Origin of the sequence: Pseudomonas brassicacearum (genome assembly GCF_918698105.1) — a bacterium.
Taxonomy (GTDB): domain Bacteria; phylum Pseudomonadota; class Gammaproteobacteria; order Pseudomonadales; family Pseudomonadaceae; genus Aquipseudomonas; species Aquipseudomonas brassicacearum_F.
Genome location: NZ_CAKKMI010000024.1, coordinates 1 through 84080, shown reverse-complemented (window position 1 = coordinate 84080; position 84080 = coordinate 1). Strand labels below are relative to the sequence as shown.

Below are 84080 nucleotides of genomic sequence, written 5' to 3'. Positions count from 1 at the left end.
TCAATTGGTAATGGAAAGATCGCAGCCTCGCTCCGCTCGTCAGCTCCTACGGGCCCAGCGAGAGCAAACTCCCTCACCACAGGTGCAGCCCTCCCCTAGAGCCGGGCTTTTTTCCTACGCGCGCCGTTTAAAAGTCCACAACCGCTCTGGGCCGCTTCTGTCACGCCGCGTGGAAACATGCGCTTAAACATCGCCCATCTCCTACCTCTATAGCGGCAATTGCCGAAAACAGTGCACATCCGTACACTGCGCCACCTTTTGTCCCGATGGGGCCTGTAGATGCTGTTTGTATTGCGTATGTTGTTGATGGGCCTGCACTTTGTACTGGCTGGCGTGCTCGGCGTGATTTTGGGCCTGTGCCGGCCATTCAACCCGGACAACAGCCGTTTATGCGCAAGGTTGTATGCATTGCCGGCGATGTGCATTTTGCGTCTGCGGGTCCGGACACAAGTCGACACGCTGGTAAATAAGCCCAACGGCTGCGTCATCATCGCCAACCACCAATCCAACTACGACCTGTTCATGTTCGGCAACGTGGTGCCGCGTCGTACCGTGTGCATCGGCAAGAAGAGCCTGAAATGGGTACCGCTGTTCGGGCAATTGTTCTGGCTGGCGGGCAACGTGTTGATCGACCGCGGCAACGCGATCAAGGCGCGAAAGTCGATGCTGACCACCACCCATACGTTGCAGCACGAGGACACCTCGATCTGGGTTTTCCCGGAGGGCACACGTAATCTGGGAGAGGACTTGCTGCCGTTCAAGAAAGGCGCCTTCCAGATGGCAATAGCCGCCGGGGTGCCGATTGTTCCGGTGTGCGTCAGCAGCTACATCAAGCACATGCGCCTCAATCGCTGGCGCAGCGGTGACATACTCATACGTTCATTGCCGGCGATTCCTACGACCGGGTTGAGCATGGATGACATGCCCCTGCTCATTGCCCAATGCCGTGAACAGATGCGCGAATGCATCGCGACAATGGACCGACAGTTGCAAGCCGCTTGAATGGAAAAACCCGCCCCCATGGCGGGTTTTCTTTTGCCGCCGAACTCCGCAGACTTTGCTGACTCTCAAGCTACAGGGCGCGTTAAGCTGGACGCTGCCTGCCACTGCCATTTCCAATAAGAAGTGAACCACCATTATGGGTAGAGTCGTTGCTGCTGCGGTCTACAGCGCCGGTAAGAAAGTCACCAATATCACCCTCGACGAGGGCAGTGCCTGGGCTGCCAAACCAGGTCATTTTGTATGGATCGGTCTCGAAGAGCCCAGCGCCGTGGAACTGACCAACCTGCAGCGTCAATTCAACCTGCACGAATTGGCAATCGAAGACGCCATGGAAAAACACAGTCGTCCCAAGTTGGAGACCTTTGGCGATGCGCTGTTTATCGTCACATATTCGCCGATACGCAAGGACGGCAAGCTGGAATTCATTGAAACCCATATCTTTGCCGGCAAGGGCTACATCATCACCGCTCGCAACGGCCACTCCGCGTCCTACGCCCACGTTCGGCAGCGCTGTGAGGCGCGTCCGCTTTTGCTGAAACACGGCGAAGATTTCGTCCTCTACGCCATCCTTGATTTCGTGATTGAAAACTACCAGCCAGTGGGCGAGGCCATTCACGCCGAAATCGATGAGCTGGAACGCAACGTCATGTGCAGCTCCCTGAATGAGCGGGATATCCAGAACCTGCACAGCTTGCGCCGCGATGTGCTGCGCCTGCGTCGCTACGCGGCGCCGATGGTGGAGATCAGTGAAGAGTTGCAGCGGCTCGACTTCCCCTTCATCGACAAGAACATGAGCCCGTATTTCCGCGACGTGCAGATTCATGTCACGCGGCAAATGGAAGACCTGGCCACCCTGGCCGACATCGCCAGCCAGACCATTGAAGTCGGCGTGCTGCTCGAAGCGTCGCGCCAGAGCGTGGTGCAGCGCAAGTTCGCGGCTTGGGCGGCGATCCTGGCGTTTCCCACGGCCGTGGCCGGGATCTATGGGATGAACTTCCAGGACATGCCGGAGTTGAGTTGGCAATACGGGTATTTCGCGGTGCTGGGGGTTATTGCGGTGGGCTGCTCGTCGTTGTGGTTGAGCTTCAAGCGATCGGGGTGGTTGTAGGCGAGCGTTTTTCGGTGGGATTGTGTGGGATTCATCGCGAGCAAGCTCCCACACATTCGATCGTGGTGATCTTTAGCCTTGGGTGGCTTCAGCCTGCGGCTTGTGAGCGACGAAACGCATCATCCACTCCGCCACCGTACTGCCGTGGTGCTCGTGGGCCAGGCTCGCCACGCCCTGGCTGTAGATCTGCTCGCCGAGGTGTTGCTGGCGAATCTCCAGCAAGGCCCGGGAATAATCGTGGATGAATTCCGGGTGGCCCTGGAAGCACAGCACCTGGTCGTTGATGTGGTAGGCGGCGAACGGGCAGAAATCGCTGGAGGCGATGACGGTCGCGCTTTCGGGCAATTCAGTGACCTGGTCCTGATGGCTGATCAGCAAGGTCAGTTCTTCCATCACCGGGCTCATCCAAGGCGCCTTGGCGGCAAGTTTGTAGCGATGGGTGCCGACGCCCCAGCCTTGGCTGGCGCGTTCGGTCTTGCCGCCCAGCAACAACGCCAACAGCTGGTGGCCAAAGCACACGCCGAGCAATTTATCGCCGCGCTGGTAGCGCTCCAGCAGGTAGGTCTTGAGGGTTTGAATCCAAGGGTCGGTGCCGAAGGAATCAGCCTTGCTGCCGGTCACCAGATAAGCGTCGAACTGCTCGTCATCGCTGGGGTAATGCCCCTCCATCACGTTGTACACGACGAATTCGGCCGCGATGGGCTGCTGTGAAAACAGGCGCTGGAACATCTGCCCGTAACCCTGATATTGGTCGACCAGTTCCGGACGCAGGATATCGGTTTCCAGAATGCAGATGCGTAGCGACATAAAAAATACCTGACACGTGATGGGAATATTGCACACCCCCAGAGCCTGCCCTGAAACACGGTCCCAAGGCAAGCCCCTTCCCAGGCCAGTCAGAACAGTTCGTGGCGGGCGGCTTTCTTCAACAGCAAGGCCGGTGGCGAAAAACGCTCGCCGTACTGCTCGGCCAGATACTGGGCGCGACCGACAAACTCCTGCAGGCCGTATTGGTTGATGAACTGCAGCGTACCGCCGGTCCAGGCGGCAAAGCCGATGCCAAAGATCGAACCGACGTTGGCGTCGGCCGTCGAAGTCAGCACCCCCTCCTCCACGCAGCGTACGGTTTCCAGGGCCTGGATGAACAGCAGGCGATCACGGATATCCTGCGGCGAAATCTGCCCGTCGGCTTTCTCGAAGCGGCTTCTGAGCGGCGGCCACAGGTACTTTTGCCCATTGGCCGGGTATTCATAGAAACCGGCACCGGCGGCCTTGCCAGCTCGCTTGTATTCGTTGAGCAGCAAGTCAATCACGGCGAACGCCGGATGTTCAATCGGCGTTTTCCCTTCTGCGCGCAGGTCCTTGGCGGTTTGCGCGCGGATATGGCTCATCAGGCTGAGGGAAACTTCGTCAGCGATCGCCAGAGGGCCGACCGGCATCCCGGCCTTGCGTGCTTCGGTCTCGATCATCGGCGCACTCACGCCCTCGCCGAGCATGGCGATACCCTCATTGGTATAGGTGCCGAATACCCGCGACGTAAAGAAGCCGCGACTGTCGTTGACCACAATCGGCGTCTTGTTGATCTGCAGGACAAAATCGAACCCCCGGGCCAAGGTCGCGTCACTGGTGCGTGCGCCCTTGATGATCTCCACCAGGGGCATTTTTTCCACCGGGCTGAAGAAGTGCAGGCCGATGAACTTCGTCGGGTCCGGCACAGCCATGGCCAGGCCAGTGATGGGCAAGGTCGAGGTGTTGGAAGCGATTACCGCATCATCGCCCGCCACGGCCTGGGCGGCGGCCGATACGCTGGCTTTCAGGGCGCGATCTTCAAACACCGCTTCGATGATCAGGTCGCAGCCGGCCAGGTCCGCGTTGCTGTCGGTGGGGTGAATCCGCGCCAGCGTGGCTTCGCGCTGCTCGGCAGTAAGTTGGCCGCGAGCGAGCTTTTTATCCAGCAACGCCGCCGAACGGGCCTTGCCCTTCTCGGCCGCCGCCAGATCGACATCCTTGAGGACCACTGCGATGCCGGCCACGGCGCTGACGTAGGCAATACCCGCCCCCATCATGCCCGCGCCGAGCACACCGACTTTTTTCGTCAGATAAGGCGCAAAACCCTGTGGGCGAGAACCACCGGCCTTGATCTCGTTGAGCTGGAACCAGAAGGTGCCGATCAGGTTCTTCGCCACCTGGCCGGTGGTCAGTTCGGTGAAGTAGCGGGTTTCGATCAGGTGCGCGGTGTCGAAATCAACCTGGGCGCCCTCCACCGCTGCGCAGAGGATTTTCTCCGGCGCCGGCAGGCAACCTTGGGTCTTGTTGCGCAGGATCGAAGGGGCGATGGCCAGCATTGGCGCAACTTTCGGGTCAGACGGCGTGCCGCCCGGCAGTCGATAGCCCTTTGTATCCCAGGGTTGCACGACGCTGGGGTTGGCAAGAATCCAGGCCCGGGACTTGGCCAGCAGTTCGTCCCGATCCTTCGCCAGCTCATCGATCAAACCGGCCTGCAGCGCTTGTTGCGCGTTGACCTTCTTGCCCTCGAGTAGATACGGCAAGGCCTTTTCCAAACCGAGCAGGCGCACCATCCGCACCACCCCGCCACCGCCCGGCAACAGGCCGAGCGTGACTTCCGGCAGGCCGAGCTGCACCGACGGCAAGTCCAGGGCCACGCGATGATGGCAGGCCAGGCAGATTTCCCAACCACCGCCGAGGGCCGCGCCGTTGATAGCCGCCACCACGGGTTTGCCCAGGGTCTCCAAGGCTCGCAGTTGCGCTTTAAGCAGCAGGACCATGTCGTAGAAAGCCTTGGCCTCGGGCTTGCCGACCTTGATCAATTCATTGAGGTCACCGCCGGCGAAGAAAGTGTGCTTGGCCGAGGTGATGATCACACCGGCAATCGAGTCCTTTTCAGCCTGCAAACGGGCGACGCAGGCGGCCATGGCCTCACGGTACACCGCGTTCATGGTGTTGGCGCTCTGGCCCGGCATGTCCAGGGTCAGGACGACGATCCGGTCCTGGCCGGTTTCGTAACGAATGGCATCGGTCATGAAAAAGTGTTCCTTGAAGTCGGGGCTCAGAGGCGTTCAATGACGGTGGCAATGCCCATGCCGCCGCCGACACAGAGGGTCGCCAGGCCATAGCGCAGGCGCCGCACCTCCAATTCGTCGAGCAACGTGCCAAGAATCGCGCACCCCGTAGCGCCCAAGGGATGCCCCATGGCGATGGAGCCACCGTTGACGTTGACCTTGGCCGGGTCGATGGCCATGTCCTTGATGAACTTGAGCACCACCGAGGCGAAGGCTTCGTTGACTTCGAACAGGTCGATGTCCTCCACTCGCAACCCGGCCTTGGCCAGGGCCTTGCGGGTAGCCGGCGCCGGGCCGGTGAGCATGATGGTCGGGTCGGTGCTGGTGACGGCGGTGGCGACGATCCGAGCCCGGGGTTGCAGGCCCATGGCGCGCCCCTTGGCTTCGGAACCGATCAGCATCAGCGCCGCACCGTCGACGATGCCGGAACTGTTGCCCGGCGTGTGTACGTGATGGATTCGTTCGACATGGCTGTAGACCCGCAACGCCGTGCCATCGAAGCCCATCTGGCCCATGGCTTCGAAACTCGGTTTGAGCTTGCCCAGGCCTTCGAGCGTGGAGTCGGCGCGGATAAATTCGTCGTGGTCCAGCAGCACGATGCCATTCTGGTCCCGCACGGCGACCAGGGATTTATTGAACGAGCCGTCGGCCCGGGCGCGCGCCGCTTTTTGCTGGGAGTGCAGCGCATAGCTGTCGACATCCTCGCGGTTGAAGCCTTCCAGGGTGGCGATCAGGTCGGCGCCGATGCCCTGGGGAACGAAATGACCGTGCAGGTTGGATTGCGGGTCCAGCGCCCACGCGCCGCCATCGCTGCCCATGGGCACCCGGGACATGGATTCGACGCCGCCGGCCACCACCAGGTCTTCGAAACCGGAACGCACTTTCATGGCCGCCAGGTTCACCGCTTCCAGGCCTGAGGCGCAAAACCGATTGAGTTGCACACCCGCCACGCTGACATCCCAATTGGCTACCAGCGCCGCGGTCTTGGCGATATCGGCCCCCTGCTCGCCCACCGGGGTCACGCAACCGAGCACGATGTCATCGACCTGGCTGGTGTCCAGATCCATGCGCTGCTGCAAGGCGCTGAGCAGACCACCCATCAGGTTCACCGGCTTGACGCCGTGCAAGGCGCCATCGGCTTTGCCCTTGCCACGGGGCGTGCGTAATGCGTCGAAAATCAAAGCTTGGGTCATGACGTCCTCGAAACCGGGGGTAATGCGATGCCTCCAACCATAAGCCCAGCGGCGCCGGATTCAATGACCACAGCGCTCAATGGCGTTGACGGCCACGCTCAGACGAACGGTAGCGAGCTATCGGGTTAACCGATTCAGGAGGGCAAGCTGTCTAGCAAAAGGGCCGCCAGGAAGGTGGCAATAGGCCTCATACTTTTTTAAGAGCAACCCTCACTAAACTGATATGAATTGGATCTAAGCCAAGGCGGCCGCGGCCCCTAATGTAATCCTTGTACAAGAACGTCGTCGGGTTTTGCCGAGGCCCTTGTCAAACAGGAAGTGCAACGCCAGCCGCCATGGATATGCAGGCTGGCTTTTAGGAAATAACAATAAAGGCGGGTCAGCCATGTTCAAACATTCGAAAGTTCGCCAAGCCGGACTCATTCTCTTTGCCACGACGCTGCTGTTGATTTTGCCGAATATCACCAAGGTGATTGGCTGAATCCTGCGCGAGGGCATCTGCATCATCCATTAGTTGTGTCGCCAAAAAATGTGACGGGTTCTCTGTTCGAGCCGCGATGGCTGTGCCAACCTTTGCGGCACCCCTCGACATGGAAGGCGATCGACTTGAAAGCGCTTATTGTGTTCGGGGCGTTGCTGCTCAGCACGCCCCTTTATGCCGCGCAACTGGTGCTGGAGTTGGGCGCGGGCACGCGCACCTGGCAAACCGAAGAACTACTCAAGCACCCGGACGCTCAAACGGTCCAGATCATTGATGACGTTTCCTACAAGAAACCGATGAGCTATCGAGCCGTGCCGCTGACGGCGCTGTTGACGGGCGTCCAAGCGGACGACCATCTGCAAGCCGTCGCCCTGGACGGCTTCGCTGCCGAAATGCCTGCGGCGCCGTTACTCAAAAAAAGTGGGGCCCGGGCCTGGCTGGCGATCGAGGACCCGGCCAAGCCCTGGCCGCCGCTAGGGGAAGGCAAGCACAGTGCCGGACCTTTCTACCTGGTCTGGACCGATCCGCAGGCTGGCCACATCAGCCCGGAACAATGGCCCTACGCGGTGGCGACCATCAAGCGCCTGTCGGCCGTGACCGAGCGCTTTCCGGCCCTGCTGCCGGCGCCCAACCTGGCCAAGGACGACCCGGTCAATAAAGGTTTCGAGCTGTTCCAGAAAAACTGCCTGGCGTGCCATCGGCTCAATGGCGCGGGTGATGCACAGTTCGGCCCTGACCTGAACATCCCCTTCAACCCGACCGAATACTTCTCCGGGGATTTCCTCAAGCGCTACATTCGCGACCCGCAAGCGCTGCGACGCTGGCCCCAGGGCAAGATGCCCGGGTTCTCGGATGCGGTGCTGCCGGATTCGGAGCTGGATTTGCTGGTGGGTTATTTGAAGCATATGGCGGGACGCAAGCAGCCGTTGGCCCCGTGAGATTGCTTTTTGTGGCGAGGGAGCTTGCTCCCGCTGGGCTGCGCAGCAGCCCCCTTAAAAAGCTTGCGAGCGCTTCGCACTCGAGCGGGAGCAAGCTCCCTCGCCACAAAAGCTCGCTCACTAGATGATTATTGCTGTTGCACCGTGATCACCGGCGCTGGTGGCACGACCAGCTTGGCATGCATCTGCTCGCAACCACCGCCGCGGCGCATGCCGCGCACCGGGCAGGCGTCCAGGTAATCCAGGCCCACGGCCAGCTTCAGGTGACGCTCCGGGCGGGCCAGTTGGTTGGTCACGTCGAAGCTGTACCAGGCGTCATCAAGCCAGGCTTCTGCCCAGGCGTGGCTTGCCAGGTGTTCGCTCTCTTCGCTGAACAGATACCCCGAGACATACCGCGCCGGCACCCCCACACTACGGGCGCAGGCCAGGAAGGCGTGGGTGTGATCCTGGCACACCCCGCTACGACCGGCAAAAGCCTGGGCCGCACTGGTCTCCACCTCAGTGGCGCCAGGGGTGTAGATCATGTGCTGGTTCAGCCCGTGCATCAGGTCGATCAGCGCCGTGCGATCGCGACGCTGCTGGCATTGCTGCGCGGCGAAGGTTCGAAGGGCCTCGTCCGCCTCGGTCAGCCGGGTGAAGCGCAGGAATGGCAGCGCTGACTGGCTCTCGTGCTCGGCTTCGCGCAATGGATCGATATCCACCTGTCCGCGGGCACCGATGACGACCGTTTCGTGGGGTTCGTCCAAGGTCAGTACGTGAAGGATGTTGCCGAACGGATCCAGCTGCGCGCGCACCGGCCGGGGCAAATCCAGTTGCCAGCTCAGCACATGCTGGCGTTCGCTGTCGTGGGGTGTCAGGCGCAGGTACTGGATGCTGGCGCGCACCTGATCTTCATAGTGGTAGGCCGTTTCGTGGCTGATCGAGAGTCTCATATGACCTCCAGGTAGGCACTGTGAATGGCATTGCCCAGTTCACGGACCCGTGGGATGAATTCGGTGAGCCAGGCATGCAGGCCCCCGTCGAGGATTTCGTTGATGCCGGTGAAGCGCAGGCGTGCGTCCATCTCCGCCGCCAGCCGTTGTGCCTGCCGACCGTTGGTGCCCGGCAGGCTCGCAAGGATCTGGTTGATTTCTTCGGTACAGGCGCGTAGCGAACGCGGCACATCGGCACGCAACAGCAGCAACTCAGCCACATGACGAGCGCCCGGGGCGTCACGGTAGATCTCGGTGTAGGCCTCGAAGGACGACAAGGCGCGCAACAAGGCGCTCCATTGGTAATACGCGTGGGCCGTGCCGTCGCGGACCGTGTCGGCCTGGTCACCGGCCATTTCGTAGCGGGCATCGAGCAAGCGCAGGGTGTTGTCGGCCCTTTCGATGAAGGTTCCCAGGCGAATGAAGCGGAACGCATCATTACGCATGATGGTGCCGTAGGTTGCGCCGCGAAACAGATGGGATCGTTCCTTGATCCACTCGCAGAAACGGCTCATGCCGTAGCGATTCAAGCCTTGCTCGGCGATACCGCGAATTTCCAGCCAGGTGGCGTTGATGTTCTCCCACATGTCGGCGGTGATGCGCCCACGTACCGCGTGGGCACTGGCCCGTGCGGAGCCAAGGCAGCTGTAAATGCTGGCCGGGTTGGCTGCGTCCAAGGCAAAGAAATGCAGCAGGCGCTCGGCATGCAGATCGCCGTGTCGCTCCCGGTAATCGTCCAGCGTGCCAGTGATCAGCAACGGCATGGCCAACTCGTGCAGACCGTCGCCACGCCCGTCCTGGGGCATCAGTGACAACGAATAGCTGACGTCGAGCATCCGTGCGAGGTTTTCCGCGCGCTCCAGATAGCGCGACATCCAGTACAGGTCCGAGGCGGTTCTACTCAGCATGGCAGCTCCTCAATCCTCGACGACCCAAGTGTCCTTGGTGCCACCGCCCTGGGATGAATTCACCACCAGGGAGCCTTCGCGCAGCGCCACCCGTGTCAGCCCGCCAGGCACCACACGGGTCTCACGGCCAGCGAGCACAAACGGCCGCAAGTCGATGTGGCGCGGGGCGATGCCGTTTTCGACAAAGGTCGGGCAGGTCGAGAGCGACAACGTCGGCTGGGCGATGTAGGCGTGCGGCTTGGCCTTGATCCGCTCGCGGAAGGCATCGATCTGCGCCGTCGTCGCGGCCGGCCCCACCAGCATTCCATAACCGCCGGAACCCTGGGTTTCCTTGACCACCAGGTCGGGAAGATTCGCCAGCACGTGGGAAAGTTCGGCGGGATTACGACATTGCCATGTAGGAACGTTCTTCAGGATCGGTTCTTCATCCAGGTAAAAACGGATCATGTCGGTGACGAATGGGTACACCGACTTGTCGTCCGCCACGCCCGTGCCGATGGCATTGGCCAGCACAACGTTGCCGGAACGGTAGGAGGACAACAGGCCCGGCACCCCGAGCATCGAGTCCGGATTGAAGGCCAGTGGATCGAGGAACGCGTCGTCGAGGCGACGGTAGATCACATCCACCGCTTTCGGGCCGTCGGTGGTGCGCATGAACACTTTGTCATCGCGCACGAACAGGTCCGCGCCTTCCACCAACTCCACACCCATCTCCCGGGCCAGGAACGCGTGCTCGAAGAACGCGCTGTTGAAACGCCCCGGCGTGAGCACCACGACGCTGGGGTCGTCCAGCGGGCTGGAGCTTTTCAGGGTGTCGAGCAGCAGGTTCGGATAATGGTCGATGGGGGCGATGCGTTGGGCGGCGAACAGTTCGGGGAACAGGCGCATCATCATCTTGCGGTCTTCGAGCATGTAGCTGACGCCGCTGGGCGTACGAAGATTGTCTTCGAGCACGTAGTACGTGCCGTCACCGTCGCGCACCAGATCGACACCGCAAATGTGCGCGTAGATATCACGGTGCAGGTCAAGGCCCTGCATCGCCAGTTGGTACTGCTCGTTGGCCAGTACCTGTTCGGCGGGAATGATGCCGGCCCGGATGATACGTTGTTCATGGTAGAGGTCGGCCAGGAACATGTTCAGCGCCTTGACCCGCTGGATGCAGCCGCGTTCGACCACCCGCCATTCACTGGCCGGGATGCTGCGCGGGATCGTGTCGAAAGGGATCAGGCGTTCCGTCCCCTGCTCGTCCCCGTAGAGCGTGAACGTAATGCCGGCACGATGAAACAACAGGTCGGCTTCGCGCCTGCGTTGCGCCAGCAGCTCGTCAGGCGTTTCAGCCAGCCAGCGGGCAAACGCCTGGTAATGCGGGCGGACCTGGCCGTTGGCATCGTACATTTCATCAAAACCGCTGCGGATCATGCCGTACTCCTTGTCACCCTGGCAGCAAGGCTTCGCAAGCCCCGTGCCATCGGCATAAACGCTTTATGATCAACGGGTTGGATTCTCCTCTGACGGGCCGCGCACTTTTATAGTGCAGCAAATGCCCCCACCCCGCTGCCCCCCGCTTCATTGCGACGCAGGGGCGTCGCTCTGCTGAGCATAGTCACGGAAAAACGACGCGGCTTGATCTGGATACAGTTAGGTACAAAACCTGGGGAAGTGATTGCGGTGTGTCTGCGGGTAATGATGTGGGTTGTGCAGCCGCCATCGCGAGCAAGCTCGGCGCCCACAGGGATACTCGGTTAGCTCACAGACATGAAAACGGCCGACACAAAGGTCAGCCGTTGCTGTGGTGGCGGTGAGTGATTGTCAGGCCTGCAGGCGCCGGATCTCTTGCTTGACACCCCAGCCCTCGATCACACCACCCAAGGGTTCGACGACTGCCTCGAAGTCTTGCTCGAAGTCGCCAATGTCATCGTAAGTGGCGTACATCACCCGGCTCAGTTCCAATGACCAAGCCCCGTCGTCCCGTGCACTGATCTGCGCGTTCAACGATTCTCCCCGAAAATGACCTGCCGCCCTGCGCGCCCGCTCCTCGTCCGGGAAAATGGCGTAGAACTCAATGGGATGGAATCGGGAAAAATCGAAACCGCCTTCTTTCATGCGGCGCAATACGCTGGTGCTGATGTCTTCTTGATAGGCTGTGCTCATGAAACGTCCTCCTGAAACCAATGGATAGACTTTCCGTCTTCCCGTGCGTGAAGCCCTCAGGCTGCAAGCGGTACGGCATCAAATGGCCGTCGGGACACAAGCATGTAGCTGACAAGACCGGACCTTCGCGATCCTTTCGCTGATCTCAATTGCAGAGTAGCCGCAAGTGATGGCCACTGCCAAGCGAGACCAGGCAACGTTTCATGAAATCGGTGTAATGCTGATGATTTCAATGCTGTGCTGGGACTTGAGGTTCTTGACGGTGGGATCTTCGGTGCGACCTTCCAGGTCGTTGAGGTCCAGTTGGGCGGGCACGGGCAGCAATTTTTCGCGAATCAGTTGTGCAGCCTGCTCCATCGTAGGCTCCTGCTCGTAGTCGAACTGCTCGGCGATGGCTTCGCCATGATCATCTACGAAAGTGATTTCCCACTTCTGCATCGGTGTCTCCTTGATCAATTCAGGGCCTGGCTTACCTGTATCTCGACATTGAGGGCCGGACAATCGTTCCGCCGGGTGTCTGGACGGCGCACATGAAAAGACCGCCTCGGGGGCGGTCTCTTTTGTGCAGCCTTGGCCGATTACTTTTCGGCGCGTTCCTTCAGGGCCTTGAGGGTGTTGAACGGCGCATCCACCACGAACTTGTTCGCCAGCCAGGACGGCACGTCACCCCCTGGTTCGGTGTGGACCTGGTAGGTCACTTCGATCTGGTCCGCGCCCATAGGCTTGAATGTCCAGAAACCATCGACCTGGGCCACTCGCACGAAACCTTTCTCCTCGGGGAGGTATTTCGGCACGCCCTTGAGCTTGCGGGTCAGGCTGCCGTCGGCGCCCTCCTCGGTGGTGACTTCCAGCACCGAGTCCCGGGACGTCACCGGCCATGGTGTGTTGAATTGAGTGTAGGTCCAGCTCTGATTGCCTTCGTGCTTGAGCAGTTTCTGGCTCTTGCACTCATGAATCCAGACACAGGCACCGGGAACGTCTTCCTGCAGGGCCCGCAGCTTGGCCATGGTGGTTTTCATTACCGTCACGCCGCGATAGGCCTTGTACTTGGAGCCTGCCACCTCACTGAGGGAAACCTTGATGCCGTCCTTCTCCTTGGCAACCTGCCAGTCCTCTGCCTGAGCGGTGGCCGTTGCCAGCAACACGGTCAACCCACACAACACAGCCATACGATGCAGCGAACCCATAATTCTTTTCCTTATTGTCCAAGTTCGTTCAGTTAGATCCGTTCATTGACTCATTACGCTGCCGTGATTTGCTCCCACCAACCGATCAGTCGGATGGCTTCTTCACTGCTGCTGCCGCACATCTCGATGTCGGCTTCGAACGCCGAGCACACCGCTGGACGTTCCGGCTGGCCGAAAATCCGGCACAGGTTATCGACCGACAATTGCGCGCAACGTTCTCCCGCCGGTTTGCCTTGCGGCATGCCCGGGATAGATGAGCTGATGGACGGGGCGATGCAACAGGCGCCACAGCCTTCACGGCATTTCATGACGACAACATCCTCACGACAGGTAGGTAATGGTTAATAACAGAACACAGAGTAACGGCTAAAACACTTGTTTTAAATTACTGGCTGCGTGTTTTTTTGCCCACGGCAAGGTGACCGAACAGTCAGCGACGAGCGACAGGCCTGTCGAAGGTTTATTGCTTGAATTCGAAGTCCAGCGCCGCGCCTTCCACCTCGTTGCGCTCCTGGTTGCGCAGTGGCAGCTGCATTTCGTTGCTCAACAGACGACCATTGAGTTGAAACGGCCCGGGCTTCTCGCCGAACATCGACGGCAAGAGAGGTTCACGCTTGGATTGCAGCACCTTACCCGGGGGCTGCAGTTTATCGACCATCTCATGGGGCAAGCTCAGGTCCAGCTTGGTCGGCGGCAATGGGGTCTTGGCGACCTCGTGGGCGGATTTGCTCTTGGAAGAGATGGGCGCGCGTTTTTTCTTCGCGGAAGCTGCCTTTTTAGTGGAAGGCTTCTTGGTCACTGCAGTTTTTTTCGACGTATCTTTCGAGGCACTGGCGACCGGTTTTTCCTGCGCTGGCGCTGCCGCGACGACACCTCCCATGTGGAAGACATTCAACAGGCCGATCAAAACCCAGGCAGCAGGAACAATGGCTTTCATAGACACTACAGCATTGACGGCAGAGACCCCCATGCTCGCCTGATAATGGGGCGCTGACAAGCACATCGAGCTAAGCCGCTGACATCTAAAGAAATCCGTTGGCCGTCTCCTGGCACAATTGAGTGGCCAACAACCCCAGCGTCATCAAGGCCCGCTCCGCCTCCCGGTTCCAAGGGACACCGCAGTTCAAGCGAATGCAGTGGTTGAACTGCTCGGTGTTACTGAAAATCAGCCCCGGCGCGATACTGATGCCTTGCTGCAACGCCCGCACATGCAACTCCTGGGTATTGACCCGCCCCGGCAAACTGACCCACAGGATGAAGCCTCCCGTGGGACGGCTCATCTGCGTGCCTTCCGGGAAGTACTGCTGCACCGCCAGCTGAAAGGCGCTGAGGTTTTTGCGGTACTCCTGGCGGATATAGCGCAAGTGCCGGTCATAGCCGCCGTTTTCCAGGTACGCGGCAATGCCCATCTGCGTGACGCTGCACGCCGAGTGCGTGCTGAAGGTCTGGAGCCGCTGGATTTCCTGCTGGAATTTGCCCGCGATCATCCAGCCGATGCGCACACCCGGCGACAACGTCTTGGAAAAGCTCGAACAGTAGATGACCCGGTCCAGCCGGTCGTAGGCCTTGAGGGCCTTGGTGCGCCCCTGCTCAAACATCAACTCGCCATAGATATCGTCCTCGACGATCTGGATGTCGAAGTCCGACGCCAGGCGCAGCAGCTGCTTTTGCCGCTCTTCCGGCATGGTGCCACCGAGAGGATTGCTCAGGCGCGTGGTCAGCACCAGCGCTTTGATCGACCACTGGTTGGCCGCCAGTTGCAAGGCCTCCAGGCTCATGCCGGTGACCGGGTCGCTGGGGATCTCGATAACCTTGAGGCCCAACAGATCCGCCAGTTGCAGCAAGCCGTAATAGGTCGGCGACTCGGCGGCGATCAAGTCTCCCGGCCGCGTTAGCACCCGCAAGGACATCTGCAGCGCATCGACGCAGCCGTGGGTGATCACCACCTCGGAAGGGTCCACCACGACGCCGGCATCGCGCATCCGAATCGCCACTTGGCGGCGCAACGGCTCGAAACCCGGGCTGAACATGTAGCTGAAAGCCCGCGGGCTATGGAAGCGCGTGACCTTGGCCAATTGCTGATGCAGGGCCCGGACAGGCAGATAGTCGACACTCGGCACCGCCGCTCCCAGGGGAAACACCCCTTCGCGGCGCGATTCGACCAAAACCTGCTGGATGATGCTGCTGCGCGTCACCAGCCCCGGACGCTCTACCCGGGCAATGTCCGGTGTCGGCGCCGTCAGGGCCGGCGTCTGGTGCACGTAGTAGCCCGATTGCGGTCGTGCGCGAATCAGCCCCTGGTCTTCAAGGTTGGCGTAGGCCTGCAGCACCGTGGCATGACTGACATTGAGCTGCGAGCTCATCTTGCGCACCGACGGCACGCGTTCACCGGGCTGATACACACCGCGCCGGATGTCTTCAGCCAGCTGTTGAGCAATACGTTGATAGAGCAAGAGGTTGGTCATGACGCAGCACTCGATTTCACGGGCATTTTATTCTTGTCGGAAACGATACCGGAACAGTTTAGAAGTGTACTGGGACAGTTGCCAGATTACTCGACAGTACAGTGGAGTGACAGCTCTAACTGTACCCCTTGTGGGACAATCTGCGAGCCCAAAAAAACCCGGCGCCATTGAAGGGGCCGGGTTTTCCAGTGACGCAGCCCTCAGCGGGCGGCGCCGAGCTGGCCTTTTTCGTCGGAGAACACAATTTCAACGCGACGGTTCTGTGCCCGGCCACGCTCGGAAGCGTTGACGTCTACCGGGTATTGATCACCGTAGCCTTCGACCTGGATACGTTTTTCGTCGATCCCCAGGTCCACCAGTACATCCGCCACCGCTTGCGCGCGGTCGCGAGACAGCTTGAGGTTTTCCTGCTTGCCGCCGGTGCTGTCGGTGTATCCCTCGATGCGGACCACGCGCTTGGGGTTGAGCTGCAGGAATTGCACGATCTTGAGCACGACCCGGTTGGCCGAGCTCTTCAGCTCCGCTTCGCCGGTGTCGAACAGCACGTCCCCCAAGGTCATCACCAAACCGCGATCGGTTTGTGTGGTCGCCATCGCCATGATCTGTTCTTCAAGCCATTTGCCCTGCTGCTGCACGCTTAGCAACTTGGACTCACGCAGGGCCAATTGCAGGCGCTGGCGTTCCAGTTCGAGCTTCGCCGCACGTTCTTCGTTGAGCACCTGGTTGCTGTGCTCCCGGGCGATCGCACTGTAGCGCTGGCTCAGGTAGGCGTAATGCTGCACATCTTCGCCGCTGCCCCAGTAGCTGGACAAACGATCGGCGCGGGCCAGGGATTCACCAGCACGGATCACGTCCCGGGGCGCGGCACGCAATACGTTGGCATCTTCCTTGACCTTCTGGAAGTCGGTGCTGGCCTGCTCGAGCGCCGCTTCGCTGCGCTGGCCGGCGCAGCCATACAAGCTGGCCAGGCCGGCGAGGACCAGGCCGCCCAATACGTGGGAGTGCTTCATTGGGCATCCTCCCTCAATTGTTTGCGCAAGCGCTTGATGCGGGTGTCGAGCACGTTCAGTTGCTCCTGGCTCTTGAGGGTCAGCACCTTCGCTTCAGCCAGGCGGGCGTCGAGTTCGGCCTGTTCGGCCCGCATGCGCGCCTTCTTGTAGGATTCGTCGGCCATGTTGGATCTGGCGCGGGCGAACTTTTCTTCAGCCATTTTCAATTCGGGCACCTCGTCGGCAGTAGCGCCAACGGCCCGGGCTTGCTCCAGTGCCTGTTCGGTCAGGCGGATCTGTTCATTCGGCGCCGGATCGGCTGCGCAGCCCGCCAGAGCCAGAACGGCCAGGGCAGCGAAAAGAGGTCGAATAGTCACTAATGTTCCCTACTGTTTTGGGGCGCTGGCAGATGGCTGCAACTGTGTATTCCAACGCTCGAGATTACGTTGCAACACAGCCTCCGCCAGGCCGGACGCGGCCAATTCTGTCATCTTTTGCGCCAGCTGTCCGCGTAACCATGGGTCATTGCAGGCAGAGTTATGGGAAACCGCGAGGAACAGCCCGGGTTTGTCCACCGGTTGCGGTGCGGCTTGCAGATCGTTGGCCATCCCCAGTGTCTGCGCCATTGCCAAGCCCGAGTAGCGCCCCGCCAGGACATATTCCACCTCGCCCAGTAGCAGTTTCTGAAAGGCCTGGGTCAGGTTGGGCGTGCGCACCAGGGACAATTGCTGCTCGGCAAAGACGCCGAATCCTGGGGTCATGCGAGACTTTTCCGACAAGGCCCCGGGATGACCGTGAAGGTCTTCGAGTTGGTTGATGACCAGGGTCGAGTCCTTGCGGGTCCAGATCAGGTAATCGTTTTCGAGCAAGGGCGGATGAACGTAATCCAACACTTCAAGCCCGGCGGCCGTCAGCGGAGCATCGGTGAGCAGGTCCATGCGTCCACTGCGCACTTCGTCCAACGCCTGGGCGCGCTTGCCGGCATACAACAATTCGATCTTGATCCCCAGTTCTTGCGCGACGTGCGCCAGCAGGTCGGCACCAGCGCCAATCAGGTGCTTGGGGTCCTGAGGGTCTTGCCAGAGGTAAGGCGGTGCGTCCGGGCTACCGGTGGCGATCAGGCGTTCGCATTTGCCGGCGGCGACAGACAGGCCTGGCATGAGCGCCAACGTCCACAACAACGACCAGCCGGCCAAACGACGCAGATCCATGGCAATACGCTCCTCTGAGGCAGAAATAAAAAGCCCGGCCAAAGGGCCGGGCTCTTTATAAGTGAAGACGCCGGATTAGACCAGCTTCTCCAGCTCTGGGATGGCTTCGAACAAGTCCGCCACCAGGCCGTAGTCGGCCACTTGGAAGATCGGCGCTTCTTCGTCCTTGTTGATCGCAACGATCACCTTGGAGTCTTTCATGCCGGCCAAGTGCTGGATCGCGCCGGAGATACCGACGGCGATGTACAGCTGTGGTGCAACGATCTTGCCGGTCTGGCCGACCTGCATGTCGTTGGGTACGAAACCGGCGTCGACCGCGGCGCGGGAAGCACCGACGGCGGCGCCGAGCTTGTCGGCCAGGGCGTACAGGTGCTTGAAGTTGTCACCGTTCTGCATGCCACGGCCGCCGGAAACGACAATCTTGGCAGCAGTCAGTTCAGGACGATCGGACTTGGCCAGTTCTTCGTTGACGAAGCTGGAGATGCCGGCGTCATGGGCAGCGCCGACGGCTTCAATGGCAGCCGAGCCACCTTCGGCGGCAACCGGGTCGAAGCCGGTGGCGCGGACGGTGATGACCTTGACCGCAGCGGTCGATTGCACGGTGGCAATGGCGTTGCCTGCGTAGATCGGACGCTTGAAGGTGTCGGCGCTTTCTACCGAGATGATTTCGGAGATCTGGTCGACGTCCAGTGCAGCGGCCACGCGCGGCAGGATGTTCTTGCCGTTGGAAGTGGCGGCAGCCAGGATGTGGCTGTAGCCCTTGCCAAGCTCGGCAACCAGCGGCGCAACGTTTTCCGGCAGTTGATGTGCGTAGGCAGCGTTGTCAGCCGACAGCACTTTGGCCACGCCAGCGATTTTCGCAGCGGCTTCAGCCACGGCGCCAGCGCCCTGGCCAGCGACCAGCACGTGAATGTCGCCACCGATTTTGGCAGCGGCAGCAACGGTGTTCAGCGTGGCTGGAGCCAGCGCCTTGTTATCGTGTTCGGCGATTACGAGGATAGTCATGATCAGATCACCTTCGCTTCGTTTTTCAGTTTCTCGACCAGTTCAGCCACCGACTTGACCTTGATGCCCGCGCTGCGTGCAGCCGGCGCTTCGACCTTGAGGGTCTTGTTGGTGGAGGCGGTGGAAACGCCCAAAGCGTCAGGCGTCAGCACTTCAAGCGGCTTCTTCTTGGCTTTCATGATGTTTGGCAGAGACGCATAACGCGGCTCGTTCAAACGCAGGTCGGTGGTGACGATGGCCGGCAGTTTCAGGGAAACGGTCTGCGCGCCGCCGTCGATCTCGCGAGTCACGGCAACGCTGTCGCCGGACACTTCGACCTTGGACGCGAAGGTGCCCTGACCGTAGCCGCTCAATGCAGCGAGCATCTGGCCGGTCTGGTTGTTGTCGCTGTCGATGGCCTGCTTGCCGAGGATCACCAGCGATGGCTGTTCCTTGTCGACAACGGCCTTGAGCAGCTTGGCCACGGCCAGGGATGTCAGGTCTTCGGCGGATTCGACGAGGATGGCGCGATCGGCACCCAGTGCCAGCGCGGTGCGCAGTTGCTCCTGGGCGGTGGTCGGGCCGATGGAGACGACGACGATTTCCGTTGCCACGCCTTTCTCTTTCAGGCGTACGGCTTCTTCCACGGCGATTTCGCAGAAAGGGTTCATCGACATCTTGACGTTGGCGAGGTCGACGCCGGAGTTGTCCGCCTTGACGCGAACCTTGACGTTATAGTCGACCACTCGTTTGACAGCTACAAGAACCTTCATGGATTCCTCGTTACTCTCCGGTGAAAAAAAGTCGCCTAGGCGAACCTGGCGGTTGATGCTCATGGGCGCAAGGGCACCTCTAAAAACGCCGGCATGAACCACACATGACCCAGCTCACGGGAGTGAAGACCATTCGTCAGTGATGACCGATGAGTCATTCATTATCGCGGCGTGTAAACTGCGCGTCAGAACCACGCAATGCGTCACTTTGTGCTGCCTTCGCCCTGTCTTTAGAGGTGCTCTTGAAACCAACAGTCAGCCTACGGCGAGCGCAAAACCGCCCGTATCTTGACCGGAACGCCTATTCCGGTCAATACGGCAAAATGGTCAGTCATAAGCCGTACGTCAGTGATTTATCTGGGCTGCGGCAATTTCAAACAAACGTTTGTATTGGACCCTGAGAGTGGTGTAGATATAATGCGCCGCTTAAGAGAGACCCGCGTCTCATCCATTGTCGCTTTCGTCGCTTTTCGCGAAGGAAACAACGGATGCAACGCCAAACCTCCAATTAGAAAAAACCGTGAGCCTTGAGTAGGAGAGAGCCCTGTGGAACGCGAATACATGGAATTCGACGTGGTCATCGTCGGCGCAGGCCCCGCTGGCCTGTCTGCCGCTTGCCGACTGAAACAGAAGGCCGCCGAAGCCGGTAAGGAAATCAGCGTCTGCGTGGTCGAAAAAGGCTCCGAGGTCGGTGCGCACATCCTCTCCGGTGCGGTGTTCGAGCCCCGCGCCCTGAACGAACTGTTCCCGGACTGGAAAGAACTCGGCGCGCCGCTGAACACGCCCGTCGTGCGCGATGACATTTATGTCCTGAGAAACGCCGAGGCCGCGAGCAAAATCCCTGACTTCTTCGTGCCCAAGACCATGCACAACGAAGGCAACTATATTATTTCCCTGGGCAACCTGTGCCGCTGGCTGGCCCAGCAGGCCGAGAACCTGGGCGTGGAGATCTACCCGGGCTTCGCCGCCCAGGAAGCGCTGTTCGACGAGAACGGCGTGGTGCGCGGGATCATCACCGGCGACCTGGGTGTCGACCGTGAAGGCCATCCGAAGGAAGGCCTCTACACCCCTGGCATGGAACTGCGTGGCAAGTACACGCTGTTCGCCGAAGGCTGCCGTGGCCACATCGGCAAGCAACTGATCAAGCGCTTTAACCTGGACAGCGAGGCCGACGCCCAGCACTACGGCATCGGCCTGAAGGAAATCTGGGAAATCGACCCGGCCAAGCATCAACCCGGCCTGGTGGTGCACACCGCCGGCTGGCCGCTGGACATCATGGGCACCGAGAACACCGGCGGTTCCTTCCTCTATCACCTGGAAAACAACCAGGTGGTGGTCGGCCTGATCGTCGACCTGTCCTACAGCAACACCTTCCTGTCGCCGTTCGACGAGTTCCAACGCCTCAAGCATCACCCGGTGCTCAAGCAGTACCTGGAAGGCGGCAAGCGCGTCAGCTACGGCGCCCGCGCCATCTGCAAGGGCGGCCTGAACTCGCTGCCGAAAATGGTCTTCAAGGGCGGCGCGCTGATCGGTTGCGACCTCGGCACCCTGAACTTCGCCAAGATCAAGGGCAGCCACACCGCCATGAAGTCCGGCATGCTTGCCGCCGATGCCGTGGCCGAGCGCTTGTTCGCCGAGTCCGAAGGCGGTGATGAACTGACCGCCTACGTCGACAGCTTCAAGAACAGCTGGCTGTATGAAGAGCTGTTCGCCAGCCGTAACTTCGGCGCAGCGATCCACAAATACGGCGCAATCATCGGTGGCGGCTTCAACTGGCTCGACCAGAACATCCTTGGCGGCAAAATGCCGTTCACCCTGCACGACACCAAGCCCGACTACGCTTGCCTCAAGCTGGCAGCCGATTGCAAGAAGATTGACTACCCGAAACCGGACGGCAAGATCAGCTTCGACAAACTCAGCTCGGTGTTCATCTCCGGTACCAACCATGAAGAAGAACAGCCTTGCCATCTGAAGCTGACCGACCCGAGCATTCCGATCAGCAAGAACCTGCCGTTGTACGACGAACCGGCCCAGCGCTACTGCCCAGCCGGCGTGTACGAAGTGGTGACCAAGGAAGACGGCGAGAAGCGCTTCCAGATCAACGCCCAGAACTGCGTGCACTGCAAGACCTGTGACATCAAGGACCCTTCGCAGAACATCACCTGGGTGTCGCCGGAAGGCGCTGGCGGACCGACTTACCCGAACATGTAAGCCGTTGCGCTGAACATCAAGGCTCCCGTAATGGGGGCCTTTTTATTGCCTGCCATCCAAGCAGTACCACAGCCCGATGTGGGAGCGAGCTTGCTCGCAATAGCGATTTTTCATTCAACACAGATGTCGGCTGACACACCGCTATCGCGAGCAAGCTCGCTCCCACAGGGGATCCCGAGTGGATCAAGCGGCGCGCTCTTCCCCAGGGTTGCGCTCGAAGTAGCGCTTGTACTCCCGACTGAACTGCGACGAGCTCTGATACCCCACCTGGTGCGCGACCTGTGCCACGCCCATGCCCTCGGTGAGCAGCAGCCGCTGGGCCTTGAGCAGACGCAAGCGCTTGAGGTACTGCACCGGCGACAGCAAGGTGCTGCGCTTGAAATGCTCGTGGAAGGTCGAAGCGCTCATGTTCGCGCAACCGGCCAAGGTCTCGACGTTCAGCGGCTCAGTGAAGTGCGCATGCAAATGGCTCAGGGCCGCGGCAATCCGGGCGAATTGGCCTTGCTGCTCCACCAGCGCCCGCAGCACATCGGCCTGGGGCCCGCGCAACGCGACGAACAGCAGCTCGCGCAGCCGCGCCTGGCCCATGACCTGGCATTCCAGTGGGTCGTGCAAGCAACGCAACAAGCGTTCGACACACCCACGCATGGCGTCGTCGAGCACCGCGCAGGTCATTGATTCCGGCGTCTGCGGCGCCAGGTGCCGCCCCGGTACCAGCCCCATGGCCAGCACCAGCTCCCCCAGCATCGCCCGATCGATCGCGACGGAAACCCCAAGCAGCGGAGCATTGGGCATGGCGTAGGTTTCGCATTCGAACGGCACCGGCAAGGCCTGGATCAGATAGTGCCCGGCGCCATATTCCATTGTCCGCGGCCCCAGGTACGCCAGTTTGCTGCCCTGGGCAATGATCACCAGGCTCGGCTCGTAGAGCTGCGGGCCACGGGCGACATCCTGGCTGGCCCGAAGCGCATGGACACCGGGCAGTGGCGTCGGGACGAAACCATCGCGGGTCGCCAAGGGTTCTATCAATGAAACCAGCGTAGCGTTGGCATCAAGATGACGGGTCAACAACATAGGCGAAAACTTCACAAAAAAAGGGATGAAACCATCATCGCAGGTCTGACGCCACAGAGGATCAAATCCTGGCCAAGACCGGAGGATTAGGCATGACAGGCGGAGGAATCGCCATCGCCACCTGTCGCCGGTACTCCCAGAATGAAACCCTCAACGTTCATTGCTTAGCGAGGTCCATCATGTACACCGCCATCGGATATGCCGCTCAATCGGCCACCACTCCCCTCGCCCCCATAAAGTTCGAGCGTCGCAGCCCGCGAGCCGACGATGTGGCGATCGACATTCTCTACTGCGGCGTCTGCCATTCCGACATCCACCAGGCCCGAAATGAATGGGGCATCGCCGTTTACCCGCTGATGCCCGGCCATGAAATCATCGGCAAAGTCACCGCCGTCGGTGCGGACGTCACCCGCTATAAAGTCGGTGATCTGGTGGGCGTTGGCTGCATGGTCGACTCTTGCCGCGAGTGCGAAGCCTGCCGCGCTGACTTGGAGCAATACTGTTTCGAAGGCATGACCCAGACCTACGCCAGCCCGGACCGCGTAAGTGGCGGCCACACCATGGGCGGTTACTCCAACAGCATCGTGGTCAACGAACACTTTGTGCTGCGCATTCCGGCAGCACTCGACCCGGCCAGCGCCGCACCACTGCTCTGCGCTGGCATCACCACCTACTCGCCCCTCAAGCACTACGGTGTGAAGGCTGGCGACAAGGTTGGCGTGCTGGGCATGGGCGGCCTGGGCCACATGGGTATCAAGTTCGCCAAGGCCATGGGCGCAGAAGTCACATTGTTCACCCGTTCGGCGAGCAAGGCCGAAGAAGCCCGTCGCCAGGGTGCGGACCATGTGATCGTATCCACCGACGCCGAACAGATGGCCGCCGCAGCCGGACGATTCCACTTCCTGCTGGATACCATTCCAGTGCAGCACGACCTCAATCCCTACCTCGACACGCTGCGTTTCGACGGCGTGCATATCCTGGTGGGTCTGGTCGAACCAATCGATCCGCCAGTACATGCGGCAAAACTGATCCTGGGTCGTCGGGTCCTGGCCGGTTCGCTGATCGGCGGTATCGCCGAAACCCAGGAAGTGCTGGATTTCTGCGCCGAACACAACATCAGCTGCGACATTGAAATGCTCGACATCCGCCAGATCAACGAGGCCTACAGCCGCATGATCGCCGGGGATGTGAAATACCGCTTTGTCATCGACATGGCTACGCTCAAGGCCTGACGTTCGTCAAACCTTGGCGCCCAGTTCCGCCGACAGCCGGGCTGTGACCCCTTTGACCAGGGGAATCAGCTCGGCCATCTTTTCCAGCGGCATGTACGGCACGGTGCTGGCGATGCTGATACCGGCGACGATGCGCTTGCCGGCGTCACGGATCGGCGCCGCCACACAGCGAATCGACGGTTCGTTGTCCTCCAGGTCGAAGGCATAGCCCCCCGCCACATATTCCACCATCCGTTGCTGGAACTGTTCCCAGGATTGCTCCTGATGCTGGGGCCAGAACTGATTCTTCCCACCGGCTGGCAGGCTGATTTCATACAGCCGCTTCCATTGTTCCTGCGAGTCATCGAGCATCAGCGCCTTGCCGATCCCGGTACGCGCCAACGGCATGCGATGGCCTACGCGCGAGCGCATTTCCGGGCCGTTGCGCCCCGGATTCTTCAGCAGGTACAAGACTTCGTCACCTTCGCGAATCGCCAGGTGAACGGTGTCCCCGGTGAGCGCCGACAGCTCGTCCAGGTACGGTCCCGCCAGGCTCACCAGGGGCAACTCTTCCCGGGCCTGAAAGCCCAGCTCGATCAATTTCGGCCCCAGCAGGTAGCCCACTTGCGGCACCACGCGCAGGTAACGTTCGTCCACCAGGCAACTGGCCAGGCGATGGGTGGTGCTGCGGGTGGTGCCGATCAGCCGGGCGATTTCCTTCAAGTCACGGGCGCCGCTGGCGACCGCCTGGACCACCCCCAGGCCACGCAGCAATGTCTGCGTGCCCGTAGGCGCGGCGTCCTTGGTGATTTTTGGATCGTCTTGCTGCATAGCCGGCCTTCAACAGTGAGCGGGGGAACGGGCGGCATTATGGTCGCCCGCCCCGTCGGACTACAACTCGATGCGCTCGACCTTCCCAACCAACAGGATGTAGGACAGCGCCCCAGCCAATGCCAGAACAGCGATATAGGTGATGGCCGGGGCAAACGAATCGCCGCTGGCGAGAAAGCCAATGACGATCGGCGTGGTGATGGCCGCCAGGTTGCCGATGAGGTTGAACACCCCGCCGGTCAGCCCGAGCAGTCGCGCCGGGGCCAAGGTGGAGACCAGCGACCAGGTGATCGACGCCAGGCCATTGCCGAAGAATGCCAGGGCCAGGAAGGCAATCACCAACGGCGTCGACTCGACAAAGTTGGCGCCGATGATCGAGGTCGAGATCAGCAACCCGCCAATGATCGGCAGCTTGCGCGCAAACCCCACGGTGGCGCCGCGGCGAATCAGCCAGTCGGAGAAGAACCCGGAACACAGCACGCCGACAAACGCCGCGAGAAACGGCAACGACGCCAGCAGGCCGGACTTGATGAAGTCCATGCCGCGGTATTTCACCAGGTAGGTCGGGAACCACGTCAGGAAAAACCACAGCGTGGAGTTCAGGCAGAACTGCCCCAGGTAAATGCCCCACAATTTGCGTTGGGTCAGGACAATCCCCAGGTCGGTCCAGCTGAATTTCGCCTTGGCCTTGGCGGTATCGGCCTGGATATCCACCAACCCGCCGCCTTCGCGGATCAGTTCTATTTCGGCGGCGTTGGCGCCTTTGAAATCCCGTGGTTCGCGATACACCGCGTACCAGATCGCCGCCCAGAGAATGCCCACCGCGCCCGTGGCGACAAACACCATGTGCCAACCGAAGGTGTGTTGCAGCCAGGCCAATACCGGGGTCAGGAAGGCCAGCCCGACAAACTGCCCGGAGGTGTAGAAACCGATGGCCGTGGCCCGCTCGCGCTCAGGAAACCAAGTGGTGACCACGCGGCTGTTGATCGGATAAGCCGGCGCTTCCAGGGCACCGACCGCCATGCGCAGCACAAACAGCGCAATGAAACTGGCGGCGAAACCCAGCATCACCGTGGCCACCGACCACAGCAGCAGTGCCACGCTGTACAGAATGCGCGGCGGCACCCGGTCCACCAGCCAGCCACCGGGGATCTGCATGGCGGCGTAGGTCCAGCCGAACGCCGAGAAAATCAGCCCGACGTGGATCGGATCGATGCCCAGGTCGCTGGTCAATGCGGGGGCGGCGATCGAGAGGTTGCTGCGGTCCAGGTAGTTGATCACTACGGTGATGAACAGCAGGACCATGATGAAAAAACGCTTGCGGCTGGGCGTCACCAACGACGCTTGCGCGCTCAGGGTGTGCGCTTGCATGTGAGGTGCCTCTTTTTATGTTTATTGAGGAAACGGGCGCATCGAAGAAGATCTCCCTGCTTGCGAAGATCCAACTGTGGGAGCGAGCTTGCTCGCGATGACGGTGTGTCAGCTAGCGCATGGGTGACTGATACATTGCCATCGCGAGCAAGCTCGCTCCCACAGGGGATGTGGGTGTGTTAGGACCACAGGGATTTTGAGTGGGTCAGGCGTGACTCACCACTCGGCAAAACTGCCATCGGCATGGCGCCAGATCGGGTTGCGCCAGCGGTGGCCGATGGCCGCGCGCTCGATGACGTACTCTTCGTTGATCTCGATGCCCAGGCCCGGGCCATTGGGGATCTTCACAAAGCCCTTGTCGTAGTCGAACACCTGCGGATCCTTGATGTAATCCAGCAGGTCGTTGCTCTCGTTGTAGTGGATACCCAGGCTCTGTTCCTGGATAAACGCGTTGTAGCAGACCGCATCCAGTTGCAGGCACGCCGCCAGGGCGATCGGGCCCAGCGGGCAGTGCAGCGCCAGCGCCACATCGTAGGCCTCGGCCATGTTGGCGATCTTGCGGGTTTCGGTGATGCCGCCGGCGTGGGACGCATCCGGCTGGATGATGTCCACGTAGCCTTCGCTGAGTACACGCTTGAAGTCCCAGCGCGAGAACAACCGCTCGCCCAGGGCAATCGGGGTGCTGGTCAGCGGCGCCAACTCCTTGAGGGCTTCGTAGTTTTCGCTGAGCACTGGCTCTTCGATGAACATCAGCTTGTAGGGGTCGAGTTCCTTCATCAACACCTTGGCCATCGGCTTGTGCACCCGGCCGTGGAAGTCCACGCCAATGCCGACGTTCGGTCCTACCGCATCGCGCACCGCCGCGACGTTGGCCAGGGCCAGGTCGACTTTTTCAAAGGTGTCGAGAAACTGCAGCTCTTCGGTGCCGTTCATCTTCACAGCGGTGAAGCCCCGCGCCACGGCTTCTTTCGCCGCGCGAGCGGTGTCCGCCGGGCGGTCGCCGCCGATCCACGAATACACACGGATCTTGTCGCGCACCTGGCCGCCCAGTAGGTCGCTGACCGACACGCCCAGGGCCTTGCCCTTGATGTCCCACAACGCTTGGTCGATGCCGGCCAGGGCGCTCATGTGAATGGCCCCGCCGCGGTAGAAGCCGCCGCGATAAAGCACGGTCCAGATGTCTTCGATGTTGCGTGGGTCTTTGCCGATCAGGTAGTCGGACAATTCTTCGACAGCCGCCGCCACCGTGTGGGCACGGCCTTCGACCACGGGCTCGCCCCAACCGGTCACGCCCTCGTCGGTTTCGACCTTGAGGAAGCACCAGCGCGGCGGAACGATAAACGTGGTCAGCTTGGTGATTTTCATCTTGTTGTCTCTCTTGTCAGATGCAGCGCACGGGGCGCTGGAAAAGTCTTCAGTTCAAGGCATTCCATGCGGCCACGTAGGCCTTGGCGCGCACCGCCACTTCATCCGCCGTCAGGCCCGGCTTGAACAGCCCGGAACCGAGGCCGAAGCCCTTGACGCCGGCTTCGACGAACACCGCCATGTTGTCCGGCGTAATCCCGCCCACCGGCACCAGCACGGTCCCGGCCGGCAGCACCGCGAGCCAGGCCTTGACCACCGCCGGGCCCATTTGCTCGGCGGGGAACATCTTCAGTACATGGGCGCCTTCGGCCAGCGCGGCAAAGGCTTCGGTGGGCGTGGCGACGCCTGGCGACAGGTACAAGCCCGCCGCCTTCGCCGCCCGCAGCACCTTCGGATCACTGTGAGGCATGACGATCACTTGGCCGCCGGCGGCTTTCACCTGCTCGACCTGTTCCGGCGTGAGCACGGTACCGGCACCGATCAGGCAATCGGCGGGCAAAGTACTGCGCAGGATGCGGATGCTTTCGTACGGTTCGGGGGAATTGAGCGGCACTTCGATAACGCGAAATCCGGCGCTGTACAGGACTTCGCCGATGGCCGCGGCCTCTTCGGGACGCAGACCACGCAGGATCGCGATCAGCCCGTTGTGCGCCAGTGCTTGGGTGAGCATGTCAGACCTCCAGTCAGGTTCAGGGGGCGGTGGAATCGAGCAACCCGGCCGCCACGGCCAGTTGCCACAAACCGCGTTCGGTGGCCTGTTCGGCCAGGATCACCCGGGCGAAACCGCAGGCGTCGAGGGCCCGTTGATAACGGACACAGAGTTGGGAGTTGCCGATCAGCACCACCGTCGGCAGGTGCAGGCTGTCACGTCGCCGACGCTGCACCTCGGCCAGCGCCACCAGCTCATGGCCGATCAGCAGGCCCGAGAGGTAATCGGCCTGGGCGCTGGCCTGCAGTTCGCCGGTCAAGCCCAAGCTGCGGGCGCTGAACACCGTGGACAACGGCCCGATCTGGCCGTCCACCGACAACGCCACCTGCACGCCACGATCAAAGGCCACGCCATCGAAGGTGGTACCCCGTTGCTGGGTGCGGCCGAGAATGCTGTGGTCACTGAGCACGGCGAAGATCTCGCCGGTCATGAAGGTGTCGAAATGCACAATGCAGCCTTCGGCCACTTCCACCCATTTCGAATGACTGCCGGGCAGGCCGATCAGCACCGCTTCGTCCGGCAGGCTGTGCAGGGCACCGAGCACCTGGGTTTCTTCACCGCGCATGACATTGGGCAAGCGTGAACGCTGGATCACGCCGGGCACGATGTGCACATCGACACCGCGAAGACTGCGAACGGTTTGTAGGGAATGTCCGAGATTGGCGACGTTGGCCGGTGTGTCGCAGTAAGGCGCTTCACGCCAGCCCTGAGCACTGCCGACCATGCCGCAGGCAATCACCGGCAAGCCTGGCTGTGCATCGAGCCAGTCGCCGCAGGCCTCGTCGAAGGCCAGTTCGAAACCGTCGATGCACACCCGGCCGGCCACGGTTCGCGGCCCGGGAGGCAACTGCATGATCCCCGATGACAGCGAGCGCTGCTCGAGCACCTCGCCACCGGCTGCGAGTTTGTAAGCCCGTAATGAGGTGGTCCCCCAATCGAGCGCGATCAATTGCGCCTGCATCCGCTTCACCTGTTCTGTTTTTTGGCAGTGAGTGCAACGGACTATAAACCTGGGCGCGACAAAATCTCAATATATAAATATCACTCCCACATATTGGGATCTATCAGGCCAACCACAAAGCCAATCGCCATCCGCCCAAGACCCTGCTACGTTTCTAATCGGACGCCAAACAACTCAGGGAAAAAGTGATGGGACAACAGCTGAAAATCCTCGGCCGCACTTCCTCGATCAACGTCAGAAAAGTGCTGTGGACCTGCCAGGAATTGGAAATCCCCTACGAGCGCGAAGACTGGGGCATCGGCTTTGCCTCGACCCATGACCCAGCGTTCCTGGCCTTGAATCCCAACGCCCAGGTGCCGGTGATCATTGATGAGAACGGTGTGCTCTGGGAGTCGAACACCATTTGCCGCTATCTGGTGGGCAAGCATGGGCGCAGCGACCTGCTGCCTGTCGAGCCTGCCGCACGGGCGCGTGTCGAGCAGTGGATGGACTGGCAAGCCACGGAGCTCAACCCGTCATGGGGCGATGCGTTTTACGGATTGGTGCGTAAACACCCGGATTTCCAGGACCCACAGCTCATCGCCGCTGGCGTCAAAGGCTGGAACGAGAAGATGGGGTTGCTGGAGCAGCAATTGAACCGCACCGGCGCCTACGTGGCCGGTACGGCGTTTTCCCTCGCGGACGTACTCATCGGCCTGTCTGCACATCGTTGGCGCCAGACACCCATGGAGCGTCCGGACTATCCAGCGGTCGCCGCCTATTGCAAACGGCTCGAACAACGCCCCGGGTTTGCCGAGTACGCGTCCAGCGCGTATGCCTGAACCTCAGTTGCCGTTGGCGAAATCCCGGAGCACCTTGCCATCCATTCGGTAGCGCACCCACTCTTCCTGGGGTTGCGCGCCGAGGGATTTGTAGAACTCGATGGCCGGCGTGTTCCAGTCCAGCACGCTCCACTCGAAGCGCCCGCAATCGTTGTCACAGGCAATCTTCGCCAAATGGCGCAGCAAGGTCTTGCCCGCCCCGCCACCGCGCTGGTCAGGCGTGATGTACAGGTCTTCGAGGTACAGGCAGTTACTGCCCAGCCAGGTGGAATAACTGAAGAAAAACACCGCGAAGCCAATCGGCACGCCATCACGCCGGCAGATCAATCCGTGGGCCGTTGCGCCTTCGCTGAACAGGCTGCGCTCGATGTCCGCCACACTGGCGATGACTTCGTGGCGGGCCTTTTCGTAATCGGCCAACTCGGTGATGAAGGCAAGGATTTGAGGCGCATCGCTGGGTTGCGCAGGACGGATCTCGATGGACATGAACAGGCCTTGTAGCCAATTGAAAGCGCCATACTAAGCCGCTACGAAGCGCTCGTCACATATCGAGCCAACTATTTGTTGGTCACGGCACGCCTGTCTTGGAAGCGCCATTCGTCGCGCCCCAGGCACCAACCCAAATCCAGCGAGGCCCAAGATCAGGTAAGCATTCTGAAAAATGGAGGCGACACCATGATCACTTCAAGGCTGACTGCATTCACCTTCGCCGCGCTGCTGTCCTCGGTGGCCTTCGCAGCTTCCACCTCTGGCACCGGGCCGACCGATCCCGTGCAAGCGCCCAACTCCCCCGCAACCCAAGGCCTGCCCAAATTGAACACCGACGGCACCGGCGGCGGCCTCAACAATGGCCAGCCACCCGCCACTGGCACCGATCCGCGCGTACAAGGTAATGACACAGGGCGCCAGGGTGGCATGAACACACCGGACTCGACTGCACCTGATAACGCCGAGACCGGGGTGGGCTCGAAAACCACGACCGGTGGTTCGGGCTCCGAAGGCGGTGCCGCCAGCCAATAGGCTCTGCTCAGACATTTGAGGAGGAACGTCCCATGCCTCGTGGTAGCAAAGATAAGTACACCGCCGAACAAAAGCGCAAGGCCGTACACATTGAAAAGAGTTACGAGAAAAAAGGTGTGTCCGAGAACGAAGCCGAGGCGCGCGCCTGGGCGACCGTGAACAAGCAGTCCGGTGGTGGCGAACGCTCCGGTGGTTCAGGTAAGGAAAAACCAGCGACCGCCAAGAAAACCGACCGCAAGGAGTCGGCCCGCCGCGCCGCCAAGACCCGCGAAGGTCACCCGCGCACCAGCAAAGCCTCCCATGGAACCCAGACCGTGGACAGCCTGATGAAGGAGGCCCGGGCGAAAAACATTCCCGGGCGCTCGAAGATGCGTAAGCAGGAGTTGGTTGAGGCGTTGCGCAAGGCGGGGTGATTGTCGGCGTCTGGGAGGACGCCTTCGCGAGCAGGCTCGCTCCCACATTGGATCCGCGCTGTGCCGGGGTTCTGAGCCCTGGCACAAAATCCTGTGGGAGCAAGCTTGCTCGCGATAGCGGTGGGTCAGCTAAGAAAATGTTGGATGTGCCGACGCCTTAGCGAGCAAGCTCGCTCCCACATTGGATCTGCGCCGTGCCGGGGTTCTGCGCCCTGGTACAAAAATCCTGTGGGAGCGGGCTTGCTCGCGAAAGCGGTGGGTCAGGTTAGAAGGTGTTGAATGTATCGACGCCTTCGCGAGCAGGCTCGCTCCCACATTGGATCTGCGCCGTGCCGGGGTTCTGCGCCCTGGCACAAAATCCTGTGGGAGCGGGCTTGCTCGCGAAAGCGGTGGGTCAGCTAAGAAAATGTTGGATGTGCCGATGCCTTCGCGAGCAAGCTCGCTCCCACATTGGATCTGCGCTGTGCCGGGGTTCTGCGCCCTGGCACAAAATCCTGTGGGAGCGAGCTTGCTCGCGATAGCGGTGGGTCAGCTAAGAAAATGTTGAATGTATCGACGCCTTCGCGAGCAAGCTCGCTCCCACATTGGATCTGCGCTGTGCCGGGGTTCTGAGCCCTGGCACAAAATCCTGTGGGAGCGAGCTTGCTCGCGATAGCGGTGGGTCAGCTAAGAAAATGGTTGGATGTGCCGACGCCTTCGCGAGCAAGCTCGCTCCCACATTGGATCTGCGCTGTGCCGGGATTCTGCGCCCTGGCACAAAATCTGTGGGAGCGAGCTTGCTCGCGAAAGCGGCCGGCCCGGTTGCTGCAGGTTCAGCGTTGTTTCAAGCGGTCGATCACCACCGCCAGCAGCAGGATCGAGCCGCGGATGACGTATTGGTAGAAGGTGTCGATGTTCTTCAGGTTCATCGCGTTTTCGATGATTGCCAAAATCAGCACACCTGCAATGACGTGACGGATCATGCCGATGCCACCGCTCAACGACACCCCACCGAGCACGCAAGCCGAGATCACGGTCAGTTCGAAGCCCTGGCCGATCATCGGTTGGCCCGAGGTCATGCGCGATGCCAGGATCACCCCAGCCAGGGCGCCGATTACGCCATGCACGGCGAAGATGATGATCTTGGTGCGATCAACGTTCACCCCCGCCAACAATGCCGCTTCCTGGTTGCCACCGATGGCCATGGTGTTGCGCCCGTAGGTGGTGTAATTCAGCAGCCAGCCGAAAAACAGGAAGCAGGCGATGGTGATCAGGATCGGCACCGGCACGCCGAACAATTGGCCGTTGCCGAACACGAAGAACGATTCCTGCGACACACCCACCGCTTTGCCGTTGGCAAAGATGTAGGCCAGGCCGCGGACGATCTGCATCGTCGCCAGTGTGGTGATCAACGCATTGACCCGCAGCTTGGCGATGACGATGCCATTGATCAGGCCGACGATCAGCCCCATCACCAGCGCCGCACTGACGCCGAGGAACACGCTGTTGGTGTCGCGCATCACCACCGCCGCGACCACGCCGGCACAGGCGATCACCGAACCGACCGACAGGTCGAAGTGCCCGGACGCCAGGCAATACAGCATGGTGCATGCGGCGATGCCGGTGGTGGAAATCGCCAGGCCCAGGCCGCGCATGTTCAGCGGCGACAGGAAGTTGTCGATCATCAGGGTGCAGAGCACGAAGATGCCGATGGCCGCCAGCAGCATGACCCAGTCATCCAGGAAACGACGCAGGTCCAGGGGTTTGCGTGCCGTTGGCAGTGCATTGTTTTGAATGGTCATGATTTACCTCTCAGTTCGCCGCGTCGGCAACGCGTTGGCGCGGCAGCGCCAGTTGCAGCAGGTTGGATTCGTTGGCCTGGTCACGCGACAGCTCGCCGCGCATGGCCCCTTCGCAGAGCACCAGGATTCGGTCGGAAATGCCCATCACTTCCATCAGGTCGCTGGACACCACAATCACCGCGATACCGTCGGCCGCCAGGTTGTGGATAATCTGGTAGATCTCCGCCTTGGCGCCGATGTCGATGCCACGCGTGGGCTCGTCCAACAGCAGGACTTTCATCGGCATCGACAGCCAGCGACCCAGAATCGCCTTCTGCTGGTTGCCGCCGGACAGGTACATGATTTTCTGGCTGGCCGCCGGCGTCTTCACCTTCAGCGACTTGATCTGCTTGTCGGCATTGCCCCGCTCCCAGTCGCCGCGCAACAGGCAGCCCAGCGCGGAATGTGCCGGACGGGCGCTGATGTTGATGTTCTCGCCCACGCTGCCCAACGGGATGATGCCTTCCTTCTTGCGATCTTCCGGGCAGAGCAGCACGCCAGCGGCGATGGCATCCCGTGGCGAACGTAGTTTCAGCTCCTTGCCGTGCAGGACCAGGCTGCCCTCGCGCTGACGCTCCAGGCCACTGAGCAAACGAAACAGCTCGGTACGACCGGCACCGACCAGCCCGAACAAGCCAAGGATCTCGCCCTTGTGCACCTGGAAACTCACCGGTTCGCGCAAGCCCGGCCCCAACAGGCCCTTCACTTGCAACGCCACATCGCCGCGCTCCCGAGGACGGTAGTCATAGATGTCCTGGATATCGCGACCGACCATGCACGTGACCAACTGATCGTGGGTCAACTCGCTCATGTTCTCGAAGGTCCGCACGTAGCGACCGTCCTTGAACACCGTCACCGCGTTACAGATGCGGAACACTTCTTCCATGCGGTGGCTGACGTACAGCACCACTTTGCCCTCGTCTCGCAAGCGGGTGATGATCGCCATCAGACGGTCGATTTCCCGGGCCGACAGGCTACTGGTGGGCTCGTCGAAGGCAATGACGTGGGCGCCACGGGACAAGGCCTTGGCGATTTCCACCAATTGGCGCTGGCCGAGGGACAGGCGACCGACTTTTTCCTGCGGGTCGATTTCGTCGGCCAAGCCCTTGAGCAGCGTCAGTGCCTGCTGGCGCAGCACACCACGATTGACCAGGCCGAAACGCGCCGGCAAATGGCCGAGAAACAGGTTTTCAGCGACGGTCATTTCCGGCACCAGGTGCAGTTCCTGGTGAATCACTGCCACACCGCTGGCGATGCTGTCGGCGGTGCCTTTGAACGCCATCGTCTGTTCGCCGATCTGCAAGTCACCGCTGCTCGGGATGTAGGCGCCACCGAGGATTTTCAACAGCGTGGACTTGCCCGCGCCGTTCTCACCCATCAAGGCATGGACTTGCCCCGGATGGGCAACGAAACTGATGTTGGCCAGCGCCTGCACGCCGGGAAAGGACTTGCCGATCCCGTTGAATCGCAAGCTGCCGCCGATGTTGTGTTGCCGTGTCGCTGTTTGCGCTTGCATAACCACCTCGAACTTACAGAGATCAAGCGACCCCGCCACTCATGTGACCAGGGCCGCTTTTGAATCAACCGGCCGTCAGTTCCACAGGCCGATCTTTTCCAGCTCTTGCTTGAAGTTCTCCCGGGTGATCAGTGTCACCTCGTCCATGGCGGTGTACTTCGGCGGCTCCTTGCCGGTGGTGATCCACTCGTACATCATTTCGGCGGTCTTGTAGCCTTCGATGTGCGGGCTTGGCAGCATCGAACCGAAGAAGCCGCTGTTAGGCTTCTTCAGCTCACCAATAGCGTCAGTGCCGTTGATGCCGATGCCGATCACATTGGCCGCCTTGAACCCGGCGGCTTCGGTGGCGCGCACGCCGCCCAGCACGGTGTTGTCATTCATGCCGCCGATGATCAGGTTTTTCGCGGCGCTTGGCAGCTTCACCAAGGCCGAGTTGGTGGAGTCCATGCTGCCGGGTACGTCGAGGGTTTTCAGGGCTGCCGTGAGGATGTGATCTTTCGGCATACCAGCATCTTCAAGCGATTTGATCGAACCATCGGTGCGCTTCTTGCCAGTGTCCAGTTCGTTGAAGGTGTTGATCACCGCGTAGGTTTCTTTCCAATCCCAGCCGCGTTTTTTCGCTTCAGCGGCCATGGCGGCGCCCTGCTTCTGGCCCACCTCGAACGCGGCCATGCCCAGGTACGGCACGTCTTCCATGAACTTGCCGCTGGCGTCGACGAAACGGTCGTCCACGGCAATCACCTTGAGATCGTTGAGCTTGGCCTTGGCCATGATGGCCGGGCCGAGGGACACGTCCGGCGGACAGATCACGAAGCCCTTGGCGCCGTTGGCGGCCAGGCTGTCGATGGCCGAGAGGGTCTTCTCACCGTCGGGCACGGCGATCTTGATCAACTGGAAGCCTTTGTCCTTGGCCGCCTTCTCGGCAAACGCCCACTCGGTCTGGAACCAAGGCTCCTCGGCCTGCTTGACCAAAAAACCGATTTTTACGGGATCGGCCGCCAGCAAGTGGCTGCTGAGGCTGACCGCGGTTACCGCCAAGGCGGCGCGACACAGGGAACGGATCCCACGACGATGTTTCATAGTTGACTCCTTGTTTTTTTTATTGAAAGCCAAACGTCCAAGGGCTGCTCCACCGACGGTGGAAATGCGCAGGCTGGGCGGTTACATCAAGTTGCTGCACAGCATAGGCCTGAATAGTCATATCGTATGATGATTGGATTACAGACGAAGTTTCCCACTGCAACCCGAGAATATTCAGTCGTGGTACATGACCGAACGTCCCCCATCGATGGTGATGCATGAGGCATTGATAAACGGTGCTTCGTCACTGGCCAGGAACACGGCCGTCATTGCCACTTCGATCGGTTGCCCGACGCGCCGTGGCGGGTGCAGATCCAGCGCACGCTGGCGTTCGGCATGGGGATCGGCAAAGCCGTTCCAGTAGTCGACGTTCAGTTGGGTTTCGATATAACCCGGGGCGATCGCGTTGACGCGTACCCCTTTGGGTGCGTATTCGATGCCCAGGGCGCGGGTGAGGCCGAGCAGGCCATGCTTGGCCACCGGGTAAGGGAAACAGCCGGGAATGATGTGGGACGAATGGACCGAGGCAATGTTGATGATGCTGCCCACGCCCTGCTCGATCATCTGTGGCAACACTGCCTTGCAACCGTACCAGGCGCCATCCAGGTCGATGGCGAAGCAGCGTCGCCAGTCCTCTTCGGTCATTTCCAGCGGGTCACGGAAGACATTGACGCCAGCGCAGTTGACCAGCACATCGATGCGGCCGTGCAGCTCGACGGCGCGCCGGGCCATGGCCTGCAAATCCTGCTGCTTGGACACATCGGCCTGCAGCGCTTGCACATCGGCCCCGCGTTCACGCCAGTGGGCGGCCACCGCCTCGACCTTCTGCGCCTGGATATCACTGATCACCAGCCGGGCCTGTTGCGACGCGAACGCCGCGACGATGGCCTCGCCAATGCCTTGGGCGGCGCCGGTCAACAGCACGACCTTGTCCTTCAGGCGTTCGCCCTTCGGTGGCTCCGGCACGGGTGGCAAGACCAAGGGCTCAGCCATGGCTCAAGACTCCTGTGCACGGGCACGAGAAAAACCGGGCATCCACGGATGACCGGCGCAAAGGCGCTTGGAAGAACAGTGGCCGGCGTACGCCGCCGGGGCGTACGGGGAAAGATCGTTGCATCACTTCACCTGTTTTGTTTTTTTAGTGTGAGTGCGTATTGCCGATGGAACCGACTATAAACCCGGCCGCCAAATAATCTCAATATATATATTTACATCCCATATTTTGGGATTCAACCTGCAAACCTTGTACACGCCACGCCAGGCACATCGACACGCATCGACAGCACGGCACCGTCCAGCGGATGACCCAATGGGCTCGCCGCGCTGGTGATGTACAACGTCTTGAGGTCTTCGCCGCCGAACACACAACTGGTCGGGCGGCTGACAGGCAGTTCGATCACCCGATCGACCTGGCCGTCCGGGTTCAGCCGTAACAGGCAACTGCCGTCCCAGCGGGCGTTCCAGATATAGCCTCGGGCATCCATCGCCGAGCCATCCGGGCCACCACGCGGGTGCGGGCCGAACCAGACCTCGGCCGGCGCCAGGTTGCCCTCCGGGTAAATAAAGTGCCGATACATCGTGCCATCCAGGCTGTCGCCGAAATACACCGTGGTGCCATCGGGGCTCCAGAGCAACGTGTTCGGAATGCCCAGCCCACGCAGCAAGGGCATGACCCGGGCATCACCGGCGACGCGAAACAGCCCGCCGGAGCGCCGCTCGATCGGCAAGTCCTCGCCCTGGGCACCGATATTGTTCTGCATGGTGCCGAGCCACAGTTGACCCAGGGGGTCGCAACGGGCCTCGTTGGCGCGATTGCCGGGCTGGGGGTCGGCCATGCACAGCAGCTTCAAGCGCGGCTCCAGGCCCGGTGAATCAAGATCGAGGCGGTAGACACCACTGCTCAGGGTCACCAGGGCGTCGCCACTCTGGGTCGGAATGAAAGCGGACACATGCTCGGGCATCTGCCAGATCTGTACGTTGGCGCCAATCAGCCGCAGTGCCTGCTGGCCGGCGATATCGACCCAATACAACGCCTGGGTCGGCTCGTCCCAGAAGGGTCCCTCGCCCAACTTCGCCCGGTGTTCCGTCACAGCCGTCCACTTCATTGAAACCTCCCGTTCCCGGCTTGCCCGGCGGCGTCTGTTCGACCGGCCATGACATTGGGGTAAAAGCGTTTGATGGCCAGGTCAGCGTTATCGATCAAGGTCATGCAGGCCCAGACGCCACGCGCCGCGTCACGGGCGGCGATGGCGTCGGCGATGTCCTTGTGGATGGGCAAGGTGCGGCGCAGTTCGTCCGGATCGGCCGCCGATACTTCGAACGACACCGCCAGCAGCGCACCGAGGGCCGGGACCATTTGCTCGATGAACTGATTATGGCTGGCAGCGAGGATGCACTCATGGAAAAACTGGTCGGCGCGGTTGTAGTCGGCGCCGCTGTCCACGGCACGCTCCAGCGCATGGTAGGCCAGGCGGATCGCCTGCACCTGATCGGCCGTGGCCCGCTCGCAGGCCCAGCGCACCGCCATCGGTTCGATGGTGCGACGCAGGTCCAGCAAGTCATCGACAAAGTTTTCCGGCAGGCCGCTGCGTGACAGCCAGCCAACCACTTGGGGATCAAACAGGTTCCAGCGCCGCACCGGCAACACCCGCGTGCCGACTTTCGGCCCGACTTCCAGCATGCCTTTGGCCACCAGCGTCTTGATCGCCTCGCGAATCACCGTGCGACTGACGCCCAGTTGCTCGCCCAAGTCCGCTTCGACCTTGATGGTTTGCCCAGGCTTGACCTGGCCGGCGGCTATCCAGCCCCCCAGCCAATCGACGGTCGATGCATGAAAACTGCTGGACATGAAAACCCCGCGGGCCACTCTTATTGGAGGCCCACGCTAATCATCATACGATTGGGTGTCAATTTGAATTTTACGAAATCACTGTGTGAGCGGGCTTGCTGGCGAAAGCGGTGGGTCAGTTTAGGAGATGTTGATGATGCTGCCGTCATCGCGAGCAAGCTCGCTCCCACAGTAGATTCCGGGCGTTCACACTATTTGTGTTCACCACACATCTCATGTGGGAGCGAGCTTGCTCGCGATAGCGGTCGTCAAGCCAATACAGATATTGGACCAACCATCACTCCCACAAGGGGTCAGGGTTCCAGGCCGATGGGGAAAAACTCGCCGCCGCTCCACACGCCCAACCAGCGCTGCCCGTCGATCTCGCGGCTGACCGCCAGTTCCACCAGTTGGTAGAACACATTGCGATGGATCAGCGCTTCGAGATTGCTGCGCACATGCACGTAGGGCGCGGGTTCCTGGGTCTGGGGATCGATCACCACCCGCAGCGGATGCTCGGCACCGGCCTCAGTGATTTCCTCGACATTGGTGGTGAAGCGCAACAACTGCCCTTCTCCCTGCCCTTCGACCTCAAGGGTCACGGCCACGAACGGCACGTCATCGACCTTGATGCCGACTTTTTCCACAGGGGTAATCAGGAAGTAATCATCGCCGTCGCGGCGGATGATGGTGGAGAACAACTTGACCATCGGCTTTCGCCCGATGGGCGTACCCAGGTAGTACCAGGTGCCGTCCCGGGCGATGCGCATGTCAATGTCGCCGCAGAAGTCGGGATTCCACAAGTGGACCGGCGGCAGGCCTTTGGTCTTGGGGATCTGCCCCAGCAAATCATTGGCTTTTTGCGGTCCGCTCATGGTGACTCCTGTTTATTTATTCGTCGCTCATCCCCAGCAGGCTGCGGGCATATTCACGCAAAGGCGTGGCGATGAGGTCTTGTGGCTGCTTGTCGTGCAACGTCAGTAAACCGCCACGACTCTTGATACGTGCAGTATCAATCAAATACTGGGTGCTGGTCTCGATCAACATGATTTGAATCACGCTGGTATCCACACCCAAGCGATCCAAGGCTTCTTCATCCTGCCATTCGTCAGTGTTGCCGATGCGGTTGTCAGCCTTGGCGAAGCGGGTGTAGAGCAAATAATGGGCACCGGCGGAACGGGCTTCGCCCATGGCCTGGTCGAGGCCTTCGGGAACGCGGGCGCGACGGACCATGGGGAAATATTCGATGAAGCCATTGAAGGCCTCTTCGGCCACCACGTTGGGACGCGGATAAGCACTGCCTGGCGGGGCGAAGGCGCCCTGGGCGATGTAGATGAACGAGTCGGGCTGAATACGCAGGTTGTTCACACGACGGCTGTCGCTATGGTCCAGCAGGCCGGCGTCGCTCATGTGATAACGAACGCCCTCTCCCATGTCGCTGACATTCATGCAGCCACCAAGCGCCAAAACGGCCAGCAGCAAAACCAGGCTACGCATCCTACCCTCCAAAAAACCGGTGTCGGAAAACCGGCGAATGGTCGTGGGATGCAGCTTTTGCGCCAGCTTGCAGGATGGTTGAGGTAATACCTGTGGCGAGGGAGCTTGCTCCCGCTGGGCTGCGAAGCGGCCCCTCTAGGCATCAGGATCGTTGCGACTGCTTCGCAGCCGAGCGGGAGCAAGCTCCCTCGCCACAAAAGCCTTATTCAACCGCCGATGATTTTCATGATGGTCGCCCCGCCGGAGAATGCCACTTCCTGCTTGTCCCCCAGCGCCTTGACCAACAAGCGCTGAAGCGCCGGCAAGGCCTGGTGGCGAGGCTTGTCCAGCAGGTCGCCGACGAAGTGACGGTTACTCGACGACAGGCAGCCGTGCAGCCAGCCCGTGGAAGACAACCGCAGGCGCGAACAGGTACGGCAAAAAGGCACGCTTTCGTTGGCGATCACGCCAAAATATCCCAGCCCCGGTATCTCATAGCGCACCGCCGTAGCATCCACCGGCGCATCGGCTTGCAGGTATTCGTACTGATCGCCGATCAGGCTGAGCAATTGCTGGAGGCTGACGAACTGTTGCAGGAAGGCGTTGGAGTCGCTGGCCAGGTGCCCCATGCGCATCAACTCGATGAAACGCAACTCATAGCCACGTTCCAGGCAGTATTCGAGTAAAGGCATCACCTGGTCCAGGTTCTGCCCGCGCAACGGCACCATGTTGACCTTGATCTTCATCCCCGCGGCCCGAGCCTGTTCCATGCCGTCGAGCACGGTCGCCAGGTCGCCGCCACGGGCAATACTGCGAAAAGCGGTGGGGTCCAGGGTGTCGAGGGAAACGTTGATGCGGCGAATACCGGCGTCTACCAGCAACGGCAGTTTTTTCGCCAGCAACTGGCCATTGGTGGTCAGGCTGATGTCCTCCAGGCCCATTTGCCCAACCGCCATCATGAAACGCTCGAGCTTGGGGCTGACCAACGGCTCGCCGCCAGTGATGCGCAGCCGCTCGATGCCGGCGGCCTCGATCAAATAGGCCACGCCACGCGCCATGGCCTCGGCCGACAGTTCATCCTGCGCAGCCACCAACCGCTTGCCGTCAGGCACGCAATAGGTACAGGCGTAATTGCAGGCGGAGGTCAGGCTGATCCGCAGATTACGGAAACGCCTGCCTTGACGGTCAACGATCATGGATCACTCCGGCACAAGAAAAATCGGACTCGCGAAAATTGACCTAGAAATCAAGATTTCGCAAGACCCAAGCCTGAGTATATTACTGGGACACTGCGCCATGTAAGCGGACATGGCGCAATAAGACAGCTGAATGTCTTGGCCTGTGCGGCCTTAGCTGCTCGGGACGTCGGTATCGCGCTTGCGCTTGTTGCCCATGCGCACGCCAATGTCCATCAGGAACTGGAAGAAACCTTCCTGATCTTCCAGCACGTTGCTCCAGAACGGCGAGTGATACAGCGCCACCGCGCCGTGCACCAACGCCCAGGCGGCGCAGTAATGGAAATAAGGCGGCACGTCTTCAAGCTTGCCTTCGCTGATCCGGCCCTTGATCAGCAGGGTCAGGCGTTCGAAGTTCGAGGCGCGGATCTTGTGCAGCTCCTCGACCATCTCCGGCACCTGGTTGCCCTTGACCACCTTCTCTTCCAGGCGATCGAACAGGCGGTAGCGCTGCGGGTCGCGCATGCGGAACTCGAAGTAGGCCCGGGACAGGGCTTCCTTGTCCTTGTCCACATCGGCCGAGTGCAGCAGCTCGTTCAAATCGCGCTCATAGTCGAGCATCAGGCGCAGGTAGATCTCCGCCTTGGATTTGAAATGTTTATAAATCGTGCCTTTGCCGATACCCACGGCATCCGCAATCATCTCGACGGTGACACTGTCTTCACCCTGGTCGAGGAACAACTTGAGCGCGGTGTCGAGAATTTCCTGCTCGCGGCGGCGAAACTCACGGACCTTACGGGGTTCTTTGTGCATAAGAAAAAGGTCTGAAGGGTCAAAATTCGAAGCCGGGTATTATGCCTAACTTACGCAAAAATGCACGGATCATCCGTTCCCGGCCAGTGTTCTTCACAAAACCGTACACATCCCGCTCTCCGTTTCTGACGCCAATGCCCCGTGCCTGCGAGCTTTGGCGACAGTGAGAACTTATCCGAAGCGAGCGTATTCCAAATTTGTTTAAAAAACCGCCCGGGCCAGACTGGACGGGTTGGCATACTGATCAATACTTGAACTGTCGGCGCGACATCTCCCCCAAGTGACGCGCTGATGAAGGTACCAACGGACCGCGTACCTTTGTTTTACTCCTAATGGTCTTAACCCGGATTCACCCCCCAGAACCCGGGTTTTTTTTGCATGGAATTCAGGCTTGCGCCGCACGCACGTGAGCCAGCGGAAACAACTGCTTAAAATTTTCCGTGGTCTGTTCGGCAAACCGCTCGTAGGACTCGCCGCGCAGCATCGCCAGGAACTCTGCCACTTCTCGTACGTATTGTGGAAGGTTCGGCTTGCCGCGATAAGGAATGGGCGCCAGGTAAGGCGAATCAGTTTCCACCAACAGTCGATCAGCCGGCACTTTACTGGCAACGTCGCGTAATGCATCGGCATTGCGGAACGTGACAATCCCGGACAAGGAAATGTAATAGCCCATGTCCAGGGCCGCCTTGGCCATGTCCCAGTCTTCGGTGAAGCAATGCAGCACCCCGGCCTGGGGCAGCGCGGCGTCACGCAGCAAGGCCAGGGTGTCGGCCCGGGCGCCACGGGTGTGGATGATCACTGGCTTGCCGGTTTGCCGGGCGGCCTCCAGGTGCAGCCGAAACGACGCCTGCTGCACGTCGGCGGCTTCCGGTTCGTAGTGATAGTCCAGGCCGGTTTCGCCGATGGCGACTACCCGTGGATGGTCCAGTTCACGCAACAGCCAATCGAGCGCCGGCGCGGCGTCGGGCTGGACATCCAGCGGGTGAACACCGACCGAGCAATCGACATCGGCATAACGTTCGGCCAGGGCCTTGACGTCGGCGGCGTTGTCGGCGCTGACGCCGATGCACAGGAAATGACCGACACCCCGTTCACGGGCCGCGTCCAGCGCAGCGTCCAGGGAGCCGCCATGGGCAGCGAGGTCGAGACGGTCAAGGTGACAATGGGAATCTACAAGCATAAAAGGCCGGGCTACATCGTATGGGTGGGACGGTCGGACTTCAGGGAGCCGGCCAAGTGGGTTTCGATCTGGTTGCGGGCGGAATTGTCGCCGTCGCTGAATTGCACGCCGACGCCGGCGGCCCGGTTGCCCTGGGCGCCTTTGGGCGTCATCCAGATCACCTTGCCGGCGACCGGAATTTTTTCTGCTTCATCCATCAGGCTCAAGAGCATGAACACTTCATCGCCCAAGCGATAATTCTTGTTGGTCGGAATGAACAGGCCGCCGTTCTTGATGAAGGGCATGTAGGCGGCGTAGAGCACCGACTTGTCCTTGATGGTCAGGGACAGGATGCCGTTGCGTGGCCCGGGACTGACAGGTTCGTTCATGCTGATCTCCGCTGCGATTGAGCTGAGTTTAGTGTCCTGTACCACAGGACACTAGGCCGTGTCTGTCAGTTTCGACCAGGCAAACTCGCCCACTGCACCAACAGCGCCTCAAGCAACAGCACCCGATTGAGGTTCGCTTTGCCCAGCACCTTCTGACGTTGGGCAAGAATCCAGTCCTGAATGTTCAAGATTTTATCCTGGCTGCTTTTTTGCGCCAGGTACTGGATCACCTTGCGCATGTCCGCCAACCCCAGGCCGGCCTCGTCCTCGGTCAATTGGTAACGCAGGATCAGGCTCGACCAGTCGCAGAACCAGTCAAACAGCAAGAGCAACGGGATCGCGTTCCAACCTTCGGCCAGTTGCGTGGGGGATTGCTGCTGCTTGAGCAGTTTCTTGACCCCGTCCACCACCAAGGCCCGCTGCTCCCGCACGCCTTGGGCCTGAAGGCTGACAGCCGCCAGGGGCGAGCCGGCCGCCAGGGTCAGCAGCTCGACACGCTCTTCGTCGCTGCTGTCGGGCAAGGCCTGGGCCAGCCACTGCAAGCTCATCGCCTCGCTCGGCAGCGGGCAGGCCTGTTGCACGCAGCGACTCTTGATGGTCGGCAGCAAGCGACTCGGCTGGTGGCTGACCAGCAACAGCACGGTATCACCGGAAGGTTCTTCGAGACTTTTGAGCAAAGCGTTGGCGGCGTTGATGTTCATCGACTCGACCGGCTCGATCAGCACCACCTTGCGCCCGCCCATCTGCGAGGTCTGGACCACGAAGCTGACCAGGTCCCGAACCTGGTCGACCTTGATCGCCTTGTCCGCCTCTTCCGGTTCCAGCACGTAATTGTCGGGATGACTGCCGGCCTTGAGCAGCAGGCAGGACTTGCATTCGCCGCAGGCGTTCGAGACACCCGGGCGCTGGCACAGCAGGCTGGCCATCAGGCGCTCGGCCAGCGCCCGCTTGCCGATGCCGGCCGGGCCGTGCAAAAGATAGGCATGGGCATGCTGGGCACGCCCGGCCAGTTGCTGCCAGAGACCGTCTTGCCACGGATAGGCTTCAGCCACGGACACGCTCCAGCAAACGCGGCAGCAAGCCGTCCAGGGACTGCTGGACCTGGGTCAGTGGTTGCGCGGCATCGATCAGCAGGTAACGCGCCGGATCGGCCTTGGCGCGATCCAGGAAGGCGCTGCGCACGGCGTTGAAGAAAGCCTGGCCCTCAAGCTCGAAACGATCCAGTCGACCACGGGCACTGGCGCGGGCCAGGCCGATTTCCACCGGCAGGTCGAACACCAGGGTCAGGTCTGGCCGCAGGTCACCCTGGACGAAGGTCTCCAACGCGGCGATGCGCTCCACGGACAAGCCGCGGCCGCCGCCTTGGTAGGCATAGGTCGAATCGGTAAAACGATCGCAGAGCACCACCGCGCCACGGGCCAGCGCCGGGCGAATCACCTCGGCCAGATGCTGTGCCCTTGCCGCGAACACCAGCAACAGCTCGGTGTCGGGGTTCATGACTTCTTCAATAGGCGCCAGCAGCACCTCGCGAATACGCTCGGCCAGCGGCGTACCGCCCGGCTCACGGGTCAACACCACCTCGATGCCGGCAGCTCGCAGGCGTTCGGCCAGGTATTCGCGGTTAGTGCTCTTGCCGGCGCCTTCCGGGCCTTCCAGCGTTATAAACAAGCCAGTCACAGGCGATCCTTAATCAAAGTCATTGCGGGCTCGGCGGCTCGCTGGCATCCGGTTCGGGAGCAGGTATCTGCGGTGGCACCTGGGGCACGGCTTCAGGCGCCGTGTCGGGTGATGCCGCGGGAATAGGAGCCTGCTCGTCCGGTGTTGCCGGGGCCGGGCTGGAGCGGTAATCGGCACGGCGCTTGAGTTGGAATTCACGCACCGCGTTGTTGTGCGACTCCAAGTCATCGGAAAACACGTGGCTGCCATCACCGCGTGCGACAAAGTAAAGGCTATTGCCCGACGCCGGGTTCAATGCTGCATGAATCGCTTCGCGCCCCACCATCGCAATGGGCGTCGGCGGCAACCCCGGGATCAGGTAGGTGTTATAGGGATTTTCTTCTTTCAAATGGGCGCGGGTGAGTTTGCCGGTGTAGCGCTCACCCAGGCCATAGATCACCGTGGGATCGGTCTGCAGCAGCATGCCCAGGCGCATGCGCCGCACAAAGACGCCAGCAATCTGCCCGCGTTCCTGGGGCACGCCGGTTTCCTTCTCCACCAACGACGCCATGATCAGCGCTTGATACGGCTGGGTGTAAGGCACATCGGCTGCACGCTGCGCCCACTCCTTGGCGAGCACGTCTTCCAGGCGGTCGTAGGCTTTTTTCAGCAGGTCGACATCCGAGGTGCCGCGCACGAAGCGATAGGTGTCCGGGAAGAACCGGCCTTCGGGAAATATCCCGGAGTGACCCAGACGTTCCATGACCTGGGCGTCGCTCAAGCCGGTGAGGGTCTGCTGGAGTTTTTCATCCTTGGTCAGCGCGGCGCGCACCTGACGGAAATTCCAGCCCTCCACCAGCGTCACGCTGTACTGCACCACTTCTCCGCGTTTCCAGACACCGATCAGGCCTTCCATGGTCATGCCGGGCACCATCCGATATTCACCGGAGTGCAGCGGCTGGCCGGCGAGATTGAAGCGCCAATAGATCCGCAGCCAGAAGGCGTCCTTGATCAGGCCATCGGCTTCAAGGCGCTTGAGGGTTCCGGTCGGGGTGGTCCCGTTGGGCACGTCCAGCAATTCTTCCTGGGTGATGTTCAGCGGCTGTTGCAGCGCCGAATGAATCTTCCAGGCCGAAGCGCCCAACAACAGCCCTGCCAGAACCAGTCCGGTCTCCAGCAGCAGCAAGAATTTACGTCTCACGAATCAAACATCCAATAGCGCACGGGCAAGGCTTTGCAGTTTACGGGTGAGCGGGCCAACCGACCAGCGCGCCGAACCGCATCCGCGTACCGGCCACACGCCATAAACGCTGTTGCAGACGAAGACTTCATCCGCCTGGTGCAGTTGTTCGAGACTGATATCGGTGATTTGCGTGGCGATGCCTTGGGACTTGGCTTGAAACAATAATTCTGCGCGCATCACGCCGGCCACCCCGCAACGGCTCAGGTCCGCCGTGAACAACACGTCATCGCGCACCAGGAACAGGTTGCTGAACACACCTTCGATCACCCGTCCGGACGTATCCAGCATCAAGCCTTCGGCGTACTGCCCATCGCGCCATTCGGCACGAGCCAGCACTTGTTCCAGGCGATTGAGGTGCTTGAGGCCGGCGAGCAAGGGCTGCTCGGACAACCGCACGCTGCAGGGAAACAGCAGAACGCCTTGTTCGGCATGGGCGGCGGGATAAGCGGCAGGTGGGTTGCCTTGCAGGATGCGTCGGGCCGGCGTCGAAGGATCTGCGGCATAACCGCGCAGACTGTCGCCACGGGTCACGATCAGCTTCAGCACGCCGCTGCCCAGGCGCCGGGCATAGGCATTCAGCTCGGTGCTCAACGCCTTCATGTCGACGTTGAGCGCCAGCCGCCGGCAACCGGCCTCCAGGCGTTGCAGGTGGCGGTCCAGCAACACTGGCCCGCCATCGTGCACGGCGAGGGTTTCGAACAACCCATCGCCGTAAGCCAGGCCTCGATCTTTCAGCGACAGGACGTCGGCCGGCTGACCGTCGACCCAGCTTTCCATCAGCCAGCGAACCGGCGGAACACCAGCGAACCGTTGGTCCCGCCAAAGCCGAAGGAGTTGGACAGCACCACATCGATGTCCATGCCGCGGGCAGTGTGCGGTACGAAGTCCAGGTCGCAGCCTTCGTCCGGCTCATCGAGGTTGATGGTCGGCGGCGCTGTCTGGCTGTTGATCGCCAGGACGCTGAAGATCGCTTCCACCGCCCCTGCCGCACCCAGCAGGTGACCGGTCATGGATTTGGTCGAGCTGACCGCCAGCTTGTAGGCGTGCTCGCCGAACACGGTCTTGATCGCCTGGGCTTCGGCCAGGTCGCCGGCCGGGGTCGACGTACCGTGGGCATTGATGTACTGCACCTGCTCGCCGTTGACTTTGGCATCACGCAAGGCGTTGGCGATGCAGCGGGCAGCACCGGCGCCATCGGCCGGTGGCGACGTCATGTGGTACGCATCGCCACTGGTGCCAAAGCCGATCAGCTCGGCATAGATGGTCGCGCCGCGCGCCTTGGCGTGCTCCAGCTCCTCGAGCACCAGCGCACCGGCACCGTCGGACAGCACGAAGCCATCGCGGCCCTTGTCCCACGGCCGGCTCGCACGGGCGGGCTCGTCGTTGCGGGTCGACAGCGCGCGGGAAGCACCAAAGCCACCCATGCCCAGGCCGCAAGCTGCCATCTCGGCGCCACCGGCTATCATCACGTCGGCTTCGTCGTACATGATGTTGCGCGCGGCCATGCCGATGCAGTGGGTACCGGTGGTGCACGCCGTGGCAATGGCGTAGTTGGGTCCCTGGGCACCCAGGTGGATGGACAGGAAACCGGAAATCATGTTGATGATCGAGCCCGGCACGAAGAACGGAGAAATCCGTCGCGGCCCCGATTCGTGCAGCGTGCGGCTGGTTTCTTCGATATTGGTCAAGCCGCCAATACCCGAACCCATGGCCACGCCGATGCGTTCACGGTTGGCGTCGGTGACTTCCAGCCCAGCGTTGCGCACTGCCTGGAAACCGGCTGCCAAGCCGTATTGAATGAACAGGTCAAGCTTGCGAGCTTCCTTGACCGACAGGTATTCCTCGACATTGAAGCCCTTTACCGAGCCGCCAAAACGGGTGGAATAGGCAGAAAGGTCGGTGTGTTCGATCAGACCAATGCCACTGCGGCCAGCCAGAATGCCCTGCCAACTGCTCGGCACATCCGTGCCCAGTGGCGACAACATACCCATACCGGTGACTACGACGCGTCTACGCGACACAGCACTCTCCTTTTTCTAATGACGACTTTGCATCAGGCCTAAAGAAAAAACCGCACGCCGTGATGGCAGTGCGGTTTTTCCATGACAGCTAGCGACGACTAAAAACGATTACGCCTGGTGGCTGGTAACGTAGTCGATAGCAGCTTGTACAGTAGTGATCTTTTCAGCTTCTTCGTCAGGAATCTCGGTCTCGAATTCCTCTTCCAGAGCCATCACCAGCTCAACAGTGTCAAGGGAGTCGGCACCCAGGTCTTCAACGAAGGAAGCGGTGTTCACAACTTCTTCTTCTTTAACGCCCAGTTGCTCGGCAACGATTTTCTTGACGCGCTCTTCGATGGTGCTCATACCTTGTTTTCACTCCTAATGGACAAATTCAGGCAGCTGGCCGGTGGGTAAGTGTATAGAAGAACTTTTCGGTTTTTCAACCGAAAGCTTCACTCCTCAAACCCTGCGGCCCGCCGTCTATAAATTGATTGCAGCTTTATAACGGATTTTAGACAGCTCGTATGACATTTTTTTGAAGCAATCCGTCACATTTAACTCATGTACATCCCGCCGTTTACCGGGATTGTAGCCCCGGTCACGTATGCCGCACCGTCCGACGCAAGAAAAGCGACCACGGACGCGATTTCTTGAGCTTGCCCCAGACGACCCAGCGGAATCTGCGTCAACAAGGCTTCACGCTGTGCTTCCGGCAGTTCACGGGTCATGTCGGTGTCGATGAAACCCGGTGCAACCGAGTTTACCGTAATCGAGCGCGAACCCACTTCACGCGCCAGCGCACGGCTGAAACCCTCCAGACCGGCCTTCGCCGCAGCATAGTTTACTTGGCCTGCGTTGCCCATGGCACCCACAACCGAACCGATACTGATAATTCGACCCCAGCGAGCCTTGGTCATGCCACGCAAAACGCCCTTGGACAGCCGGTACAGACTGTTCAGGTTGGTGTCGATCACGTCGAACCATTCGTCATCTTTCATGCGCATCATCAGGTTATCGCGGGTGATACCGGCATTATTGACCAGGATCGCCGGCGCACCGAACTGCTCCTGAATGCTTGCCAGCACCGCCGCAACGGATTCGTCGCTGGTGACGTTCAGCTCCAGGCCGGTGCCTTGGATGCCGTTTTCCTTCAGGGTCGCAGCGATACGCTCGGCGCCCGAAGCGGAAGTCGCGGTGCCAATAACGATGGCGCCTTGACGACCCAGTTCCAGGGCGATGGCCTGGCCGATGCCACGGCTTGCACCGGTCACCAGTGCAACTTTACCTTGCAGACTCATGCAAGCTTCTCCTGTTCAGGCCTGCGCTGCACGGGCGGCAGCGAAGGCGTCTGGGGTGTTGAGGTTGGAAGTCGACACGCCTTCGGCGCAGCGTTTGTTCAGGCCCGCCAGCACTTTGCCAGGGCCGCATTCGACCAGCTCGGTCGCGCCCTTGGCCGCCAGGGTCTGCACCGATTCGACCCAGCGAACCGGCTTGTAGAGTTGCTCCAGCAGATCACGCTTGAGGGTCTCGAGATCTGGCGCGACGTTGGCGCTGACGTTCTGCACCACGGGGATCTGCGGGGCCTGCCAGTCGATGGCGGCAATGGATTCGGCAAAGCGCTCGGCAGCCGGACGCATCAGTTCGCAGTGCGACGGTACGCTGACCGGCAGTGGCATGGCGCGCTTGGCACCACGGGCCTTGCAGCCCTCGATGGCGCGTTCGACAGCAGCCTTGGCACCGGCGATGACCACCTGGCCCGGGGAGTTGAAGTTCACCGCACTGACCACATCGCCTTGCGCCGCTTCGGCACAGGCAGCCAGCACATCGGCGTCTTCCAGGCCGAGGATCGCGGCCATGCCGCCCTGCCCGGCCGGAACCGCTTCCTGCATCAACTGGCCACGACGTTCCACCAGTTTCACCGCGTCGCCCAGGCTCAGGCTGCCAGCGGCTACGAGAGCGCTGTATTCGCCCAGGCTGTGACCAGCGACGAATGCCGGGCGCGCGCCGCCTTCAGCCAGCCACAGGCGCCACAAGGCGATGGAGGCGGTCAGGATGGCCGGTTGGGTTTTATCGGTTTGATTGAGGCGTTCTTCCGGCCCTTGCTGGGTCAGGGCCCAGAGGTCATAGCCGAGCGCATCGGAAGCTTCTTTGAATGTTTCGAGGATCAGCGGGTATTGCGCGCCCAGCTCGGCCAGCATGCCGAGGGACTGCGAGCCCTGTCCTGGAAAGACGAATGCGAGGGAAGCAGACATGAAAACAAAGCCCCTAATGATCTTGTCGTCAAAAATTGACGCCCCTGGGGGCGCTAGGAAACTGAGAGTTGGATGGCGGGTTGAACCGACCGGTCACATTTAAGCATTGTCGGACGAAAACGCCTAAGTTAACAAATCCTCGAGGCGACCACGCAGGCGCTCCGGCAGGTTTTCCTGGATCTCGATCACGGCCCGGTTGATCGCGCTCTGGAAACCCTGCACGCCCGCCGAGCCGTGGCTCTTGATCACGATTCCCTGCAACCCGAGGAAACTCGCACCGTTGTGCCGCGCCGGCGCCAGGTCGGCCTGCAACCGACGCATCAACGGCAGCGCCAGGGCGCCGACCACCCGAGAGGCGAAGCTCTGCCTGAACAAGGCCTCGATGCGCTGGCCGATCATGGTGGCCAGGCCTTCGCTGGACTTGAGCAGGATATTGCCGACGAAGCCATCGCACACCACCACATCCGCCTCGCCACGGTACAAGCCGTCGCCTTCGACGAAGCCGATGTAGTTGATGCCCCTCGCAGCCTGCAGCAGCGTGGCCGCCAGCTTGACCTGCTGGTTGCCCTTGATGTCTTCGGTGCCGATGTTCAGCAACGCCACACGAGGGCGCACGATGCCCAGGGTTTGCGCCGCGACCGAGCCCATCACCGCAAACTGCAGCAAATGTTCGGCACTGCAATCGACGTTGGCCCCCAGGTCGAGCAACTGACAAAACCCACGCTGGGTCGGAATCGCCGCAACCATTGCAGGCCGGTCGATACCCGGCAAGGTCTTGAGCACGTAGCGCGACAGCGCCATCAACGCACCGGTATTACCAGCACTGACGCATGCCTGGACCTTGCCATCGCGCAGCAGCTCAAGGGCCACCCGCATCGAGGCGTCAGGCTTGCCGCGCAGGGCCTGGGCCGGCTTTTCGTCCATGGTGATGATTTCGGACGCCGAGGCAATCGTCAGGCGCGCGCGATCGGCAGCCGATTGGCCGCTGAGCATTTCTTCCAGGAGGGAGGGTTGACCGACGAGGGTCAGGTGCAGCGAGGGCGTAGCATTCAGACAAGCAAGGCTGGCCTGAACAATGCTGCGGGGACCGAAGTCCCCGCCCATTGCGTCAATCGCGATGACTTGAGCGGACAAGTGATTACTCGTCGGCGCCCTTGTCGATCACTTTACGGCCACGGTATACGCCTTCTGGCGATACGTGGTGACGCAGGTGAACTTCACCAGTGGTTTTTTCTACAGACAGGGTGCTAGCCTCGAGAGCGTCGTGCGAACGGCGCATGTCACGGGCAGAGCGGGATTTTTTGTTCTGCTGAACAGCCATAATTGATTAACTCCTAAACGTTTGGGTCACGCTTTAACTGCGCCAATACACTGAACGGGTTGGACCGCGTTACCTCGTCCTCGCTCGGTTCGGGCTCATCTGCTCCCGCCGGCTGCTGGCATTCTTCCGGATGATGAGCAGGCACAATGGGCAAGGCGAGCAGAAGCTCCTCCTCGATCAGTGACTGCAGATCCAATGGATCTTCGCCCAGTTCCAGCACGTCATAACCTTTCGGCAACGACTGGGTATTCGCACCCTCCTTCACCACGGCGTAACTGCATTCGCTGTGGATCGGCAGGGTGACCAGCTCAAGACAACGCTGGCAAACCATTTTGACTTCAGTGTCGATAAAGCTGTGGATTACCACAGATTTACGTTCATCTCGTTCAAAAACGAATTTGGCCTGGACCGTACCGACATCGTCGGAAAGCGGGTCGCAGAGTCTCTTCAAATCGGCCAGCAGCAGTTCACCTTGGAGGGTGGTGCCACGGTCAGCCAATTTGCGCGGGTCAACGTGAGGTGGAATCGGGTCATTCAACATAGGCGCAGCATTATAGGGATGCCCCCGGCCATGTCAAAGGAAATTCAGCCCTGTCCGTCACTTGCGCGCCTCGCTAGAATTCAGCCCTGCCTTTTGGAGCCGCCCATGCTGCCTTTATTACTTGCCTCAAGCTCGGTCTATCGCCGGGAATTGCTTGCCCGCCTGGGACTGCCGTTCGTCTGCTGCTCACCCGACATCGACGAAAGCCGTCGCCCCGGCGAGCCGGCCCTCGAACTGGTCAAGCGCCTGGCCCGGGAAAAAGCCCTGGCACTGGCCGACAGCCACCCGGCACACCTGATCATCGGCTCAGACCAGGTCGCCGTACTCGGCGAGCGCATCCTGGGCAAGCCCCACACCTTCGAGAATGCCCGCGAACAGCTACTGGCCGCCAGCGGTGCCAAGGTCACGCTCCTGACCGGCCTGGCGCTGCTCAACAGCCAGACGGGCGCCTGCCAGGTCGATTGTGTGGCGTTTACCGTCAATATGCGTGCCCTGGACCCAGAACGCGTCGAACGCTACCTGCGGGCCGAGCAACCTTACGACTGCGCCGGTAGCTTCAAGGCCGAGGGATTGGGCGTAAGCCTGTTCCAGAGCACCGAAGGGCCGGACGCCACCAGCCTGGTCGGACTGCCACTGATTCGTCTTGTGGATATGTTGCTGGCCGAGGGCGTGCAGGTTCCCTGACCTGAGAATCATCCGTGGCGAGGGAGCTTGCTCCCGCTCGGTTGCGCAGCGACCGCAGAAATTTGGGGCCGCTGCGCAGCCCAGCGGGAGCAAGCTCCCTCGCCACAAGGGCCAGCACCAGCCGCCCCCTGCATTGAAGCTCCCAAGACGATCAGCGCAGCGCCGGCCCCTGGAAGCCCATCCACATCGCCAGATGCTCGGCGATGCTTGCCCCCAGCTTTTTCGAGAAGCGATCGAACGGTGACTCTTCGATCGTGAAGTCCACCAGGTCCTTTTGACCGATCACATCCCGCGCCACCGAACTGGCACTGCCCAAGCCGTCGATCAGGCCCAGCGGCAATGCCTGTTCCCCCGACCAGACCAGCCCGGAAAACAGCTCAGGATGCTCCTTGTCCTTCAGGCGCTCGCCTCGGCCCTTCTTGACGCTGGCAATAAATTGATTGTGGGTGGTGTCGAGCACGCTCTGCCAAAAAGCGGTTTCTTCAGGCTTTTGCGGCTGGAACGGATCAAGGAAAGATTTATGCTCGCCGGAGGTGTACACGCGACGCTCCACGCCCAGCTTATCCATGGTCCCGACAAAGCCATAGCCGGCCGCCGTCACACCAATGGAGCCCACCAGGCTGGCCTTGTCGGCATAGATCTGGTCCGCCGCACTGGCAATGTAATAGGCACCGGAAGCACCGAGATCGGAGATGACCGCATACACCTTGATATCCGGATGCAATGCGCGCAACCGCACGATCTCGTCGTAGACGTACCCCGATTGCACCGGGCTACCGCCGGGACTGTTGATGCGCAGCACCACGCCCTTGACCTTCGAGTCCTCGAAGGCGGCCCGCAGGCTACCGACAATGTTGTCGGCACTGGCAGGCTCTTTGTCGGCGATCACGCCCTCGATATTGATCAAGGCGGTGTACGCCGAGCCGGCGACAGCGCTTTTCTCCATATTCATCAGCGGCGTGAACAGCGCCAATGCAACAAAGAGATAAGTAAAGGTCAGCAACTTGAAGAAAATACCCCAGCGACGGGAGCGACGCTGTTCCTGCACACTGGCGAGCAAGGTTGTCTCCAACAGCTTCCAGCTTTTGTCATCCCCGCTCTCGGCGCTCGCCTTGACAGGTGCTTTCCATTCATCGGTCATGCGTGAATCCCCAGCAAAACTTAAAGAGCCCGCTGGCTCAGCCAGGCGTGCAATTCAGGAAAATGATCAATGGCCAGTCGCGGTTCGAACGCCCGTAGCGCCTCGATCGTTTGAGCGCCGTAACTGACCGCCACCGAACCCATGCCGGCGTTGCGCGCCATCTGCAGGTCGAATGACGAATCCCCGACCATCAGCGCCTCCTCCGGCCGCACGTTGCAGTGCGCCAGTATCTGCTCGAGCATCAACGGGTGCGGCTTGCTTGCAGTTTCGTCCGCGGCACGGGTGATATCGAAAAACGCCTCCCAACCATGGGACTTGAGCACTCGGTCCAGCCCGCGACGAGCCTTTCCGGTTGCGACAGCCAGGTGATAACCCTCGGCACGCAGAGCCTCCAGCGTACCCGCCACGCCATCGAACAACGGCGAAGGCTCGGCCTCCAGCGCGATGTAGTGATCGGCATAATGCTGGCGAAAAACTACCAGCTCATTGTCGTCAATCCCTGGATACAGGCTGCGAATGGCTTCCGGCAACCCGAGACCGATGATGCCTTTCACCGCGAAGTCGTCGCACCGGGCAAACGCCATACGGTCCGAGGCGACATGCATCGCCTCCACGATCCGACCTATGGAGTTCGCCAGAGTGCCGTCCCAATCGAAGATCAGCAGCTTGTAGTCAGGATGCACTCAACCGCTCCACGGTCTTGGCCCACATGTCATCCACCGGGGCCTGCAATTTCAGCTCGCCACCATCGGGCAGCGGCACGGTCAGCATGTAGGCATGAAGAAACAGGCGCTTACCGCCCAGGTCGCGGATTTCCTTGGAGAAATCGTCATCGCCGTATTTGCTGTCGCCGGCAATGCAATGCCCGGCATGCAAGGTGTGGACACGGATCTGGTGAGTACGCCCGGTCACCGGCTTGGCCTCGATCAGGGTGGCGAAGTCGTCGAAGCGGCGCAGCACCTTGAACACCGTCAGCGCCTCCTTGCCCTCCTCGTTGACTTCGACCATGCGCTCGCCGGAACGCAGGTTGCTCTTGAGCAACGGCGCACGGACTTGCTTGATGGAGGTTTCCCAGCGGCCACGCACCAGCGCCATGTAGCGTTTGTCGACGCCGTCGCCGCGCAATTGCTCGTGCAGGTGGCGCAACATGCTGCGCTTCTTGGCGATCATCAGCAGGCCGGAGGTGTCGCGGTCGAGGCGATGGACCAGCTCCAGCTCCTTGGCGTCCGGGCGCAACTGACGAAAGGCTTCGATCACACCGAAATTCAGGCCGCTGCCGCCGTGAACCGCAATGCCCGCGGGCTTGTTGATCACGATCAGGGCCTTGTCTTCATAGATGATCGACGCTTCGAGGCGCTGCAGCAGCCCCTGGGCCAGGGGCACCGGCTCGTCACGCTCGGGCACGCGAACTGGCGGTACGCGCACGATGTCACCGGCCTGGAGCTTGTATTCGGGCTTGATCCGACCTTTGTTCACCCGCACTTCGCCTTTGCGCAAAATGCGGTAGATCAAGGTCTTGGGCACGCCTTTGAGCCGGGCCAGCAGGAAGTTATCGATTCGTTGGCCGGCATATTCCGGCGAGACCTCGAGCAGTTGAACGCCAGGGGTCGAAGGGGCAGTAGTTGTCATGGCGGCGATCATAACAATTTTTTATGGAATTGAAGCACTTAATCATTGCTGCTATAGTCGCGAACGCCGCCAAAAGTGGCTGGACAGTGGACTAACGGTCAAAAACCGGCCCTGACCAACGCAATTCACGAGGACGAGAGGCCGTCCTACGGGGCTTTCGCTACGTAACGGTAGAGTTTTCAGGTGTAACGAGCGCAGGTGACATGAGGCCTGAAATACGCCGCAAAGCAGAGTTTTGACTCGCCTTGCGCGCCACATTCACGGCCAGTTCACAAAGTGCAGTCAGCTGCAGACGACCCCGAGCGAATGCTTCGGAAACAACGCCTAAATTAGCCATGATGCGTGACCTCCCCTTCCGGAGCTCACGGTAAATGCCAACCCGCTGCGGATTCTGCGCGCGGCAGCACCCGAATTATCAGGGATACGTGTAGGGTGGAGATGTACAACCGTCGGACTGTGTAGCACTAGGCTTATATTTAGACGCTTCATCTCGTCCACAGGCGCCGGTTGATTCCTCCTCCTGACTGAGTGCTTGAGTACCAGCAAGCAGGACGCGTCCGTCGCGACTTCGCCATCATTGGGTCGAACTCGCTGGACACTGGAGTGGCCTTGCCATCTCCAGGACGCACCTGACACCGACCGTGAGAAGTCGTGTGTGCCGAACGCCGTTTCCGGCAGCCCGGAAACCGACGGTACTACATGAAAAGAATGCTGATTAACGCAACTCAACCCGAAGAGTTGCGTGTTGCACTGGTAGACGGCCAGCGCCTCTACGACCTGGATATCGAATCCGGTGCACGCGAGCAGAAGAAGGCCAACATCTATAAAGGCCGGATTACTCGCATCGAACCAAGCCTTGAGGCTGCCTTTGTCGATTTCGGCTCCGAGCGCCACGGCTTCCTGCCCCTCAAAGAAATCTCCCGCGAATACTTCAAGAAGGCCCCTGAAGGCCGCGTCAACATCAAGGACGTCCTGAGCGAAGGCCAGGAAGTCATTGTCCAGGTCGAAAAAGAAGAACGTGGCAACAAGGGCGCCGCCCTGACCACCTTCATCAGCCTGGCCGGCCGTTACCTGGTCCTGATGCCGAACAACCCTCGCGCCGGTGGCATCTCCCGCCGCATCGAAGGCGAAGAGCGCAACGAACTGCGTGAAGCCCTGAACGGCCTGGTTGCCCCGGCTGACATGGGCCTGATCGTGCGCACTGCCGGCCTTGGCCGCAGCAGCGAAGAAATGCAGTGGGACCTCGACTACCTGCTGCAACTGTGGACCGCCATCAAAGAAGCCTCGCTGGATCGCTCCGCGCCGTTCCTGATCTACCAGGAAAGCAACGTGATCATCCGCGCCATCCGCGATTACCTGCGCCAGGACATCGGCGAAGTGCTGATCGACAGCGTCGAAGCCCAGGACGAAGCCCTGACCTTCATTCGCCAGGTGATGCCGCAGTACGCCAGCAAGATCAAGCTCTACGAAGACAGCGTTCCGCTGTTCAACCGTTTCCAGATCGAAAGCCAGATCGAGACCGCCTTCCAGCGCGTCGTCGAACTGCCGTCCGGCGGCTCCATCGTCATCGACCCGACCGAAGCCCTGGTGTCCATCGACATCAACTCGGCCCGCGCCACCAAAGGCAGCGACATCGAAGAAACCGCCCTGCAGACCAACCTTGAAGCGGCCGAAGAAATCGCCCGCCAGTTGCGCCTGCGCGACATCGGCGGCCTGATCGTCATCGACTTCATCGACATGACCCCGGCCAAGAACCAGCGCGCCGTGGAAGAAAAGGTCCGTGAATGCCTGGAAGCCGACCGCGCCCGCGTACAGGTCGGTCGCATCTCGCGCTTCGGCCTGCTGGAAATGTCCCGTCAGCGCCTGCGTCCGTCCCTGGGCGAAAGCAGCGGCATCGTTTGCCCGCGTTGCAACGGCACCGGCATCATCCGTGACGTCGAGTCGCTGTCCCTGGCGATCCTGCGCCTGATCGAAGAAGAAGCCCTGAAAGACCGCACCGCCGAAGTTCGCGCCCAGGTGCCGATCCCGGTGGCCGCGTTCCTGCTCAACGAAAAACGCAACTCGATCACCAAGATCGAACTGCGTACCCGCGCCCGTATCGTCATCCTGCCGAACGATCACCTCGAGACGCCGCACTTCGAAGTGCAGCGCCTGCGCGATGACAGCCCGGAAGCCCACACCAACCAGTCCAGCTACGAAATCGCTGCTGCCGCTGCCGAAGTGGAAGAAGTCCAGCCGGCCGCCGCCGCCACACGCACCCTGGTTCGCCAGGAAGCCGCGGTCAAGACCGCACCGGCCCGCGCCAATGCGCCGGTTCCGACCGAAGTGGCCGCTCCGGTTGCCGCCCCGGCCGCTGCTCCAGAACCAAGCCTGTTCAAAGGCCTGGTGAAGTCGCTGGTCAGCCTGTTCGCCACCAAGGAAGAACCTGCTGCCCCGGCCGTCGTCACCAAGCCGGCCACGACCGAGCGTCCTGCTCGCAACGAAGAACGGCGTAACGGTCGCCAACAGACCCGCAACCGCAACGGTCGTCGTGACGAAGAACGCAAACCTCGCGAAGAGCGTGCACCGCGTGAAGAACGCGCGCCACGTGAGCCACGTGAAGAGCGTCAACCGCGCGAAGCCCGTGAGGAAACGCCAGCCGTAGCCCGCGAAGAGCGTGCACCGCGTCCGCCGCGTGAAGAACGCCAGCCGCGCGCACCGCGTGAAGATCGCAAGCCACGTGGCGAGCGTGAAGAACGTGTTCGCGAACTGCGCGAGCCACTGGATGCCGCCCCGGCCGCTGCTGCCGCCACCGCTGAAGAGCGTCCGGCCCGCCAGCCTCGTGAAGAACGCGCACCGCGTCCGCCACGTGAAGAGCGCCAGCCACGCGCCGAGCAGGCAGCCGCTGCTGCCAGCGAAGAAGAAGTACTGAACACCGAAGAGCAGTTGCAGGAAGACGGCCAGGACACCGCCGAAGGCGATCGTCCACGCCGCCGCTCCCGTGGCCAGCGTCGTCGCAGCAACCGTCGTGAGCGTCAGCGCGACGCCAACGGCAACGTGATCGAAGGTTCGGAAGAGTCCGAGTCCACCGAGAACGCCGAAGCGCCAAGCGCTGCCGACCTGGCAGCTGGCCTGGCCGTGACTGCGGCCGTTGCCAGCAGCGCGATCAGCGCCCCGGCTGAAGCCGAGGCTCACGAACAAGCCGAACGCGCTACCGCTGCCGTGGAAAGCGCGCCAGTTGCTGAAGCGCCGGTAGTCGAAGCCACTACTCCGGTAGAAGCCACTGCTTCGCCAGAAGTGGAAGTCGCCCCGGCCCATGAAGCCCAGGTTGCTGAAACTGAAGTGGTCGCCGAGCCTGCACCGGTCGTCGAGCAGCCAGTGGTAGCCGCTGAACCGGCCTTCGAAGCACCGGCCGAGGAAAAGGCACCAGAGCCTGCCCGCGAGGAGCAGACTGCGTTCAACTGGACCGCCGAGCCCGCTGCACCGGCACCTGTTGTCGAGCCAGAACCGACACCAGAACCCGTGAAAGCGGTCGAGCCAGAAGTGGTCGAGCCTGCCCCAGTGGTCGAAGCACCCGTGGTTGTCGAAGCACCTGCCCCGGTTGAAGCGCCTGCACCTGCCAGCGCCCTGACCGCGAATGGCCGCGCGCCGAACGATCCGCGTGAAGTGCGTCGTCGCAAGCGTGAAGCCGAGCGTCTGCAGAAGGAAGCCGAACAAGCTGCCGCTGCTGCCGCTCAAGCGCCTGCTGCCGAGCCAGCTCCAGCCGTGGAAGAAGTCGCCGAGGCAGCCCCTGCCCCGGTCGCCGAGACCCCGGCCGAATCGGCTCCGACATTCGACGAACCTCAGCACACCGCTGAAGAAGTCGCGCCGCGTCACACTGAAGCCCTGGAAAAAGAGCACGAGCCTAAACCTCACGCCTGATTCCACCGCCCAGTAAAAAGCCCCGCCTAGTCATGCCAGGCGGGGCTTTTTTATGCCTTCAGACTTATCCCCAGGGGCTAGTGCTAGGCACAAGACTTATGCCCACTGAAAATCCAATGTGGGAGCCGAGCTTGCTCGCGATGGCGTCGGCTCAGCTTGTATCAATGGTGAATGTCAGGCCGCTTTCGCGAGCAAGCTCGCTCCCACAGGGGGACCGGGGTTGGGCACAAGACTTATGCCCACTGAAAATCCAATGTGGGAGCGAGCCTGCTCGCGATGGCACCGGCTCAGCTTGCATCAATGGTGAATGCCAGACCGCTTTCGCGAGCTCGCTCCCACAGGCTTCTGCGTCGTCTGTTATTTGAAGGTCAGTGCTTCTGGCACATCGACATCCCACGTCACGCCTGGGTCATCCACCGGCACTTCGACCACTTGCGCCCCGGTAAATAATGCCTTGGCCCCTCGATCGCCGGTCAATGCCATCAGTTTCGGCCCAAACTCTCGACCGAACCCCACCGGATGCCCGTACTCACCTGCCAGGACCGGCACGCTGATGCGGTCCGCGCGGATCGCCGCCGCCACCTGTTCAATGCTTGACGGCAGGATAAAGGGCATGTCGCCCAGCACCATCAGCCAGCCATCAAGGTCCGGGCAGGCCTGGACGCCGGCGGCAATGCTGTCGCCCAGGCCGGGCGAGTCCAGTTCAACGAAATCGCAGCCATAGGCCTGGGCCATGCGAACGGCTTGCGGCCGGTCCTTGCTCGTCACCAGCAGGCGTTTTTCCAGGACGGCTGGCAGATTCACCAGCACCTGTTCGATCACCGACCGCACAGCGCCGTCACGCCCGGTGCAATCAGCCAGCAATTTATCCTTGTCCGGGCCTGCAACACGGCGGAAACGGCTGCCCGATCCGGCCGCCAGGATGATCACGCCAATCGACTCGCTCATACGCTCTCCTTGCCCACGGCTTACAGCGGCTTTTTCTGCCGCAGTTCAACGCCATTCTTGATGGCCACGATTTCGGCCAGCAGCGACAAGGCGATTTCCGCCGGGGTGTGGCTGCCGATGTGCAAGCCGATGGGTCCATGCAAGCGTTCAATGGCCTCTGCTGACAAGCCTAGCTGAGCCAGGTTATCCCGGCGCTTCTGGCTGTTGACTCGCGAACCCAGGGCGCCAACATAAAAAGCCTTGGAGTCCAGGGCCGTGAGCAGCGCCATGTCGTCCAGGCGTGGGTCATGGGTCAAGGCCACAATAGCGGTGCGCTCGTCGGTCTGGATGCTCAACACCGCTTCGTCGGGCATCCCCGAGACGAAGCGGCCATGCTGCTCTTCCCAACCATAGACAAACTCCTTGCGCGGATCGCAGATCAGCACTTCGAAGTCCAGCAGCCGGGCCATTTCCGCCACGTAGCGCGACAGTTGCCCGGCACCGATCAGCAGCAGCCGCCAACGTGGACCGTATATGGCCCGCAGGACCTGCCCATCGAACACCAGGGCGTCGGTCTTGCTGGCCGGGGTCAGGACCACATTGCCGCTGGCCACCGTCAGCTCACGGGCGACAATCTCATGGGCTTCGCAACGTTCCAGCAACTGCGCGACCCAGTGTGGGTCGCCCACCCGCTCTTCGGTCAGGCGCAGGGTGCCGCCGCACGGCAGGCCGAAGCGCGCCGCTTCTTCGCGGGTGACACCATAGGTGATCAGTTGCACCGGCGGACCGTCCGCCGGAATGCGACCGTCGTGCAGCCGGGCGATCAGGTCATCCTCGACACAACCGCCCGACACCGAACCAATCACCACGCCATCTTCGCGCAGGGCCAGCATCGCCCCCGGCGGCCTTGGCGCGGTGCCCCAGGTCTGGACCACAGTGAACAGCACCACCCGCTGCCCGGCGCGGCGCCATTCAAGCACGCTGCGCAGGACGTTCAGATCAACGCTGTCCATCAGGCCTTCGCCTGCTGCCAGCCTTGCAGCTGATAGCGCACAGGCAGGCTACGAATACGCTTGCCAGTGGCGGCGAAAATCGCGTTGCACAACGCTGGTGCAATCGGCGGCACGCCCGGCTCGCCGACACCGCCCAACGGCACCTCATCCGGCGGCGTCACCAGATGCACCGCCACTTCCTTGGGCGCCAGGGACATGCGCGCCACTTCGTACATATGGAAATTGTCCTGTTGCACCTTGCCGTCCTTGAAACTGATTTCCCCCACCATGGCATTGCCCAGGCCCATGACGCAGGCGCCTTCGAACTGGGAACGGATACGTTCGGGGTTGATCTGCGGACCGCAATCCACAGCGATGTCCGCCTTGTGCACGATCACCGTGCCATCGTCCTTGACCTCCACCTCGATCACCGCCGCCACGTAAGTGACGAAGCTGTAATGCACCGCCAACCCCAAGCCACGACCCTTGGGCAGCTCACGGCCCCAACCGGCGGCCTTCGCAGCGGTTTCCAGTACCGTACGGATCCGCGCGGTATCAATCGGATAACGCTCAGGGGATTCGCCATAGTTCCACTCTTCACTCAAGGAACGCGGATCGATCTTACGGTCCGGCCCGAGCAATTTGACCTGGTACTTCAGCGGATCCTGGCCGGCCTTGTGGGCCAATTCGTCGATAAAACTCTGGATCGCGAAACCATGGGGGATGTTCGACACCGAGCGATACCAACCCACCCGGGCGTGGGCCACCGCTTCAGGGTTCTCCAGACGCAGGTTGGGGATGGCGTAGGCCATGTTGGTCAGGCCCATGCCTATTTCGAACGGCGCCTCATGGGTCATGCCCGGTGCAAACAATGCGGTGATGCTCGGTGCCACGGTGCGGTGCAGCCAGCCGGACGGCATACCGTCCTGGTTCAGGCCGGCCTTGAGGTATTCGACCGACACGGTGTGGAAATACGAGTGATGGATGTCGTCCTCGCGGGTCCATTGCACCCGTATCGGCTGGCCTGGAAACTCCTTGGCCAGCACCGCCGCTTCAACGACAAAGTCGGGTTTGGACTTGCGTCCGAAACCGCCGCCCAGCAACGTGATATTCACCGTGACCTTCTCGAAAGGAATGCCCAGGCGTTCGGCGACACGCTCACGGGTCACCTGCGGTGCCTGGCTCGGCGCCCAGGCCTCGCATTGGCCGTCCTTGAATCGGGCGACGGCAACCATCGGTTCCATCGGTGACTGGGACAGGTGCGGCAAGTAATACGAGGCCTCCAACGTCGAATCCGCCTTGGCCAGCGCGTCGTCGAGGTCGCCGCTGCTGCGCACGACTTTTCCGGGCTTGAGGGCCGCCGCTTCCAGCTCCTTGCGGTAGGCAATGGAGTCATAACCGGCATTCGGGCCATCGTCCCACTGGATGTTCAGCGATTCGCGGCCCTTGATCGCCGCCCAGGTGTTCTTCGCCACCACCGCCACGCCGCCCAACGGCTGGAATTCCGAAGGCAGTGGGCGCCCTTCGATCTGCACCACCTTGACCACGCCCGGTACTTTCAGCGCCGCGCTGCTGTCCACGCTCTTGACCTTGCCACCATAGACCGGCGGACGCGCGATGACGGCGTAGAGCATGCCGTCGAAATGCACATCGGCACCAAACACGGCACGACCGTTGACGATGTCCGCGCCATCGATGGCCCGGCTCGCCTCCTTGCCGATGTAGCGGAACTCCGAAGGCGATTTGAGGCGCAAGCTGTCACGCCCCGGCACCGGCAAGGCACTGGCGGCCGCGGCCAATTCGCCATAACCCAGTTCACGCCCCGAAGGCTGGTGCAGCACTTTGTGCAGTTGGGCATGGCACTCACCGACCGGGACCTTCCACTGCGCAGCGGCGGCCAGTTCCAGCATGGTCCGCGCAGCGGCACCGCAACGGCGCATCGGCTCGTACCAATGACGCATGCTGCGTGAACCGTCGGTGTCCTGGTTGCCGAAGCGCGCCTCATCGGCCGGCGCCTGTTGCACCTTCACACGCGCCCAGTCGGCCTCCAGCTCATCGGCCACGACCATGCTCAGGCTGGTGCGCACACCCTGGCCCATTTCCGAACGGTTGCAGATCACGGTCACGCTGCCATCAGCGGCAATGCTGACGTACACCTTCGGGTCGTCGACCGCGCCATGGGGCATGCCCTCGGCGCCGAATTTCTTTTCCTCGGCAAAGGCCTCCGGCAGGCCCCACGTGGCCGCCAGCACCAGCACACCGGTGGCACTCGCGCCTTTGAGAAAGCCGCGACGGCTGAGGTTACTCAGGACAAAATCATCGGGCAAGCGGCTCATGCCTTGGCCTCCTTCAGGTGAGTGGAGGCCTGGCGGATAGCGGTCTTGATCCGGTTGTAGGTGCCGCAACGGCAGAGGTTGCCGACCATGGCTTCTTGGATTTGCTCATCGCTCGGGTTGGGGTTGGTCTTGAGCAGGGCGGTCGCGGACATGATCTGCCCACCCTGGCAGTAACCGCACTGGGCCACCGCCGTGTCGAGCCAGGCCTTCTGGACGATTTGCCCGACCGGATCGACATGAAGCTCGTCGATGGTGCTGACATTTTGTCCATTCACAGAACCGATGGGCGTGATGCAACTGCGCGCCGGGGCGCCGTCGATGTGGATGGTGCAGGCGCCACACAGGCCCATGCCGCAGCCGAATTTGGTGCCGTTGTAACCGGCCACATCCCGGATAGCCCACAGCAGCGGCATGTCCTCGGTCACATCCAGTTGATGGTCTTTTCCATTGAGTTTCAGGGTAATCATGGGCACGCCCGCACAGTGATCGAATTATGGGGTCGAGCAATCTGCCGCTTAGGTAGCGGTTCGGTTGTCGCAGACTGGCTCAGGCTGATCAGGCTCTCTTATGCCGGCGCACGCAGGCGTCTGCATCGGGCCTTTAGGATGCGATGGTCGCATCGTTAGGAAGCTAAATTAACCCAGGATCACGCAAAACGCCCTGCACAATCCTGCACAAATGCTTGTGCGCAGGGTGTGCAGGGCGTTTTTCAGGCGCTTGCGTAAAAGTCGCTCAGTACCGATTGGGTTCCATTTCCAGCTCGACCTGGAAACGCTCGGCAATGTCTTTCTGGATGCGCAGGGCCAGGTCCAACAGTTGCGGGCCCGTGGCACTGCCGTAGTTGACCAGCACCAACGCCTGCAACTTGTGCACCCCGGCATCACCTTCGCGAAAGCCCTTCCAGCCGGCCCGTTCGATCAGCCAGCCGGCAGCGATTTTCATCTGCCCTTCAGGCTGTGGATAAGCCACCAGGTCAGGGTATTGCAGCTTTAAGTGCGCCACGTGCGCGGCCGGCACCAGCGGGTTCTTGAAGAAGCTGCCGGCATTGCCCAACACGGCCGGGTCCGGCAGTTTTTCGCTGCGGATGCTGCAAATGGCCCGGCTCACATCGGTGGGTGTTGCCTGCTCGATGCCCTGCTCGGTCAATCGCTGGCGCACCGGACCGTACTCCAGATGCAAGTGCGCGGCGCGGCTGAGGGCAAAACGCACCCGCAGGATCAACCAGCGCCCCGCTTGCTGCTTGAACAGGCTGTCGCGATATGCAAACCGACAGTCTTCAAGGCCGAAATCGCGCAGCTCGCCGGTCTGGCGATCCAGCGCGGTGAGACCGGAGAAGACGTCCTTGATCTCCACACCATAGGCGCCGATGTTTTGCATCGGTGCCGCGCCCACGGTGCCGGGAATCAGGCTGAGGTTTTCCAGGCCCGACCAACCTTGTGCCAGCGTGTGCTGGACGAACGGGTGCCACGGCTCCCCTGCTTCGGCTTCGACCACCACGCGCTCGCCGTCATCGCTGAGCAGGCGAATGCCGTGGCTGGCCATGCGCAGCACCAAGGCATCGATGTCACCGGTCAGCAGCAAGTTGCTGCCGCCACCGATGACCAGCAATGGCACGGCATGTTCGGTGGCATAAGCCAGCGCCTGGCGAACATCGTCATCGCTATGGGCTTCGGCGAACAACCGGGCGATGACGTCCACACCGAAGCTGTTGAACGGCTTGAGGCTGACGCCCGCCCGAACCTGCAAGGTCATAACCGCCCCTTCAATTCGATCACCAGGCGATCGGTAGCGCGTTCGATCAGGTCCAGCACTTGCTCGAAGCCTTGTTCGCCGTCGTAGTACGGGTCCGGCACATCGTCGAGTTCGGCTTCGTAGCGACGCAGGAACAGATCCAGCTCGGCCTTGCCATTGGCCGGTTGCAGGGCCTTGAGATTGCGCAGGTTGCTGCTGTCCATCGCCAGGATCAGGTCGTAGGCGACGAAATCGGCGCGGGTCACCTGTTGCGCGCGCTGGGCCGACAAATCGTAGCCACGCCTCAGGGCCGCCGCTTGGCTGCGCTTGTCTGGAGCCTTGCCGACGTGCCAGTCGCCGGTGCCGGCAGAAGCGACTTCCACCTGCCCGGCCAGCCCGGCCTCGCGCAACTTGTGGCGCAGGATGCCTTCGGCGGTGGGCGAGCGGCAGATATTGCCGAGGCAGACGAACAGGACCCGCATCAGGCCTCCAGCAGGCGACGAACGCGCTCGAGGTCTTCGGCCGTGTCGACGCCGGTCGGCGGGGCGATCAGTGCATCGGCGACGTGGATCCGCACGCCGTGCCACAGGGCACGCAGCTGTTCCAGGGCTTCGGTGTTTTCCAGCCAGCACGGACCCCAGGCGACGAAGTCCTGGAGAAAGCCCGCGCGGTAGGCATAGATGCCGATGTGGCGGCGGTACGGCACGCCCTCCGGCATCACGTCACGGCTTTGGGCGAATGCGTCCCGCGCCCAGGGCAACGTCGCGCGGCTGAAGGTCAACGCCAGGCCATTGAGGTCGCTGACCACCTTGACCACGTTGGGGTTGAACAGCGTCTGCACATCCTTGATCGGCTCGGCCAGGGTGGCCATGCGCGCCTCGGTGTGGGCCGCGAGGTTGGCCGCGACCTGATCGATCACGCTCGGCGGGATCAACGGCTCGTCACCTTGCACATTGACGATGATCGCGTCGGCGGCAAGACCGAGTTTCGCCGCGACCTCCGCCAGGCGATCGGTGCCGGAATTATGGTCTTCGCGGGTCAGCACGACCTCGGCGCCAAAGCCTTTGCAGGCCTCGACGATGCGCGCATCGTCAGTCGCCACCACCACACGCTGGGCGCTGCTTTTGCAGGCCTGCTCCCAGACGTGCTGGATCATCGGCTTGCCGGCAATCGACAGCAACGGCTTGCCGGGCAGGCGCGTCGAGGCGAAGCGCGACGGAATGACAACGGTAAAGGCTGCGGTCATTTATCCAGGCGCTCGTCGGTGGTCAGGGTGCGGGCTTCGCTTTCGAGCATCACCGGAATGCCGTCGCGAATCGGGTAGGCCAGGCCGGCGCCCTTGCTGATCAGTTCGGTCTTGTCGGCGCTGAGCTTGAGCGGGCCTTTGCAGACCGGGCAGGCCAGAATGTCGAGCAGTTTGGTGTCCATGGAATTCCCCTGGATAAAAGGTTTTAAGGCAAAAGCCGATCCGGCAACAGGCGCATCAACTGCGTATCGAACCAGGCCACGAAGGCCGGCGACGGCGCGGCGTCTACCGCCAGGTACCACCAGTCGGGTGCGGCGAAGGCACGGCATTTGACTGCGTCCTTTTCCGTCATGACCACCGGCAGCGATGGCGTGAAACTCAAGGCCTGGGCGCTGTATTCGGCGTGGTCGGCAAACCCATGCGGTATTGGCCGCCAGTGTAGCGTTTCGAGGGTCTTGAAGAAACGCTGGGGATTGCCGATGCCGGCCACGGCATGCAGGGCCTGGCCGGGTGGAAAATGGTCAAGGGAGCGCCGCTCGCCGCTGGCCAGGTTCACCAGCGCGGTGGGGCGCAATTGGAAGGCGAAACCGTCTTCGGGGTCGGCGCTGGCGCCGTTGTACAGCACCGCATCGACCGATTGCAGGCGCTCGACCGGCTCGCGCAACGGCCCGGCAGGCAGGCAACGCCGGTTACCCAGGCCACGGGCGTTGTCGATCAACACCAACTCGAGGTCCCGGGCCATCCGATAATGCTGCATGCCGTCGTCGGACAGGATCAGGTCCAGCGGTTCGCTCTCCACCAATGCCTGGACCGCGCGGCTGCGCTCAGGGTCGATCATCAACGGCACACCGGTGCGCTGGACGATCAACAGTGGCTCATCACCCGCGACATCGGCGCCCTGCTCGGCCGCGACGCGCCAGGGCAGTTGCGGCGGCTTGGCGCCGTACCCACGGCTGACCACGCCGACCCGCAGGCCACTGCGCTGGCAGTGCTGGATCATCCACAGGATCAACGGCGTCTTGCCAGTGCCACCGACGGTGATATTGCCCACCACCACCAACGGCACGGGGGGCTGGTAGATCAGCCCTTCCCCCGCCAGGAAACGCTCACGCTTGCCGACCACCACCCGTCGGTACAACCACTCCAGCGGCCGCAGCAGGGTCAGGGCCGGGTGACCTTCGTACCACGCGGCAAGCAATCGATCGGACATGGCCATCAGGGTGCGGGAGCCGCCTCGACCGTGGTCATGCGCAGATGGCTGAAACCGAGCTTGCCGGCCGCGTCCATGGCGGTGATCACCGATTGATGAGGGGTCTTGCCGTCAGCGCTGATGGACAGCGGCAGGTTGGTGTCGCCGCCAGACTCTTTCTGCAGGGCTTCGATCAGGCTCGCCAGGTCGCTCTTGGGCAGCAACTGGTTGTTCACCGAGAACGTCCCTTCGGCGCTGATGGTGATTTCCAGGTTCTTCAGTTGCTGGTCTTCGGCGGGCGAGCCGCTGACGGCCTGCGGCAATTCAACCTTGAGCTGGGTTTCTCGGGTGAAGGTGGTGGTCACGACAAAAAACAGCAGCAGGATGAACACCACGTCGATCAGCGACGCAAGGTTGATCTCGATGTTTTCCCGTGGCTTGCGGCGGAATTTCACTTCTTGTCCCCAGCCAGGTCCACGTCACGGTCCCCCTGCACCACCTCGACCAGCTTGATGGCCTCCTGCTCCATGCCCACCACCAGCTCGTCGACGCGGCGTTGCAGGAATCGGTGGAAAAACACAGCCGGAATACCCACCATCAGGCCGGCGGCGGTGGTGATCAAGGCTTTGGAAATGCCCCCCGCCAGTACTGCGGCGTTGGTGGTCATGCCGGAGCCGGTGAACGCACTGAAGATGTCGATCATGCCCAACACCGTACCCAGCAGGCCCAACAGGGGGGACATGGCGGCGATGGTTCCCAGGGTGCTGATATAGCGCTCCAGTTCATGGATGACCCGAGCGGCAGCTTCCTCGATGCACTCCTTCATGATCTCGCGACCATGCTTGGAGTTCGCCAGGCCGGCGGCGAGGACTTCCCCCAAGGGCGAACTGGCGCGCAGCTCCTTGAGCTTGTCCTTGTTCAGCTGCTTGTCCTTGATCCAGACCCAGACCTGCCCGAGCAGATGGTCCGGGGTCACGCGGCTGGCCCGCAGGGTCCACAGGCGTTCGGCAACGATACCCAGTGCCGCGATGGAACTCAGAATGATCGGCAACATCATCCAACCGCCGGATTTGACCAATTCCCACACAGTGACTGCCCCCTCGAAAAAGTGCGCCACTTTATCACACAGACTCGCCTTGCAGACCCGCCCCACCGATAAGCGCATCAGCCGATTGCGCTGGATCAATATTGCGCCGGTGGCCCGACTGCGGGCGGATCACGCCAATAACGTCGATGCCCGGCCTCGGTGCGCGGCACCTCGAAAGCCCCCAGTTGCAGACGAATGGCGCCCTGCTCGGCGCTGTCGTAGATCGCCAGGCCCGAGCGTCGATACCGCGCCATCACTTGGGGATGAGGGTGGCCGAACGCGTTGCCCTGCCCTCGGGAGATCAATACCGAATGCGGCTGGAGACGTGACAGCAACGCCATCGACGACGAACTGCGGCTGCCGTGATGCGGCGCGGCCAGCCACTGGATCGGCACCGCCAGGGCCGCGTCGAGTAAGGCACGTTCGGCAGGGATGTCGATATCGCCGGTCAACAGCAGGCGCTCCCCGCCGGCCTCGACCAGCAAGACGCAGGATTTCTGGTTGCTCTCGACAGCAGAGGCCCAGCGCCACAGCTCGAACCCGACCCCGTCCCATTCCCAGCGCCTGCCACTGTCGCAAGGCCCTGCCAGCAGCTCGGCGGGCAGCGCATCGGGATCGCCGCTGATCACTTCCAGCGTCGGCAGCCCATTGCGCACAGCGCGGGCACCGCCAGCGTGATCGGCGTCGGCATGGCTGAGCAGCATCAGGTCCAAGCCGCGCACACCCAGTTTGCGCAAGGCCGGCAGTACGACCCGTTCGCCCGCATCGGCCTCGCCAAAGCGCGGCCCGGCGTCGTAAAGCAGGGTGTGCCGCCGGGTCCGCACCAGCACCGCCAGCCCTTGGCCCACGTCCAGTTGCCAGATCTCGGCTTGTCCTTGCGGCAGGTGTTCTTGCGGTGGAAAAACCATCAGCAACACCATCGGCCACCCCAGTACACGTAGCGGCACACCTTTTGGCAACAGCAGCAAAAAAGCACCGAAGGCGGCGATAGCCAAGGCCCAGGGCGGGACCGCAGCCGGGACCCAGGCGGGCATTCGCCCGGCAACCAGCGCCAGCCCCTTGAACAGCAGATCGAGCAGCCCGCCGGCGATCCACAGCAGGCCTTCGCCCACGAGCGGCACCGGCAACAACGCCGTGCCAAGCAGCGCTGGCGGCAATACCAGCAGGCTGATCCAGGGCACCGCGAGCAGGTTCACCAGCGGCCCGCTGAGGCTGACCGGCAGGCCCACGATCAACAACAACGGACACAGGCCGAGCGCAACCAGCCATTGGGCACGGGTCCAGGTTTGCCACCAGCGCCAGGGTCCCAGGCGAGCGCCAAAGGTGAACATCAAGATGGCGACGGCCGCAAACGACAACCAGAACCCCGGCCGCAAGCTGGCAAGGGGGTCGAACAGCAGCACCCCGACGAAGGCCAGCAGCCATGCCCACCAAGGATCTGGCTGTTTGAAACGCAAGCGCCACAGCAACACCAGGCCGATCATCGCGCAGGCCCGTCGCACCGGCACCTCGAAGCCGGCGAGCAAGCCGTAGCCCAGGGCGGCGCAGAAAGCCAGCGCACAGGCCCAAGGCAACCAGGCCAGCCCCACCGGCCACAGGCCATAACGCGCCGCACCGGCCACCAACAGGTACACCAGGCCGGCGAGCAGGCCGATGTGTTGCCCGGAGATCACCAGCAAGTGGACGGTGCCGGTGTCTTGCAGCACCTGCCAATCCTCGCGACTCAGCCCGCCGCCGTCGCCCAGGACCAGAGCCGCCAGCGCGCCGGAACGACCGTGGGCATCGACCTGTGCCAGCGCCTGGCGCATCCCATCGCGCCAGGCGCCCCGGGCCGCTTGCAGGAGACGGCCATCCTTGATCGTACCGGTCGCGCCGATGCCGCGGCTCAGCAACCAGGCCGTATAGTCGAAGCCGTGCGGGTTCAGCAGCCCGGAGGGCCGCCTGAGCTTCACCGCCAATCGCCATCGTTCGCCGCTGTTGATCGACGGACCACCGTACCAGGCAAGGCGCATCGCCGTCGGAAGACGGGTACGGCGTGAATCGACATCGGCCAGTTCGAAGCGCACCACGCCTTCGCCCTGTTGCGGCAAACCGACCACGCGCCCCTCGACCCAGCGAGTTTCGCCGTCGAGCGCGATGGGTAACCGGTCGTCCAGCGCACACTGCGCCGACAGACAGGCCCAGGCCAGCCCGAACAGGAAAAAACCCAGCGGGTAGGTTCGAAACGGCAACACCATCAGCGCCAGCACCGGCATGGCTGCGATCAGCCAGAACGGTGGCAGTGCCGTCAAAAAAATCGGGGCCAACAGCCCCAGTGCAAGCGCGACTAACCCTGTGCGCATAACCCGTCCTTGAGAGTGCCCTCTTCAGGCATAGACGGTTAACGGCACCGCGGGCGTTATCAATTGTCACAAAGTCTGAATCTGTCAGCCGTAGAATCCGGACATACTTGCGGCCTTAATGCGTTGAACCGACCGAGAAGCCTTATGCCCCGGCGCCTTTTCAAACGTTACATGCCAGACCCAGAAAGCATTCGGGAACATAAATCCTTACGTTTTCTCGGCACCCTGCTGCACGATCCCAACCTTTGGCACCTCAATCGGCACTCTGTCGCCCGGGCGATGGCTGTTGGTCTGTTTGCCGCATTCTTGCCGATCCCGTTGCAAATGTTGCTGGCCGCCGCACTGGCCATCACGGTGCGCGGCAACATGCCGATTGCGGTGAGCCTGGTGTGGCTGACCAATCCGATCACCATGCCGGCGGTGTTCTTCTGCACTTACCAGACCGGCGCCTGGCTGATGGACGTGCCCGCCCGGACGCTGCCCGAAGAACTGACCTGGGAATGGATCAGCGGCCAGTTGTCCACCTTGTGGCAGCCGTTCCTGCTCGGCTCAGTGGTGACAGGCCTGGTACTCGGCGCCCTCGCCTACTTCGTCACTATGAGTTACTGGCGCTGGTGGGTGGCCCGACAGTGGAAGCGGCGCAAGAAGAGCCGGATGTGAAATGCAAAAAAGGCCTCCTGGGAATGGAGGCCTTTTTTTTGTGGTGTGTCGACTGACGCCATCGCGAGCAAGCTCGCTCCCACACCTGATCCTCTTCGGCCTTAAATCTGTGACCTCATGAAGATCAAGGTGGGAGCGAGCTTGCTCGCGATAGCGGTGTGTCAGTCAACAGGTTAATGAATGATCTGACGCCATCGCGAGCAAGCTCGCTCCCACAGGAGGATGGGGTCAGGTGCGCATGCCGCGCCCGCTGACCAGCAACCGCGCGCAACCGATGTAGAGCACCACGGTCGCCACCAGCATGAAAGTAATGGCGATGCTGATCTTGATGTCCGATACCCCGAGGATGCCGTAGCGAAAGGCGTTGACCATGTGCAGCACCGGGTTGGCCAGGGACACGGTCTGCCAGAACGGCGGCAGCAGGGAAATCGAGTAGAACACCCCGCCCAAGTAGGTCAGCGGCGTGAGCACGAACGTCGGGATGATGGAGATGTCATCGAAGTTGCGCGCAAACACGGCATTGATGAAGCCCAGCAGCGAAAAAATCGTGGCTGTGAGCACCACCACCAATACCGTCACCCCCAGGTGATGCACCTGCAAATGGGTGAAGAACAACGACAGCAGGGTCACGATCAGGCCCACTGCCAAGCCGCGCAACACGCCACCCAGGGTGTAGCCGATGAGGATCGTATGGGGCGACACCGGCGAGACCATCAGTTCTTCGATCGAACGCTGGAACTTGCTGCCGAAGAAACTCGACACCACGTTGCCATAGGAGTTGGTGATCACCGACATCATGATCAGCCCCGGCACGATGTAGTCCATGTACGTGAAGCCACCCATGTCGCCGATCTGCCGGCCGATCAGGTTACCGAAGATCACGAAGTACAAGACCATGGTGATGGCCGGCGGTAGTAGCGTCTGCGGCCAGATCCGCATGAAACGCCGAACCTCACGGTAAACGATGGTATTGAGGGCGATGAGGTTGGGGCGCAGTTCGGAACTCATGCTCATACCGCCACCTTCGCCAGATTTTTCTCCACCAGGGACACGAACAACTCCTCGAGGCGATTGGTTTTGTTGCGCAGGCTCTGCACTTCAATGTTTTGCAGGGCCAGTTGGGCGAACAGCCCGGTGATACCCACGGCTTTGTCCACTTGGACTTCCAGGGTGTGGCTGTCTACCAGGCGGGCTGGGTAACCCATGAGCTGGGGGGCCGCCTTCAGGTCGTTTTTCAGGTCCAGCAGGAAGGTTTCCACATGCAGTTGGCTGAGCAACTGGCGCATGCTGGTGTTCTCGACGATGGTGCCGTGGTCGATGATGCCGATGTTGCGGCACAACTGCTCAGCCTCCTCCAGGTAATGGGTGGTGAGGATGATGGTGATGCCTTTCTGGTTCAGCTCGGTGAGGAAGGTCCACATCGAACGACGCAGTTCGATGTCCACGCCGGCAGTCGGTTCGTCGAGGATCAACAGGCGCGGCTCATGCACCAGCGCACGAGCAATCATCAGGCGCCGTTTCATGCCGCCGGACAATGAACGGGACGGCACGTCGCGCTTGTCCCACAGGCCCAATTGGGTCAGGTACTGCTCGGCGCGCGCGTTGGCGATCTTCGGCGGGATGCCGTAGTAACCGGCCTGGGTCACGACGATGTCGAAGGTCTTCTCGAACTGGTTGAAGTTGAATTCCTGGGGCACCACGCCAATGCAGCGCTTGAGGGCGGCGGGCTCGCGGTCCAGGTCATGACCAAAGACGCTCACCGTGCCGCTGGTCTTGTTCACCAGCGTGGAAAGAATGCCGATGGTGGTGGATTTGCCGGCGCCATTGGGGCCGAGCAAAGCGAAAAAGTCACCTTCGGCGACATCCAGATCGATACCACTCAAGGCCTGGAAACCGTTGCCGTAGGTTTTGGTTAGCTGCCGGATGGACAGAGCGGAACTCATATCGGATTACGCACCAAGAAGGGAGGAAAGAAAAGAATAGATAAGGGCGGGCGGCGAGCAATGCAACCACGGCGCACGAAGCCAATGGTGCTTGGCGTCACCGCACAAGTACAGTCAAGTGTGTCGATAGTAAGTATTAAGTCAACGCGGTCATGACCGCCTTGCGGTAGGCCGGACGCTGCTGCAAGCGCGCGTACCAGGCCTGCACGCCAGGTCGCTCGGCGCGCTGGATGGGCATCTCGAACCAGGCATAAATGAAACTGCCCAGGGGAATATCACCCATGCCGATTTCAGCACCCGACAGGTAGGGCTGCTCACTCAAGGTCTGCTCGACCATCGCCAGCAAGTCGTCGCACTCTTTGATCGCCGCGTTGATGGCCGCCCAGTCCTGTTGCTCGGCCGGGGTGCGCAACACGCCCCAGAACACCGTGCGAAACGGTGCGGCAAAGCTGGAGGTGGTCCAGTCCATCCATTTTTCAGCCGCAGCGCGTGCCTGTACGTCAGCGGGATACCAGGCCGAACCCGACGCATGGCGAGCAGCCAGGTAACGCACGATGGTGTTGGATTCCCAGAGCACGAAGCCGTCGTCTTCGATCATCGGCACGCGGCCGTTGGGGTTCTTCGCGCGGTACTCAGGCGTGTCGACCACCCCGAATGCACCGCCAGCGTCGATGGACTCGTAAGCCAACCCCAGCTCTTCGGCGCACCACAATGCCTTGCGCACATTCGATGAATTTTTGCGGCCCCAGATCTTCAACATCACGGCGTCCCTCGATGGATAAATGCCGCCGCAGCATACGCCGGATCAGGCGCGACTCAAATCACCCTGCATGTCACCCAGCAGGAGCGGCACTTGATCGCCGAACAGGTGTGGGTAGCATTTCTCCAGGTGTTGGAAGAAGAACGTTTCGGGCACATCGGCGAACTGGCCGTGCTCGGTGACGTACTCCATCAGCTTGGCGCCTTGACGGTTGAACGGGTGGAAAACGCTGTCGTGGCGACCATCGAATTCCAGCGGGGCCACGTCGAACAACTCGCACAGCCCCTGGTTGAATGCCGGCGTGGCCTTGACCCAGCGGTCGTTCAGGTACAGCTCGGTATAACCGTGCATGGCGAACACATCGCTCCTGAGCAATTCCAGCAAGCGCGGCGTGGACAGGTGGTTGCGGACATCCGCCAGGCCGATGCGCGCCGGGATGCCGCAATGCCGGGCGCAGCCGGCCAGCAAGGTAGCCTTGGGCACGCAATAGCTTTCGCCGGCAGCCAGCGCGTAACTGCCGCGCAGGGTCGCCGGGTCGCGGCTGAAGGTGTAGGGGTTGTAGCGCACCGCCTCGCGCACGGCGTAATACAGGCTGACCGCCTGTGCCAGCGGGTCGCGATCGACGCCGCGGTGGATTTCGGTGAAGTCGATGACCGCGGGGTGATCGCAGTCGATGAAGGGGCCGGGGTTCAGGTATTGCTGCATATAAGGAAAACCTCTCGGGGAATATCACCGGGCTTGCCTCGAGTTTATCCACAGCCCCCAGCCAGCGATAACGGCATTCCGGCCAAACAATGGCGTTTTCTCACCTTGTTAACGAACGATTTCCCACGGCTGTTGCCAACCAGACTGGCGCAATGCACCCAGGGTTTCCCACGAAATCAATCACATTGCGCCGACCGCCGGTTTTGCAGATGCCGTCTAAGCTCTGAAGGTCGGTTTTGCCTTGGTTCACGGAGGATTACATATGCTGTTGTTGTGGATACTGGTCCTGGTCGTCGGGATCGCCTGGCTGGCGCACCGGCGCATCGACCCGCTGCCCGCGCTGGGTATCGTCGCGGTCTACCTGTTGGCCATGGGCATTTTCAGCCATGCGCCCGGCTGGCTGCTGCTGATCCTCTGGGTGGTACTCGCAGCTGTCGCGGCCCCGCTGCTGCTACCGGACCTGCGCCGGCGGTATTTCAGTGCGCCGATGTTCGACTGGTTCCAGAAAACCCTGCCGCCCATGTCCGAGACCGAGCGCGACGCCATCGACGCCGGCACGGTGTGGTGGGACGGCGAACTGTTCAGCGGCCGCCCGGATTGGGACTTGCTGCTGGCCTACCCCAAGGTGCAACTGACCGAGGAGGAGCAAGCGTTCCTCGACGGCCCCACCGAAGCCCTCTGCGCGATGGTCAGCGACTGGCAGATCGGCCAGGCCATGGACCTGCCGCCTGAAGCCTGGGCCCATATCAAGGAGCACGGGTTCTTCGCGCTGATCATTCCGAAGGAATACGGCGGCAAGGGCTTCTCCGCCTATGCCCACTCCCAGGTGGCAATGAAACTGGCCACGCGCAGCGGCGACCTGGCCTCCACCGTGATGGTCCCCAACTCCCTCGGCCCGGCCGAACTGCTGCTGCACTACGGCACCGATGAACAACGCGACCATTACCTGCCGCGACTGGCCCGTGGCGACGACATTCCCTGCTTCGCCCTGACCGGGCCGCTGGCCGGCTCCGACGCCGGGGCGATGCCCGACACCGGCATCATCTGCAAGGGTGAATGGGAAGGCCAGGAAACATTGGGCCTGCGCCTGAACTGGGAAAAGCGCTACATCACCCTCGGCCCGGTGGCCACCCTCCTGGGCCTGGCCTTCAAGGCGTACGACCCCGACCACCTGCTGGGTGACGAAGAAGACCTGGGCATCAGCCTCGCCTTGATTCCCACTGACACCCCTGGTGTGCATATCGGCCGCCGTCACCTGCCTCTTGGCGCCGCGTTCATGAATGGGCCGAACTGGGGCAAGGACGTGTTCATCCCGCTGGACTTCCTCATTGGCGGCCAGGAAATGCTCGGCAAAGGCTGGATGATGCTGATGAACTGCCTGTCGGTCGGGCGCTCGATTTCCCTGCCGGCGGTGGGCACCGGTGCTGCGAAGTTCACCAGCCTGGTAACGGGCCAGTACGCCCAGGTGCGCGAGCAATTCAACGTACCGTTGTCGGCGTTCGAAGGTATCCAGGAAGCCATGGCGCGCATCGGTGGCAACGCCTGGATGATGGATGCTGCGCGCATGCTGACCGCCAACGCCGTGGACCTGGGGGAAAAACCTTCGGTGCTGTCGGCCATTCTCAAGTACCACCTGACCGAACGCGGCCGCGAGTGCATCAGCCACGCCATGGACGTGCATGGCGGCAAGGGCATCATCATGGGCCCGAACAATTACCTGGGTCGCAGCTGGCAAGGTGCGCCGATCTTCATCACGGTCGAAGGCGCGAACATTCTGTCGCGCAACCTGATGATCTTTGGCCAGGGCGCCATTCGCTGCCATCCGTTCGTGCTCAAGGAAATGGCCTTGGCAAGCCGTGAAGACAAGAACCAGGCGCTGGTCGAATTCGACGCCTTGCTGCTCAAGCACATTGGTTTTGCCGTGAGCAACGCCGCCAGCACCCTGGTGCTCAACCTCGGCCTGGGGCATTTCGAGAAGGCTCCCGGCAATGCCTTGAGCCAAGGTTATTTCCGCGCCCTCAACCGGCAGGCGGCGGCGTTCGCCCTGCTGGCGGACCTGAGCATGATGCTGCTGGGGGGTGAACTCAAACGCCGGGAACGCTTGTCGGCCCGTCTGGGCGACGTATTGAGCAACCTGTACCTGGCGTCCGCCGCGCTCAAGCGCTATCACGACCTGGACTCGCCGGACCACATGACACCGCTGTTCACCTGGGCCATGGAGGAAAGCCTGGGCCAGTCGGAGCGTGCGCTGGATGAACTGCTGAGCAACTTCCCGAATCGGGTGCTGGGCTGCCTGTTGCGCCTGGTGGTGTTCCCCTTCGGTCGTCGTCACAAGGGCCCGAGCGACAGGCTCGACGCCGAGGTGGCGGCGGTCATCGGTCGGCCCAAGGGTGACCCGACCCTCGAAGAGTTGCTGCAGGGCTGCTATCGCCCGCAATCGGCCGACGATCCGGTGGGCGCCCTGCAACATGCCGCCGATCTGCTGGCCGCCGCCCATCCGCTGCACAAGAAACTGCACGTGGCGCTCAAGCAGGGTCAGCTCAACCCAGCGCCGGGCGAACCCCTCATCGACGCCGCCCTGGAAGCGGGTGTGCTGCAAGCCGCTGAAGCGCAGACCTTGCGCGCGGCCGAGGCGGCGCGGCGCAAAGTCATCGATGTGGATGATTTTGATAAGGACGAGTTGACTCTGGCGCAAGGCAAGGTCCGTTGATCCTGACGGCCAGCTACGCTCCTCACCTATAAAAGCAGGCGCAAGGGCTTTATACTCCTGCGCCCGTTTTGCTCTTGAGGACTTATCTCGTGTCCAATGTCGTTGCCGATCACCTTGTCTTGCTTGACCACTTGCGCAGCATCCTGGTCGCCGTGGGTGAGGCCGAACAGGTGCCCGAAGAAAGCCATGCCTTGTTCCTGGAGCGCTTCGACGAGTTGCGCGCGCAGCTGCCCGTCGACCCGATCGAAAGCCAGTACCTGGGCCAGGACCTGCTGTGCCAAGTGATCGTCCGTTATCCGCAAATCGCCCACCTGGTGCCTCGCGACCTGCTCTGGTACTTCGCCGGCGACTGCTTGCACTACATGCCCGACGAAGAAATCGCCCTGTACCAGGCCTTGGAGGAACGTCGTTTCGAAGCCGAGCAAAACGACGAGCCTTTCGACTGGAACCAGGAAAAGCAATTGCTGGCGATGTCGGACCAGGACAGCAAGCACTGATTGCGGCCCGACATGCAAAAGCCCGCTCGGTTAACCCGGCGGGCTTTTTTTTTGCCAAAGTGTGTTGCCTGGACGGGCCTCATCGCGAGCAAGCTCGCTCCCACACTGTTTGTGATTGATCACAATATTCATGTGCACAGCAGACCTTTTGTGGGAGCGAGCCTGCTCGCGAAAGGGCCGGTCAAAACAACCCATCACTCTCCGGCAACTCATAACCCGTTGCGACCTTGCCCGAGCCACTCCCGCCGCCCACCGTGCCCAAGGTCGGCTCCTTCTCCAGGCACGCCACCAGATAATCAATGAACACCCGCAGCTTGGGCGGGAGGTAGCGGGTTGGCGAATGCAGCAACCACAAGCCACCGTGATAGGAAGCCAGGAACGTCCAGTCGGCCAACACCTGCACGATCAAGCCTTGCTCCAAGGCATGGCGGGCGGTGAAGTACGGCAGGCTGCCAATGCCGATGTGCTGCAAGGCCGCCCCCAACCGCACGCCCGTGTGATTGGCCGCGTAGCGCCCGTGCACGCCGACGGTGACGGACTTGCTGCCTTTCTTGAATTTCCAGCGCGCGTCGTTCGGGGTTGCCCCCAGGTAAATGCAGCTGTGTTCCAACAAGTCGTGAGGGTGCGTGGGCGTACCGTGTTCAGCCAGGTATTGCGGCGTGGCGCAGAGCAGGTGATCGATGGTCAGCAACTGACGCCCCACCAGCCCGACCGGCGGTTGGTCGGTAATCCGGATGGCCAGGTCGACGTGATCGTCGATCAGGTCAACCTGCCGGTCCTCCAGGAACAGCTCCACATCGACCTTCGGATAACGACGCAAGAACTCGGGCATGTGCGGATGGATCACGAAACGCCCCACCGCCTTGGGCACGCTGACACGGATGCGGCCTTCAGCCTCCTGGGTGAACTGCCCGCTGATCTCCATCACCGACCGAGCGGCGGCGACCATTTCCTGACAGCGCTTGAACACCTCTTCCCCGCCATCGCTCAGACGCAACTTGCGGGTGGTGCGTTGCAACAAGCGGGTCGCCAGGGCCTTCTCCAGGCGAGAAATGCTGCGGCTGATGGCCGACGGTGATGTACCTGACTGGCGGGCCGCCTCGGAGAAGCTGCCGGTCTCCACGACCTTGACGAAGATGGCCATTTCGGCCAGCAACGGCAACGGTAGATTTGTGCTCATGGCGCAACAGTCCATTGAAATTTTAACGGATTATCACCCTTTTACGCCCTATCTATAATCCCGTCACAATTTCTGATGTGGACATGGCACATGACGCTTCGCCTCTTTTTCCATAGCGATGATCTCAAGGCCAACGTGGAAGTCCTGGATTGCAGCCCCCGGGACCATGAGTTTGCCGTGGTGCTGCACGCCACGCTGTTCCATCCCCAAGGTGGCGGCCAGCCTTGCGACACCGGATGGATCGGTGAAAGCCAGGTGCTGCGCGTGGTCCAGGAAGGGCCACAGATCGTCCATTACCTCGACCGCCCGGTGGCCTTGGGCATGACTGCGATCAGCGTGGATGCGCCGCGCCGACAGTTGAATTCGCGCCTGCACTCGGCTGGGCACCTGATCGGCCATTTCGCCCAGACCCGTGGCTGGACGCCGATCAAGGCCCATCACTGGCCCGGCGAAAGCCGCGTGCAGTTCCAGCCTGGGGAAAACCCTCAGGAACTGGACATCTCGATCATTCAACAAGGCATCGACGAATGGATTGCCGAGGACCTGCCGCGCCTGATCACGTTACGCGAAGGGCTGCGCGAAGTCGGTTTCGGTGAACTGGCCGCCTACGGTTGCGGCGGCACTCACGTGCCGCGCCTGCAGGAACTGGGAACAGTCACCATCGCCTCGCTTTCGCAGAAAAAAGGCACATTGTCAGTGCACTACCACGTGGCCTGATATCCGCCAGCCCCTGCGACCAGGAATGGCTCGCAGGCCTCATCTCACCCCAGACAAATCTGCCCGCCGACAGCGCCTCCCCACACGAAAAGACAAATAATTGACGGCAACTTGAGCAGCTTGTCCCTTCCGTCACTTTTTAGTCATTTTTTTGAATCAGGGCGTGGCGCTTTGCCATGCTTGAACTACCGTCAAACAGAAGCGATGACAGGGTCGGCAAAACGCTCCTGAGCAACCTGATCGACACCGTCGTTGCCTTCGAAAATCCCGGAAACCCCGGGTACCGAAACGTTGTTTGCAAGCAGCCTGTCGTTCAGTCAGGCCGGTGAAATGCGCCCGTTTGCTGGTAAGCGACGAGGCCTGAAACCGGAACCCATGAACGGTCAGGCGAGATGGAAAGGGGCAGCCCGGGCCTCTTAAGTGATCCGAGGCAAATAGTTAAGCCTAGGGATGGCCTCTTCATCGAGGATCACTTCATGACCCATCGTACTGCTCCCGTTCTAAAACATTTCATTCATGGCCTTTTCTGGATGGGTCTTGGCTTGGATACGGCCCAGGCCGCAGCGGCAAACTGTTCGCAACTGGACAATTTGCCGGCGACCTTCGAGGTCGGCCAAGGGCATCAGAGCGAACTGCGCATCCTCGCCCCCGTGACGAAGTTGGCAGTCGGCGACCCGAAAATTGCCGATGTGCAGCCCAGTGGCAGCGATGCCTTCATCCTCACGGGCCTGGCGCCCGGCGCCACCAGCCTGATGGTCTGGACCGACTGTTCGAAGATACCGCGCCAGAGCATGGTCTTTGTCAAAGGTCGGGCCACTGAGGCGCTGACCAGCGCAGCGAGCATCCCTTCCGAAGACCCGATGCTGCTCGCCCAGGTGCAGACTGACATCCGTTTCGTTGAAGTCAGCCGGACCAAACTCAAGGAAGCCTCGACGTCGATTTTCGGCAGCCGTGGCAATTTCCTGTTCGGTTCGCCGAGGACCTTGCCCACCATCGGCGGTGTTGTCCGGCCCTCATTGCCGGTCAATAACGATATGTTCAACCTGTCTTTCGCCACCGGTAAGACACTGTTGATGATCAACGCACTGGAAGGCAGCGGTTTCGCCTATACCCTGGCGCGGCCGAGCCTGGTGGCCCTCAGTGGGCAGAGCGCGAGCTTCCTGGCCGGTGGCGAAGTGCCGATCCCGGTGCCCAGCGCCGGCAGCGACAACGTGTCCATCGAGTACAAGGAGTTCGGCATCCGCCTGACCCTGACGCCCACCGTCATCGGCAAAAACCGCATCATGCTGAAGGTGGCACCGGAAGTCAGCGAGCTGGATTTCACCAATGCCGTGAACATCGCCGGGACGCTGGTTCCGGCGCTCACGGTACGCCGTACCGATACCAGTATCGCCCTGGCTGACGGCGAAAGTTTCGTCATCAGCGGCCTGATCAGCACGCGCAACAGCTCCCAGGTGAACAAGTTTCCGGGGCTGGGCGATGTGCCGATTCTCGGCGCGTTCTTTCGCGACAACGCCATCAACCGCGAAGAGCGCGAGCTGCTGATGATCGTCACGCCACACCTGGTCCAACCGTTGGCCGCCGACGCGCAACTGCCGACGTTGCCGGGCGAGCAACTGCGCAATTACGACCCGAATTTCTACCGCATGTACTTCCTCGAACATGGCGAGTTCGACAACCGCAGCGGGCTTTCCCAATGAACCGGCGCCAGATGAGCGAAGCACCTATTGTCCAACGGCTTGCCAAGGGGCATTCGATGAAAACAGTGATTGCAATAGCGGCCACCTTGATGCTCGCCGGTTGTGCCAGCAACGGCGTGGTGGCTTCACGCTCGACCCAGTGCGCCAAGCCCGAATCCGACCAGGAACTGGCCCTGAACATGGCCGAAGACATGGCCAACGAAGGTCGTCTGTACGCCAGCCTGGCGAACCTCGAACGCTTGCCCGAGGACTTGGTCCAGGTCCGCCTGCGCAAGGCTCGGGTGCTGCGCCTGATGGGGCGCAACGAGGCCGAACCGCTGTACAAGAGCCTGCTCGGGACATGCCTGGCCGCAGACGGTGAACATGGCCTTGGCCAGTTGGCGGCCGCCAAAAACGACAATACCGCCGCTACGCAATACCTCGAACGCGCAGCGAAAATGGCCCCGACCGAAGGCAAGATCCGCAACGACCTGGGGGTTGTCTACCTCAACCAACGACGCATTTCAGAAGCCCGCTTCGAGTTCATGACCGCGATGGAGCTCCAGCAGTCAGACACGCTGGCAGCGCTCAACATGGTGACCGTGCTGATCTACCAGGACAACTGGAAGCAGGCCGCCGAGCTCGCGAACATGGCCAAACTGAGCCCCCAGCAAGTGGCAGATGCCCAGGCCCGTGCGGAAAAAATCAGAGGTTCGGCCGCTAACGCAGTGACGTCACCCGCCAACCGCCTGACCGAGGTTGTCGATGCCTCAATCGGCGCGGTCAAGTAGAGCGTTACGAGGAGTCCAAGAAATGATGACCAAACCATTGATGATCGCCTTCATGGTGAGCCTTTCCAGCAGCACCTGGGCCATTGACCCAGGCCCCTCTTCGCCCGCACAGCAAGGCACCGAGAGTTGGATGCAACTGCAGATTCGCGGCGTGGTGGCCTCCACCAACCTGCAAACCGCCTCGGCCGCCGAGCGCGAGATGGCCATGCAGCGTTGGCTCAACAGCTTCAACTATCCGATCCCGGAATTTTTTGACCAGGACTCGGGAGGCGAGATCACCAGTAGCAAATGAAACACGCAGGAAACGAAAAGACCGCAGCCCTCGACAGCGCCTACATTTGATCCGATGTAGGAACTGCCGAGGGCTGCGGTCTTTTGGCTTGCAGGTCTGCGCTGCCGCCTGTGTTTTGGCTGGCTATCCATTGGAATGATCGTGGCGAGGGAGCTTGCTCCCGCTCGGGTGCGCAGCAGCCGCAAAAACCGGGGCCGCTGCGCTGCCCAGCGGGAGCAAGCTCCCTCGCCACAGGTGTTGTGT

84 protein-coding genes are annotated in these 84080 nt (G+C 61.4%); 17 read left to right on the top strand and 67 right to left on the bottom strand.

Translation table 11 applies throughout. From position 1 onward, the window contains the following. Positions 1–279 precede the first annotated feature (279 nt). Positions 280–1002 carry a 1-acylglycerol-3-phosphate O-acyltransferase gene (locus tag LQ215_RS12190; protein WP_230150063.1) on the top strand — a complete coding sequence of 241 codons (723 nt, stop codon included), beginning with the start codon at positions 280–282 and terminating at the stop codon, positions 1000–1002. 136 nt (positions 1003–1138) lie between these two features. Next, positions 1139–2110 (top strand): magnesium and cobalt transport protein CorA, encoded by a 972-nt coding sequence (locus LQ215_RS12185; RefSeq protein WP_230150062.1) that lies wholly within the window; start codon positions 1139–1141, stop codon positions 2108–2110. A 72-nt stretch (positions 2111–2182) separates the two neighbouring features. Here the strand turns inward: LQ215_RS12185 and LQ215_RS12180 are convergent, their stop codons facing one another. The 3 genes from LQ215_RS12180 to LQ215_RS12170 all read right to left on the bottom strand — a co-directional run bounded on the left by LQ215_RS12180 (position 2183) and on the right by LQ215_RS12170 (position 6383). Next, positions 2183–2917, bottom strand: a complete 735-nt coding sequence (locus LQ215_RS12180; RefSeq protein ID WP_230150060.1) for an amidotransferase — start codon at positions 2915–2917, stop codon at positions 2183–2185. A gap of 89 nt (positions 2918–3006) precedes the next feature. Continuing rightward, positions 3007–5151, bottom strand: a complete 2145-nt coding sequence (locus LQ215_RS12175) for a 3-hydroxyacyl-CoA dehydrogenase NAD-binding domain-containing protein (RefSeq protein WP_230150058.1) — start codon at positions 5149–5151, stop codon at positions 3007–3009. A gap of 26 nt (positions 5152–5177) precedes the next feature. After that, the gene (locus tag LQ215_RS12170) at positions 5178–6383 is read right to left on the bottom strand and encodes an acetyl-CoA C-acetyltransferase (RefSeq protein WP_230150056.1); all 1206 of its coding nucleotides are present in this window, start codon (positions 6381–6383) and stop codon (positions 5178–5180) included. A gap of 606 nt (positions 6384–6989) precedes the next feature. Here LQ215_RS12170 and LQ215_RS12165 point away from each other — a divergent pair. After that, the gene (locus LQ215_RS12165; RefSeq protein ID WP_230150054.1) at positions 6990–7802 is read left to right on the top strand and encodes a c-type cytochrome; all 813 of its coding nucleotides are present in this window, start codon (positions 6990–6992) and stop codon (positions 7800–7802) included. A 128-nt stretch (positions 7803–7930) separates the two neighbouring features. Here LQ215_RS12165 and LQ215_RS12160 read toward each other — a convergent pair whose 3' ends face one another. From LQ215_RS12160 to LQ215_RS12095, 14 genes are all read right to left on the bottom strand, one after another. Continuing rightward, positions 7931–8734, bottom strand: coding sequence for a transglutaminase family protein (locus LQ215_RS12160; RefSeq protein WP_230150052.1), 804 nt, complete (start codon positions 8732–8734; stop codon positions 7931–7933). Next, positions 8731–9681, bottom strand: a complete 951-nt coding sequence (locus LQ215_RS12155) for an alpha-E domain-containing protein (protein WP_230150049.1) — start codon at positions 9679–9681, stop codon at positions 8731–8733. Before LQ215_RS12155 ends, LQ215_RS12160 begins: the two co-directional genes overlap by 4 nt. Positions 9682–9690: 9 nt before the next feature. Next, positions 9691–11100, bottom strand: coding sequence for a circularly permuted type 2 ATP-grasp protein (locus LQ215_RS12150; protein WP_003204177.1), 1410 nt, complete (start codon positions 11098–11100; stop codon positions 9691–9693). A gap of 390 nt (positions 11101–11490) precedes the next feature. Further along, positions 11491–11832 carry a ribonuclease E inhibitor RraB gene (locus tag LQ215_RS12145; RefSeq protein WP_003179463.1) on the bottom strand — a complete coding sequence of 114 codons (342 nt, stop codon included), beginning with the start codon at positions 11830–11832 and terminating at the stop codon, positions 11491–11493. A gap of 201 nt (positions 11833–12033) precedes the next feature. Continuing rightward, entirely contained in the window at positions 12034–12270 is a 237-nt protein-coding gene (locus LQ215_RS12140) for a hypothetical protein (protein ID WP_003204179.1), read from the bottom strand. 140 nt (positions 12271–12410) lie between these two features. Continuing rightward, positions 12411–13019 (bottom strand): START domain-containing protein, encoded by a 609-nt coding sequence (locus LQ215_RS12135; protein WP_230150047.1) that lies wholly within the window; start codon positions 13017–13019, stop codon positions 12411–12413. Positions 13020–13072: 53 nt separating this feature from the next. Further along, positions 13073–13327, bottom strand: a complete 255-nt coding sequence (locus LQ215_RS12130; protein WP_230150045.1) for a YkgJ family cysteine cluster protein — start codon at positions 13325–13327, stop codon at positions 13073–13075. Between the two features lie 152 nt (positions 13328–13479). Then, positions 13480–13956: a translation initiation factor 2 gene (locus LQ215_RS12125; protein ID WP_230150067.1), complete on the bottom strand. Its 477-nt coding sequence runs from the start codon at positions 13954–13956 to the stop codon at positions 13480–13482. Positions 13957–14041: 85 nt separating this feature from the next. Next, positions 14042–15484 (bottom strand): PLP-dependent aminotransferase family protein, encoded by a 1443-nt coding sequence (locus tag LQ215_RS12120; protein WP_230150043.1) that lies wholly within the window; start codon positions 15482–15484, stop codon positions 14042–14044. Between the two features lie 200 nt (positions 15485–15684). Next, positions 15685–16494, bottom strand: coding sequence for an OmpA family protein (locus LQ215_RS12115; RefSeq protein ID WP_058544284.1), 810 nt, complete (start codon positions 16492–16494; stop codon positions 15685–15687). Further along, positions 16491–16850 (bottom strand): DUF4398 domain-containing protein, encoded by a 360-nt coding sequence (locus LQ215_RS12110; RefSeq protein WP_230150041.1) that lies wholly within the window; start codon positions 16848–16850, stop codon positions 16491–16493. The genes LQ215_RS12115 and LQ215_RS12110 overlap by 4 nt, the downstream gene beginning before the upstream one ends. A gap of 9 nt (positions 16851–16859) precedes the next feature. Beyond that, complete coding sequence (locus tag LQ215_RS12105) at positions 16860–17684, bottom strand: substrate-binding periplasmic protein (protein ID WP_230150039.1); 825 nt, start codon at positions 17682–17684, stop codon at positions 16860–16862. 75 nt (positions 17685–17759) lie between these two features. After that, the gene (locus LQ215_RS12100) at positions 17760–18689 is read right to left on the bottom strand and encodes an electron transfer flavoprotein subunit alpha/FixB family protein (protein WP_230150037.1); all 930 of its coding nucleotides are present in this window, start codon (positions 18687–18689) and stop codon (positions 17760–17762) included. Between the two features lie 2 nt (positions 18690–18691). Then, complete coding sequence (locus LQ215_RS12095; protein WP_014339477.1) at positions 18692–19441, bottom strand: electron transfer flavoprotein subunit beta/FixA family protein; 750 nt, start codon at positions 19439–19441, stop codon at positions 18692–18694. A gap of 546 nt (positions 19442–19987) precedes the next feature. Here LQ215_RS12095 and LQ215_RS12090 point away from each other — a divergent pair. Continuing rightward, positions 19988–21652: an electron transfer flavoprotein-ubiquinone oxidoreductase gene (locus LQ215_RS12090; RefSeq protein WP_230150036.1), complete on the top strand. Its 1665-nt coding sequence runs from the start codon at positions 19988–19990 to the stop codon at positions 21650–21652. Positions 21653–21835: 183 nt separating this feature from the next. Here LQ215_RS12090 and LQ215_RS12085 read toward each other — a convergent pair whose 3' ends face one another. Next, positions 21836–22726 (bottom strand): AraC family transcriptional regulator, encoded by an 891-nt coding sequence (locus tag LQ215_RS12085; RefSeq protein ID WP_230150034.1) that lies wholly within the window; start codon positions 22724–22726, stop codon positions 21836–21838. Between the two features lie 179 nt (positions 22727–22905). Here LQ215_RS12085 and LQ215_RS12080 point away from each other — a divergent pair, with 179 nt between their 5' ends. Further along, positions 22906–23958 carry an NAD(P)-dependent alcohol dehydrogenase gene (locus LQ215_RS12080; protein ID WP_230150032.1) on the top strand — a complete coding sequence of 351 codons (1053 nt, stop codon included), beginning with the start codon at positions 22906–22908 and terminating at the stop codon, positions 23956–23958. Positions 23959–23964: 6 nt separating this feature from the next. Here LQ215_RS12080 and LQ215_RS12075 read toward each other — a convergent pair whose 3' ends face one another. The 5 genes from LQ215_RS12075 to LQ215_RS12055 all read right to left on the bottom strand — a co-directional run bounded on the left by LQ215_RS12075 (position 23965) and on the right by LQ215_RS12055 (position 29174). Then, the gene (locus LQ215_RS12075; protein ID WP_013693986.1) at positions 23965–24768 is read right to left on the bottom strand and encodes an IclR family transcriptional regulator; all 804 of its coding nucleotides are present in this window, start codon (positions 24766–24768) and stop codon (positions 23965–23967) included. Positions 24769–24828: 60 nt separating this feature from the next. Beyond that, complete coding sequence (locus LQ215_RS12070; protein ID WP_230150030.1) at positions 24829–26139, bottom strand: MFS transporter; 1311 nt, start codon at positions 26137–26139, stop codon at positions 24829–24831. A gap of 216 nt (positions 26140–26355) precedes the next feature. Then, positions 26356–27504 (bottom strand): galactonate dehydratase, encoded by a 1149-nt coding sequence (dgoD, locus tag LQ215_RS12065; RefSeq protein ID WP_003179439.1) that lies wholly within the window; start codon positions 27502–27504, stop codon positions 26356–26358. A 49-nt stretch (positions 27505–27553) separates the two neighbouring features. Then, positions 27554–28174, bottom strand: a complete 621-nt coding sequence (locus tag LQ215_RS12060) for a 2-dehydro-3-deoxy-6-phosphogalactonate aldolase (protein ID WP_003204208.1) — start codon at positions 28172–28174, stop codon at positions 27554–27556. A gap of 19 nt (positions 28175–28193) precedes the next feature. Then, entirely contained in the window at positions 28194–29174 is a 981-nt protein-coding gene (locus tag LQ215_RS12055) for a 2-dehydro-3-deoxygalactonokinase (protein WP_230150028.1), read from the bottom strand. A 188-nt stretch (positions 29175–29362) separates the two neighbouring features. Between LQ215_RS12055 and LQ215_RS12050 the strand changes: the two genes are divergently transcribed. Then, on the top strand, positions 29363–29995 hold the full coding sequence (locus LQ215_RS12050; RefSeq protein WP_230150026.1) for a glutathione S-transferase family protein: 633 nt from the start codon (positions 29363–29365) through the stop codon (positions 29993–29995). 3 nt (positions 29996–29998) lie between these two features. Here the strand turns inward: LQ215_RS12050 and LQ215_RS12045 are convergent, their stop codons facing one another. After that, the gene (locus tag LQ215_RS12045) at positions 29999–30481 is read right to left on the bottom strand and encodes a GNAT family N-acetyltransferase (protein ID WP_230150024.1); all 483 of its coding nucleotides are present in this window, start codon (positions 30479–30481) and stop codon (positions 29999–30001) included. A 189-nt stretch (positions 30482–30670) separates the two neighbouring features. On the opposite strand from LQ215_RS12045, the gene LQ215_RS12040 reads away from it, so the two are divergent. Both LQ215_RS12040 and LQ215_RS12035 read left to right on the top strand, forming a co-directional pair. Beyond that, positions 30671–31015 (top strand): hypothetical protein, encoded by a 345-nt coding sequence (locus LQ215_RS12040; protein ID WP_018613594.1) that lies wholly within the window; start codon positions 30671–30673, stop codon positions 31013–31015. Positions 31016–31047: 32 nt separating this feature from the next. Then, the gene (locus LQ215_RS12035) at positions 31048–31428 is read left to right on the top strand and encodes a Rho termination factor N-terminal domain-containing protein (RefSeq protein WP_230150022.1); all 381 of its coding nucleotides are present in this window, start codon (positions 31048–31050) and stop codon (positions 31426–31428) included. A gap of 812 nt (positions 31429–32240) precedes the next feature. On the opposite strand, the gene araH is transcribed toward LQ215_RS12035, so the two are convergent. The 23 genes from araH to LQ215_RS11920 form a co-directional block, all read right to left on the bottom strand. Further along, positions 32241–33209 (bottom strand): L-arabinose ABC transporter permease AraH, encoded by a 969-nt coding sequence (gene araH, locus LQ215_RS12030; RefSeq protein WP_003204223.1) that lies wholly within the window; start codon positions 33207–33209, stop codon positions 32241–32243. A gap of 10 nt (positions 33210–33219) precedes the next feature. Beyond that, positions 33220–34764 (bottom strand): L-arabinose ABC transporter ATP-binding protein AraG, encoded by a 1545-nt coding sequence (gene araG, locus LQ215_RS12025; RefSeq protein WP_230150020.1) that lies wholly within the window; start codon positions 34762–34764, stop codon positions 33220–33222. A gap of 75 nt (positions 34765–34839) precedes the next feature. Continuing rightward, positions 34840–35844, bottom strand: a complete 1005-nt coding sequence (locus LQ215_RS12020) for a substrate-binding domain-containing protein (protein WP_230150018.1) — start codon at positions 35842–35844, stop codon at positions 34840–34842. A 174-nt stretch (positions 35845–36018) separates the two neighbouring features. Continuing rightward, positions 36019–36837 (bottom strand): SDR family oxidoreductase, encoded by an 819-nt coding sequence (locus LQ215_RS12015; RefSeq protein WP_053186253.1) that lies wholly within the window; start codon positions 36835–36837, stop codon positions 36019–36021. Between the two features lie 236 nt (positions 36838–37073). After that, the gene (locus tag LQ215_RS12010; protein WP_230150017.1) at positions 37074–37949 is read right to left on the bottom strand and encodes an SMP-30/gluconolactonase/LRE family protein; all 876 of its coding nucleotides are present in this window, start codon (positions 37947–37949) and stop codon (positions 37074–37076) included. Further along, entirely contained in the window at positions 37946–38692 is a 747-nt protein-coding gene (locus tag LQ215_RS12005; RefSeq protein WP_003204233.1) for a FadR/GntR family transcriptional regulator, read from the bottom strand. Before LQ215_RS12005 ends, LQ215_RS12010 begins: the two co-directional genes overlap by 4 nt. A 293-nt stretch (positions 38693–38985) precedes the next feature. Further along, a complete protein-coding gene (locus LQ215_RS12000; RefSeq protein WP_230150014.1) occupies positions 38986–39546 on the bottom strand; it encodes a DUF1285 domain-containing protein in 561 nt (186 codons plus the stop codon). A 16-nt stretch (positions 39547–39562) separates the two neighbouring features. Further along, positions 39563–40168: a DUF4823 domain-containing protein gene (locus tag LQ215_RS11995; RefSeq protein WP_003204236.1), complete on the bottom strand. Its 606-nt coding sequence runs from the start codon at positions 40166–40168 to the stop codon at positions 39563–39565. 206 nt (positions 40169–40374) lie between these two features. Next, the gene (locus tag LQ215_RS11990) at positions 40375–41343 is read right to left on the bottom strand and encodes a GTP 3',8-cyclase MoaA (protein WP_230150012.1); all 969 of its coding nucleotides are present in this window, start codon (positions 41341–41343) and stop codon (positions 40375–40377) included. Between the two features lie 153 nt (positions 41344–41496). Beyond that, positions 41497–42135, bottom strand: coding sequence for a TetR/AcrR family transcriptional regulator (locus LQ215_RS11985; RefSeq protein WP_003204240.1), 639 nt, complete (start codon positions 42133–42135; stop codon positions 41497–41499). Between the two features lie 385 nt (positions 42136–42520). Further along, a complete protein-coding gene (locus LQ215_RS11980) occupies positions 42521–43315 on the bottom strand; it encodes a TatD family hydrolase (protein ID WP_003204241.1) in 795 nt (264 codons plus the stop codon). Positions 43316–43326: 11 nt separating this feature from the next. Further along, entirely contained in the window at positions 43327–43683 is a 357-nt protein-coding gene (locus LQ215_RS11975) for a PilZ domain-containing protein (RefSeq protein WP_003204243.1), read from the bottom strand. 65 nt (positions 43684–43748) lie between these two features. After that, positions 43749–44735, bottom strand: coding sequence for a DNA polymerase III subunit delta' (locus LQ215_RS11970; RefSeq protein WP_072344216.1), 987 nt, complete (start codon positions 44733–44735; stop codon positions 43749–43751). Further along, positions 44728–45360 carry a dTMP kinase gene (gene tmk / locus LQ215_RS11965; protein ID WP_230150011.1) on the bottom strand — a complete coding sequence of 211 codons (633 nt, stop codon included), beginning with the start codon at positions 45358–45360 and terminating at the stop codon, positions 44728–44730. The genes LQ215_RS11970 and tmk overlap by 8 nt, the downstream gene beginning before the upstream one ends. A 19-nt stretch (positions 45361–45379) precedes the next feature. Then, positions 45380–46540 carry an endolytic transglycosylase MltG gene (gene mltG, locus LQ215_RS11960; RefSeq protein WP_230150009.1) on the bottom strand — a complete coding sequence of 387 codons (1161 nt, stop codon included), beginning with the start codon at positions 46538–46540 and terminating at the stop codon, positions 45380–45382. 3 nt (positions 46541–46543) lie between these two features. Then, positions 46544–47359, bottom strand: coding sequence for an aminodeoxychorismate lyase (pabC, locus tag LQ215_RS11955; protein WP_230150007.1), 816 nt, complete (start codon positions 47357–47359; stop codon positions 46544–46546). Then, positions 47359–48603 (bottom strand): beta-ketoacyl-ACP synthase II, encoded by a 1245-nt coding sequence (gene fabF / locus LQ215_RS11950; RefSeq protein ID WP_230150004.1) that lies wholly within the window; start codon positions 48601–48603, stop codon positions 47359–47361. Before fabF ends, pabC begins: the two co-directional genes overlap by 1 nt. Positions 48604–48711: 108 nt before the next feature. After that, positions 48712–48948 (bottom strand): acyl carrier protein, encoded by a 237-nt coding sequence (gene acpP, locus LQ215_RS11945; protein ID WP_003175607.1) that lies wholly within the window; start codon positions 48946–48948, stop codon positions 48712–48714. A 191-nt stretch (positions 48949–49139) separates the two neighbouring features. Next, positions 49140–49883, bottom strand: a complete 744-nt coding sequence (gene fabG, locus LQ215_RS11940) for a 3-oxoacyl-ACP reductase FabG (RefSeq protein WP_003204256.1) — start codon at positions 49881–49883, stop codon at positions 49140–49142. Positions 49884–49898: 15 nt separating this feature from the next. After that, entirely contained in the window at positions 49899–50837 is a 939-nt protein-coding gene (gene fabD / locus LQ215_RS11935) for an ACP S-malonyltransferase (protein WP_003204258.1), read from the bottom strand. A gap of 123 nt (positions 50838–50960) precedes the next feature. Then, positions 50961–51971, bottom strand: a complete 1011-nt coding sequence (gene plsX, locus LQ215_RS11930; RefSeq protein WP_290369105.1) for a phosphate acyltransferase PlsX — start codon at positions 51969–51971, stop codon at positions 50961–50963. Positions 51972–51975: 4 nt separating this feature from the next. After that, entirely contained in the window at positions 51976–52158 is a 183-nt protein-coding gene (rpmF, locus tag LQ215_RS11925; protein WP_003179396.1) for a 50S ribosomal protein L32, read from the bottom strand. Positions 52159–52171: 13 nt separating this feature from the next. After that, the gene (locus LQ215_RS11920) at positions 52172–52699 is read right to left on the bottom strand and encodes a YceD family protein (protein ID WP_003204262.1); all 528 of its coding nucleotides are present in this window, start codon (positions 52697–52699) and stop codon (positions 52172–52174) included. A 105-nt stretch (positions 52700–52804) separates the two neighbouring features. Between LQ215_RS11920 and LQ215_RS11915 the strand changes: the two genes are divergently transcribed. Further along, entirely contained in the window at positions 52805–53383 is a 579-nt protein-coding gene (locus LQ215_RS11915) for a Maf family protein (RefSeq protein ID WP_230149995.1), read from the top strand. A 151-nt stretch (positions 53384–53534) separates the two neighbouring features. On the opposite strand, the gene sppA is transcribed toward LQ215_RS11915, so the two are convergent. From sppA to rluC, 3 genes are read right to left on the bottom strand one after another with little or no spacing between them, the layout of a single operon-like run. Further along, a complete protein-coding gene (gene sppA, locus LQ215_RS11910; RefSeq protein ID WP_230149993.1) occupies positions 53535–54524 on the bottom strand; it encodes a signal peptide peptidase SppA in 990 nt (329 codons plus the stop codon). Between the two features lie 20 nt (positions 54525–54544). Continuing rightward, positions 54545–55207, bottom strand: a complete 663-nt coding sequence (locus LQ215_RS11905; RefSeq protein ID WP_230149991.1) for an HAD-IIIA family hydrolase — start codon at positions 55205–55207, stop codon at positions 54545–54547. After that, a complete protein-coding gene (gene rluC, locus LQ215_RS11900; protein WP_230149989.1) occupies positions 55197–56153 on the bottom strand; it encodes a 23S rRNA pseudouridine(955/2504/2580) synthase RluC in 957 nt (318 codons plus the stop codon). The genes LQ215_RS11905 and rluC overlap by 11 nt, the downstream gene beginning before the upstream one ends. Before the next feature lie 699 nt (positions 56154–56852). On the opposite strand from rluC, the gene rne reads away from it, so the two are divergent. Further along, positions 56853–60053: a ribonuclease E gene (gene rne / locus LQ215_RS11895; RefSeq protein WP_230149986.1), complete on the top strand. Its 3201-nt coding sequence runs from the start codon at positions 56853–56855 to the stop codon at positions 60051–60053. A 357-nt stretch (positions 60054–60410) separates the two neighbouring features. Here the strand turns inward: rne and LQ215_RS11890 are convergent, their stop codons facing one another. The 12 genes from LQ215_RS11890 to LQ215_RS11835 form a co-directional block, all read right to left on the bottom strand. Continuing rightward, a complete protein-coding gene (locus LQ215_RS11890; RefSeq protein ID WP_230149984.1) occupies positions 60411–61001 on the bottom strand; it encodes a nucleotidyltransferase family protein in 591 nt (196 codons plus the stop codon). 20 nt (positions 61002–61021) lie between these two features. Next, positions 61022–61993, bottom strand: a complete 972-nt coding sequence (locus tag LQ215_RS11885) for an XdhC family protein (protein ID WP_013694000.1) — start codon at positions 61991–61993, stop codon at positions 61022–61024. After that, positions 61993–64308 carry a xanthine dehydrogenase family protein molybdopterin-binding subunit gene (locus tag LQ215_RS11880; RefSeq protein ID WP_230149982.1) on the bottom strand — a complete coding sequence of 772 codons (2316 nt, stop codon included), beginning with the start codon at positions 64306–64308 and terminating at the stop codon, positions 61993–61995. Before LQ215_RS11880 ends, LQ215_RS11885 begins: the two co-directional genes overlap by 1 nt. Next, on the bottom strand, positions 64305–64775 hold the full coding sequence (locus LQ215_RS11875) for a (2Fe-2S)-binding protein (protein ID WP_230149980.1): 471 nt from the start codon (positions 64773–64775) through the stop codon (positions 64305–64307). The genes LQ215_RS11880 and LQ215_RS11875 overlap by 4 nt, the downstream gene beginning before the upstream one ends. A 265-nt stretch (positions 64776–65040) precedes the next feature. Continuing rightward, on the bottom strand, positions 65041–66060 hold the full coding sequence (murB, locus tag LQ215_RS11870; protein ID WP_230149967.1) for a UDP-N-acetylmuramate dehydrogenase: 1020 nt from the start codon (positions 66058–66060) through the stop codon (positions 65041–65043). Next, positions 66057–66521, bottom strand: a complete 465-nt coding sequence (locus tag LQ215_RS11865; protein ID WP_230149965.1) for a low molecular weight protein-tyrosine-phosphatase — start codon at positions 66519–66521, stop codon at positions 66057–66059. Before LQ215_RS11865 ends, murB begins: the two co-directional genes overlap by 4 nt. Beyond that, positions 66521–67285, bottom strand: coding sequence for a 3-deoxy-manno-octulosonate cytidylyltransferase (kdsB, locus tag LQ215_RS11860; RefSeq protein ID WP_230149962.1), 765 nt, complete (start codon positions 67283–67285; stop codon positions 66521–66523). The genes LQ215_RS11865 and kdsB overlap by 1 nt, the downstream gene beginning before the upstream one ends. Beyond that, positions 67282–67467: a Trm112 family protein gene (locus tag LQ215_RS11855; protein ID WP_003179363.1), complete on the bottom strand. Its 186-nt coding sequence runs from the start codon at positions 67465–67467 to the stop codon at positions 67282–67284. Before LQ215_RS11855 ends, kdsB begins: the two co-directional genes overlap by 4 nt. A gap of 23 nt (positions 67468–67490) precedes the next feature. Then, entirely contained in the window at positions 67491–68501 is a 1011-nt protein-coding gene (lpxK, locus tag LQ215_RS11850) for a tetraacyldisaccharide 4'-kinase (protein ID WP_230149960.1), read from the bottom strand. Beyond that, positions 68501–68929, bottom strand: a complete 429-nt coding sequence (locus LQ215_RS11845; RefSeq protein WP_092349073.1) for an ExbD/TolR family protein — start codon at positions 68927–68929, stop codon at positions 68501–68503. The genes lpxK and LQ215_RS11845 overlap by 1 nt, the downstream gene beginning before the upstream one ends. After that, complete coding sequence (locus LQ215_RS11840) at positions 68926–69561, bottom strand: MotA/TolQ/ExbB proton channel family protein (RefSeq protein ID WP_230149959.1); 636 nt, start codon at positions 69559–69561, stop codon at positions 68926–68928. The genes LQ215_RS11845 and LQ215_RS11840 overlap by 4 nt, the downstream gene beginning before the upstream one ends. Positions 69562–69656: 95 nt before the next feature. Continuing rightward, positions 69657–71903, bottom strand: coding sequence for a DNA internalization-related competence protein ComEC/Rec2 (locus tag LQ215_RS11835; protein WP_230149957.1), 2247 nt, complete (start codon positions 71901–71903; stop codon positions 69657–69659). Positions 71904–72047: 144 nt separating this feature from the next. Between LQ215_RS11835 and LQ215_RS11830 the strand changes: the two genes are divergently transcribed. Beyond that, a complete protein-coding gene (locus LQ215_RS11830; protein ID WP_003204298.1) occupies positions 72048–72563 on the top strand; it encodes a DUF2062 domain-containing protein in 516 nt (171 codons plus the stop codon). Between the two features lie 228 nt (positions 72564–72791). Here the strand turns inward: LQ215_RS11830 and LQ215_RS11825 are convergent, their stop codons facing one another. The 4 genes from LQ215_RS11825 to LQ215_RS11810 form a co-directional block, all read right to left on the bottom strand. Further along, positions 72792–73571 (bottom strand): ABC transporter permease, encoded by a 780-nt coding sequence (locus LQ215_RS11825; protein WP_072347169.1) that lies wholly within the window; start codon positions 73569–73571, stop codon positions 72792–72794. 2 nt (positions 73572–73573) lie between these two features. Next, the gene (locus LQ215_RS11820; protein WP_230149955.1) at positions 73574–74506 is read right to left on the bottom strand and encodes an ABC transporter ATP-binding protein; all 933 of its coding nucleotides are present in this window, start codon (positions 74504–74506) and stop codon (positions 73574–73576) included. Between the two features lie 136 nt (positions 74507–74642). Further along, positions 74643–75266 (bottom strand): glutathione S-transferase family protein, encoded by a 624-nt coding sequence (locus LQ215_RS11815; protein WP_230149946.1) that lies wholly within the window; start codon positions 75264–75266, stop codon positions 74643–74645. Between the two features lie 45 nt (positions 75267–75311). Next, a complete protein-coding gene (locus tag LQ215_RS11810; protein WP_230149945.1) occupies positions 75312–75971 on the bottom strand; it encodes a transglutaminase-like domain-containing protein in 660 nt (219 codons plus the stop codon). Positions 75972–76233: 262 nt separating this feature from the next. Between LQ215_RS11810 and LQ215_RS11805 the strand changes: the two genes are divergently transcribed. Continuing rightward, on the top strand, positions 76234–78681 hold the full coding sequence (locus LQ215_RS11805) for an acyl-CoA dehydrogenase (RefSeq protein ID WP_230149943.1): 2448 nt from the start codon (positions 76234–76236) through the stop codon (positions 78679–78681). Positions 78682–78770: 89 nt separating this feature from the next. After that, positions 78771–79178, top strand: a complete 408-nt coding sequence (locus LQ215_RS11800; RefSeq protein WP_003204309.1) for a PA2817 family protein — start codon at positions 78771–78773, stop codon at positions 79176–79178. Positions 79179–79359: 181 nt separating this feature from the next. Here the strand turns inward: LQ215_RS11800 and LQ215_RS11795 are convergent, their stop codons facing one another. Beyond that, a complete protein-coding gene (locus LQ215_RS11795; protein WP_230149942.1) occupies positions 79360–80358 on the bottom strand; it encodes a LysR family transcriptional regulator in 999 nt (332 codons plus the stop codon). 90 nt (positions 80359–80448) lie between these two features. Between LQ215_RS11795 and LQ215_RS11790 the strand changes: the two genes are divergently transcribed. From LQ215_RS11790 to LQ215_RS11775, 4 genes are all read left to right on the top strand, one after another. Further along, positions 80449–81075, top strand: coding sequence for an alanyl-tRNA editing protein (locus LQ215_RS11790; RefSeq protein ID WP_230149940.1), 627 nt, complete (start codon positions 80449–80451; stop codon positions 81073–81075). A gap of 476 nt (positions 81076–81551) precedes the next feature. Next, positions 81552–82775 carry a type II and III secretion system protein family protein gene (locus LQ215_RS11785; protein WP_230149938.1) on the top strand — a complete coding sequence of 408 codons (1224 nt, stop codon included), beginning with the start codon at positions 81552–81554 and terminating at the stop codon, positions 82773–82775. 56 nt (positions 82776–82831) lie between these two features. Next, on the top strand, positions 82832–83545 hold the full coding sequence (locus LQ215_RS11780; protein ID WP_230149936.1) for a tetratricopeptide repeat protein: 714 nt from the start codon (positions 82832–82834) through the stop codon (positions 83543–83545). Positions 83546–83567: 22 nt separating this feature from the next. Further along, entirely contained in the window at positions 83568–83837 is a 270-nt protein-coding gene (locus tag LQ215_RS11775) for a DUF3613 domain-containing protein (RefSeq protein WP_230149934.1), read from the top strand. Positions 83838–84080 lie beyond the last annotated feature (243 nt).

Coding starts and splice junctions, on each gene's coding strand:
- LQ215_RS11815 (WP_230149946.1), bottom strand. CDS start 75,266: ATGTTGAAGATCTGGGGCCGCAAAAATTCATCGAATGTGCGCAAGGCA.
- LQ215_RS11990 (WP_230150012.1), bottom strand. CDS start 41,343: ATGATCGTTGACCGTCAAGGCAGGCGTTTCCGTAATCTGCGGATCAGC.
- LQ215_RS12150 (WP_003204177.1), bottom strand. CDS start 11,100: ATGATCCGCAGCGGTTTTGATGAAATGTACGATGCCAACGGCCAGGTC.
- LQ215_RS11775 (WP_230149934.1), top strand. CDS start 83,568: ATGATGACCAAACCATTGATGATCGCCTTCATGGTGAGCCTTTCCAGC.
- LQ215_RS11780 (WP_230149936.1), top strand. CDS start 82,832: ATGAAAACAGTGATTGCAATAGCGGCCACCTTGATGCTCGCCGGTTGT.
- LQ215_RS12050 (WP_230150026.1), top strand. CDS start 29,363: ATGGGACAACAGCTGAAAATCCTCGGCCGCACTTCCTCGATCAACGTC.
- LQ215_RS12190 (WP_230150063.1), top strand. CDS start 280: ATGCTGTTTGTATTGCGTATGTTGTTGATGGGCCTGCACTTTGTACTG.
- LQ215_RS12100 (WP_230150037.1), bottom strand. CDS start 18,689: ATGACTATCCTCGTAATCGCCGAACACGATAACAAGGCGCTGGCTCCA.
- LQ215_RS12035 (WP_230150022.1), top strand. CDS start 31,048: ATGCCTCGTGGTAGCAAAGATAAGTACACCGCCGAACAAAAGCGCAAG.
- LQ215_RS11785 (WP_230149938.1), top strand. CDS start 81,552: ATGACCCATCGTACTGCTCCCGTTCTAAAACATTTCATTCATGGCCTT.
- LQ215_RS12045 (WP_230150024.1), bottom strand. CDS start 30,481: ATGTCCATCGAGATCCGTCCTGCGCAACCCAGCGATGCGCCTCAAATC.
- rne (WP_230149986.1), top strand. CDS start 56,853: ATGAAAAGAATGCTGATTAACGCAACTCAACCCGAAGAGTTGCGTGTT.
- fabD (WP_003204258.1), bottom strand. CDS start 50,837: ATGTCTGCTTCCCTCGCATTCGTCTTTCCAGGACAGGGCTCGCAGTCC.
- LQ215_RS12135 (WP_230150047.1), bottom strand. CDS start 13,019: ATGGGTTCGCTGCATCGTATGGCTGTGTTGTGTGGGTTGACCGTGTTG.
- LQ215_RS12130 (WP_230150045.1), bottom strand. CDS start 13,327: ATGAAATGCCGTGAAGGCTGTGGCGCCTGTTGCATCGCCCCGTCCATC.
- LQ215_RS12040 (WP_018613594.1), top strand. CDS start 30,671: ATGATCACTTCAAGGCTGACTGCATTCACCTTCGCCGCGCTGCTGTCC.
- LQ215_RS11980 (WP_003204241.1), bottom strand. CDS start 43,315: ATGCTTGTAGATTCCCATTGTCACCTTGACCGTCTCGACCTCGCTGCC.
- araG (WP_230150020.1), bottom strand. CDS start 34,764: ATGCAAGCGCAAACAGCGACACGGCAACACAACATCGGCGGCAGCTTG.
- LQ215_RS12145 (WP_003179463.1), bottom strand. CDS start 11,832: ATGAGCACAGCCTATCAAGAAGACATCAGCACCAGCGTATTGCGCCGC.
- LQ215_RS11915 (WP_230149995.1), top strand. CDS start 52,805: ATGCTGCCTTTATTACTTGCCTCAAGCTCGGTCTATCGCCGGGAATTG.
- LQ215_RS11875 (WP_230149980.1), bottom strand. CDS start 64,775: ATGATTACCCTGAAACTCAATGGAAAAGACCATCAACTGGATGTGACC.
- LQ215_RS12075 (WP_013693986.1), bottom strand. CDS start 24,768: ATGCAGCAAGACGATCCAAAAATCACCAAGGACGCCGCGCCTACGGGC.
- LQ215_RS12000 (WP_230150014.1), bottom strand. CDS start 39,546: ATGAGCGGACCGCAAAAAGCCAATGATTTGCTGGGGCAGATCCCCAAG.
- LQ215_RS11975 (WP_003204243.1), bottom strand. CDS start 43,683: ATGAACGAACCTGTCAGTCCCGGGCCACGCAACGGCATCCTGTCCCTG.
- LQ215_RS11985 (WP_003204240.1), bottom strand. CDS start 42,135: ATGCACAAAGAACCCCGTAAGGTCCGTGAGTTTCGCCGCCGCGAGCAG.
- lpxK (WP_230149960.1), bottom strand. CDS start 68,501: ATGGCCATGTCCGATCGATTGCTTGCCGCGTGGTACGAAGGTCACCCG.
- LQ215_RS11885 (WP_013694000.1), bottom strand. CDS start 61,993: ATGGACAGCGTTGATCTGAACGTCCTGCGCAGCGTGCTTGAATGGCGC.
- LQ215_RS11810 (WP_230149945.1), bottom strand. CDS start 75,971: ATGCAGCAATACCTGAACCCCGGCCCCTTCATCGACTGCGATCACCCC.
- LQ215_RS11795 (WP_230149942.1), bottom strand. CDS start 80,358: ATGAGCACAAATCTACCGTTGCCGTTGCTGGCCGAAATGGCCATCTTC.
- acpP (WP_003175607.1), bottom strand. CDS start 48,948: ATGAGCACCATCGAAGAGCGCGTCAAGAAAATCGTTGCCGAGCAACTG.
- LQ215_RS12010 (WP_230150017.1), bottom strand. CDS start 37,949: ATGAAGTGGACGGCTGTGACGGAACACCGGGCGAAGTTGGGCGAGGGA.
- murB (WP_230149967.1), bottom strand. CDS start 66,060: ATGACCTTGCAGGTTCGGGCGGGCGTCAGCCTCAAGCCGTTCAACAGC.
- LQ215_RS12120 (WP_230150043.1), bottom strand. CDS start 15,484: ATGACCAACCTCTTGCTCTATCAACGTATTGCTCAACAGCTGGCTGAA.
- LQ215_RS12005 (WP_003204233.1), bottom strand. CDS start 38,692: ATGTCCAGCAGTTTTCATGCATCGACCGTCGATTGGCTGGGGGGCTGG.
- LQ215_RS12080 (WP_230150032.1), top strand. CDS start 22,906: ATGTACACCGCCATCGGATATGCCGCTCAATCGGCCACCACTCCCCTC.
- LQ215_RS11820 (WP_230149955.1), bottom strand. CDS start 74,506: ATGAGTTCCGCTCTGTCCATCCGGCAGCTAACCAAAACCTACGGCAAC.
- LQ215_RS12140 (WP_003204179.1), bottom strand. CDS start 12,270: ATGCAGAAGTGGGAAATCACTTTCGTAGATGATCATGGCGAAGCCATC.
- LQ215_RS12180 (WP_230150060.1), bottom strand. CDS start 2,917: ATGTCGCTACGCATCTGCATTCTGGAAACCGATATCCTGCGTCCGGAA.
- LQ215_RS12015 (WP_053186253.1), bottom strand. CDS start 36,837: ATGGCTGAGCCCTTGGTCTTGCCACCCGTGCCGGAGCCACCGAAGGGC.
- kdsB (WP_230149962.1), bottom strand. CDS start 67,285: ATGACCGCAGCCTTTACCGTTGTCATTCCGTCGCGCTTCGCCTCGACG.
- LQ215_RS11880 (WP_230149982.1), bottom strand. CDS start 64,308: ATGAGCCGCTTGCCCGATGATTTTGTCCTGAGTAACCTCAGCCGTCGC.
- LQ215_RS11825 (WP_072347169.1), bottom strand. CDS start 73,571: ATGAGTTCCGAACTGCGCCCCAACCTCATCGCCCTCAATACCATCGTT.
- rpmF (WP_003179396.1), bottom strand. CDS start 52,158: ATGGCTGTTCAGCAGAACAAAAAATCCCGCTCTGCCCGTGACATGCGC.
- rluC (WP_230149989.1), bottom strand. CDS start 56,153: ATGACAACTACTGCCCCTTCGACCCCTGGCGTTCAACTGCTCGAGGTC.
- fabG (WP_003204256.1), bottom strand. CDS start 49,883: ATGAGTCTGCAAGGTAAAGTTGCACTGGTGACCGGTGCAAGCCGTGGC.
- LQ215_RS12155 (WP_230150049.1), bottom strand. CDS start 9,681: ATGCTGAGTAGAACCGCCTCGGACCTGTACTGGATGTCGCGCTATCTG.
- LQ215_RS12185 (WP_230150062.1), top strand. CDS start 1,139: ATGGGTAGAGTCGTTGCTGCTGCGGTCTACAGCGCCGGTAAGAAAGTC.
- pabC (WP_230150007.1), bottom strand. CDS start 47,359: ATGGAAAGCTGGGTCGACGGTCAGCCGGCCGACGTCCTGTCGCTGAAA.
- LQ215_RS12105 (WP_230150039.1), bottom strand. CDS start 17,684: ATGGATCTGCGTCGTTTGGCCGGCTGGTCGTTGTTGTGGACGTTGGCG.
- LQ215_RS12055 (WP_230150028.1), bottom strand. CDS start 29,174: ATGCAGGCGCAATTGATCGCGCTCGATTGGGGGACCACCTCATTACGG.
- LQ215_RS12170 (WP_230150056.1), bottom strand. CDS start 6,383: ATGACCCAAGCTTTGATTTTCGACGCATTACGCACGCCCCGTGGCAAG.
- LQ215_RS11855 (WP_003179363.1), bottom strand. CDS start 67,467: ATGGACACCAAACTGCTCGACATTCTGGCCTGCCCGGTCTGCAAAGGC.
- dgoD (WP_003179439.1), bottom strand. CDS start 27,504: ATGAAAATCACCAAGCTGACCACGTTTATCGTTCCGCCGCGCTGGTGC.
- araH (WP_003204223.1), bottom strand. CDS start 33,209: ATGACCATTCAAAACAATGCACTGCCAACGGCACGCAAACCCCTGGAC.
- LQ215_RS11865 (WP_230149965.1), bottom strand. CDS start 66,521: ATGCGGGTCCTGTTCGTCTGCCTCGGCAATATCTGCCGCTCGCCCACC.
- LQ215_RS12070 (WP_230150030.1), bottom strand. CDS start 26,139: ATGCAAGCGCACACCCTGAGCGCGCAAGCGTCGTTGGTGACGCCCAGC.
- LQ215_RS11995 (WP_003204236.1), bottom strand. CDS start 40,168: ATGCGTAGCCTGGTTTTGCTGCTGGCCGTTTTGGCGCTTGGTGGCTGC.
- LQ215_RS12125 (WP_230150067.1), bottom strand. CDS start 13,956: ATGAAAGCCATTGTTCCTGCTGCCTGGGTTTTGATCGGCCTGTTGAAT.
- LQ215_RS12115 (WP_058544284.1), bottom strand. CDS start 16,494: ATGAAGCACTCCCACGTATTGGGCGGCCTGGTCCTCGCCGGCCTGGCC.
- LQ215_RS12020 (WP_230150018.1), bottom strand. CDS start 35,844: ATGAAACATCGTCGTGGGATCCGTTCCCTGTGTCGCGCCGCCTTGGCG.
- LQ215_RS12095 (WP_014339477.1), bottom strand. CDS start 19,441: ATGAAGGTTCTTGTAGCTGTCAAACGAGTGGTCGACTATAACGTCAAG.
- LQ215_RS12060 (WP_003204208.1), bottom strand. CDS start 28,174: ATGCTCACCCAAGCACTGGCGCACAACGGGCTGATCGCGATCCTGCGT.
- LQ215_RS12175 (WP_230150058.1), bottom strand. CDS start 5,151: ATGACCGATGCCATTCGTTACGAAACCGGCCAGGACCGGATCGTCGTC.
- LQ215_RS11790 (WP_230149940.1), top strand. CDS start 80,449: ATGACGCTTCGCCTCTTTTTCCATAGCGATGATCTCAAGGCCAACGTG.
- LQ215_RS11920 (WP_003204262.1), bottom strand. CDS start 52,699: ATGTTGAATGACCCGATTCCACCTCACGTTGACCCGCGCAAATTGGCT.
- sppA (WP_230149993.1), bottom strand. CDS start 54,524: ATGACCGATGAATGGAAAGCACCTGTCAAGGCGAGCGCCGAGAGCGGG.
- LQ215_RS11805 (WP_230149943.1), top strand. CDS start 76,234: ATGCTGTTGTTGTGGATACTGGTCCTGGTCGTCGGGATCGCCTGGCTG.
- LQ215_RS11890 (WP_230149984.1), bottom strand. CDS start 61,001: ATGAGCGAGTCGATTGGCGTGATCATCCTGGCGGCCGGATCGGGCAGC.
- LQ215_RS11830 (WP_003204298.1), top strand. CDS start 72,048: ATGCCCCGGCGCCTTTTCAAACGTTACATGCCAGACCCAGAAAGCATT.
- LQ215_RS11835 (WP_230149957.1), bottom strand. CDS start 71,903: ATGCGCACAGGGTTAGTCGCGCTTGCACTGGGGCTGTTGGCCCCGATT.
- LQ215_RS12085 (WP_230150034.1), bottom strand. CDS start 22,726: ATGTTGTTGACCCGTCATCTTGATGCCAACGCTACGCTGGTTTCATTG.
- LQ215_RS12160 (WP_230150052.1), bottom strand. CDS start 8,734: ATGAGACTCTCGATCAGCCACGAAACGGCCTACCACTATGAAGATCAG.